Source organism: Variovorax sp. YR216, from assembly GCF_900107745.1.
Classification (GTDB): domain Bacteria; phylum Pseudomonadota; class Gammaproteobacteria; order Burkholderiales; family Burkholderiaceae_C; genus Variovorax.
The window spans coordinates 1-111,982 of record NZ_FNRO01000011.1 but is presented as its reverse complement, the minus strand read 5'-3'; the positions used below and the strand labels follow the sequence as shown (position 1 = coordinate 111,982).

Annotated in this window: 111 protein-coding genes, 1 tRNA gene and 1 pseudogene (1 of these 113 cut by a window edge); 54 read left to right on the top strand and 59 right to left on the bottom strand. The window is 66.6% G+C overall.

Annotation, left to right across the window (positions count from 1 at the left end; genetic code table 11):
• Positions 1-529, top strand: the 3' portion of a protein-coding gene (locus BLW05_RS23800) for a ferritin-like domain-containing protein (RefSeq protein ID WP_093166033.1). 275 nt of this gene lie to the left of the window's left edge; 529 of the gene's 804 nt are visible here — the last part of the coding sequence; its start codon lies off the left edge, out of view; its stop codon occupies positions 527-529.
• A 73-nt stretch (positions 530-602) separates the two neighbouring features.
• Here the strand turns inward: BLW05_RS23800 and BLW05_RS36550 are convergent.
• Positions 603-716, bottom strand: a pseudogene (locus tag BLW05_RS36550) (hypothetical protein); the annotation flags it as partial.
• Between the two features lie 47 nt (positions 717-763).
• Here BLW05_RS36550 and BLW05_RS23790 point away from each other — a divergent pair.
• A complete protein-coding gene (locus tag BLW05_RS23790) occupies positions 764-2,188 on the top strand; it encodes a zinc-binding dehydrogenase (RefSeq protein ID WP_093166031.1) in 1,425 nt (474 codons plus the stop codon).
• A gap of 332 nt (positions 2,189-2,520) precedes the next feature.
• Here BLW05_RS23790 and BLW05_RS23780 read toward each other — a convergent pair whose 3' ends face one another.
• Together BLW05_RS23780 and xerD are read right to left on the bottom strand one after the other, a co-directional pair.
• On the bottom strand, positions 2,521-3,495 hold the full coding sequence (locus tag BLW05_RS23780; RefSeq protein WP_093166030.1) for a Bug family tripartite tricarboxylate transporter substrate binding protein: 975 nt from the start codon (positions 3,493-3,495) through the stop codon (positions 2,521-2,523).
• Between the two features lie 26 nt (positions 3,496-3,521).
• A complete protein-coding gene (xerD, locus tag BLW05_RS23775) occupies positions 3,522-4,424 on the bottom strand; it encodes a site-specific tyrosine recombinase XerD (protein ID WP_093166029.1) in 903 nt (300 codons plus the stop codon).
• 685 nt (positions 4,425-5,109) lie between these two features.
• Here xerD and BLW05_RS23770 point away from each other — a divergent pair.
• From BLW05_RS23770 to BLW05_RS23755, 4 genes are read left to right on the top strand one after another with little or no spacing between them, the layout of a single operon-like run.
• Positions 5,110-6,330, top strand: coding sequence for a helix-turn-helix domain-containing protein (locus BLW05_RS23770; RefSeq protein ID WP_093166028.1), 1,221 nt, complete (start codon positions 5,110-5,112; stop codon positions 6,328-6,330).
• A gap of 45 nt (positions 6,331-6,375) precedes the next feature.
• The gene (locus tag BLW05_RS23765; RefSeq protein WP_093166027.1) at positions 6,376-7,050 is read left to right on the top strand and encodes a Vgb family protein; all 675 of its coding nucleotides are present in this window, start codon (positions 6,376-6,378) and stop codon (positions 7,048-7,050) included.
• 28 nt (positions 7,051-7,078) lie between these two features.
• Positions 7,079-7,861, top strand: coding sequence for a DUF899 domain-containing protein (locus BLW05_RS23760; protein ID WP_093166026.1), 783 nt, complete (start codon positions 7,079-7,081; stop codon positions 7,859-7,861).
• A gap of 31 nt (positions 7,862-7,892) precedes the next feature.
• Positions 7,893-8,534 carry a hypothetical protein gene (locus BLW05_RS23755; protein ID WP_093166025.1) on the top strand — a complete coding sequence of 214 codons (642 nt, stop codon included), beginning with the start codon at positions 7,893-7,895 and terminating at the stop codon, positions 8,532-8,534.
• Here the strand turns inward: BLW05_RS23755 and BLW05_RS23750 are convergent.
• The gene (locus BLW05_RS23750) at positions 8,473-9,447 is read right to left on the bottom strand and encodes a tripartite tricarboxylate transporter substrate binding protein BugE (RefSeq protein ID WP_093166024.1); all 975 of its coding nucleotides are present in this window, start codon (positions 9,445-9,447) and stop codon (positions 8,473-8,475) included. The genes BLW05_RS23755 and BLW05_RS23750 overlap by 62 nt on opposite strands.
• A 100-nt stretch (positions 9,448-9,547) precedes the next feature.
• Between BLW05_RS23750 and BLW05_RS23745 the strand changes: the two genes are divergently transcribed.
• Together BLW05_RS23745 and BLW05_RS23740 are read left to right on the top strand one after the other, a co-directional pair.
• On the top strand, positions 9,548-10,468 hold the full coding sequence (locus BLW05_RS23745; RefSeq protein ID WP_093166023.1) for an AEC family transporter: 921 nt from the start codon (positions 9,548-9,550) through the stop codon (positions 10,466-10,468).
• Positions 10,469-10,470: 2 nt separating this feature from the next.
• Entirely contained in the window at positions 10,471-10,938 is a 468-nt protein-coding gene (locus BLW05_RS23740) for a hypothetical protein (RefSeq protein WP_093166022.1), read from the top strand.
• On the opposite strand, the gene queG is transcribed toward BLW05_RS23740, so the two are convergent.
• Complete coding sequence (queG, locus tag BLW05_RS23735) at positions 10,925-11,995, bottom strand: tRNA epoxyqueuosine(34) reductase QueG (protein ID WP_093166021.1); 1,071 nt, start codon at positions 11,993-11,995, stop codon at positions 10,925-10,927. The genes BLW05_RS23740 and queG overlap by 14 nt on opposite strands.
• Here queG and tsaE point away from each other — a divergent pair.
• Together tsaE and BLW05_RS23725 are read left to right on the top strand one after the other, a co-directional pair.
• Positions 11,981-12,475: a tRNA (adenosine(37)-N6)-threonylcarbamoyltransferase complex ATPase subunit type 1 TsaE gene (tsaE, locus tag BLW05_RS23730; RefSeq protein ID WP_093166020.1), complete on the top strand. Its 495-nt coding sequence runs from the start codon at positions 11,981-11,983 to the stop codon at positions 12,473-12,475. The two genes, queG and tsaE, sit on opposite strands and share 15 nt — an antisense overlap.
• Positions 12,472-13,950: an N-acetylmuramoyl-L-alanine amidase gene (locus tag BLW05_RS23725; protein ID WP_093166019.1), complete on the top strand. Its 1,479-nt coding sequence runs from the start codon at positions 12,472-12,474 to the stop codon at positions 13,948-13,950. Before tsaE ends, BLW05_RS23725 begins: the two co-directional genes overlap by 4 nt.
• Before the next feature lie 8 nt (positions 13,951-13,958).
• On the opposite strand, the gene BLW05_RS23720 is transcribed toward BLW05_RS23725, so the two are convergent.
• Complete coding sequence (locus BLW05_RS23720; protein ID WP_093166018.1) at positions 13,959-14,459, bottom strand: hypothetical protein; 501 nt, start codon at positions 14,457-14,459, stop codon at positions 13,959-13,961.
• A 135-nt stretch (positions 14,460-14,594) separates the two neighbouring features.
• Here BLW05_RS23720 and BLW05_RS23715 point away from each other — a divergent pair, with 135 nt between their 5' ends.
• The 8 genes from BLW05_RS23715 to BLW05_RS23680 all read left to right on the top strand — a co-directional run bounded on the left by BLW05_RS23715 (position 14,595) and on the right by BLW05_RS23680 (position 20,387).
• On the top strand, positions 14,595-15,308 hold the full coding sequence (locus BLW05_RS23715) for an RNA polymerase sigma factor (protein ID WP_093166017.1): 714 nt from the start codon (positions 14,595-14,597) through the stop codon (positions 15,306-15,308).
• 28 nt (positions 15,309-15,336) lie between these two features.
• Entirely contained in the window at positions 15,337-15,906 is a 570-nt protein-coding gene (locus BLW05_RS23710) for a ferritin-like domain-containing protein (protein WP_093166016.1), read from the top strand.
• Complete coding sequence (locus tag BLW05_RS23705) at positions 15,903-16,289, top strand: c-type cytochrome (protein ID WP_371126965.1); 387 nt, start codon at positions 15,903-15,905, stop codon at positions 16,287-16,289. Before BLW05_RS23710 ends, BLW05_RS23705 begins: the two co-directional genes overlap by 4 nt.
• 28 nt (positions 16,290-16,317) lie before the next feature.
• A complete protein-coding gene (locus tag BLW05_RS23700; RefSeq protein ID WP_093166014.1) occupies positions 16,318-16,776 on the top strand; it encodes a hypothetical protein in 459 nt (152 codons plus the stop codon).
• 41 nt (positions 16,777-16,817) lie between these two features.
• Positions 16,818-17,171 (top strand): hypothetical protein, encoded by a 354-nt coding sequence (locus tag BLW05_RS23695; protein ID WP_093166013.1) that lies wholly within the window; start codon positions 16,818-16,820, stop codon positions 17,169-17,171.
• A gap of 75 nt (positions 17,172-17,246) precedes the next feature.
• Positions 17,247-18,659, top strand: a complete 1,413-nt coding sequence (locus BLW05_RS23690; protein WP_093166012.1) for a porin — start codon at positions 17,247-17,249, stop codon at positions 18,657-18,659.
• A gap of 34 nt (positions 18,660-18,693) precedes the next feature.
• Positions 18,694-19,617: a metal ABC transporter substrate-binding protein gene (locus tag BLW05_RS23685; protein ID WP_177142784.1), complete on the top strand. Its 924-nt coding sequence runs from the start codon at positions 18,694-18,696 to the stop codon at positions 19,615-19,617.
• On the top strand, positions 19,614-20,387 hold the full coding sequence (locus BLW05_RS23680; RefSeq protein ID WP_093166011.1) for a metal ABC transporter permease: 774 nt from the start codon (positions 19,614-19,616) through the stop codon (positions 20,385-20,387). Before BLW05_RS23685 ends, BLW05_RS23680 begins: the two co-directional genes overlap by 4 nt.
• On the opposite strand, the gene BLW05_RS23675 is transcribed toward BLW05_RS23680, so the two are convergent.
• Complete coding sequence (locus tag BLW05_RS23675; RefSeq protein WP_093166010.1) at positions 20,375-20,797, bottom strand: Lrp/AsnC family transcriptional regulator; 423 nt, start codon at positions 20,795-20,797, stop codon at positions 20,375-20,377. The two genes, BLW05_RS23680 and BLW05_RS23675, sit on opposite strands and share 13 nt — an antisense overlap.
• Positions 20,798-20,938: 141 nt before the next feature.
• Here BLW05_RS23675 and BLW05_RS23670 point away from each other — a divergent pair, with 141 nt between their 5' ends.
• The 3 genes from BLW05_RS23670 to BLW05_RS23660 all read left to right on the top strand — a co-directional run bounded on the left by BLW05_RS23670 (position 20,939) and on the right by BLW05_RS23660 (position 23,387).
• Positions 20,939-21,988, top strand: coding sequence for an ornithine cyclodeaminase (locus tag BLW05_RS23670; RefSeq protein WP_093166009.1), 1,050 nt, complete (start codon positions 20,939-20,941; stop codon positions 21,986-21,988).
• 33 nt (positions 21,989-22,021) lie between these two features.
• The gene (gene ctlX, locus BLW05_RS23665; RefSeq protein ID WP_218135217.1) at positions 22,022-22,978 is read left to right on the top strand and encodes a citrulline utilization hydrolase CtlX; all 957 of its coding nucleotides are present in this window, start codon (positions 22,022-22,024) and stop codon (positions 22,976-22,978) included.
• 127 nt (positions 22,979-23,105) lie between these two features.
• Positions 23,106-23,387: a glycine zipper domain-containing protein gene (locus BLW05_RS23660; RefSeq protein WP_093166112.1), complete on the top strand. Its 282-nt coding sequence runs from the start codon at positions 23,106-23,108 to the stop codon at positions 23,385-23,387.
• Between the two features lie 146 nt (positions 23,388-23,533).
• On the opposite strand, the gene BLW05_RS23655 is transcribed toward BLW05_RS23660, so the two are convergent.
• Positions 23,534-24,184, bottom strand: coding sequence for a DedA family protein (locus tag BLW05_RS23655; protein ID WP_093166008.1), 651 nt, complete (start codon positions 24,182-24,184; stop codon positions 23,534-23,536).
• Positions 24,185-24,233: 49 nt separating this feature from the next.
• Between BLW05_RS23655 and mutL the strand changes: the two genes are divergently transcribed.
• The 5 genes from mutL to BLW05_RS23630 all read left to right on the top strand — a co-directional run bounded on the left by mutL (position 24,234) and on the right by BLW05_RS23630 (position 30,081).
• Entirely contained in the window at positions 24,234-26,102 is a 1,869-nt protein-coding gene (mutL, locus tag BLW05_RS23650) for a DNA mismatch repair endonuclease MutL (protein WP_093166007.1), read from the top strand.
• Between the two features lie 180 nt (positions 26,103-26,282).
• On the top strand, positions 26,283-27,209 hold the full coding sequence (locus BLW05_RS23645) for an alpha/beta hydrolase (protein ID WP_093166006.1): 927 nt from the start codon (positions 26,283-26,285) through the stop codon (positions 27,207-27,209).
• A gap of 25 nt (positions 27,210-27,234) precedes the next feature.
• The gene (locus BLW05_RS23640; RefSeq protein ID WP_093166005.1) at positions 27,235-28,488 is read left to right on the top strand and encodes a multidrug effflux MFS transporter; all 1,254 of its coding nucleotides are present in this window, start codon (positions 27,235-27,237) and stop codon (positions 28,486-28,488) included.
• Positions 28,478-29,431, top strand: coding sequence for a tRNA (adenosine(37)-N6)-dimethylallyltransferase MiaA (gene miaA, locus BLW05_RS23635; RefSeq protein ID WP_256330465.1), 954 nt, complete (start codon positions 28,478-28,480; stop codon positions 29,429-29,431). Before BLW05_RS23640 ends, miaA begins: the two co-directional genes overlap by 11 nt.
• Positions 29,428-30,081 carry an ABC transporter ATP-binding protein gene (locus BLW05_RS23630; RefSeq protein ID WP_093166003.1) on the top strand — a complete coding sequence of 218 codons (654 nt, stop codon included), beginning with the start codon at positions 29,428-29,430 and terminating at the stop codon, positions 30,079-30,081. The genes miaA and BLW05_RS23630 overlap by 4 nt, the downstream gene beginning before the upstream one ends.
• On the opposite strand, the gene BLW05_RS23625 is transcribed toward BLW05_RS23630, so the two are convergent.
• Positions 30,078-31,049, bottom strand: a complete 972-nt coding sequence (locus tag BLW05_RS23625; RefSeq protein ID WP_093166002.1) for a threo-3-hydroxy-L-aspartate ammonia-lyase — start codon at positions 31,047-31,049, stop codon at positions 30,078-30,080. The genes BLW05_RS23630 and BLW05_RS23625 overlap by 4 nt on opposite strands.
• A 74-nt stretch (positions 31,050-31,123) precedes the next feature.
• On the opposite strand from BLW05_RS23625, the gene BLW05_RS23620 reads away from it, so the two are divergent.
• The 3 genes from BLW05_RS23620 (at position 31,124) to BLW05_RS23610 (ending at position 33,790) form a co-directional block, all read left to right on the top strand.
• On the top strand, positions 31,124-32,065 hold the full coding sequence (locus tag BLW05_RS23620; protein ID WP_093166001.1) for a zinc ribbon domain-containing protein: 942 nt from the start codon (positions 31,124-31,126) through the stop codon (positions 32,063-32,065).
• Between the two features lie 118 nt (positions 32,066-32,183).
• Positions 32,184-32,540: a YciI family protein gene (locus BLW05_RS23615; protein WP_093166000.1), complete on the top strand. Its 357-nt coding sequence runs from the start codon at positions 32,184-32,186 to the stop codon at positions 32,538-32,540.
• Entirely contained in the window at positions 32,465-33,790 is a 1,326-nt protein-coding gene (locus BLW05_RS23610) for an RNA polymerase sigma factor (RefSeq protein ID WP_093165999.1), read from the top strand. The genes BLW05_RS23615 and BLW05_RS23610 overlap by 76 nt, the downstream gene beginning before the upstream one ends.
• Positions 33,791-33,797: 7 nt before the next feature.
• On the opposite strand, the gene BLW05_RS23605 is transcribed toward BLW05_RS23610, so the two are convergent.
• The gene (locus BLW05_RS23605; RefSeq protein WP_093165998.1) at positions 33,798-34,037 is read right to left on the bottom strand and encodes a hypothetical protein; all 240 of its coding nucleotides are present in this window, start codon (positions 34,035-34,037) and stop codon (positions 33,798-33,800) included.
• Between the two features lie 278 nt (positions 34,038-34,315).
• On the opposite strand from BLW05_RS23605, the gene BLW05_RS23600 reads away from it, so the two are divergent.
• Entirely contained in the window at positions 34,316-36,871 is a 2,556-nt protein-coding gene (locus BLW05_RS23600) for an ABC transporter permease (RefSeq protein WP_093166111.1), read from the top strand.
• A gap of 7 nt (positions 36,872-36,878) precedes the next feature.
• Positions 36,879-37,961, top strand: coding sequence for a lipocalin-like domain-containing protein (locus BLW05_RS23595; RefSeq protein WP_256330464.1), 1,083 nt, complete (start codon positions 36,879-36,881; stop codon positions 37,959-37,961).
• Between the two features lie 42 nt (positions 37,962-38,003).
• On the opposite strand, the gene BLW05_RS23590 is transcribed toward BLW05_RS23595, so the two are convergent.
• Both BLW05_RS23590 and BLW05_RS23585 read right to left on the bottom strand, forming a co-directional pair.
• Complete coding sequence (locus tag BLW05_RS23590) at positions 38,004-38,825, bottom strand: MipA/OmpV family protein (RefSeq protein ID WP_093165997.1); 822 nt, start codon at positions 38,823-38,825, stop codon at positions 38,004-38,006.
• Between the two features lie 102 nt (positions 38,826-38,927).
• Entirely contained in the window at positions 38,928-40,298 is a 1,371-nt protein-coding gene (locus BLW05_RS23585; protein WP_256330463.1) for a hypothetical protein, read from the bottom strand.
• 237 nt (positions 40,299-40,535) lie between these two features.
• Here BLW05_RS23585 and BLW05_RS23580 point away from each other — a divergent pair, with 237 nt between their 5' ends.
• Positions 40,536-41,174, top strand: coding sequence for a carbonic anhydrase (locus BLW05_RS23580; protein WP_093165996.1), 639 nt, complete (start codon positions 40,536-40,538; stop codon positions 41,172-41,174).
• A gap of 31 nt (positions 41,175-41,205) precedes the next feature.
• Positions 41,206-41,847 (top strand): FABP family protein, encoded by a 642-nt coding sequence (locus tag BLW05_RS23575; RefSeq protein WP_093165995.1) that lies wholly within the window; start codon positions 41,206-41,208, stop codon positions 41,845-41,847.
• Here BLW05_RS23575 and BLW05_RS36755 read toward each other — a convergent pair whose 3' ends face one another.
• From BLW05_RS36755 to BLW05_RS23520, 11 genes are all read right to left on the bottom strand, one after another.
• Entirely contained in the window at positions 41,848-43,269 is a 1,422-nt protein-coding gene (locus BLW05_RS36755; protein ID WP_143044903.1) for a methyl-accepting chemotaxis protein, read from the bottom strand. It abuts the gene before it with no gap.
• A gap of 164 nt (positions 43,270-43,433) precedes the next feature.
• Positions 43,434-44,423 carry a branched-chain amino acid ABC transporter permease gene (locus BLW05_RS23565; RefSeq protein ID WP_093165994.1) on the bottom strand — a complete coding sequence of 330 codons (990 nt, stop codon included), beginning with the start codon at positions 44,421-44,423 and terminating at the stop codon, positions 43,434-43,436.
• Positions 44,424-44,435: 12 nt separating this feature from the next.
• Positions 44,436-45,311: a branched-chain amino acid ABC transporter permease gene (locus BLW05_RS23560; RefSeq protein ID WP_093165993.1), complete on the bottom strand. Its 876-nt coding sequence runs from the start codon at positions 45,309-45,311 to the stop codon at positions 44,436-44,438.
• A gap of 10 nt (positions 45,312-45,321) precedes the next feature.
• Positions 45,322-46,515, bottom strand: coding sequence for an ABC transporter substrate-binding protein (locus BLW05_RS23555; protein ID WP_093165992.1), 1,194 nt, complete (start codon positions 46,513-46,515; stop codon positions 45,322-45,324).
• A 37-nt stretch (positions 46,516-46,552) separates the two neighbouring features.
• Entirely contained in the window at positions 46,553-47,746 is a 1,194-nt protein-coding gene (locus BLW05_RS23550; RefSeq protein ID WP_371126964.1) for an ABC transporter substrate-binding protein, read from the bottom strand.
• A 34-nt stretch (positions 47,747-47,780) separates the two neighbouring features.
• A complete protein-coding gene (locus tag BLW05_RS23545) occupies positions 47,781-48,491 on the bottom strand; it encodes an ABC transporter ATP-binding protein (protein WP_093165990.1) in 711 nt (236 codons plus the stop codon).
• Positions 48,491-49,261 (bottom strand): ABC transporter ATP-binding protein, encoded by a 771-nt coding sequence (locus BLW05_RS23540; RefSeq protein ID WP_093165989.1) that lies wholly within the window; start codon positions 49,259-49,261, stop codon positions 48,491-48,493. Before BLW05_RS23540 ends, BLW05_RS23545 begins: the two co-directional genes overlap by 1 nt.
• Positions 49,262-49,551: 290 nt before the next feature.
• A complete protein-coding gene (locus tag BLW05_RS23535; protein ID WP_093165988.1) occupies positions 49,552-51,111 on the bottom strand; it encodes a DHA2 family efflux MFS transporter permease subunit in 1,560 nt (519 codons plus the stop codon).
• An 18-nt stretch (positions 51,112-51,129) separates the two neighbouring features.
• Positions 51,130-52,443, bottom strand: a complete 1,314-nt coding sequence (locus tag BLW05_RS23530; protein WP_093165987.1) for an HlyD/EmrA/EmrK family protein — start codon at positions 52,441-52,443, stop codon at positions 51,130-51,132.
• A gap of 30 nt (positions 52,444-52,473) precedes the next feature.
• Positions 52,474-53,961 carry an efflux transporter outer membrane subunit gene (locus tag BLW05_RS23525; protein WP_093165986.1) on the bottom strand — a complete coding sequence of 496 codons (1,488 nt, stop codon included), beginning with the start codon at positions 53,959-53,961 and terminating at the stop codon, positions 52,474-52,476.
• Entirely contained in the window at positions 53,942-54,469 is a 528-nt protein-coding gene (locus BLW05_RS23520; RefSeq protein ID WP_256330462.1) for a MarR family winged helix-turn-helix transcriptional regulator, read from the bottom strand. The genes BLW05_RS23525 and BLW05_RS23520 overlap by 20 nt, the downstream gene beginning before the upstream one ends.
• Before the next feature lie 102 nt (positions 54,470-54,571).
• On the opposite strand from BLW05_RS23520, the gene BLW05_RS23515 reads away from it, so the two are divergent.
• Complete coding sequence (locus BLW05_RS23515; RefSeq protein ID WP_093165984.1) at positions 54,572-56,356, top strand: ABC transporter transmembrane domain-containing protein; 1,785 nt, start codon at positions 54,572-54,574, stop codon at positions 56,354-56,356.
• Positions 56,357-56,396: 40 nt separating this feature from the next.
• Here BLW05_RS23515 and BLW05_RS23510 read toward each other — a convergent pair whose 3' ends face one another.
• The 25 genes from BLW05_RS23510 to BLW05_RS23390 all read right to left on the bottom strand — a co-directional run bounded on the left by BLW05_RS23510 (position 56,397) and on the right by BLW05_RS23390 (position 80,198).
• Entirely contained in the window at positions 56,397-56,831 is a 435-nt protein-coding gene (locus tag BLW05_RS23510; RefSeq protein WP_093165983.1) for a DUF1178 family protein, read from the bottom strand.
• Between the two features lie 7 nt (positions 56,832-56,838).
• Entirely contained in the window at positions 56,839-57,453 is a 615-nt protein-coding gene (locus BLW05_RS23505) for an NUDIX domain-containing protein (RefSeq protein WP_093165982.1), read from the bottom strand.
• A gap of 10 nt (positions 57,454-57,463) precedes the next feature.
• A complete protein-coding gene (locus tag BLW05_RS23500; protein ID WP_093165981.1) occupies positions 57,464-57,766 on the bottom strand; it encodes a DUF2818 family protein in 303 nt (100 codons plus the stop codon).
• A gap of 9 nt (positions 57,767-57,775) precedes the next feature.
• Positions 57,776-59,263: an NADH-quinone oxidoreductase subunit NuoN gene (nuoN, locus tag BLW05_RS23495; RefSeq protein ID WP_093165980.1), complete on the bottom strand. Its 1,488-nt coding sequence runs from the start codon at positions 59,261-59,263 to the stop codon at positions 57,776-57,778.
• A 24-nt stretch (positions 59,264-59,287) separates the two neighbouring features.
• The gene (locus tag BLW05_RS23490) at positions 59,288-60,763 is read right to left on the bottom strand and encodes an NADH-quinone oxidoreductase subunit M (protein ID WP_093165979.1); all 1,476 of its coding nucleotides are present in this window, start codon (positions 60,761-60,763) and stop codon (positions 59,288-59,290) included.
• Between the two features lie 26 nt (positions 60,764-60,789).
• Positions 60,790-62,823, bottom strand: coding sequence for an NADH-quinone oxidoreductase subunit L (nuoL, locus tag BLW05_RS23485; protein ID WP_093165978.1), 2,034 nt, complete (start codon positions 62,821-62,823; stop codon positions 60,790-60,792).
• Positions 62,824-62,831: 8 nt separating this feature from the next.
• The gene (nuoK, locus tag BLW05_RS23480) at positions 62,832-63,140 is read right to left on the bottom strand and encodes an NADH-quinone oxidoreductase subunit NuoK (RefSeq protein ID WP_088956248.1); all 309 of its coding nucleotides are present in this window, start codon (positions 63,138-63,140) and stop codon (positions 62,832-62,834) included.
• Complete coding sequence (locus tag BLW05_RS23475; RefSeq protein ID WP_093165977.1) at positions 63,137-63,784, bottom strand: NADH-quinone oxidoreductase subunit J; 648 nt, start codon at positions 63,782-63,784, stop codon at positions 63,137-63,139. Before BLW05_RS23475 ends, nuoK begins: the two co-directional genes overlap by 4 nt.
• Before the next feature lie 35 nt (positions 63,785-63,819).
• Entirely contained in the window at positions 63,820-64,362 is a 543-nt protein-coding gene (gene nuoI / locus BLW05_RS23470) for an NADH-quinone oxidoreductase subunit NuoI (protein ID WP_093165976.1), read from the bottom strand.
• A 5-nt stretch (positions 64,363-64,367) separates the two neighbouring features.
• Complete coding sequence (gene nuoH / locus BLW05_RS23465) at positions 64,368-65,444, bottom strand: NADH-quinone oxidoreductase subunit NuoH (protein WP_093165975.1); 1,077 nt, start codon at positions 65,442-65,444, stop codon at positions 64,368-64,370.
• On the bottom strand, positions 65,441-67,591 hold the full coding sequence (nuoG, locus tag BLW05_RS23460) for an NADH-quinone oxidoreductase subunit NuoG (protein WP_093165974.1): 2,151 nt from the start codon (positions 67,589-67,591) through the stop codon (positions 65,441-65,443). Before nuoG ends, nuoH begins: the two co-directional genes overlap by 4 nt.
• Positions 67,592-67,613: 22 nt before the next feature.
• The gene (nuoF, locus tag BLW05_RS23455) at positions 67,614-68,954 is read right to left on the bottom strand and encodes an NADH-quinone oxidoreductase subunit NuoF (RefSeq protein ID WP_093165973.1); all 1,341 of its coding nucleotides are present in this window, start codon (positions 68,952-68,954) and stop codon (positions 67,614-67,616) included.
• Entirely contained in the window at positions 68,954-69,484 is a 531-nt protein-coding gene (nuoE, locus tag BLW05_RS23450) for an NADH-quinone oxidoreductase subunit NuoE (protein WP_093165972.1), read from the bottom strand. The genes nuoF and nuoE overlap by 1 nt, the downstream gene beginning before the upstream one ends.
• 8 nt (positions 69,485-69,492) lie before the next feature.
• The gene (locus BLW05_RS23445) at positions 69,493-70,746 is read right to left on the bottom strand and encodes an NADH-quinone oxidoreductase subunit D (RefSeq protein ID WP_093165971.1); all 1,254 of its coding nucleotides are present in this window, start codon (positions 70,744-70,746) and stop codon (positions 69,493-69,495) included.
• Positions 70,746-71,354, bottom strand: a complete 609-nt coding sequence (locus tag BLW05_RS23440; protein ID WP_093165970.1) for an NADH-quinone oxidoreductase subunit C — start codon at positions 71,352-71,354, stop codon at positions 70,746-70,748. Before BLW05_RS23440 ends, BLW05_RS23445 begins: the two co-directional genes overlap by 1 nt.
• 11 nt (positions 71,355-71,365) lie before the next feature.
• Positions 71,366-71,845: a NuoB/complex I 20 kDa subunit family protein gene (locus BLW05_RS23435; RefSeq protein WP_012748606.1), complete on the bottom strand. Its 480-nt coding sequence runs from the start codon at positions 71,843-71,845 to the stop codon at positions 71,366-71,368.
• 15 nt (positions 71,846-71,860) lie between these two features.
• Entirely contained in the window at positions 71,861-72,220 is a 360-nt protein-coding gene (locus BLW05_RS23430) for an NADH-quinone oxidoreductase subunit A (protein ID WP_093165969.1), read from the bottom strand.
• Positions 72,221-72,278: 58 nt separating this feature from the next.
• Positions 72,279-72,363 (bottom strand) — tRNA-Leu (locus BLW05_RS23425).
• Positions 72,364-72,482: 119 nt separating this feature from the next.
• A complete protein-coding gene (gene secG / locus BLW05_RS23420) occupies positions 72,483-72,908 on the bottom strand; it encodes a preprotein translocase subunit SecG (protein WP_093165968.1) in 426 nt (141 codons plus the stop codon).
• Positions 72,909-72,945: 37 nt separating this feature from the next.
• On the bottom strand, positions 72,946-73,692 hold the full coding sequence (gene tpiA / locus BLW05_RS23415; RefSeq protein ID WP_177142782.1) for a triose-phosphate isomerase: 747 nt from the start codon (positions 73,690-73,692) through the stop codon (positions 72,946-72,948).
• Positions 73,693-73,703: 11 nt separating this feature from the next.
• Positions 73,704-74,702 carry an NAD(P)H-quinone oxidoreductase gene (locus BLW05_RS23410; RefSeq protein WP_093165967.1) on the bottom strand — a complete coding sequence of 333 codons (999 nt, stop codon included), beginning with the start codon at positions 74,700-74,702 and terminating at the stop codon, positions 73,704-73,706.
• Between the two features lie 87 nt (positions 74,703-74,789).
• Positions 74,790-77,060: a polyribonucleotide nucleotidyltransferase gene (pnp, locus tag BLW05_RS23405; RefSeq protein WP_256330461.1), complete on the bottom strand. Its 2,271-nt coding sequence runs from the start codon at positions 77,058-77,060 to the stop codon at positions 74,790-74,792.
• A 221-nt stretch (positions 77,061-77,281) separates the two neighbouring features.
• Positions 77,282-77,548 carry a 30S ribosomal protein S15 gene (rpsO, locus tag BLW05_RS23400; RefSeq protein ID WP_093165966.1) on the bottom strand — a complete coding sequence of 89 codons (267 nt, stop codon included), beginning with the start codon at positions 77,546-77,548 and terminating at the stop codon, positions 77,282-77,284.
• 191 nt (positions 77,549-77,739) lie between these two features.
• Complete coding sequence (locus BLW05_RS23395) at positions 77,740-78,921, bottom strand: pyridoxal phosphate-dependent aminotransferase (protein WP_256330460.1); 1,182 nt, start codon at positions 78,919-78,921, stop codon at positions 77,740-77,742.
• Positions 78,918-80,198, bottom strand: coding sequence for a branched-chain amino acid ABC transporter substrate-binding protein (locus tag BLW05_RS23390; protein WP_093165964.1), 1,281 nt, complete (start codon positions 80,196-80,198; stop codon positions 78,918-78,920). Before BLW05_RS23390 ends, BLW05_RS23395 begins: the two co-directional genes overlap by 4 nt.
• Positions 80,199-80,320: 122 nt before the next feature.
• On the opposite strand from BLW05_RS23390, the gene BLW05_RS23385 reads away from it, so the two are divergent.
• Together BLW05_RS23385 and BLW05_RS23380 are read left to right on the top strand one after the other, a co-directional pair.
• Positions 80,321-80,692 (top strand): Hsp20/alpha crystallin family protein, encoded by a 372-nt coding sequence (locus BLW05_RS23385; RefSeq protein WP_093165963.1) that lies wholly within the window; start codon positions 80,321-80,323, stop codon positions 80,690-80,692.
• 236 nt (positions 80,693-80,928) lie between these two features.
• Positions 80,929-81,669, top strand: a complete 741-nt coding sequence (locus BLW05_RS23380; protein WP_093165962.1) for an alpha/beta hydrolase — start codon at positions 80,929-80,931, stop codon at positions 81,667-81,669.
• On the opposite strand, the gene tsaD is transcribed toward BLW05_RS23380, so the two are convergent.
• A complete protein-coding gene (gene tsaD, locus BLW05_RS23375) occupies positions 81,617-82,666 on the bottom strand; it encodes a tRNA (adenosine(37)-N6)-threonylcarbamoyltransferase complex transferase subunit TsaD (RefSeq protein ID WP_093165961.1) in 1,050 nt (349 codons plus the stop codon). The two genes, BLW05_RS23380 and tsaD, sit on opposite strands and share 53 nt — an antisense overlap.
• A 76-nt stretch (positions 82,667-82,742) precedes the next feature.
• Here tsaD and BLW05_RS23370 point away from each other — a divergent pair, with 76 nt between their 5' ends.
• From BLW05_RS23370 to BLW05_RS23355, 4 genes are all read left to right on the top strand, one after another.
• Positions 82,743-84,008 (top strand): nitrate regulatory protein, encoded by a 1,266-nt coding sequence (locus BLW05_RS23370; RefSeq protein WP_093165960.1) that lies wholly within the window; start codon positions 82,743-82,745, stop codon positions 84,006-84,008.
• A gap of 328 nt (positions 84,009-84,336) precedes the next feature.
• Complete coding sequence (locus BLW05_RS23365; protein WP_093165959.1) at positions 84,337-85,581, top strand: CmpA/NrtA family ABC transporter substrate-binding protein; 1,245 nt, start codon at positions 84,337-84,339, stop codon at positions 85,579-85,581.
• A gap of 10 nt (positions 85,582-85,591) precedes the next feature.
• On the top strand, positions 85,592-86,506 hold the full coding sequence (ntrB, locus tag BLW05_RS23360; RefSeq protein WP_093165958.1) for a nitrate ABC transporter permease: 915 nt from the start codon (positions 85,592-85,594) through the stop codon (positions 86,504-86,506).
• Positions 86,503-87,309: an ABC transporter ATP-binding protein gene (locus BLW05_RS23355; RefSeq protein WP_093165957.1), complete on the top strand. Its 807-nt coding sequence runs from the start codon at positions 86,503-86,505 to the stop codon at positions 87,307-87,309. The genes ntrB and BLW05_RS23355 overlap by 4 nt, the downstream gene beginning before the upstream one ends.
• A 15-nt stretch (positions 87,310-87,324) precedes the next feature.
• Here BLW05_RS23355 and BLW05_RS23350 read toward each other — a convergent pair whose 3' ends face one another.
• On the bottom strand, positions 87,325-88,611 hold the full coding sequence (locus tag BLW05_RS23350) for an ANTAR domain-containing protein (protein WP_256330471.1): 1,287 nt from the start codon (positions 88,609-88,611) through the stop codon (positions 87,325-87,327).
• Positions 88,612-88,836: 225 nt separating this feature from the next.
• Between BLW05_RS23350 and BLW05_RS23345 the strand changes: the two genes are divergently transcribed.
• On the top strand, positions 88,837-90,108 hold the full coding sequence (locus BLW05_RS23345; RefSeq protein WP_093165956.1) for an MFS transporter: 1,272 nt from the start codon (positions 88,837-88,839) through the stop codon (positions 90,106-90,108).
• A 29-nt stretch (positions 90,109-90,137) separates the two neighbouring features.
• Here the strand turns inward: BLW05_RS23345 and BLW05_RS23340 are convergent, their stop codons facing one another.
• Complete coding sequence (locus tag BLW05_RS23340; protein ID WP_093166105.1) at positions 90,138-91,847, bottom strand: bifunctional protein-serine/threonine kinase/phosphatase; 1,710 nt, start codon at positions 91,845-91,847, stop codon at positions 90,138-90,140.
• A gap of 62 nt (positions 91,848-91,909) precedes the next feature.
• On the opposite strand from BLW05_RS23340, the gene nirB reads away from it, so the two are divergent.
• The 10 genes from nirB to BLW05_RS23290 all read left to right on the top strand — a co-directional run bounded on the left by nirB (position 91,910) and on the right by BLW05_RS23290 (position 102,434).
• The gene (gene nirB / locus BLW05_RS23335) at positions 91,910-94,366 is read left to right on the top strand and encodes a nitrite reductase large subunit NirB (protein WP_093165955.1); all 2,457 of its coding nucleotides are present in this window, start codon (positions 91,910-91,912) and stop codon (positions 94,364-94,366) included.
• 11 nt (positions 94,367-94,377) lie between these two features.
• Complete coding sequence (nirD, locus tag BLW05_RS23330) at positions 94,378-94,758, top strand: nitrite reductase small subunit NirD (protein WP_093165954.1); 381 nt, start codon at positions 94,378-94,380, stop codon at positions 94,756-94,758.
• Between the two features lie 10 nt (positions 94,759-94,768).
• A complete protein-coding gene (locus BLW05_RS23325) occupies positions 94,769-97,570 on the top strand; it encodes a nitrate reductase (RefSeq protein ID WP_093165953.1) in 2,802 nt (933 codons plus the stop codon).
• A 98-nt stretch (positions 97,571-97,668) separates the two neighbouring features.
• Positions 97,669-98,607, top strand: coding sequence for a DNA-binding protein YbiB (ybiB, locus tag BLW05_RS23320; RefSeq protein ID WP_093165952.1), 939 nt, complete (start codon positions 97,669-97,671; stop codon positions 98,605-98,607).
• On the top strand, positions 98,604-99,392 hold the full coding sequence (gene cobA, locus BLW05_RS23315; protein ID WP_093165951.1) for a uroporphyrinogen-III C-methyltransferase: 789 nt from the start codon (positions 98,604-98,606) through the stop codon (positions 99,390-99,392). The genes ybiB and cobA overlap by 4 nt, the downstream gene beginning before the upstream one ends.
• Positions 99,392-100,642: a BaiN/RdsA family NAD(P)/FAD-dependent oxidoreductase gene (locus BLW05_RS23310; protein ID WP_093165950.1), complete on the top strand. Its 1,251-nt coding sequence runs from the start codon at positions 99,392-99,394 to the stop codon at positions 100,640-100,642. Before cobA ends, BLW05_RS23310 begins: the two co-directional genes overlap by 1 nt.
• Positions 100,643-100,737: 95 nt before the next feature.
• Positions 100,738-100,950, top strand: a complete 213-nt coding sequence (rpsU, locus tag BLW05_RS23305) for a 30S ribosomal protein S21 (RefSeq protein WP_007833691.1) — start codon at positions 100,738-100,740, stop codon at positions 100,948-100,950.
• Positions 100,951-101,065: 115 nt separating this feature from the next.
• Positions 101,066-101,521 carry a GatB/YqeY domain-containing protein gene (locus BLW05_RS23300; protein ID WP_093165949.1) on the top strand — a complete coding sequence of 152 codons (456 nt, stop codon included), beginning with the start codon at positions 101,066-101,068 and terminating at the stop codon, positions 101,519-101,521.
• Complete coding sequence (locus BLW05_RS23295; RefSeq protein WP_093165948.1) at positions 101,518-101,991, top strand: NUDIX domain-containing protein; 474 nt, start codon at positions 101,518-101,520, stop codon at positions 101,989-101,991. The genes BLW05_RS23300 and BLW05_RS23295 overlap by 4 nt, the downstream gene beginning before the upstream one ends.
• Positions 101,988-102,434, top strand: a complete 447-nt coding sequence (locus tag BLW05_RS23290) for a DUF6314 family protein (RefSeq protein ID WP_256330459.1) — start codon at positions 101,988-101,990, stop codon at positions 102,432-102,434. The genes BLW05_RS23295 and BLW05_RS23290 overlap by 4 nt, the downstream gene beginning before the upstream one ends.
• 22 nt (positions 102,435-102,456) lie before the next feature.
• On the opposite strand, the gene BLW05_RS23285 is transcribed toward BLW05_RS23290, so the two are convergent.
• From BLW05_RS23285 to pmbA, 4 genes are read right to left on the bottom strand one after another with little or no spacing between them, the layout of a single operon-like run.
• Positions 102,457-103,053 carry a biotin transporter BioY gene (locus tag BLW05_RS23285; RefSeq protein WP_093165946.1) on the bottom strand — a complete coding sequence of 199 codons (597 nt, stop codon included), beginning with the start codon at positions 103,051-103,053 and terminating at the stop codon, positions 102,457-102,459.
• Between the two features lie 33 nt (positions 103,054-103,086).
• The gene (locus BLW05_RS23280) at positions 103,087-103,680 is read right to left on the bottom strand and encodes an energy-coupling factor transporter transmembrane component T family protein (protein WP_093165945.1); all 594 of its coding nucleotides are present in this window, start codon (positions 103,678-103,680) and stop codon (positions 103,087-103,089) included.
• Complete coding sequence (locus tag BLW05_RS23275) at positions 103,673-104,392, bottom strand: energy-coupling factor ABC transporter ATP-binding protein (protein ID WP_093166104.1); 720 nt, start codon at positions 104,390-104,392, stop codon at positions 103,673-103,675. Before BLW05_RS23275 ends, BLW05_RS23280 begins: the two co-directional genes overlap by 8 nt.
• Positions 104,393-104,430: 38 nt before the next feature.
• Positions 104,431-105,801, bottom strand: coding sequence for a metalloprotease PmbA (gene pmbA, locus BLW05_RS23270; protein WP_093165944.1), 1,371 nt, complete (start codon positions 105,799-105,801; stop codon positions 104,431-104,433).
• A 77-nt stretch (positions 105,802-105,878) separates the two neighbouring features.
• Between pmbA and yjgA the strand changes: the two genes are divergently transcribed.
• Both yjgA and mog read left to right on the top strand, forming a co-directional pair.
• Positions 105,879-106,535, top strand: coding sequence for a ribosome biogenesis factor YjgA (yjgA, locus tag BLW05_RS23265; RefSeq protein ID WP_093165943.1), 657 nt, complete (start codon positions 105,879-105,881; stop codon positions 106,533-106,535).
• A complete protein-coding gene (gene mog, locus BLW05_RS23260; RefSeq protein ID WP_093165942.1) occupies positions 106,532-107,128 on the top strand; it encodes a molybdopterin adenylyltransferase in 597 nt (198 codons plus the stop codon). The genes yjgA and mog overlap by 4 nt, the downstream gene beginning before the upstream one ends.
• Positions 107,129-107,144: 16 nt before the next feature.
• On the opposite strand, the gene BLW05_RS23255 is transcribed toward mog, so the two are convergent.
• From BLW05_RS23255 to BLW05_RS23240, 4 genes are all read right to left on the bottom strand, one after another.
• Positions 107,145-108,581 (bottom strand): aldehyde dehydrogenase family protein, encoded by a 1,437-nt coding sequence (locus BLW05_RS23255; protein ID WP_093165941.1) that lies wholly within the window; start codon positions 108,579-108,581, stop codon positions 107,145-107,147.
• A 91-nt stretch (positions 108,582-108,672) separates the two neighbouring features.
• Positions 108,673-109,584, bottom strand: a complete 912-nt coding sequence (gene kdgD, locus BLW05_RS23250) for a 5-dehydro-4-deoxyglucarate dehydratase (protein ID WP_093165940.1) — start codon at positions 109,582-109,584, stop codon at positions 108,673-108,675.
• A 151-nt stretch (positions 109,585-109,735) separates the two neighbouring features.
• Positions 109,736-110,710 carry a Bug family tripartite tricarboxylate transporter substrate binding protein gene (locus BLW05_RS23245; protein ID WP_093165939.1) on the bottom strand — a complete coding sequence of 325 codons (975 nt, stop codon included), beginning with the start codon at positions 110,708-110,710 and terminating at the stop codon, positions 109,736-109,738.
• A 113-nt stretch (positions 110,711-110,823) separates the two neighbouring features.
• Complete coding sequence (locus BLW05_RS23240; protein ID WP_093165938.1) at positions 110,824-111,657, bottom strand: FadR/GntR family transcriptional regulator; 834 nt, start codon at positions 111,655-111,657, stop codon at positions 110,824-110,826.
• A 68-nt stretch (positions 111,658-111,725) separates the two neighbouring features.
• Between BLW05_RS23240 and BLW05_RS23235 the strand changes: the two genes are divergently transcribed.
• Positions 111,726-111,982, top strand: a 257-nt coding sequence (locus BLW05_RS23235) for an NAD-dependent epimerase/dehydratase family protein (RefSeq protein WP_143044902.1), incomplete at its 3' end; no start/stop codon positions are given.

Sequence of the window (111,982 nt, the reverse complement as noted above, 5' to 3'; positions counted from 1 at the left end):
CGCGCTCGACGCCGCCTGGCGCTTCGACGGCATGCCGGAGGACTTCTACCGCGACTGGCTGCGCATCGCCGACGAGGAAGCCCAGCACTTCGCACTGCTCCACGCACACCTGCAGGGCATGGGGCACCGCTACGGCGACTTCACCGGCCACGACGGCCTGTGGAACATGTGCGAGAAGACCAAGGACGACATCGTCGCGCGCATGGCGCTGGTGCCACGCACCCTCGAAGCGCGCGGGCTCGACGCGACACCACTGATCCAGGCCAAGCTGCGCCGCGTCAACACGCCGGACGCGCTCGCGGCCTGCGCGATCCTCGACATCATCCTGCGCGATGAGGTCGGCCATGTCGCGATCGGCAACCGCTGGTATCGGTGGCTGTGCGAACGCGACGGGCTCGATCCGGTCTCGCACTACCGGGTGCTCTACCGCCGGCATGAGGCTCCACGCCTGAGGGCGCCCTTCAATATGGAAGCTCGCGCGCAGGCCGGCTTCACCGACGAAGAGCTTCAGGCTCTCGCGCAAGGCTGAAGTCCGAACTCGGGGACAACTCGGCGATGGAGAGCCTCTTCAACTCGTCGAATGGCTCATCCGTCCAAATACTAATGACGTTGGGTATCCGCACATCGGTACAAACGTCGGCCTCGTAGTCGATTCCATCGATCCCGAACCCGAACAGGCGCAAGAACTCTGATCTGTAGCCTGCGAAATCCGTCACCTCGTCGCGTCATCCGCTCGACCATCATCGACGCGCCGATCGAGCGCGTGTGGGCGGTGCTGCGCGACTTCAACAGCCATGACCAATGGCACGACGTGGTCGAGCAGAGCCGCATCGAGGCGCAGGAGCGCAGCGATCAGGTGGGCTGCGTGCGCAGCTTCCAGCTCCGCGACGGCAACCGCATCCGCGAGCAATTGCTGACCCTTTCGGACGCCGAGCACAAGAGCACCTACTGCATCGTCGAAGCGACCGTGCCGCTGCAGCGCTATGTCTCGACCGTCACGCTCAAGCCGGTGACCGACGGCAACCGCACTTTCTGGCACTGGACTTCGACCTTCGCGACGCCGCCCGGCATGGAGCGCGAGCTGCGCGAGATGGTGGCGCGTGGTGTGTACGAGGCCGGCTTCGAGAACCTGCGCCGCCATCTGCGCCAGGGCGGCGACCTGCGCACGCCCGGCAGCGCGCCGATGCCGACCGCCCTTCCCTTGCCCGCGCGCCGGATCGCGGTGGAACGCTACGGCGGCCCGGAAGTGTTGCGGCCGCAAACTGTCGACGTGCCCGCGCCACGTGCCGGCGAGGTGCGCATCCAGCAGCGCGCGATCGGCGTGAACTTCCTCGACGTCTACCTGCGGCGCGGCTGGATCCCGTCGCTGATGCCGGTGTCGCGCGAAGCCCCCGGCGTGCCGGGCATGGAAGCGGCCGGCAGCGTGCTCGATGTGGGTCCGCAGGTGACCGGTGTGCTGCCCGGCGATCGCGTCGCCTACCTGGGCCCGGTGCCCGGCGCCTATTGCGGCATGCGCTGCGTGCCGGCCGACTGGGTGGTGCGCCTGCCGGCGGCCATCGAAGACGCAACCGCCGCCGCGCTGCTGCTCAAGGGCATCACCGCCGACTACCTGCTGCGCGATCTCGGCCATGTGCAGCGCGGCACGCGCCTGCTGGTGCATGCGGCGGCCGGTGGCGTGGGCCTGTTGGTCTGCAGTTGGGCACGAAGGCTCGGCGCGACCGTGATCGGCACCGTGTCGAGCGAAGAGAAGGCCCGCATCGCGCGCGAGCACGGCTGCGAGCATGTGATCGTCACGCGCGACTATCGCTTTGCCGATGCGGTGCAGCGCGCGTGCGGCGGCGCGGACGTGGTGATCGACGGCCTCGGCGATGCCGCGCGCGAGGAGAACCTCGCCGCCCTCGCGCGGCGCGGCCACTGGATCAGCCTCGGGCAGGCCAGCGGCCCGCTCTCGCCTCTGCCGCCCGATGCGCTGGTCGCGAACTCGCTGACCTTCTCGCGCCCCGTGGTCTTCGACTACACCGCCACGAACGAACAGCTTGCACAGCGCTCGCAGCGCGTGTGGGATGCATTGGCCGACGGCTCGATCCGCCCACCCCTGATCGAACGCTTCAGCCTCGATGCCGCCGCCGATGCGCATGCGCGACTCGAATCGCGCGCCACCATCGGCGCGCTGGTGCTGGTGCCCTGACCGAACCCGCAAGGAGACAAGGAATGATCGTCGGCATGAACCACTTCACTCACCGCGCGCGGGTTGCGCAAGGTGAAGGCGCGGTTCGATGCCAGCGGAACGAAGTACGACCTGCGGCAGCAGGGTGGCGCGGGGACGTGGCAGTTGTTCTGCCACGACCCCAACGGCGCAAAGGTGGAGCTGGACTTCGATCCGTCAGAATCACCATAAGGCCCGCAAACACCCCCTGAGTGCCAGAAACACCGCGGAACCGGCTCGGCCGGGCCGCCGGTGTTGCCCCCGGCGAGGGGGTGGAGAGCGACACGAAGTGCGCGAGCCTGGGGGAGAGCCAATCACTCAGGCTTGATCGCAGCCGCCCGCACGATCCGCCCATTGCTCTCGAACTCGCTCGCGATCTCGTTCGCGAACTCTTCCGCTCGTCCACCGGTCGGCACGTTGTCCGACGCCTTCAATCGCGCGCGGAAATCAGGGCTCGCGAGCACCTTGTTGATTTCCACGTTGTACTTCTCGATCAGGATCGGCGACGTACCCGCAGGCGCGAACACGCCGAACAGCGACGACTGGTTGGCCGCCGCGTAGCCCAACTCGGCCAGCGTCGGGACTTTCGGCAGGCTTTCGAGCCGTGCCGGTGCGGCGACCGCCAGCGGGCGCAGCTTGCCCGTCTGAATCTGCGTCGCGACCGACGGCCCGGCATTGGTCGACAGAATTTCGAACTGCCCGCCGACCGCATCGGTCAACTGCTGGCCGCCTCCCTTGTACGGGATGTGCGTGATGTCGACCTTCGCCACCGCGCGCACCTGTTCGAGCACGATGTGCCCAAGCGAAGCCTGCCCCGAAGTGGCCCAGCGCACCGCACCAGGCCGTGCGCGCGCATCGTCGACCAGCGACTTGAAATCGCGCGTTCCTGTCGCCGGCGTCGCGAGCAGCAGCACCGGCGAATACATCACGCTCACCACCGGCGCGATGTCCTTCATCGGATCGAAGGGCGACTTGGTGAGATGCGGGTTGAGCACCAGCGGGCTGATGGACGAGAAGCCCAGCGTCGCGCCATCGGGCGCGGCCTTGGCGACCGCGTCCATGCCAATGGTGCCGCTCGCGCCGGCCTTGTTCTCGACGATGAAGGTGACGCCGAGTTGCGCCGAAAGCTTGTCGGCCAGCGACCGGGCGATGACATCGCTCACGCCACCCGTCGGGTAGGCCACGATGAGCCGGACGGTCTTCGGCACCGCCTGCGCGTGCACTGCCGCTGCAATGAATGAAAGACCCAGCGCGGCCGCGAGTGCGCGTCGGCGTTTGTTCAAGGACATGAATGCAACTCCTGCAAGATCAAAGACTAGCCGCGGGGATGGTGCTGCGCATGCAACTGCTTCAGCCGCTCCCGCGCGACGTGCGTGTAGATGGTGGTGGTCGAAATGTCCGCGTGCCCCAGCAACAGTTGCACCGCGCGCAGGTCCGCGCCGTGGTTGAGCAGGTGTGTCGCGAACGCATGCCGCAGCGTGTGCGGCGACAGCGGAACGTGAATGCCCGCCGCCTGCGCCTGTTTCTTGACGATGACCCAGAACATCGCGCGCGTCATGCCCGCGCCGCGGTTCGTCACGAAGAGGTCCTGCGTCTGCTGGCCGTCGAGGATCGCGGGACGCGACTCGTGCATGTAGCGCTCGATCCACCGCCGCGCCTCGCCGCCGAAAGGCACCAGCCGTTCCTTGCTGCCCTTGCCGAGCACGCGCAGCACGCCGTCGTTGAGGCTCATCTCGAAGATCTTGAGCGCGACGAGTTCGCTCACGCGCAGGCCGCTCGCGTACATCAGTTCCAGCATCGCGCGGTCGCGCAGGCCGAGCGGCGTTTCAACGTCCGGCGCGGCGAGCAGGTCGTCCACCTGCTTTTCGGACAGCGTCTTGATCGCGCGCGGCATCTGGCGCGCCGGCATCAACCGCAGGCTCGGGTCGGCCGGGATGCGGTGCTCGCGCAGCGCCCACCGGTAGTAGCGCTTGAACACGGTGAGCCGCCGGTTGGCCGAGGTGGCCTTGCCCTTATCGGACAGGCGCACGCCCATGTAGGCCTGCAGATCGGTCTCCTGCGCGCCGTCGAGCGCCTTGGCTCGCTCGGCCGCGAGCCACTTCGAAAACAGCTCCAGATCGCGGCGGTAGGCGGCCAGCGTGTTCCTGGAAAGCCCGTCCTCCAGCCAGAGGGCGTCGATGAATTCGTCGATTTCAGTGGATTCGGTGACCACGGTCATGCGGGGCAAGATAGCAAAAAACCAAAGGGCCGGCGGGAGCGGGTCGTCCGCGGCCCCTGCGCGCCGAATTGTCGGGCGGCCGTCTCTGGGTCGATCGGGCCATCCTCACCGCCTTCATCATCGTGATGGAGAGGGTCGACAGCCACTCGAGTTCAATACTGCCCGTTCCGTGAGCATCGCAATGGAAGCCAAGCAGGATGCGGCTCCGATGAGATGCTCACTACGTTGTCCACAGAGTCATCCACCGGCCGCGGGGAAAACAAGCGCTTGACTTTCGCATTTTGGTGCACTGCACAAAAGCACTTTTCCCTCGGAAGCGGCATCAGGCGGCTGCATTTCGTGGTGCATGGGAGCCGGCCATGTTGGTGCATGGGGCGCTGTCTTTTCCACAGATGAAGGCGAGCGGCAACTTACTCTGCCGTCGACCCCGGGGGCGCCGATCCGCGTTGCGACGCCGGCTCACGCAACCCGACGCAAAGCCGCCATGACTTCCGAGGTTGGCGGCAACTCGCTGGTTCGCCAAGCCAATCGGGCATGACGATCGAAAACGTGTACCGGCCACGATGAAGCGCCGGCGCCGGGTCGATGCGGGTGTCGTAAAAGTGCCCATTGGCGCACTCAGACCGGCATGGTTTGGCGCGAGGTGCTACTTTGCAGTCGATGTCTTCACTCCGCCCCCCACGCCATGGACTCCATGATCGCCGCGTCCGCGCGCGCACTCGCCGCCGGTGATCCGCTCGGCGCGCTCAAGCGCGTCGCCCTGCGCGAAGATCCGCCGGCGCTCGCGCTGCGCGGCATCGCCATGGCGCAACTCGGCGAGCACCCTCGCGCCCGCGAGTTGCTGCGGCGCGCGGTGCGCGGCTTCGGTGCGCATGAGGATCTGGCGCGCGCACGCTGCGTCGTCGCCGAGGCCGAAGTCGCACTCGCGATGCGCGATCTCGGCGGCTCGCCGCGCGCGCTGGCCGCGGCATCGTCGACGCTCGAAGCGCGTGCCGATCGCGCGAATGCCTTGCAGGCGCGGTTGATCGCCGCGCGTCGTCTGCTGCTGCTCGGCCGACTCGACGAGGCCGGGGCCGCGCTGGCACAACTCGATGCGCACGGCCTGCCGCCGCTGTCGGCCGCCATCGCCGAGCTGACCGCGGCGGAGCTGGCGCTGCGCTCGCTGCGCATCGACGCGGCGCATGAAGCGCTCGCCCGCGCGCAGGAGGCGGCAAGCCGCAGTGGGGTGCAGGCGCTCATGGCCGAGGTGGCGGAGGCGCACGACGCGCTCGGCCGCCCTGCGGCGCGGCGCCTTTCCACGGGCAGCGAGAAAGCCTTGACCCTGGGCGAAGTCGCCGCGCTCATGGCCTCCGGCGCAGTGGTCGTGGATGCATGCCGCCATGGCATTCGCACGATCGGCTCATGGCTGCCGCTCGCGCGTCGCCCGGTGCTCTTCGCCCTCGCCCGGGAATTGGCCGAAGCCTGGCCGGGCGATGTCGATCGCGATGCCCTGATCGCGACAGCCTTTCGCATGCGGCAGCCCGATGAAACCCACCGCGCGCGCCTGCGGGTGGAGATCGGTCGGCTGCGCGCAATCGTCAAGCCGATGGCAGCCATCGAGGCGACGGCGCAGGGCTTCAAGCTCGCGCCGCGTCATGCGCGCGAAGTCGTGCTGCTCGCGCCGCCGATCGACGGCGATCAGGCGTCACTGATTGCGCTGCTGTCGGACGGCGCGGCCTGGTCCACATCGGGCCTCGCACTGGCGCTGGGGGCAAGCCAGCGCACGGTGCAGCGCGCGCTGGTCGAGCTGGAGGCCACGGGGCGCGTGCGGTCGATCGGCCGTGCGCGGGCGCAGCGCTGGCTCGCGCCGCCGCTGGCGGGATTCACGACGATCTTGTTACTCCCCGCTTCGCTGCCGTTTGAATAGAGTGCTTCCAACGGCGCCGCTTGAGGCGCCCAACAGGAGCCCTTGATGAGCAGCAAGACGAGCAAGGACGGCACCGCGCCGACAGCGCGTGCGGCAGAGATCGTGCGGGAATACGGCCCCTTCGGGGGCGCCGACCGGATCCACGGCGTGACCCATGACGGCCAGCGCGTGTGGGCCGCCACCGGCCCGCGGCTGGTCGCCTTCGATCCCGAGAGCGGCGACACCACGCGCACACTCGACCATCCCTGCGACGCCGGCACCGCCTTCGACGGCAAGCACCTCTACCAGATCGCCGAATCGCGCATCGACAAGATCGATCCGGCCACCGGCCAGACGCTGGCATCGATTCCGGCGCCGGGCAACGGCTACGACTCGGGCCTCGCCTGGGCCGAGGGCAGCCTGTGGGTCGGGCAGTACCGCGACCGCAAGATCCACCAGATCGATCCGGAGACCGGCAAGATCAAGCGCACCATCGAATCCAACCGCTTCGTCACCGGCGTGACCTGGGTCGATGGCGAGCTCTGGCACGGCACCTGGGAAGACGAAGAAAGCGAGCTCCGCCGCATCGACCCCGACAGCGGCGCGGTGCTCGAACGTCTCGAAATGCCGCAGGGCATCGGTGTCAGCGGGCTCGAGTCCGATGGCGACGGGCTCTTCTACTGCGGCGGCGGAACGAGTGGCAAGGTCCGCGCCGTACGGCGGCCGAAGACGCCCGCCTGAACAACCCCATCGAACGAAGGAGCACACCATGACCCCATCGACCGCCGTTGAATCGGGCGCTGCCAACCATGCCGTCGTGTCCAGGGACCGCTGGATCGCCGAGCGCAAGGTGCTGCTCGCCCGCGAGAAGGAGCTCACGCGCCTGCACGACCAGGTCGCCCGCGAACGCCGCGCGCTGCCGTGGGTGCGCGTCGAGAAGCGCTATGTCTTCGACACGCCGGACGGGCCGCGCACGCTGGCCGACCTGTTCGACGGGCACGACCAGCTCATCGTGCAGCACTTCATGCTCGGCCCCGGATGGGACCAGGGCTGCGTGGGCTGCTCCTACATGGCGGACCACACCGACGGCATGACGGTGCATCTTGAGCACCGCGACATCGCCTGGGTCGCGATCTCGCGCGCACCGCTCGCCGAGATCGAACGCTTCCAGCGCCGCATGGGCTGGAAGTTCGCCTGGGTGTCGTCGAACGGCAGCACCTTCAACCACGACTTCGGCGTGAGCTTCACTCCCGAGGAGCGGGAACGCGGGGAGGTCTACTACAACTATGGAATGCAGGCCTTCCCGCACGAGGAGGCGCCCGGCATCAGCGTGTTCTACAAGGACGAGGCGGGCGAGGTTTTCCACACCTACTCCACCTATGGCCGCGGCGTGGAAGTGATGATGGGCGCCTACAGCATGGTGGACCTCACACCCAGGGGCCGCGACGAAGGCGATGCAGGCATGGGCTGGGTGCGTCACCGCGACCGCTACGAACCGGCGCCGAAGAAGGCCGCGGCGGCAGCCGGATCGTGCTGCAGCTCGCACGGCTGACGGGTACGCGGGGTTCGATGGGGCCGATGTCATGGCGCAGCTCTGGCCATGGCTGGTGGTTGCGGGCAGCGGCGCCCTTCACGGGCTCAACCCCACCACCGGCTGGATGTTCGCCGCGGTCTGGGGCCTTCGTTCGGGCGACCGGTCGCAGGTGCTCCGGGCGCTGACGCCGATCGCGGGCGGGCATGCGGCATCGATCGCGCTGGTGGCGGCCGCGGTGGCGCTCGGCGTGTCGATGGACCGCGCAGTGCTGCAGGCCACGGCGGCGGGGCTGCTGGTGATCGCCCTGCTGGTGCACCTGTCGGGCCGCAAGTCGCGCCATCCCGACCCGCAATTGCACGGCCACGGCCACGGCCCGGTCGGGCATGCCGGCCTCGCGCTCTGGTCCTTCATGATGTCCACCGCGCACGGCGCGGGATTGATGCTGGTGCCCGCGCTGGTCCCACTGTGCATGGGGAGCGCACCGGGACAGGCAACCACCGCATCGGGCGCGCTGGCGCTCGCGCTCACGGTGGTGGGCATACACACGACGGCGATGCTCGCGGTGACCGCGTTGATCGCCACCGGCGTCTGCCACGGCTTCGACAGCGGCAGACGCCTGGTGGGAAGGCTTACTCGAGCTGGAGCTTCTGCTTCGCCACGACTTCCTTGTAGACCTCGTATTCGGCCTTGATCTGCGCTGCGAACTGCTCGGGCGTGTTGGCGACAACGAGCGAACCGGTGTCCTCGATGCGCTTGCGCACCGCCGGATCCTCCACCGACTTCTTGACGGCCGCATTGATCTTGTCGACCACTTCCTTCGGCAGCCCCTTCGGGCCGAGGATGCCGTAGTAGGCCATGCGGTTCACCGGCTCCAGGCCGACTTCCTTGAAGGTCGGCACGTCAGGCAGCTCCTTGAGCCGCTGCGGTGCAGCCACCACGATCGGCACCAGCCGGCCACTCTTGATGAAAGGCAGTGCCGAGGGAATGTTGTCGAACATGATCGCCACCTGGCCTGCCACCACGTCGTTGAGCGCCGGGCCCGCGCCGCGGTAGGGGATGTGGGTCACGTAGGTGTTGGTCAGGCTCTTGTAGAGCTCCATCAGCAGGTGCCCGATGCCGCCCGTGCCCGACGAAGCGTACGAATACTTGCCCGGGTTCTTCTTGAGCACCGCGAGGAACTCGGCGTAGTTCTTCGCCGGGAAGCCCGGGTGCACCGCGATGATGTTCGGCGTTGCCGCGATATTGATGATCGGCGTGAAGTCGTTGATCGGGTCGTACGGCGTCTTCGGATTGATCGCCGGGTTGGCCGCGGTGCTCGACACGGTCGCGATGCCGAGCTTGTAGCCGTCCGGCGCGGCGCGCGCGGTCTCGGCCGCGCCGACGATGCCGCCGCCGCCCGCCTTATTGATCACCACCACGCTCTGCCCCAGCGCCTTGGTCAGCGGTTCGGCAATTACACGGGCAACGATGTCGGTGGTGCCACCCGGCGCGAACGGCACTTGGAGTTCGATGGGCTTGTTGGGGTAGTTCTGCGCCCAGCTGGACCCTGCGACCGCGAACAGCGCGGCTGCGCCGGCGAACGCATTCCATTGACGACGGTTCATTGAATGGCCTCCTGAGCCAAGAAGAAACGAGAGAAGTCTGGATGCTAGCGGCTCGCTCCCCGCGCTACCTCGTGGATAACCCACAAGAAGACCACCGTTTATCCTCGACCGGGTGAACTATGCGCAGCTTCTCTTCCCGGACTTCTCACTCATCGCCTGCGGCTGGCTCCTGTGCCGCTACACCGCACTCAACCGCCTCGTGTGGGACCAGGTCGAAAGCCTCGTCTACTACTTCCTCTTCCCGGTGCTGCTCTTCCATTCGATCGTGCGCAGCCCGCTCGATTTCGGAGCGACCTCGAACCTGCTGACCGCCGGCGTCGGAGTCGGGCTCTCGGGCATCGCGCTCGCCTACGCCCTGCCCTTCCTGCCGGTGATCGGGGGGCGCATCGACCGGCGCGAGCACGCCGCAAGCGCGCAGATCGCCTTTCGCTTCAATTCGTTCATCTGCCTCGCGCTCGCGGGCCGCGTGGCGGGCCCCGAAGGACTGCTGATGATCGCCGTGCTGATCGGCGTGTGCGTGCCGATGTTCAACATCGCAGCGGTATGGCCGATGGCGCGGCATGCGCAGAGCGGCTTCGCGCGGCAGCTCGCGCGCAATCCGCTCATCATCGCCACCGTGACCGGGCTCATCGCCAACCTGCTGGGCCTGGGCGTGCCGACCTGGCTCGAACCCACGCTCTCGCGCATCGGCGCGTCATCGCTCGCGCTGGGGCTGATGGCCGCCGGCGCCGGCATGCAGTTCGCGTCGCTCGCGCGCGGCAAGCTGCTGGCGCTGTCGCTGCTCGCGATCCGTCATCTGGCGCTGCCGCTCATCGGCTGGAACCTGGCGGTCGCGCTGCGGCTCGATGCGGCACAGGCGGCGGTGCTGATGACCTTCTCCGCCGTGCCGACCGCGTCGAGTGCCTATGTGCTCGCGGCGCGCATGGGCTACAACGGGCCCTACGTCGCGGGACTGGTCACGCTCTCGACACTGCTGGGCGTGGCAAGCCTGCCCTTCGCGCTGTCGCTGATCTCGCGCTGACGTTGCCGCTGCCGCAAAGCCCGGGCAGCGGCTACGATGCGCTGATGCGCAACTTCCTCGTCGCTGTCGCCGCCGCGTCGCTCGCAGGCGCCGCGCCGGCGCAGGACTACACGCGCTACCAGGGCGCATGGAACGGCCCTTTTCTCTTCTACTTCGCGCAGCAGGACGGCGGCGCGATGGGGCCACCGATGGTCTACCCCGGCACGCTGCGGATCGAGCAGGACGGTACCGTGCAGGGCAGCGTTCCCGATGCGGCCTGCCTGATGGCCGGCTCCAGCGCCGACTACGTGTCGCCGGTGAATGCGACGATCGATCTCGATGTCAGCGGCTGCCAGGACGTGCGCTTCAACGGCCGCTACAGCGGCAAGCTGCTGGGCAATCCGGCACTGAAGTACGCCTCGATCCGCCTGAGCTCCACGCGCTCGCTCGAGACAGGCACCGCGCAGATTTCCGCGATCATCCGGCACTGAGGCCGAGCGCCCATTCGACATGCTCGCGCACCAGCGCGCTGGGGTGCGACAAGCGCATCTCCAACGCGGCGCGGGCGCTGTCGTCGCCGGCACGCAGCGCATTGCCGAGCGCGACCGCCACGTTGCGCAGCCACCGTTCATGGCCGATGCGGCGGATCGGACTGCCCTCCGTGTAGCGGAGGAACGCCTCTTCGCTCCACCCGAACAGTTCGCCGAGCTGCCGGCCGGTGAGGCCCTCGCGCGCATCGAAGTCGGGCAGTGCGCTCTTCTTCGCGAACTTGTTCCACGGACAGATGAGCTGGCAGTCGTCGCAGCCGTAGATGCGGTTCGCCATCAACGGCCGCAGGTCGACCGGGATCGGCCCCGCGTGCTCGATGGTGAGGTAGGAGATGCAGCGTCTCGCGTCGAGGCGGTGGGGCGCGATGATCGCCCCCGTCGGGCACACATCGATACAGGCACTGCAGCTGCCGCAATGCGCGCTGACCGGCTCGCTCGCCGGCAGCGCCATGTCCACGTAGATCTCGCCGAGGAAGAACATCGAGCCCGCCTCGCGGTCCAGCACCAGCGTGTGCTTGCCGCGCCAGCCCTGCCCGCTGCGCGACGCGAGCTCGGCTTCGAGCACCGGCGCGGAATCGGTGAAGGCGCGATGGCCGAAGGGGCCGACCTCCTGCGCGATGCGCTCCGCGAGCTTCGAGAGGCGAGCGCGCAGGACCTTGTGATAGTCCCTGCCGCGCGCGTAGAGCGAGACGATGCCTTCGCCCGGCCGCTTCAATCGCGCGAACTCCACGGTCTGCCAGTCGTCGGGCGTGGCGCGCGGCAGGTAGTCCATGCGCGCGGTGATCACCGACACCGTGCCCGGCACCAGCTCGGCAGGTCGCGCTCGCCGCATGCCATGCGCGGCCATGTAGTGCATGTCGCCGTGAAAGCCCTTCGCGAGCCACTCCGCGAGGCCCGGCTCCGCACTCGACAGATCGACACCCGCGATCCCGATTTGGGAGAATTCGAGTTCCTGGGCGAGTGCCCGAATCCGATTCACGAGTTGATGGCTGCCGATCACCTGCCGATTGTAGAAACGCACAGCACCACGCGCGTCTGGCGCACGGAAGACGACACGGAAGCATTGGCTCGCGCGCTCGCGTCATCGCCAGCGCTGCGTGATGCGTTCATTTCACTGCAGGGCGATCTCGGCGCGGGCAAGACGACTTTCGTACGCCACTTGCTGCGAGCGCTCGGCATCACGGGCCGCATCAAGAGCCCGACTTATGCCGTGGTGGAACCGCACGAGGCGCCGGATGGACTTGCAATCTTTCATTTCGACTTCTACCGATTCAGCGACCCGCGCGAATGGGAAGACGCGGGTTTCCGCGACATCTTCGCGGGGCCCGGCGTCAAGGTGGCCGAATGGCCTGAAAACGCCGCAGGGCGCATCCCGCTTGCAGATCTTGCTATTAAAATCGAAGCAATGACCGACGACACCCGCACCGTGACCCTTCGCGCCAATACCGAGCGCGGCAGCCGGTTGCTCGCCGCCGCATGAGCCCGGAAGGATTGAAACGCCGCGCATTGCTGCAAGGCGGCAGCCTCGCCCTTCTGCTCGGCATTCACGAGATCGCGCGCGGCGCGAGCATCGTCGCCGTTCGCGTCTGGCCCGCGGAAGACTACACGCGCGTCACCATCGAGTCCGACGGGCGACTGAATTCGCAGCAGCTGGTCGTCGGCAATCCGCCCCGCCTCGCGGTGGACATCGAAGGCATCGACCTGAACCCCGCGCTGCGCGAACTCGTCGGCAAGATCAAGCCTGACGACCCCTACATCAACGGCCTGCGGGTCGGGCAGTTCGCGCCGAGCGTGGTGCGCATCGTGTTCGATCTGAAGCAGGCGGTGGCGCCGCAAGTCTTCTCGCTCGCGCCGGTGGCGGCGTATCGCGACCGGCTGGTGCTCGATCTCTATCCACAGAAACCGATCGATCCGCTCGAGAGCTTCATCAGCGAGCGCATGCGCGAAGTGCCCAACAAGGCACAGGCCGCCGCGCCTGCGCCGCGCAATGCCCCGCAGATGGCAGAAGCACCGGCCGCGCCCAAGGCCGGTGCCGAAGCCACCGATCCGCTCGGTGACCTGATGGCACAAGCGGCGCGCGCAACGCAGCAGCCCTCTTCCACCGCATCCGCCGCCGCCGCAGGCCGCGCACCGGCTGGCGGTGGACTGCCGCTGCAAGTGCCGCCGGTCGCAAGCGCGCCGACGCCTTCGCCCTCGCCCGCGCGCGGCGGCGCCACGCCGAACCAGACCGACCGCATCATCATCGTCGCGCTCGACCCGGGTCATGGCGGCGAGGACCCGGGCGCGATCGGCTCGAACGGCACGCGCGAAAAGGACATCGTGCTGCAGATCGCGCACCGACTGCGCGAGCGCATCAACGCGAGCAGCGTCAACGGCAATCCGATGCGCGCCTTCCTCACGCGCGACGCGGACTTCTTCGTGCCGCTCGGCACGCGCGTGCAGAAGGCGCGGCGCGTGCAGGCCGACCTGTTCGTGAGCATCCATGCCGACGCCTTCACCACGCCGGACGCGCGCGGCGCGAGCGTGTTCGCGCTGAGCCAGGGCGCCGCGTCGAGCAGCGCGGCGCGCTGGCTCGCCAACAAGGAAAACCAGGCCGACAAGGTCGGCGGCGTCAACGTGGGCAACCACGAAGTGCAGGTGCAGCGCGCCCTGCTCGACATGAGCACCACGGCGCAGATCAACGACAGCCTCCGCCTCGGCGGCGCGATGCTCGGCGAAATCCGCGGCATCGGCGCGCGGCTGCACAAGGGGCAGGTCGAGCAGGCCGGGTTCGCGGTCCTCAAGGCGCCGGACATCCCGAGCGTGCTGGTCGAGACGGCCTTCATCAGCAACCCCGAGGAAGAAGCCAAGCTGCGCAGCGTGGCCTACCAGGAAGACCTTGCGGATGCGCTGATGCGCGGAATCCAGCGCTACTTCGCCCAGAACCCGCCCCTGGCACGGAGCCGGCAGCTCTAGCTCGCGCGCTACTTCAGATCGATCTGCGGGTGTCGCAGCGGCAGCGGGTCCTGGGCGCCGCAAGAGCGCATCGACTCCTTCTTGAGCTTGGCGATGTCGCCCTTCGATGTGGGTGGCGAAGCGCGAAAGGCCGTGGCGAAGGCCTCGGCGCTGCAACTGCAGAAGTCGCCATGGTTGGGCCGCCTGTCGGCGTTCGAGATGCAGTCCTGGCGGAACCATGCATAGATGCTCGACTTCGCGGCCGGGCATTGCTGCAGCAGCTTGTAGTCGCGCACGAGCGCCCGGCGCCGGAAGGTCGAGCCAGTCTCCCTCACCGCCTCCCGGTAGCCTTCGGTGAGGCAGCGGCAGTCGTAGAGATCGGGGTAGTCCTCGTTCTTGGCGCATGCGACGGCGAAGCGCTGAACCTCCTGCTCGAGCTTGGCCGGGGACGCCGCACCCGCGCCGAGCGCAGAAGCCAGCGCCGAAGCCAGAAACGCCATCGCGCGGATCGCGCGCCAAGCCCCGTTCATCCGTTCTCCTCTGAAGCAGCCGCCACCGGTCGGCGGCGACCATGTTGCCGGGTCTCGCCCCGGCTGTATATGGCGGCTTCCACGAAAGTTGAAACGCGCCGCCTTGATGAACCATCCAATGGGCAAGAGAAGCACATGTCACACATCGCACCCACTCCTTCCAGCCCGCCCTCGCCGCAGGACTCCGATGCCGGGCTCGCGGCCCGTGCCGCCGGCGGCGACGCGCAGGCCTTCGCGCTCATCATGCGGCGTCACAACCAGCTCCTGTTCCGCACCGCACGCAGCATCCTGCGCAGCGACGACGAAGCGGAAGAGGCTTTGCAGGAAGCGTACCTGCGCGCCTGGCGCGCGATCGGCAGCTTCCGCGAGGAGGCCCGCCTGTCGACCTGGCTCGCACGCATCGTCATCAACGAAGCCCTGGCGCGCCTGCGTCGCCGCAGCGCCCAGGTGATCCCGCTCGACACCGCGATCGACGCGGCCGCCGACACCGGCGCGTCCTGGGAAGAAGCCGACCCCGACCTGCAACCGGAGCGCATCGCCATGCGGCAGGAAATCCGAAACCTCATCGAGCACCGGATCGACCGCTTGCCCGAGGCCTATCGCACCGTGTTCGTGCTGCGCGCCGTCGAGGAGATGAGCGTTTCGGAAACCGCCGAGGCGCTCCAGCTCAACGAGGCCACGGTGCGCACGCGCTTCCTGCGTGCGCGCGGGATGCTGCGCGAGCACCTGTCGCGTGACATCGACGTCGCGCTGGGCGATGCCTTCTCGTTCGCCGGCGCGCGTTGCGATCGCATCGTGGCCGGCGTGCTCGCACGCCTGTCCGAGGACGCGCAGCCTCCGCGTGACTGACCCATCCACCACCTGAAGGGAGCCCACCATGTCGTTCTTTCTGATGCCATCGACCGCCTCCGCGCGACGTCTCTTTCTCGGCCAGACCGGGCTCGTGCTCTCCGGCACGGCCGTGGCGCTGCTCGCCGGCAACCATGCTCTCGCGGCCAAGGCCGGCGGCGACGGCGCCAATGACGTGCGCATCCTCAACACCGCGCTGGGCGCGGAGTTCGAAGCCATCGCTGCCTATCAGGTCGGCGCGGAAAGCCAGCTGCTCGACAAGCCCGTGCTCGACCTGGCCACGACCTTCCAGGGCCATCACAAGCAACATGCGGACGTGCTCGCGGCAACGATCACCAAGCTGGGTGGCAAGCCTGTCATGGCCAAGTCGAAGTACGACTTCCCGATGGAGCAACTGAAGTCGCAGGCCGACGTGCTGCGCTTCGCGGCGAAGCTGGAACAGGGTGCGGTCAGCGCCTATCTGGGCGCGGTGCCGCTGTTCCATGAGCGCGAGCTCTCGAAGGCGGCGGCCAGCATCCTCGGCGACGAGGCGATGCACTGGGCCGTGTTGCGCCAGGCGGTGGGCGAGTCGCCAGTTCCTGCGGCCTTCGTATCGTGAAGGCCCACTCGCTGGCGGCGGCGGTCGCGTTGACCGCCGGCGCGACCGTGCCCGCGCTCGCAGCACCGGACGTCGCGCGCGGCGAACAACTCTATGTCCGGTGCATGGCCTGCCATGCGCTCGCCACCGACCGCGTCGGACCGCGGCATTGCGGCCTGTTCGGCCGGCACGCGGGCAGCATCCCGGGCTACCCCTATTCGGATGCGATGAAGAACTCGCGCATCGTCTGGAACGACAAGTCGCTGGATCGATTTCTTTCGAATCCGCCCGCCACCGTACCCGGCACCACGATGACCTACGCCGGCATCGACGACCCGGGCGAACGCGCGGACCTGATCGCCTTCCTGCGGCAAGCCGGCGATGGGCCGCCCTGCGGGCACTGAGGGCTGGTGCGATGATCGACGCCAGACCATGAGTGCATTCGACAACGCGCTGAACCACGAGATCGCGTCCCTGCTCGCGAGCCTGTCCGAGCGCCTGCGCCCGGGTCCGCTCGATGCGCCATCGCAGCAGATGCTGCACCGGTTGCGCGAGGTCTTCTCGCCCGCGCTCGCGGCGCACGACGAATGGCTGTCGACGCAGCTCTTCCCCGCACTGTACGAATCGATGGCCGGCTCCGATGCCGTCTGCATTCGCGACATGGAAAGCGGCATGCGCGAAAACCACCGCAGCCTCGCGGCGCAATGGCGCGCGCTGGCGCCCCTGCTCGGCAGCGACGCACTCCCTTCGACCGATGCGCAGGCGCTGCTGCCGAGCATCGAACCGCTGGCCGCGCTGTGCACGCATCTCGCCGACTTCGAGCGCGACGAGCTCTTCCCGATGGCCGAACGGCTGCTGAGCGACGAGGCGCTGGCCCGCCTGCGCAGCTGATCCGTCGCGGTCTGCAATCGCTAAGATTGCGGATCCTCGCCATGGCAGCTCCACGCACCCCAAGCCCTTCGACGCGCCGCTTCGCGTGGCTGCTATGGGTCATGCTGCTGCTTCCGGTGGCGCAAGTCGCCGCGCTGTGGCACGGCGTGTCGCATGTGGTGCCCACGGCCCAGCAAGGCGCACCGACACCCGACGAGCCGCTGTCGCAGGCCGGCCATTGCGACCTCTGCCTGCTGGCGGCCACCATCCATGGCGGCGCGCTGCCCAGCGCGCCGATCGTGCTCCCGCATCCCCCCGTACGGCACGAAGCGCCGCTGGTCGCTTTCGTTGCCGATTGGGCGGGATCGCCTGCGCTCCCCTATCGCAGCCGCGCGCCGCCCGCTTCCTCGCTCTGATCCGTTGACTCCACGCCCGCCCGCGCCCAGCGCCAGGCGGGCGCCCTCCAACGTTCCTGCGAGGAGCTTCTGCTCATGCAATACCTTTCCCGGGCCGGCCTCGCGCTGGCCCTGGCCATGCCGCTCGGCGCGCTGGCCGATCCTTCGTCCTCCGATGTCGACGCACTTCGACGGGAGATCCAGTCCATGCGCGCCGACTACGAAGCGCGCCTGCAGGCGCTCGAACAACGCGTGAAGGCAGCCGAGTCCGCCGCGGCACAGGCGACCGCGCCGGCCGCCACCGCCGCCGCGCCGGCCATCCCGACGCCGCCGCCCGCCGCCGAGCCGCCTGCGGCAGCGGTCGCGTCCACGGGCGCCGGCGCCGGAGCGAGCGCCTTCAATCCCGCCCTGTCGCTGATCCTCTCGGGCGGCTACACCCGCACCTCGCAGGACCCGGCCAAGTACGCGATCACCGGCTTCCCGCTGCCGCCGGACGCGCAGATCGGGCCCGGCACGCGGGGCTTCAGCCTCTCGGAATCGGAGCTGGGCTTCTCGGCCAGCATCGACCCGTGGCTGCGTGGCGCAGCCAACATCGCACTGGAGCCGGACAACTCGGTGTCGGTGGAAGAAGCCTTCATCCAGACGACTTCGCTGGACAACGGGTTGTCGCTCAAGGCGGGCCGTTTCTTCTCGGGGATCGGCTATCTCAACTCGCAACATTCCCACACCTGGGATTTCGTCGACAACCCGCTCGCCTACCAGGCGATGCTCGGCACGCAGTACGGTGACGACGGCATGCAGCTCACCTGGATCGCGCCGATCGACCACTACATCGAACTCGGCGCCGAGATCGGCCGGGGCCGCACCTTTCCGGGCAGCGATTCGAGCAGCAACGGCGCCGGCATGACCGCGCTCACGCTGCACACCGGCGGCGACATCGGCGACAGCAGCAACTGGCGCGCCGGCGTCTCGGTGCTCAACGCCAAGGCGAACAACCAGGCCCTGGTCTCGACGAACGCAGCGGGCGCGACGGTGAACGACATCTTCAACGGCGACACCCGCGTGTGGGTGCTCGACGGTGTGTGGAAGTGGGCGCCCAACGGCAACGCCACGCGGACCAACTTCAAGCTGCAGGGCGAATACCTGCGCAGCACGCGCAACGGCAACCTGCTCTACGACGTGGGCAACACCGACGCCTTCGGCGACTATCGCGTGGCGCAGTCGGGCTGGTACGTGCAGGGCGTCTACCAGTTCATGCCGCGCTGGCGCGTCGGCGTGCGGACGGAACAACTCGACCCCGGCACGCCGAGCTTCGGGCTGGCTTCCACCGCGCTGTTCAGCAACTACCGGCCGCGCAAGAACTCGGTGATGGTGGACTTCAACCCGAGCGAGTTCTCGCGCATCCGGCTGCAGTTCGCGCAGGACCGCGCGCGCGAAGGGTTCATCGACAACCAGATCACCCTGCAATACCAGATGAGTCTCGGCGCCCACGGCGCGCATAACTATTGAACGCATCCCACGAACACACGACAAGGAGCACACCATGAAGATTCGCCCTCCCCTTCCCCTCATCGCCCTGCTGGCCGCGCCGCTGATGCTGCTGGCCGCACCCGCGCAGGCCGCGCTGCGCGTCTTCGCCTGCGAGCCCGAATGGGGTGCGCTGGCACAGGAACTCGGCGGCAGTCTCGTCGACGTCTCGGTCGCCACCAACGCACTGCAGGACCCGCATCAGATCCAGGCCAAGCCGAGCCTGATCGCCCGCGCGCGCAGTGCAGACCTCGTGGTCTGCACCGGCGCGGAGCTGGAGATCGGCTGGCTGCCGGTGCTGCTGCAGCAGTCGGGCAACGCGAAGGTGCAGCCCGGCCAGCCCGGCAACTTCGCGGCCGCCGACTTCGTGCGCAAGCTCGAGGTGCCGACGCAGGTCGACCGCTCGCAGGGCGACGTGCATGCGGCGGGCAATCCGCACATCCAGACCGACCCGCGCAACATCGCGCTGGTCGCCACCGCGCTCGGCAAGCGGCTGCAGCAGGTCGATCCGGCCAACGCTGCCGAGTACGCCAAGCGCGGCGCCGACTTCAGCCAGCGCTGGCAGCAGGCGATGACGCGCTGGAGCACGCAGGGCGCGCCGCTCAAGGGCGCACCGGTGGTTTCACAGCACAACGCCTTCGTCTATCTCTATGACTGGCTCGGCATGAAGGAGGTCGCGGTGCTCGAACCCAAGCCCGGCGTCGAGCCCACCGCCTCGCATCTCCAGGAAGTGCAGGCGACCCTCAAGGGCACGCCCGCGAAGATGGTGATCCACGCCGCCTACCAGGACTCGCGGCCATCGGACTGGCTCAGCAAGAACGCAGGCGTTCCGGCGGTCAAGCTGCCCTTCACCGTGGGCGGCACCGACGGCGCGAAGGACCTGTTCGGCCTCTTCGACGACACGCTCGCGCGGCTCGTCGGCGCCGGGGCGAAGTCGTGAGCTGGAGCGCGCTCGACGCGGGCATCCTCGGCCCGGCGCTGATCGCGGGCCTTCTGGTGCTGGCCACGCACGTGCCGCTGGGCATGCAGGTGCTGGACCGGGGCATCGTCTTCATCGACCTGGCGATCGCGCAGATCGCCGGCCTCGGCGTGATCGCCGCCGATGCCGTCGGCTTGCCCGAGGGCGGTGTCGCGGTGCAGGCCGCGGCTGTCACGGCAGCGCTGCTCGGCGCCTGGCTGCTGACGTGGACCGAGCGCCGCGCGCCGCAGCAGCAGGAAGCGCTGATCGGCGTGATGTTCATCCTCGCGGCCTGCGCCGGCATCCTGCTGCTCGCGAGCAATCCGCATGGCGGCGAGCATCTGAAGGACCTGCTCGTCGGCCAGATCCTGTGGGTGAACAAGACGCAACTGCTGTGGCTCGGCGGCATCTCCGTCGTGCTGCTGCTCGCGATGCGGCTCGGATGGATCGAGCGGCTGGGCCGCTTCGGCTTCTACGCGGCCTTCGCGCTCGCGGTGACAGCCTCGGTGCAGCTCGTCGGCGTGTACCTCGTGTTCTCCAGCCTCATCATCCCGGCGCTCGGCACCCGGGCGCACAACGGAGCTCGGCGGCTGCGCATCGCCTACACCGTCGGCGCGCTGGGCTATGCGCTCGGGCTCGCGCTGTCGGCGCTGTTCGACCTGCCCTCGGGCGCGGTGATCGTCTGGACGCTCGCGGCCTGCGCGCTGGCAGGAGCGCTCTTGATTGGCCCGCGCCTCGATCACAGCTTGTAGGTCGACAGCAGGATGCTGGTCTCGCTGTTCGAGATCCCGGGGATCGAACGGATCGCGGTCAGCACCCGGTCGAACGCTTCGAGCGTGTCCGCGCGCAGTTCGGCCAGCAGGTCCCACCGGCCGTTGGTGGAATGCAGGGTGATCACGTTCGGATGGCCCCGCAGCGCACGACGCACCTCGTCGCCGTTCGGCCCGTCGACCTCGATGCTCATCATCGCGCGGATGCGGTAACCCTCCGCATCGGGCCGCAGGCGCACGGTGTAGCCGACGATGGTGCCGTCGGCCTCCAGCTTCGCGATGCGGTTCTGGACCGTGGCGCGCGCCACGCGCAGCTTGTGCGCCAGCGCCACCACCGACATGCGGGCGTCGTCCCTGAGCAGCGCAATGAGTTGGCGGTCGACGTCGTCCATGACGTGGCATTTTGCTATTTTTGGCTAGCAAACTGCAAGCTTCAACGCTGTATTTGACAGGTTGAAGGGTTCAATCTGGCACCTCTCAGCGGAACAATGAGTGCATCCCGGCAACGCCCGGCATCCCGCAAGGAGAGCCCCATGACCCGCTTCATCGATGTCCCCACCATGTCCCGACTGATCCAGGGCGTGGGCGTGATCCCGTTCATCCGCCAGCTCTCCGACGTCATCCGTGAGGACTTCATCCGCTGGGCCGATTTCGACAAATCGGCCCGCTTGGCGAGCCACTCCGACATCGGCGTGATCGAGCTGATGCCAGTGTCGAGCGCCAAGACCTACGCCTTCAAGTACGTCAACGGCCACCCGAGCAACACCGCGAAGGGCCTGTACACCGTGATGGCTTTCGGGGTGCTCGCGGAAGTGGAAACGGGCTACCCGGTGCTGCTGTCCGAGCTCACCGTGGCCACCGCGCTGCGCACCTGCGCGACCTCGCTGACGGCGGCGCGCGCACTCGCACGGCCCGACGCGCGACGGATGGCATTGATCGGCAACGGGGCGCAGAGCGAATTCCAGGCGCTGGCTTTTCATGCGCATCTGGGCATCGACGAGATCGCGGTCTACGACGTCGACCCGCGCGCCACGGACAAGCTGCTTCGCAACCTCTCGATCCATCCGCACCTGAAGCTGCTCCGCTGCGCATCGACCGCCGAAGCCGTTCGTGGCGCCGACATCGTGACCACCGTCACCGCCGACAAGACCTACGCGACCATCCTCACGCCGGACATGATCGAGCCGGGCATGCACATCAATGCGGTCGGCGGCGATTGCCCCGGCAAGACCGAACTGCACGTCGATGTGCTGCGCCGGGCGCGGGTGTTCGTCGAATACGAGCCGCAGACGCGCATCGAGGGCGACATCCAGCAATTGCCGAAGGATTTCCCGGTGGTCGACCTGTGGCGCGTGCTCGCCGGCATCGAGGCCGGCCGCCAGCACGCCTCGCAGGTCACCGTCTTCGATTCGGTGGGCTTCGCGCTCGAGGACTACTCGACGCTGCGCTACGTGTTCGACCAGGCCATGTCGCGCGACATGGGCGTCGATGTCGAACTCGTGCCCTCGGCCGACGACCCGAAGGACCTGTTCCGCTACACCCGCCCCGGTGCTTCGCGCGCAGTGATGCGCCGCGTGGCCTGAACGTCAATCCAGCAAGAGAGAGGAAACGCACGCATGTCCCGGCTCCAATCCATCCAGGCCCCTTCCGCGATCGTGATGATTCGCCCGCATGGCTTCACGCCCAATCCCGAGACCGCGGCGGACAACGCATTCCAGACGCGCGCCGCGAAGGAAGCCGCGCAGGCGATCGCGCAGTCGGCCTACCGCGAAGTGACCTCGGCCGCCGAACGCCTCGAAGCCGAAGGCGTGCGCGTGCATCTCTTCGAGGACCGCGGTGAGCGCGACACGCCGGATTCGGTGTTCCCGAACAACTGGTTCTCGACGCATCCGGGCGGCCATGTCGCGCTCTTTCCGATGTACTGCGAGAACCGTCGTCGCGAGCGACGGCCCGAGATCATCGAGACGCTGAAGGCCGACTACCGCGTGCAGGAAGTGATCGACTATTCAGGCCTCGAGCACGACGGCCTCTTTCTCGAAGGCACCGGCGCGATGGTGTTCGACCATGTGGCGCGCGTTGCATACGTCGCACGCTCGAACCGCGCCGATCCGGTGGCGCTGGAGCGCTTCAGCACGCACTTCAACTTCGAACCGGTCGCGTTCGACACCTGCGATGCGGCAGGCCAGCCGGTCTATCACACCAATGTGCTGATGTGCGTCGCGACCGAGTTCGCGATGGTGGGCTTCGACCTCATTCCCGACCGCCGCCGTGCCGATGAAGTGCGTGCGCGGCTCGAGGAATCGGGGCGCGAGGTCATCGCATTGAGCGCGGCGCAGATCACCGACTTCGCGGGCAATGCGATCGAGTTGTCGGGACGCGACGGGCGCATGCTCGCGCTTTCGCGGCGCGCCCATGACAGCCTCACTACGCAGCAGAAAGCGGTCATCGAGCGATCCGCGCGACTGGTGCCGCTCGCGGTGCCCACTGTCGAAATGGCAGGCGGTTCGGTGCGCTGCATGATTGCAGGCGTTCACCTCGCGCCGAGGCAGCGCAACGCAGTGCGTCTGCACTGATGCCTTGCGCGCAATTTGTCGTGCACGTGCCGATAGTGCATTCGCTCAAGACACCGGGGCCGTCTCCTACACCCGCGCACAGCCGTCTCCAGAGAATGAATCCACCAATCACTGAAAGGTGGACATCATGAAGACGAGACTCTGGATCACGACCGCGGCTGCCACCGCCATCATGACGCTGGCGGGCTGTGCCGCAGGACCCAATGAACAATTGGGAACGGCCGGCGGCGCAGTGGGCGGCGCGGTGATCGGCCACGCAGTCGGCGGCAGCACTGCGGCGACGGTGGGCGGCGCAGCAGTCGGTGGGCTGATCGGCAATCAGGTGGGCCGCAGCGCGGACCAGCGCAACTACAACCAGCAGTACTACCCGAGCAACAGCTACTACCCGAACAACGGGCCACGGTATTAGCCCGCCCCCAGGCTCGCGCACTGCGTGTCGCTCTCCACCCCCTCGCGGGGGCAACCCCGGCGGACCGGCGGAGCCGGATCCGCGGGGTTTCTGGAACAAAAAAAGCGCGCCTTCGGGCGCGCTTTTTTGTTTGGGGTGCTCGGTGGTTAACGGGCTGTGGAGGCGCTGCGGGAGCCGCGCCAGGCGCCGAAGATCGCGATCAGGCCGGGGATGAGGATCAGGCCCCAGATGATCTTTTCCAGATGCTCGCGCACCAGCGGGAGGTTGCCGAAGAAGTACCCCGCCGTCGTGATGCCGAGCACCCAGATCAAACCACCCACCACGTTGAACATCGTGAACTTCCCGCGCGTCATGTCGGCCACGCCGGCCACGAAAGGCGCGAAGGTGCGGATGAACGGCATGAAGCGCGCGAGGATGATGGTGATGCCGCCGTAGCGCTCGTAGAACGCATGCGCCTGGTCGAAGGCCTTGCGGTTGAAGAAGCGGGAACTCTCCCACTGGAACACCTTCGGCCCGAAGTAGCGGCCGATGCTGTAGTTGCACTGGTCGCCGAGGATCGCGGCCGCGAGCAGGATCGGCACCGCAACCCCATAGCTCATGAGCCCCGCACCGGCCAGTGCGCCGACGATGAACAGCAGCGAATCGCCGGGCAGGAAGGGCATCACGACGAGCCCTGTTTCGACGAACACGATCACGAAGAGAAGGCCATACACCCAGACCCCGTAGCTCGCTACGAAGGCCTCGAGGTGCTTGTCGATATGAAGGATGAAATCGATGAGAAAGCTGATGATTTCCATGGCGCGCATTATCACGACTGCAGCAGGGGTGCCCTTCTAGAATGTCCCCGTGAGCGCACTCCCCTCTTCCACGGCCCCTGCGGCGCGGCGCCCGATCCGCGAGCTTCCTGACGAACTGATCAGCCAGATCGCGGCGGGCGAAGTCGTGGAGCGCCCGGCCTCGGTGATTCGCGAGCTGCTCGACAACGCACTGGATGCCGGTGCACGGCAGATCACGGTGCGGCTTTCGGCTGGCGGCGTTCGCCTGATCTCGGTCGAGGACGACGGCTCCGGCCTGCCGCAGGGCGAGCTTCCGCTCGCATTGCGGCGTCATGCGACCAGCAAGATCACGAGCCTCCATGATCTCGAGACCGTCGGCACCATGGGCTTTCGCGGCGAAGCGCTCGCGGCCATCAACGCCATCGCCGAGCTCAGCATCCAGTCGCGCTTTGCCGGCGCCGACAGCGCATTCGCGCTCGATGGCCGCACCGGCGAATTGCGCCCGGTGGCGCGCGCGATCGGCACCACAGTCGAAGTGCGCGAATTGTTCTTCGCGACGCCCGCGCGCCGCAAGTTCCTGAAGACCGATGCGACCGAGCTCGCGCACTGCATCGAGGCGGTTCGCCGCCACGCGCTCGCCCGGCCCGATGTCGGCTTCTCGATCTGGCACGAAGGTCGCCTCGTCGAACAATGGCGCGCGGCGGCCACGCTGGAGCAGCGACTGGCCGACACGCTCGGCGACGACTTCGTCAAGCACAGCGTCGCGGTCGCGCGCGAAGCCGGTCCGGTGCGCGTCACCGGCCGTGCGGGCATTCCCGATGCCGCACGGTCGCGCGCCGACCAGCAGTTCTTCTACGTCAATGGCCGATTCGTTCGCGACAAGGTGCTCGCACACGCGGTGCGCAGCGCCTACGAGGACGTGCTGCATGGCCAGCGCCAGCCGGTGTATGCGCTGTACCTCGAGATCGATCCGGCGCGTGTCGATGTCAATGTGCATCCGACCAAGATCGAAGTGCGCTTCCGCGACGGCCGCGAAGTGCATCAGGCGGTGCGCCACGCGATCGAGGACGCGCTCGCGGCGCCGCGCGCAGGCGATGCGGTGGCAGCGCCCGCCGAACCTTTCTTCAAGCCGCGCGCATTGCCCGAAGCGGCTTCATGGACACAGCCTGCGATTCCGTTTGCCTCCGAGCGCGGCCTCGGCGACGCGGCGGCGATGTGGCCCGCCTATCGCAACGAGACGTCCGCGCCGGTCGCGCTGCCGACATCAGATGCACATTCGACGCCCGCAGCGGCAGCCCCGAGATTCGCACCGGCTGTGCAGGCCCCTGCAAGCATCGGCGCGGCCCCGGAAGGAAGCTGGCCGCTGGGCCGCGCGCTGGCCCAGCTGCAAGGCATCTACATCCTCGCGGAGAACAGCCAGGGCCTCGTGATCGTCGACATGCATGCGGCGCACGAGCGCATCGTCTACGAGCGCCTCAAGACGCAGCTCGATGGCGCCTCGATCGCGAGCCAGCCGTTGCTGATTCCGGCCACCTTCGCGGCCACGCCGCAGGAAGTCGCGACGGCCGAAGCCTGCGCCGCGGTGCTGCCCTCGCTCGGACTGGAGATCTCGCCGTTTTCGCCGCGCACCCTGGCAGTGCGTGCCGTGCCCAGCACGCTGGCGGACGGCGACCCGGTCGAACTCGCGCGCAGCGTGCTCGCCGAGCTGGCCAACCACGACGCCAGCACCGTGGTGCAGCGCGCCCAGAACGAACTGCTCTCCACCATGGCGTGTCACGGCGCGGTACGCGCCAACCGCAAGCTGACCCTTGACGAGATGAACGCGCTGCTGCGCCAGATGGAAGCCACGGAACGCTCCGACCAGTGCAACCATGGCCGGCCGACATGGCGCCAGTTGTCGGTCCGGGAGCTCGACGCGCTGTTCATGCGCGGTCGCTGAGCGAACACTCACCGCGCTTCTTTTCCTTACCTCGCTTACATCCGGCGGTTTTCGGGCCCCGGATGCGCGTACAGCCGCGCCGAACCTAGGGTTTTCCGGGGTCATCGACTTGCCAGGCACATCCGTTGCATGAGGTCTTTCGTTGAACTTTTCCGGCTAAGCCCCCATCCTTCGACGTTCATGAAAAAGTGGTCCCTGTATGCATCCGCTACCGCCCTGGTTGCCCTGCTGGCAGCAGGTTGCTCGACCCTCGACGAACGTCAGCGCGAATGGATCTTCCAGCCCAGCGACCGAAGCTGGGGCAATTCGGAAGCCAGCAGCGTCGGCATGGAGGACGTCTGGATCGAGTTCGAGTCCACCCTCACCGGCGAGCCGGTGAAGCTGCACGGACTCTGGCTCGGCGGCCGCGCGCCGGAGTCGCCGGACCAGCCGGTCATGCTCTACCTGCACGGTGCGCGCTACAACGTGGCCGGCTCGTCGCCACGGATGCGGCGGATGAACGAGTTGGGCTTCTCGGTGCTCGCGATCGACTACCGCGGTTTCGGCAAGAGCTCCAAGGGCTTGCCTTCTGAAGATTCGGCCCGCGAGGACGCACTCGAAGCCTGGAAGTGGCTCGCCGCGCAGCACCCCAGGCAGCCGCGCTACATCTTCGGCCACTCGCTCGGTGGCGCGATCGGCATCGACCTCGCATCGCGGGTGCACGACGAGAGCGGCACCATCGTCGAAAGCACTTTTACCTCCATCGCCGACGTGGTCAGCAGCTTCAAGTGGGGATGGCTGCCCTTCGGGCCGTTCATCACGCAGCGCTTCGAGGCGATCAGCAAGGTCAAGGACATCGGGGCGCCGCTGCTCGTGGTGCACGGCACCGCCGACAGCCTGATCAACCCGACGCTGGGCCGCAAGCTCTACGACGCCGCGACGGTGCCGAAGATGTTCGTGCTGGTCGAAGGCGGGTCGCACCACAACCTCAATTCGATCGGGCAGGGGCAGTACCGCTCGGCCCTCACCCAACTCTTCCGCATGCACGAGCCGCCGCTGGAGCCGCCCTCGGACATGGCGGCGAACCAGCCCACCGTCGCGCACAACGCGTCCACGCCTTCGCTCTGACCCGGGCTTTGTTACCCTTGGGCGCATGCCGCCCCCTGCCGCACAGGCTCTCTCTCCTTCTTCCACGAACTCCGCACGCATCGCCGGCATGCCGGCGGCGCTGGTCGTGCTCATGCTCGCGCTGCTGCTGGGCATCCAGCCGATCACGACCGATCTCTACCTGCCCGCGCTTCCCGCGCTCACGGCCAGCCTCGGCGCGCAGATGGCGCATGCGCAGCTCACGCTGAGCGCACTGCTGCTGGCCTTCGGGAGTTCGCAGCTCGTCTTCGGGCCACTGTCGGACCGCTTCGGCCGGCGGCCGGTGCTGTTGTGGGGACTGGGCGGCTACGTGCTGGCAAGCATCGGCAGCGCGGTCGCGCCTTCCATCGAAGTGCTGATCGTCTGGCGCACGCTGCAGGGCGCGGCCATGGGCTCGGCGGTGATGGCGGCACGTGCGATCGTGCGCGACCTCTACCAGCCGGCCGAGGGCGCGCGCGTCATGTCGCGCGCGCTGACCGGCCTGGGCGTCATCGCGTGCCTGTGCGCACCGACGGGCGGACTGGTCTCCGACTTCTTCGGCTGGCGCTTCGCGCTGCTGGTGCCGACCTTGTTCGGCGCGGCCACGCTCGCACTGATTGCATTTCGCTTCAACGAAACCCTTCCGGCGCGCAATCCTGACGCCCTGCGCTTCGCCACCCTGGTCAGCACCTGGGCGATGGTGCTGCGCAACCCGACCTTCCTGGCCTTCAGCGCGCTCACCACGGCAGCCTACGGGCTCCTCTTCACCTTCCTGGCTTCGTCCTCCTTCGTCTTCATCCAGGTGCTGGGCCTCACGAAGACGCAGTACGGCCTCGTGATGCTGTGGAACTCCGTCGCCTACATCGCGGGCACCTTCATCTGCCGCCGCTGGCTCGCGCGATACGGCGTTCGCGGCAGCGTCGCGCGGGCCAGCGTTCTCACGCTGGTCGGCGGCACCGCGATGGGCGCGCTCTCGCTGGCGGGGGTGCAGTCGGTCGCCGCGATCGTGGGGCCGCTCACGCTCATGATGCTCGCGCACGGCGTGCACCAGCCCTGCGGCCAAACGGGCGCGGTCGGGCCCTTCCCGAAGGCGGCGGGCGCGGCATCGGCACTCAACGGCTTCATCATGATGCTGGCCGCCTTCGGCATCGGTGGCTGGCTCGGTGCGCGCATGGACGGCACCGTGATGCCGCTCACGCTCGGCATGTGGTTCTGGAGCGCCTGCATCGCGCTCGTCGCGTGGACGCTGGTGCGCAGGCATGGAGAGGCGCATGGCCACTGACGCGCACGCCGCGCCGCGCTACGTCGCGCTGGGCGGGCCGACCGCATCGGGCAAGACGGCGGCGGCACTTGCCGTGGCGCGCGTGCGGCCGGTCGAGATCGTCAGCGTCGATTCGGCGCTGGTCTATCGCGGCATGGACATCGGCACCGCCAAGCCCTCGCGCGAAGAGCGCGCCGAAGTGCCGCATCACCTGATCGACATCATCGACCCGAGCGACACCTACAGCGCCGCCGCCTTCGTGCAGGATGCGCGTCGGCTCATCGCCGACATCGGCGCGCGCGGGAAGCTGCCGCTCCTGGTCGGCGGCACGATGCTCTACTTCAAGGCGCTCGCCGAAGGCATCGACGCCATGCCGGCCGCCGACCCCGAAGTCCGCAAGCAGCTCGAAGCCGACGCCGCCGCGCTGGGCTGGCCCGCGATGCACGCGCGGCTGGCGGAAGTCGACCCGGTCGCTGCCGCACGTCTCGCACCGAACGACAGCCAGCGTATCCAGCGAGCGCTGGAGGTGTGGCACACCAGCGGACAGCCGCTGTCGAGCTTCCATGCCGCCGGCAGCACCGGCGCGCTCGCGAGCGGATGGCCGTCCGCGGCGCTGATCTCGCTCGAGCCCACCGAACGCGCATGGCTGCACGAACGCATTGCGCTGCGCTTCGACGCGATGCTGGCTTCGGGCTTCCTCGACGAAGTGCACGCACTGCGCGCGCGCGGCGACCTGCATGCCGACCTGCCCTCGATGCGCTGCGTCGGCTACCGGCAGGCGTGGGAAGCGTTGGACGGCGACTGGCCCATGGCCGAGCTTCGCGAGCGCGGCATCGCGGCCACGCGCCAGCTCGCCAAGCGACAGATCACCTGGCTGCGCAGCATGCCGCAGCGCCGGGTCATTGCGGCGGAAGCGCCGGATGCGATCGAGCAGGTGGTGCGGCAGGTGGCACAGATCGCATGAGTCTGCGCATCACCGACCTGGGCAAGCACTACGGCGATGTGCCGGTGTTCGAGCACGTCTCGCTCGAAGTCGCGAAAGGCGAATTCGTGGCGATCGTCGGCGAATCGGGCGTCGGCAAATCGACGCTGCTCAACTGCATGGCCGGCCTCGACCATTGGGACGCCGGCAGTGTCGTGCACGACGGCGTCGACATCGGGGCACTCGATGCCGAGGCCCGGGCCATCTGGCGGCGCAGGCATGTCGGCTTCGTGTTCCAGGCCTTCCATGTGCTGCCGCACCTCGACGTGTCGCAGAACGTCGCGCTGCCGCTGATGCTGCTCGGAGAGCGCGGCGCGGCGGCCGATGAGCGTGTGACACGAATGCTCGATGCGGTAGGACTGGCCGGGCTCGGCGACCGCCTGCCGCAGCAGCTCAGCGGCGGGCAGTTGCAGCGGGTCGCGATCGCGCGCGCGCTGGTGCACCAGCCTTCGCTGCTGCTGGCGGACGAGCCGACCGGCAACCTCGACCCGACCACCGCCGCGCGCGTGCTGGAGGTGCTGCTCGCGCAGACGCGCGAGCACGGCGCGGCGCTGGTGCTGGTCACGCACTCGGAAGCCGCGGCGGCACGGGCCGACCGGGTGCTGCACCTGAGTGCGGATGGCGTGCGCTAGGCCGGCTGCCCGGCAAGCAGCGCCGCAAAGCGCACCAGATCGACATTGCCGCCGCTGATCAGCACCCCCACGCGCGCGCCCTTGATCGCATCGCCCGCAGCGCACGCACCCGCGAAGGCGAGGCACCCCGTGGGCTCGACGACCATCTTCATCCGCTCGGCGAAGAACCGCATCGCCTCGACCAGTTGCGCGTCGCTCACCGTGAAGATGTCGTTCACGTCTCTCTTGATGATGCCGAAGGTGTATTCACCAAGATGCTGCGTCTGCGCGCCGTCCGCGATGGTCTTCGGTGTGTCGATATGCACGATGCGACCTTCGCGCAGCGAGCGCTGGCCGTCGTTGCCGGCCTCGGGCTCGACGCCGTAGATCCTGCATTGGGGCGACAGCGCGCGCGCGGACAGCGCCGAGCCGCTGGTCAGCCCGCCGCCGCCGAGGCACACGTACAGCACGTCAAGCTGCCCCGCCTCCTCGATCAGCTCCTTCGCCGCCGTGCCCTGGCCCGCGATCACGTCGGGGTGGTCGTAGGGCGGGATCAGCGTCATGCCGCGCTCCTGGGCGAGCTTTCGCGTGAGCGCCTCGCGGTCCTCGGTGAACCGGTCGTACTGCACCACTTCCGCGCCGTAGCCGCGCGTGGCGGCGAGCTTGGCCGCCGGCGCGTCGTTGGGCATCACGATGACCGCGGGCATGCCGAGGATGCCCGCGGCGAGCGCCACCGCCTGCGCGTGATTTCCGGACGAGAACGCAATCACGCCAGCCTTGCGCTGCGCGGCGTCGAACTTCGACAGGGCATTGAACGCGCCGCGGAACTTGAAGGCGCCCATGCGCTGGAAGTTCTCGCACTTGAAGAAGAACTGCGCGCCCCAGCGCGCATCGGCGGTGCGCGAACGCAGCACCGGCGTGCGGTGGGCATGGCCATGGATTCGCCCGGCGGCGGCAATGACATCGTCGTAGGTGGGAAGTGGGTGCATATCGGCCTCGGTAGTGACAGCGCTGTCGGACACGGCTGACAGACAGCAGAGTTGGAGCGTGCAATTTTTACCGGATGTCCAATCCTCTCGTCTGCGGCAACTGCGGAACGCCCAACCGCGCGAATGCGAAGTTCTGCATCGGCTGCGCGGGCCGGCTCCCCGGCCTCGCACCGGCCGGCGGTGTTGCAGCGCAGATCCCGGCGATGCAGGTCTTCGAGCGCGAACGGCCGATTGCCGCATCGCGACCGGAGGCGTCGCCCACGTCGTTCTGGCTGCATCTCGGCCTCGTGGGGTTGACGATGATCTTCGCCTTCGTCGCGTGGTGCATCTACGTCCTGCACGGACGGCCCGCACCGTGGAGCCAGCGCGCCGATGCGACGGCATCGCAGGCGGCGCAAGCGCGCGAGCCCGTCCGGGTGCTGGTGCCCGTTCCGACCCCTGTGCCTGCACCTGCCGCGCCGCCTGCCCCCGAGCCGGCCAGAACGGCGGCCGCCGAACCCCCAACCCCGGTCGCAAGCGCTCCCCCGCCCCCGGATGCCGTGACGCAGGCCCTCGCCCTGGCAAGGCGGCAGGCGGCTTCGGCCGGCCAAGCCGCCACCCCGGCGCCTCCCGCACAGCGGCAAACGGCGGCAGCGGAACGGACAGCACCAGCCGCATCCCGACCCGCGCCGACTCGCACCGCCTCCATCACGCGCGCACGCCGCGACACGCGCGAGCCCGAGGATCTCCTCGACTATCCGGTGGTCGTCCGCCGACCCGGTTCACAGCCGGATCCCGGACCACCGATCGCCGCGGGGCCGGGCCCGCAATACAGCTGGACGCGGCCCGCCTCGCCGCGCGTTCCCGATGACCTCGGCCCGCCCATCGCCGCCGGACCCGGCCCGCGCTATGAGGCGCGGCCCGAAGTGCGCGCGCCAGTCTCGGCCGTCATGCCGAGCGGCGACTCGGGCCCGCCCATCGCGGTCGGTCCGGGGCCACGGTACGACTACTCGACCCCCTCGGCCCGGGAGCGCTGAGAAGCGTCCGTCCTCCACCCCGCCTCGCACTTTTTCGGCACATGCTGTCGAAATGCCCCCTTGCGCGCCGTCATTGCAGTGAGCGATCCTGCTCGGCACATTTCTTTGCGAGGTTTCCATGCAATACATGCTCATGTTCTATCAGCCGGAATCGGAATTCCTGGAGCGCGACGAGATCTCCACCCAGGCCTACCGCGCCAGCTGGATGGACTACGTGGGTGCGATCCGCAAGTCCGGCGTCGCGCTCAACGGCCACGGCCTGCATCCGCCGATGACCGGGACCACGCTGCGCATCCGCGGCGACAAGCGCCAAGTCCAGGACGGCCCGTTCGCCGACACCAAGGAGCAGCTCGGCGGCTACTTCGTGATCGACGTCGCCGACCTCGACACCGCGCTCGAATGGGCTGCGCGCGCGCCCTGCGCGAGCACCGGCGGCGTCGAGGTGCGCCCGGTCTTCACCACGGCCGCGATGTGACGCAGGCCGCGCAGCGCGAGGCACGGACGGCTGCCGAAAACGCGGCGGAGCGGGCCGCACGCCAGTCGTACGGCCGTCTTGTCGCGATTCTTTCGGCGCGCACGCGGGACATCGCGGCGTCGGAAGACGCGCTCGCCGACGCCTTCGCGCGCGCGCTCGAACGCTGGCCGGCCGAGGGCGTGCCGGACCGGCCCGAGGCCTGGCTGCTCAGCGTCGCGCGCCATCGCACGCTCGATGCGTGGCGGCACAGCCGGGTGCAGGACGACGCGGCGCAGACCCTGCTCCTGCTGGCCGATGAAGTCGCAGCGGACACGGAGGGCGCGGAAGCGGTGCCGGACGACCGACTGCGCCTGCTCTTCGTGTGCGCGCATCCGGCGATCGACGAGGCGGCCCGCGCGCCGCTGATGCTGCAGACGGTGCTCGGCCTCGACGCGACGCGCATGGCCGGCGCCTTCCTCACCGCGCCGGCGACGCTCGGGCAGCGGCTGGTGCGCGCGAAGGCGCGCATCCGGGCTGCAGGCATTCCATTCGAATTTCCGCGCGCGCAGGATTTGCCGCAGCGCCTGCAGGACGTGCAGGACGGCATCTATGCCGCCTACGGCACGGGGTGGGACGACGTCGACGGCGCGGATGCCAAGCAGCGCGGCCTCACGGCCGAAGCCATCGAGCTGGGCCGCATCCTGTGCCAACTCATGCCCCGCGAGCCAGAGCCCTGGGGGCTTCTCGCCCTGATGCTCTTTTGCGAAAGCCGCGCCGCCGCCCGCCGCAGCGACGCAGGCGACTACGTGCCGCTCGACGAACAGGACATCGCGCGCTGGGACCATGCCCTTCGCGCGCAGGCCGAGCAGGCGCTGCGCACCGCCGCGGCCCTGGACCGGCCGGGCGCCTACCAGATGGAGGCTGCGATCCAGTCGGCCCACTGCGCGCGGCGCCTTGGCGCCGAGGTGCCGGCCGATGCGCTCGTGGCGCTGTACGACGGCCTCCTTGCCTTGCGCCCGGGCCTCGGCGCACAGGTGAGCCGTGCCTGCGCGCTGGCGAATGCCGCCGGTCCGGCCGAAGGATTGCGCGCGCTCGATGCCACGACACCGGCGCAGATTGCGAACTACCAGCCCTACTGGGCCGCACGCGCTTATTTGCTGGGAGAGACGGGGAAGGCAGCCGAGGCGCGCGAGGCCTATGCGCGTGCAGCCGGCCTCAGCACGAGCCCGGCCATCCGGGCCTATCTGATGGCAGCGGCCAGCCGCTTGTGAACCGCGGTCAGTTCGCGCCCTTGAGCCGGAGCCAGGACGGGAACGCGCGATCGAATTCCTGGGCCGTCACGTCCTGGAGATGGTCGCAGGCACTGAGCGGCAGCCCCACGCTGACCTCGCGATGCCAGAGCACCACCCCGGCCAGGCGCTTGACGAGGATCCGCTCCTCGCGCGGCACCGGGTAGTCGGACACACTGCTCGGCAGCCGCTCCATGGCGACCCGGCGGCGGACCTCCACGGTCGTCAACCCCTTGCGTTGCCTCCTGATACAGATCGACCTGCCCAACCAGTGCTCCAGATAGAGCTCCCGAAGTGCAAATGCAGCGACCAGAACAAGCACACAAGCCAACATGAAATGTCCGCCGTAAGTGGTTGAGTTGAAAGAGTTTGACCTTCGTCGAAAGATAGGCCCGAGGCCCGGCGCTGCGCAATACGGCAAAAGCAGTAAACGCCCGGTGCGAACACGAACTGCGTGACTTTTGTCGCATCCGAACAACCATCCGCTACCGCGGCAGAATGCTTCGCATGTGGGCGCTGCTCTCCACCTTCTCCTTGCAGGAACTGCGCCACCACCCGTGGCGCAATGCGGCCGCGATCGTCGCGGTGATGCTCGGCGTGGCGCTGGCCTTTTCGGTCCAGCTCATCAACGCGTCGGCGCTCGACGAGTTCTCGAGCGCGGTGCGGTCGGTCAACGGCCAGCCCGATCTGGAATTGCGCGCCGTGCAGGGCGGCTTCGACGAAGCCGTCTTCGCGAAAGTGGCGACGCATCCGATGGTGTCGCTGGCGAGCCCCGTGGTCGAAGTGCCGACCGTCGCCCTGGCGGACGGGCGGCAGATCCCGATCCGCGCGGTGGGCATCGACCCGCTGGTGCTGCCGTCGATCGCGCCCGCATTGATGCCGAGGCCGGCGGAAGGGAGCGAGCGTCTTTCGCTGCTCCGGCCGGGCCATGTGTTCCTCAACGCCGCGGCGCGCAACGCACTCGGCGAGACGGCCGCGACGTTGCAGTTGCGTGTCGGGGGCCGATGGCAAACCGTGAAGGTCGCCGGCCAGGTGGCGGCCGGCGGCGCGGCGCTCGCGGTGATGGACATTGGCGCGGCGCAGGATCTCTTCGATCGCGGCGGTCAGCTCACGCGCATCGATCTCCGGATGGCGCCAGGCACTGACCGCGCCACCTTCATGCGCACCTTGCGCGAATCGCCCGGGTGGCCGCAAGGCATCCAGATCGCGGAGCCCGGCGACGCAGCCGAGCGCGTGAGCAATCTCTCGCGTGCCTATCGCGTCAACCTCACGGTGCTCGCCCTCGTGGCGCTGTTCACCGGCGCATTTCTGGTCTTCTCGGTCCTGGCGCTCAGCGTGGCGAAGCGCGCACAGCAGTTCGCGCTGCTCGGCGTGCTGGGGCTCACGCCGCGCGAGCGGCTGAAACTGGTGCTGGCCGAATCGCTGGTGCTGGGCCTGATCGGCAGCGCGGCCGGCATCGCGCTCGGCACCGCACTCGCTGCGTTTGCGCTCAAGGTGCTCGGCGGCGATCTCGGCGGCGGCTATTTCGAAGGCGTCGCGCCCACGCTGCGCTGGAGCTGGGGCGCCGCCCTGCTCTACGGCGCGCTCGGCGTGCTTGCGGCGCTGGTGGGCGGCTGGTGGCCGGCGCGCGCGGCGCAGGCGCTGCCGGAGGCGCAGACGCTGAAGGGCCTCGGCACGACGCATGCGCAGCGCGGCGCGCACCGGGTCGCCTTGCTGCTGATCGCCGCCGGCATGGCACTCGCGACGGCGCCGGCGGTGTTCGGCATTCCGATCGCCGCCTATCTCTCGGTCGGCTTCCTGCTGGTCGGCGGCATCGCTGCGCTGCCGTGGCTCATCGCGTTGCTCTACGACCGCATCGCGCCGCTCTTCTCGCAGCGCGTGCTGCCGCTGCTCGCGATCGAACGGGCGCGGCGCATGCGTGGCACGGCGGCGGTCGCGGTCAGCGGCGTGGTGGCGAGCCTGAGCCTCGCGGTCGCGCTCACGGTGATGGTCGCGAGCTTCCGCGATTCGGTCACGCGCTGGCTCGATGTGGTGCTGCCGGCCGATCTCTATGTCCGCAGTTCGAGCGGCGGCAGTTCCACCAGCGAGCAGGCCTCGTTCGCGCCGGCAACGGTGCAGGCGCTCGCGCAGATTCCCGGTGTGGCGCGCACCGGCACCCTGCGCACGCGCGCATTGCTGCTCGACCCGTCGCGGCCCGCGGTCACGCTGATCGCGCGCAGCCTCGACGATGGCGCCGACCGCTCGCTGCCGCTGCTCGGCGCGGCGCTGCCAGCGCCTGAGGGCCAGATCGGCGTCTACGTGAGCGAGGCGATGGTCGAGCTCTACGGTGCGCGGCCCGGCGCGGAGTTCGAGCCGCTCTCGCGCGCGTTCGCCGCCGCTTCATCCGCCACGCCGCCCGTCTTCTTCGTCTCCGGTGTGTGGCGCGACTACGTGCGGCAGTTCGGCGCCATCACGATCGATGCCCGCGACTTTGAGCGCCTGACCGGCGACCGCAGCGTCAGCGACGTGGCGCTGTGGCTCGCGCCCGGTGCGGATGCGTCGAAGGTGACGCAGGCGGTGCGCGACGTCGCGGCGCAAGAACTCGGCCCGGCCGAGCCGGTCGAGATCGCCTCGGTCGGCCAGATCCGCGCCACTTCGCTGCGTATCTTCGACCGCAGCTTCGCGGTCACCTACTGGCTTCAGGCGGTGGCGATCGGCATCGGCCTGTTCGGCATCGCGGCCAGCTTCAGCGCGCAGGTGCTCGCGCGGCGCAAGGAGTTCGGGCTCCTGGCGCACCTCGGCTTCACGCGAAGGCAGGTGCTCGCGATCGTCGCGGGCGAAGGCGCGGCGTGGACCGCCATCGGCGCGATCGCCGGCCTGGTGCTCGGGCTCGCGGTGTCGGTGGTGCTGGTGCACGTCGTGAATCCGCAGAGCTTCCACTGGACGATGGACCTGCTGGTGCCGTGGCTGCGGCTCTTCGCGCTGTGCGCTGCGGTGCTTGCGGCCGGCACGCTCACCGCATGGCTTGCAGGTCGTGCCGCAGCCGGCCATGACGCGGTGATGGCCGTCAAGGAAGACTGGTGAGCGACCGATGACCCTCGTTCGCATGCATGCCCCCTCATTCCCGCGCCTGTCGCGGCGCTCGCTGGTGCTCTGCGCGCTCGCCGCACCCATGGCCGCGTGGGCGCTCCCGCCGCGCGAGATGCGCTTTCCGCGCGACTTCGGCAGCCATCCCGATCTCAACACCGAGTGGTGGTACATCACCGGCCATGCGCGCTCCGGTGCGCGAGAGTTCGGATTCCAGCTCACCTTCTTCCGGTCACGCATCGCCGAAACGCAGGACATGCGATCGGAATTCGCCGCGCGCCAGTTGATCTTTGCGCATGCGGCCATCACCGATCTCGAAGGCCGCAAGCTCTGGCACGACCAGCGCATCGCGCGCGCGGGCTTTGGCGTGGCGTCGGCCTCGGAAGGAGACACCGACGTGCGCCTGCGCAACTGGACGCTCAAGCGCGATGACAAGCACTACGTCGCGCAACTGCCGGCCGAAGGCTTCGCGCTCGATCTGCGCTTCAGGCCCACGCAGGCGGTGATGCTGCAAGGCAGCGCGGGTCTTTCGCGCAAAGGGCCGGATGCCGAACAGTCGAGCTACTACTACAGCGAGCCGCAACTCGCCACCGAGGGTCGACTCATCCTGCAAGGCCGCGGCTTCGACGTGCAAGGCACCGCGTGGCTCGACCACGAATGGAGCGATGCCTACCTGCATCCCGAGGCGTCGGGCTGGGACTGGATCGGGATGAACCTCTTCGACGGCAGCGCACTGATGGCCTTCCGCATCCGGCATCGCGATGGCTCGACGCTTTGGGCCGGTGGTTCGATGCGCAGCGCGGATGGACGCATGCGTGTGTTCAGTCCGGAGGAAATGCAGTTCACCCCCGAAGGGCGATGGGTGAGTCCGCGCACGCGGGCGGACTATCCGGTGCGGCTGCGCATCCAGACGCCGGTGGGTACGTTCAGCGTGCATCCGCTGCTGGACGACCAGGAGCTGGACAGCAGCGGGTCGACCGGGGCGGTGTACTGGGAGGGTCTGAGCGATCTGCGCGATGCGCAGGGGCGGACCGTCGGGCGGGGGTATCTGGAGCTGACAGGCTACGTGCGGGCGCTGCGGATGTGATGGCCACGACGCTCCGTGCGCCCGCTACTGCCCGCTCGTTCGTCAGAACCGATACGAAGCGAAGACACCATAGGTGTTCTGCGTCTTGTCTTCCGTGATCGGACTGCGCTTGGCGTCGCCTTGCAGCCAGGCGGTGATGATGCTCGCCCCAATGCCCCACTGCTCGGTCAACTGATACTGGGCGCCGATCGAAAAGCGCACCGTATTGAGACCGGCTCCGGCCCGGTACGGGGGCACTCCGGCAATCAGGCTTTGTGCGGCGGTGATTCCATAGAAGGTCTGGGTATAGCTGCCGTTGGCCCAGGTGATGCCGGGTCCTGCGGTCAGCAACAGTCTTTCGTTGACCATGTACTTGCCCTCGACATCGAAGGCGATGCGCGTACCTTGGCCGTTGCTGCCCAGGTCGGAAACCAGAAAGCCTCGGACGGTCAGCCAGTCAAGCGAGTAGGTGGCGAACACGCTTCCAAGCGCTGTCTCGGGAATATCGCCCCAGCCATGGAGGAGCGGCGCATCGGACGCCTTCCGCGGCTTGGTCAGTTCTCCCCCCAGGGCCACGCCGAAGCGCCAGGTGTCGTCCTGAATGAGGTTGAAGCCGACGCCGAACGGAAAGCCCGCTCCCGGCGTGCCCCCGATGAAATAGCGTCCGTAGTTGGCGGTGACGAGCGGTACCGCCACAACCTGGCTGTCGCCGCTGCCGGGATACCGGGGGCGATCGAAGACGCCGAGCCCCGCCGAAAAGCGCCAGGTCTCATCGCTCGCCTGCTCCAGCCGCGCCTGGGCTCGCGCATCCTGCGCAGTGATCGCGGCGGCGAGCGTCGCCCCCGAAAGAATGAAAAGGGCGCTGCGCTTGCGACGGTGGATCATTGGGCGATCTGTTGAGGTTGGGACGACGGAGTATCGCAAACGCGCCTGCGCTGCCGAACCCCTTCGGGATCCGGCAGCGCAGCGCGGCGTCGATGTCGGCTATCAGTGTGGCAGGAACGACACGCCCATCAGGACGTAGTCGGTGTCTCCATTGACTTCCGTCGCGGTGGAGTCCTTCTTCGCACTGACGAGGACGTACACGTACTTGGTGATGCCGTCGAGCGTGTACTTGAACGCCTTGGCATGCAGGACAGCGATGCCGTTGGCCTTTTGTTGCTCAAGTCCCGCTGCGGTGAAGGCCTGCGCGATACCTGCCTGGGGCGCGTCGCTCGCTTCGCCGGTGGGCGTGAACACGAACGAGCCGTCTTCCAGGAATCGCGAGGTGCCGGTGCGAGCGCAGTCCTCGTATTCATCGAAGTACAGGCCCTGCAATTCGGTCGGATCCGTCACCGGGACCAGATCGTCCGAGACGTAGACGTACTGGCTGCGCACAACGCTGGCACTCGAGGTGCACAGCTCGCCGACGCGATTGGCGTCGAAGGTCACGAAACCAGGGAACCCGACCAGGTTGCCCATGTTGCCGTCTTGATCGTAGGTGCCGTAGAGCCACATCGTTCCCCGGTTGGGGTCGGGGATGACCATCGTGTAGTTGCCCGCCACCGTCTTGGCTGCAGCCACTTGAATGGTCGTGAGATTCGGCGTCGTGAAGGCAGTAGCCGCATAGGCTTCCAGCGTCAGCGTCTGTCCGCCTGCAGCACGCGTTGCCGCCTCGGTCTGGCTGAGGCCGGCTGCCGACAGAGCGGTACGGTAGCTCTCGAGCAGGTCGTCGCCGGCATCGCCCTGCTTGGCACTGAACTGCGAAGTGAGGGGATCGAATCCGTCGGGCAATGCAAGCTTGCCAGGAAGGGAGGCAAGAATCACCTTGAACTGGGTCAGCGCGCTGGACACAGCGGTCGACGTGATCACGCCACCCAGCGCCGCGTTGGTCGCGCTTGCGAACCAGGTGGCCGGATCCTGCCCGCTGAGGATGCCCACGATCAGGTCGGTCAGCGGGGTGATGTTGGCTGTGCCCGGTGCGGTCACCACGGAGTGAAGCACGATCGTGGTAGGTACCGCGATGAAGTTGACCATCGAGGCGAAGTTGCTGTTGCCTTGCAATCCCGTGACGCGAGCGACGCAGGGATAGTCCGTGCTCTTGAGCGATGCGGTCCAGACGCCGTCGGCGTCGGTGGTCGCGGCCGTCGTTGCACCCGAAGCGCACTTCAGTTCCACGGTCCCGCCGCTGATCGGCGAGCCGACAGCGGCGACGCCCGTGACAGTCGTGGTGCTGCTGGCCGGGGCGCTGGGCGAGCTCGCGGCCGGCGCGACGCCGTAGTAGCCGCCACCACCGCCGCCGCACGCAGTCATCGCGGCCACCATCAGGGCGCCCAGCGCCAACCGAGCGACGACGCTCCTGTTCCCAGTGTTCTTCAATTTCCGTCCTTCCGAGCTTGTTGAGGAGGTCGCCGTGCCGCGTGGTGGCGGGCGGCCTCGGACGGGCAATGGCCACGTCTGTCGATTCATATCGGTCGCGAACTGAAGAACCTGAAGGCAGGCGTCCGCATCGAGCGGGACAGCGCTGTGATCGACACCCGGGCCGCACTCGGCCATCATCCTCGACGCCCAGCTTTTCCAATACACCGCCATGGCGGCAGAACCGAGGTGCCTCTCATGTTTCCCAAGCGACTTTCCGATGGCTACCAGGCGTTCCTGAGCGGCCGTTTCCACAACGAACGCATCCGCTACGAACAACTGGGCGAACTCGGACAGAGCCCCGAGATCCTGCTGATCGGCTGCTGCGATTCGCGTGTCTCGCCGGAGGTCATCTTCGACGCCGGGCCGGGCGAGATGTTCGTCATCCGCAACGTGGCCAACCTGGTGCCGCCGTACGAACGCGAGGCAGAGTCCTCTTCCTATCACGGCACCAGCGCGGCCATCGAGTTCGCCGTCAATGCGCTCGACGTCAAGCACATCGTGGTGCTGGGCCACGCTTCGTGCGGCGGCGTGCGCGCCGTGTTCGACGACGTCGAACCGCTGACCAAGATCGATTTCGTCGGCAAGTGGGTGTCGCAGATCGTCCCCGTGGCCGACAGCCTGCCGCGCACGGGCGATCGCGCCATCGATGTCCAACGGCTGGAATGGGCAGTGGTCGGGCACAGCCTGGCCAATCTCATGACGTTCCCGTCGATACGCGCCCGGGTCGAGCAGGGCAAGCTGGAGCTGCACGGTGCCTATTTCGGCGTGGCGACCGGACTGCTGTTCCTGCGCGACCCCGCCACCGGCGAGTTCTCGCCCTGCCCCTCACGGTAGGATCGCCCGGCCACAACACCCACGCTCAGCCATGTCCGACTTCCCTCAAGACATCTACACCGAACCCTCCGACCTCGACGGCAACACGCTCGCCAACCTGGGGCCCCTGCGCCGCATGGCGGGGCTGTGGCGCGGAGAGAAAGGCGTCGACGTCAAGCCCAAGGCGCAAGGCCCGAAGACGCAGGTCTACGTCGAACACTACGAGCTGCAGCCCATCGATCCGCAGACCAACGGCCCGCAGGTCTTCTACGGACTGCGCTATCACACCTTCATCCACAAGCCGGGACTCACCAAGATGTATCACGACCAGGTCGGCTACTGGCTCTGGGAGCCCGCGACCGGCCAGGTGCTGCACACGCTCGCGATTCCTCGCGGCCAGATCGCGATGGCGACCGGTCACGCGACCGCGGACGCGGATCGCTTCGAGCTCACTGCCGTGCGCGGCAGCCTGACCAACGGCATCGTGTCCAACCCGTTCCTCGAGCACGCCTTCACCACCACGGACTGGCGCGTCGAGGTGGAGTTCAACGCCGACGGCACATGGACCTACCGGCAGGACACGGTGTTGCAGATCCGCGGCCAGGCCGAGCCCTTCCACCACACCGACCGGAACACGCTCACGAAGGTGGGTGAGCCGTCTCCGAACCCGCTGGCGTCGGCCGCGACGCTCTAACTAACCGGCCAGCGCGAAGACGCCCACGGCCGCCACCAGCCCGCCGGCCTGCGCCTGCAGCGAGGTGGCCGCGACCGCAGCCTGGCCGACCAGCGACGCGTTCTCCTGCGTCACCTGGTCCATCCGGGCGATGGCGCGATTGATCTCCTCGATGCCCGCGGTCTGCGTCTGGCTCGCGGCGGTGATCTCGTCCATGATGTCCGTCACGCGCCGGACGCTGCTGAGGATCTCCTCCATGGTCCTGCCGGCGTCGCCGACGAGTTCGGTGCCGGCCTCGACCTTGCCCACGGAGTCATCGATCAGTCCCTTGATCTCCCTGGCAGCGGCAGCCGAGCGCTGTGCGAGGTTTCGCACCTCGGCCGCCACGACCGCAAAACCACGGCCCTGCTCGCCTGCGCGAGCGGCTTCCACCGCCGCATTGAGCGCGAGGATGTTCGTCTGGAACGCAATGCCGTCGATCACGCCGATGATGTCGACGATCCTGCGGGACGAGGCATTGATCGAGGCCATGGTGTCGACCACCTGCCCCACCACCTCGCCGCCGCGCGCAGCCACCTGCGACGCCGAGCGCGCGAGCTGGTTGGCCTGGAGTGCGTTGCCAGCGTTCTGGGCCACGGTGCCCGTGAGGCGCTCCATCGAGACCGCCGTCTCGCGCAGCGAGCCCGCCTGCTGCCCGGTGCGCGAAGACAGGTCCTGATTGCCGAGCGCGATATCGCCCGACGCATCGGCCATGCTGAGCGTGCTTCGACGCATGTCGCCAATGGTGGTGCGCAAGGTCGCGACGATGCGTTCGAACGACGCACCCAGCGGGCTTTTCGCGGGAACGCCCTCGAGCGAAAGGTCGATGGTGCCCTCAGGGCCCCTGCCGAGCGCCCTGACCATGTCTTCCACCTCGGCGGCCTGGTGGGCCTCCTTGCGCAAGGCCTCCGCGAGGTAGACCAGCACGGCACATTCCGCGACCACATAGGCCGCATGGGCCAACACGATCTTCAGGCCCGGCTCGGTGAAGCAGACGACGCCCCAGCCCCACGACTGCAGATAGTTGAAGACGAGGTGATGCACCGCGATCAGCGCGGCCGCGATGACGATCGGTCGCCAGTCCCGGTAGCTCAGCAGAAAGGCCAACATGACGAAGAGGCCGAAGTGCAATTCGGTCATGCCCTTCATCTGCTGGATGTGCAGCGCGCAGAACACGACCATGGTGGCCGCGATGACCACGCGTGTTGCAAGGGATCCGGGCGAAAGAAGCGCCAGCGCCGTGCACCCCAATGCAACGGGAAGTCCGATGAGCAGCGCCCATGGCAGCGTGGCGTTCACGGCGGCCAGGGCAAGCGACATCGCGAACAGGGCCCATATGACGACCAGCATGAGTCTGTCGGCCTTCACGTGAATGACGCGCAGGGCGGAATCGGTTTGGTTCATTGTTCTCGTCGGGTGCAGCAGAGGTCCTCGGCTATCGGCAGATTGCCTGACGCTCTGAATGGGCGCGGCGCAGACAAATGCAAACGCCGTGTGAAGTACTCCACACGGCGTTCGTCTTGTCCAACCGCGCCGCAGATGCGGCACCCGAGTGGGCTGGCCGCCCCTCAACCCTTCGACGCGCCGCGCCTGCGATCCATGAAGGCGATGATCTCGCCCATCACCCCGCGCCGGAACGCGAGCACGCAGATTACGAAGATCAGGCCGGTGACCATGGTGACCGATTCGCCGAGCGTGTTGAACCAGTCGACGGTCGTGATGCGCGCCAGCAGGTGGCCGAACTCGCCGATCTTGTTCTCGAGAAGCACCACCACCGCTGCGCCGACCAGCGGACCGGAAAGCGTGCCGAGGCCGCCGACCAGCGTCATGAGGATGACCTGGCCCGAAGCGCTCCAATGCACGTCGGACAGCGTCGCGAAGCCGAGCACCAGCGTCTTGAGCGAACCGGCGAGACCCGACAGCGCCGCAGAGATCACGAATGCGAGCAGCTTGAAGCGGCTCACGTCGTAGCCCAGAGAGACGGCGCGGGGCTCGTTTTCCTTGATGCCCTTGAGCACCTGGCCGAACGGCGAATGGATGGTGCGCACGATGAGAAGGAAGGCCGCGACGACGATCGCGAGCGTGACGTAGTACATCGTCAGATCGCTCTGCAGGTCGACCACCCCGAAGAGCTTGCCGCGCGGCACGCCCTGCAGGCCGTCTTCGCCACCAGTGAACTTGGCCTGCAGCGCGACGAAGAACACCATCTGCGCGAGCGCAAGCGTGATCATCGCGAAGTAGATGCCCTGCCGGCGGATCGCCAGTACGCCGAAGATCCAGCCCAGCAGCGCGCCGGTGAGCGTGCCGGCGATGAGGCCGAGTTCCGGCGTCAGCCCCCAGACCTTCATCGCCTGGCCGGCAATGTAGGCCGAGCCGCCGAGGAAGGCCGCATGCCCGAAGGACAGCAGGCCGGTGTAGCCGAGCAGCAGGTTGAAGGCCGAGGCGAACAGCGCGAAGCACATCAGCTTCATCACGAACACCGGGTAGGCGCCGGCGAACGGTGCCACCACGAGCGCCGCGAGAAGCAGCAGATAGAAAACGAGGGATGTCTTTTTCATGCGGCTGCTGTCTTATTTTTCTTTGCCGAACAGGCCTGCCGGGCGGATGAGCAGCACGATGACCATGATCACGAACACGACGGTGGAGGAGGCCTCCGGGTAGAACACCTTGGTCAAGCCCTCGACGACGCCGAGTCCGAGACCAGTGAGGATCGCGCCCATGATCGAGCCCATGCCGCCGATCACCACCACGGCGAACACCACGATGATGAGGTTCTGCCCCATCAGCGGCGACACCTGGATCACCGGTGCGGCGAGCACGCCGGCGAAAGCGGCGAGCGCGACACCGAACCCGTAGGTGAGCGTGATCATCAACGGCACGTTGACGCCGAAGGCCTCGACGAGCCGCGGGTTCTCGGTGCCGGCGCGCAAGTAGGCGCCGATGCGGGTCTTCTCGATGACGAACCAGGTCGCGAAGCAAACCACCAGTGAGGCCACGACGACCCACGCGCGGTAGTTGGGCAGGATCATGAAGCCGAGGTCGGTCGCGCTCGCGAGGGCATCGGGCGTGTCGTAAGGCAGGCCCGAGACGCCATAGATGGAGCGGAACACGCCCTCGATCAGCAGCGTGAGTCCGAGCGTGAGCAGCAGGCCGTAGAGATGATCGAGCTTGTAGATCCAGCGCAGCAGCAGCCGCTCGATGACCACGCCGAACAGGCCGACGAGCACCGGCGCGACGATCAACATCACCCAGTAGTTGACGTTGAAGTAGTTCATCGCCATCCAGGTCGACACCGCGCCCAGCATGAACAGCGCGCCATGCGCGAAGTTGATGACGTTGAGCAAGCCGAAGATGACCGCGAGCCCGAGGCTCAGGATGGCGTAGAACGACCCGTTGACCAGCCCCAGAAGGAGCTGGCTCAACAGGGCAGGAAGAGAAATGCTCATGAACTGACGATTACTTCCAGAGGGCGCACTTGGACTCGGCCTTGGTCGTGAAGACCTCCTCGCCCGGCAGCTTGGCGACGACCTTGTAGTAGTCCCACGGCTGGCTCGACTCGGACGGCGCCTTGACCTGCACGAGGTACATGTCGTGCACGAAACGGCCGTCGGCGCGGACGGTGCCCTTGGCGTAGAAGTCGTTGATCGGCGTCTTCTTGATCTCCGCCATCACCTTGTCGGCGTCGGTGCTCTTGGCCGCCTGCACCGCCTTCAGGTAGGTCATCGTGGCCGAGTAGTCGGCGGCCTGGATGTCGGTGGGCATGCGCTTGGTCTTGTCGAAGAACTTCTTGCCGAAGGCGCGCGTCTGGTCGTTCAGGTTCCAGTCCCAGCTCGTGGTGAGCAGCAGACCCTCGGTGTTCTTCAGGCCCAGGCTGTGGATGTCGGTGATGAAGACCAGCAGTCCGGCCATCTTCATGCTCTTGGTGATGCCGAATTCCTTGGCGGCCTTGATCGCGTTGATCGTGTCGCCGCCTGCATTCGCGAGGCCGAGGATCTGCGCCTTGGAGTTCTGCGCCTGCAAGAGGAAGGACGAGAAGTCCGACGCATTGAGCGGATGCTTGACGCCGCCGACCACCGTACCGCCCTTCTCCTTCACGACCTTGGCGGTGTCGGCTTCGAGCGCCGCGCCGAAGGCGTAGTCGGCCGTCAGGAAGAACCAGCTCTTGCCGCCGTTGGCGACGACCGCACCGCCGGTGCCCTTGGCGAGCGCGACGGTGTCGTAAGCGTAGTGCACGGTGTAGGGGCTGCACTGCTCGTTGGTCAGCGCCGAGGTGCCGGCGCCGTTGACCATGAAGACGCGCTTCTTCTCCTGTGCAACCTTCGCCATCGCGAGGCCGGTGCCGGAGTTGGTGCCGCCGAAGAGCATCGACAGGTTCTCGGTGTCGATCCACTCGCGCGCCTTCGAGGCGGCGATGTCGGCCTTGTTCTGGTGGTCGGCCGTGATGAGCTCGATCGGCATGCCGTTGACCTTGCCGCCGAAGTCGTCGATCGCCATCTGGATGGCGGTCGCGCCGTTCTTGCCCTCGACGTCCGCATAGAGGCTCGACATGTCGGTGATGAAGCCGATCTTGACCTTGTCCTGGGCCTGTGCGGCGCCTGCCGCGAGCGCGATGGCGAGAGAGACGGCGGAAAGTGCGAGGGTCTTTTTCATGTTCTGGGTGAGTTGTGGGACAAAGAAAGGGGCGGTGTTATTTCCAGAGGGCGCACTTGGAATCGGCCTTGGTCGTGAAGACCTGCTCGCCCGGCAGCTTGGTGATGACCTTGAGGTAGTCCCACGGCTGCTTCGATTCGGCCGGCGTCTTCACTTCGACGAGGTACATGTCGTGCACGAAGCGGCCATCGGCCCGGATCTGGCCCTTGGCGTAGAAGTCGTCGACCGGCATCTTCCTGAGTTCGGCCATGACCTTGTCGGCATCGGTGGTCTTGGCCGCCTGCACCGCCTTCAGGTAGGTCATCGTGGCCGAGTAGTCGGCGGCCTGGATGTCGGTGGGCATGCGCTTGGTCTTGTCGAAGAACTTCTTGCCGAACGCGCGCGTCTGGTCGTTCAGGTCCCAGTACCAGCTGGTGGTGTGCAGCAGGCCCTCGGTGTTCTTCAGGCCCAGGCTGTGGATGTCGCTCAGGAAGATCAGCAGGCCGGCGAGCTTCATGTTCTTGCCGACGCCGAATTCCTTGGCGGCCTTGATCGAGTTGATCGTGTCGCCACCTGCATTCGCGAGGCCGAGGATCTGTGCCTTGGAGTTCTGCGCCTGCAGCAGGAAGGACGAGAAGTCCGATGCATTGAGCGGGTGCCGCACAGCACCGACCACGGTGCCGCCCTTGGCCTTGACGACGGCGCTGGTGTCGGCTTCGAGCGCATGGCCGAAGGCGTAGTCGGCAGTCAGGAAGAACCAGTTCTTGCCGCCGCGGTCGACCACCGCGCCGCCGGTGCCCTTGGCGAGCGCAACCGTGTCGTAGGCGTAGTGCACGGTGTAGGGGCTGCACTGCTCGTTGGTCAGCGCGGACGAGGCGGCGCCGTTGTTGAAGTACACGCGCTTCTTTTCCTGCGCCACCTTGGCGGTCGCGAGCGCGGTGCCGGAATTGGTGCCGCCGAAGACCATGGTCACGCCGTCGGTGTCGATCCATTCGCGCGCCTTCGAGGCGGCGATGTCGGCCTTGTTCTGGTGGTCGGCGGTGAGCAGTTCGATCGGCTGGCCGAGCACCTTGCCGCCGAAGTCGTCGATCGCCATCTGGATGGCGAGCGCGCCGTTCTTGCCTTCGACGTCGGCGTAGAGGCTCGACATGTCGGTCACGAAACCGATCTTCACTTTTTCCTGCGCCTGGGCGCCGGATGCGAAGGCCAGTGCGGCCACGGCGAGCGAGAGTGCGGAGAGAGAGGTCTTCATGCTTGACTCCATCCAGTCAGAAAAGGTTGAGGAATCAGACGCCGAGCAGCTCATTGAGCACCGGCATCTTGGCGTCGAGTTCGGCCGCACTGAAAGCCTCGACCATGCGGCCGTGCTCCATCACGTAGAAGCGGTCCGCGAGCGGTGCGGCGAAGCGGAAGTTCTGCTCCACCATGACCACGGTGTAGCCCTTGCCGCGCAGGGTGTGGATCATCCTGGCCAGCGCCTGCACGATGACCGGCGCCAGCCCTTCGGAGATCTCGTCGAGCAAGAGGAGCTTGGCGCCCGTGCGCAGGATGCGGCCGACTGCGAGCATCTGCTGTTCGCCGCCCGACAGGCGCGTGCCCTGGCTGTTGCGGCGCTCGGCGAGGTTGGGGAACATCGCGTAGATCTCGTCCACCGACATTCCCTTGTCACCGCCCTTCAGCGGCGGCGGAAGCATCAGGTTCTCCTCGCACGACAGGCTCGCGAAGATGCCGCGCTCCTCGGGGCAGTAGCCGATTCCGAAGTGTGCGATGCGATGCGTCGGCAGGTGGATCGTCTCGTGGCCGTTGACCTTGATGCTGCCTTTGCGCGCGCCGGTCAGCCCGAGGATCGCGCGCATCGTCGTGGTGCGCCCTGCGCCGTTGCGGCCCAGCAGGGTGACAACTTCGCCGGGCTGCACCACCATGTCGACGCCGTGCAGCACGTGCGACTCGCCGTACCAGGCCTGCAGGCCGCTGATTTCGAGTGCGGGGACTGCCATCAGTGCGCCCCCTGCAGTTGGCCTTCGGTGGTGCCCATGTAGGCTTCCATGACCTGCGGATTCTTCGAGACCACGGCATACGGGCCTTCGGCGAGCACTGCGCCGCGCTGCAGCACGGTGATGGTGTCGGCGATGGTGGAGACCACGCTCATGTTGTGCTCGACCATCAGGATGGTGCGTCCCGCCGACACGCGCTTGATGAGTTCGGCCACGCGATGCACGTCCTCATGGCCCATGCCCTGCGTGGGCTCGTCGAGCAGCATCAGCTCGGGTTCCATCGCGAGCGTGGTCGCGATCTCGAGCGCGCGCTTGCGGCCGTAGGGCAGGTTCACGGTGAGCTCATCGGCAAGGTCTTCCAGGCCGACCTGCGCGAGCAGTTCGCGCGCCCGCGCGTTGAGCGGCGTCAGCGATCTTTCGCTCTTCCAGAAGTGGTACGAGGTGCCGAGCGAGCGCTGCAGTCCGAGGCGCACGTTTTCGAGCAGCGTCAGGTGCGGGAACACGGCGGAAATCTGGAACGAGCGGATGATGCCGCGGCGCGCGATCTGCGCCGGCCGCTCGCGGGTGATGTCCGTGCCGTTGAACAGGATCGTGCCCGAGGTCGGCTCGAGGAACTTGGTCAACAGGTTGAAGCAGGTCGTCTTGCCCGCGCCGTTGGGACCGATCAAGGCATGGATCGATCCGCGAACGACCGACAGATCAACCTTGCTGACTGCGGTGAAGCCCTTGAATTCCTTGGTGAGCTGGCGCGTTTCGAGAATGATGTCGGTCATCTCGCGATCGCGCCCTTGAGCTGGCAGAAAAGATCAGTCATGCGGTCCATGTCCGCGCACGCCACCGTGGCTGCGCGACCGCATTGTTCGCAGGCGTAACGAACCTGCCTACTGGGGCAAATGCCTATGCTGCGCTGCGGGAGTCAGATCGCCCGCAAGAAGGGCGCCGGCGAAGCCCGGCGGGTTCGCGGAACACCGCGGAACCGGCTCAGCCGGGCCGCTGGTGTTGCCCCCTGCAAGGGGGTTGGCGTAGCGACACGAAGTGCGCGAAGCCTGGGGGTGAGCCCCGTTCAGTGCGCGCCGGCGGCGGCATCCGACGAACCGCCTCCGCGCGCCGGCTTCGCCAACCACACGAGCGGAATCAGCAGCAGGAACAGGATCGCCGAGCCGTAGAACACGTCGCTCGACGCCAGCATGAAGGCCTGCTGGTCGACCAGGCGATTGATCTGCCCCAGCACCTGCTCGGCACTGAAGCCGGCGCCGCCCAGATTGGCCATTGCGCCGCTTGCGGCGGAACTGCCCTGGTTGATCGCCTCGACCAACTGCGCGTGGTGCAGCGTCGCCCTGTTCTCCCACAGCGTCGTCGCGGTCGAGGTGCCGATGGCGCCCGCCGTGATGCGCAGGAAGTTCGAGAGGCCCGACGCGGCCGGGATGCGGTCCGGCGTGAGGCCCGACAGCGTGATCGTCACCAGCGGGATGAAGAAGAACGCCATCGCCACGCCCTGGATGACCGTCGGGATCATGATCGTCCAGAAGTCCGCCTGGGTGTTGAAGTTGGAGCGCATCCACAGCACCAGCGCGAAGACCAGGAACGAGAAGGTCGCATAGCGCCGTGGATCGACCTTCCCCACCGTCATGCCCACGATCGGCGAGAAGAAGATCGCCAGCAGCCCCACCGGCGCCATGATCATCCCCGCCTGCGTGGCGGTGTAGCCCATGTACTGCTGCAGCCACAGCGGCAGGAGCACCACGTTGCCGAAGAAGAGCCCATAGGCCACTGCGGTTGCGAGCGCACCCGACCAGAAGTTGCGGCGCTTGAAGAGCGACAGGTCGACCACCGGATGCTTGTCGGTGAGTTCCCAGACCAGGAAGAACGCGAAGCCCACCACCGCCACCACCGCGAGTGTCACGATCTGGGCCGAGTGGAACCAGTCGAGCTCCTTGCCCTTGTCGAGCATGAGCTGGAGCGATCCGACCCACAGGACCAGCAGAGCGAGGCCGATGCCGTCGATCGGCACCTTGCGCGTCGCGCTTTCACGCTTGTGGTAGATGGCCCAGGTGATGCCGGCGGCCAGAAGGCCCACGGGGATGTTGATGTAGAAGATCCACGGCCAGGAGATGTTGTCGGTGATCCAGCCGCCGAGCAGCGGCCCCATCACCGGCGCGACCAGCGTGGTCATCGACCACATCGCCATGGCCAGCCCCGCCTTGGCACGCGAATAACTCGACAGCAGCAGCGTCTGCGACAACGGGATCATCGGCCCCGCGACGAAACCCTGCAGCGCGCGAAAGGCAATCAGCATCGTCATGTTGGGCGCGAGACCGCACAGCCACGAGCTGATGATGAACAGCAGCACGCTCGCCATGAACAGGCGCACCTGCCCGAAGCGCTGCGTGAGCCAGCCCGTGAGCGGCACCGCGATGGCGTTGGCCACCGCGAAGCTCGTGATGACCCAGGTGCCCTGCGTCGAGCTCACGCCGAGGTCGCCGGAGATCGCCGGCAGCGACACGTTCGCAATGGAAGTGTCGAGCACGTTCATGAAGGTCGCGGCCGACAGCGCGATGGTTCCCCACATGCGTGCGGAACCTTCGAGCGGCGGAAGCGGCTGCTGTGCAGCGGCGTTCGACATTGCGCGAACCTCGCTCGATCAGCCCGGCTGGGCCACCGATGCGGACGGCGTCGCCGACTTGGTGCCATTCGAAGCCGGCGCCTTCTGCGCGGCTTCGTGGCCGAGGTTCGCTGCGATGATGCGCTGCACTTCTGCATCGGCGCCACGCTCGAGCTGGCTGTAGACCTGCGTCTGCGCCGCCGCTGCTTCGCCGCGCGGTGCGTCGGCGAGCATCTTGCCGCCCTTGTCGCGCACGTCGATCTCGGCGTCCATCGACAGGCCCACGCGCAGCGGGTTGGCCTTGAGCTGCTCGGGTTCGAGCGCGATGCGGACCGGCACGCGCTGCACCACCTTGATCCAGTTGCCGGTCGCGTTCTGCGCGGGCAGCAGCGCGAAGGCTGCGCCGGTGCCGACGCCGAGGCCCTGCACATGGCCGGTGTACTCGACCTTCTTGCCGTACAGGTCGGCAGTGAGCTTCACCGGCTGGCCGATACGGATGCTGCGCAGTTGCACTTCCTTGAAGTTGGCGTCGACCCAGAGCTGGTTGAGCGGAACGATCGACATCATCGGCGTGCCGGCGGTGACGCGCTGGCCGAGTTGCACGGTGCGCTTGGCAACGTAGCCGTCGACCGGTGCGGGCATCCCGACGCGCTGCGTCGCGAGGAAGGCCTCGCGCACCTTGGCGGCGGCTGCCTGCACGCTCGGGTGCTGCTCGACGCTCGTGCCTTCGGTGAGCGACTGGTTGCTCGACAACTGCTCGCGCGCGGCGAGTACGCCTGCCTGCGCGGCCGCCAGCGCGCTCTTGGCGTTGGCCAGCGCGGTTTCGGAGTGGTTGAGCTCTTCCTTCGACACGGCGCCGCCGCCCGCGAGCGCCTGGCGGCGCTTCAGGTCGTCTTCGGCCCGCGCGATGTCGCTCTGCGCCCGGACGATGTCCGCCTGCTTCAGGGAGACCTGCGCCGCCAGCGAGGCGTTGTTGACGTACAGCGTCCGGACCTGCCTGACCGCCTGGGCCAGTGCCGCCTCCGCCTGATCGAGCGCCACGCGGGCGTCGGACGGATCGAGTTGCACGAGCGGCTGGCCGGCCTTCACGAAATCCGTGTCATCGGCATTGATCGCCATCACGGTGCCCGCGATCTGCGGCGTGATCTGGATCACGTTGCCCTGCACGTAGGCGTTGTCGGTCGACTCGTAGTGGCTGGCGACCAGCCATTCATACCCGCCCCAGCCGGCGCCGACGACCACGACGGCCGCGGCCAGCGCGGTCAGCGCGCGGCGGCGCTTGTTGTTGGAGCCCGGTGCTTCTGCTGCGGCTCCAGCCGGAGCGGCGGGGTTGGCGGCGTTGTTGTTTTCCATGACGATGTCTTTCGAGTACGAAACGTTTGTTCAGTTGTGCGCGGTGGCAGAGCCGGCCGCAGCGGTCTTGGCGTCTTCAGGCTGCCAGCCGCCGCCCAGTGCGCGAGCGAGGCCGACCTGCGAATCCAGGGCGCGCGCGGCGAGATCCACGCTATCGCGGCGCTGTGCCAGCACCGTGACTTCGGCCGTCAGCACGTCGAGATAGGTGCCGAGGCCGGCGCTGTAGCGCTGCACCGCGATGTCGTAGGCAGCCTCGGCAGCGGCCTGCGCTTCGCGCTGCTGCACCTGCTGGCGCCCGACCGACTGGACGCTGGAGATCTGGTCCGCGACGTCGCGCACCGCATCGATCACGGTCGCGTTGTAGCTTTCGATCGCGGTGTCGAGATCGGCCGACTTGCCGCGCAGGTTGGCGCGCAGACGGCCTCCTTCGAAGATCGGCAGGCGCACTGCGGGGCCCACGCCCCATTGCTGGCTTCCGGACTTCAGCAGGTTGTCGAAGCCGATGCTCTGGAATCCGGCAAAGGCCACCAGGTTGACGTTGGGATAGAACAGCGTCTTGGCGTTCGCCACGTCGCTCGTGGCGGCTTCGACGCGCCAACGCGCGGCCGCGATGTCTGCACGGCGGCCCAGCAGGTCGGCCGGGATCGTCGACTGCAGCGCGATCGGCTTCATGTTGGCGAGCACCGGCGCAGTCAGTGCCTGGGTGACGCCCGGCTTGGCAACCAGCGCATCGAGCGCATGCTGGGCGATCTCGACCTGCTCCTTGAGCGATTCGATCTGCTGGCGCGCTTCAGGCAGGCCGCCTTCGCTCTGCTTCAACTGCAGACGGGTATCGAGCCCGGCGGAGACGCGGTCACGCACGAGCTTGAAGGTCTCCTCGCGCTGCGCGAGCGTGCGGTTGGCGACTGCAAGGCGATCCTGCAGGCGCGCCCACTGCACGTAGCCGCGCGCGACGTTGCTCGCGAGCAGCACGCGCGCCGCATCGGCATCCGCGGCGGCGGCGTTGGCGCTGCCGATGGCGGCCTCGATCGCGGTGCGGTTCTTGCCGAAGAAGTCGAGCTCCCAGCTGCCATTGAACTGCAACGTGCCCGCTTCCTGGATCGAGCCGCCCAGCGGAGACGGATAGATGTAGTTGGCGGAGAACTTCTCGCGCGTGAGGTCGAGCGCACCGTTGAGCTGCGGCTTGTCGTAGGACTCGGTCACGGAAACCGCCGCCTGCGCACGTGCGAGGCGCGCACGGGCGACTTGCAGATTCGGATTGCCTTCCAGCGACTGTGCGATCAGCGAATTGAGCTGGGCATCGCCGAAGGCGAGCCACCACTGGCTGTCGAGGGCCGGAGCGGCCGCAACAGGCGCGGCAGCCGCCGGTGCCGTCAGACCGAGCGAATCGGCATCGCGCAGCTTGGCCTGCGACGAAATGCCACCCATGTCGGCACAACCCGCGAGCGCCAACGCGAACACGGCGGTCGCGACTGCAGTGGTTCGGCGCAAGGCGCCTTCAGGAAGAAGAAGAGTCATTCTTTTCTTTTCGGGCCGAGATGGCCTGTGCGTTATCAAGGATGCGGCGCAGATAGCTCTTGAGCTGCTCCCATTCCTCGTCGGAAAAACCGGCGAGGTGCTCGTTCTGCACGCGGCAGAGCAGATGCGGTACTTGTTTGGCGGCGGCACGGCCTTCGTCGGTCAGTTCGATGTTGACCACACGGCGGTCGGATACCGAGCGAACACGCCGGCAGAGGCCCTTGGCCTCGAGACGATCCAGAAGGCGGGTCATGGCGCCGGTGTCGAGTTCGCACTCGCGCGCCAGTTCGGCCACGGTGGTGGCCTGCCCCATGTGAAGCTTGTGCAGCGGTACCCATTGCGGGTAGGTCGGGCTGCCAGGTTCGCACATCAGCGATTCCACGGACTGGCCGACTGCCGTCATGATGCGCCGCATCAGGTAGCCGATGCTCTCCTCGGAACGGTAGTTCTCGGCCTTGTAGAACGCCTTGACGGCACGCCGCCCGCCGGGCGGCGTCTCTTGCAGCATGGACTCGGGGCTCTTGGACTGGGACATGCCGGAATATTAGTTGCCGGGGCAATTATTGTCAAGGCGACCTTTGAGTGGGCAAGCGTTAGCTAGAATCGGGCCATGGCTTCCTCCGCATCCAACCGGCCCGGCAAAGGCTCCCCGAAGTCCTTGTCCGGGCTGGCGCCCTTTCTTCGGCCCTACCGCATTCAGATCATCCTGGCCGGGGTTTTTCTGGTGCTTGCCGCCGTGACGACGCTGGTCTTCCCGATCGCACTGCGCAGCCTGATCGATGGGGGGCTCGTCTCCAGCGACAAAGGCGCACAGACGATGGCGCTGCGCGACCATTTCGTCGCCCTCTTCGGCGTCGCCGTGGCCCTCGGCCTTTTCTCCGCAGCGCGCTTCTACACAGTGAGCTGGCTCGGGGAGCGTGTCACGGCGGACCTGCGCAATGCCGTCTACGCACACGTGTTGCGCCAGAGTCCGGTCTTCTTCGAAACCACGCAGACAGGCGAGGTGCTTTCGCGCCTGACCGCCGACACCACGCTGGTCCAGACCGTCGTAGGCTCCTCGCTCAGCATGGGTCTGCGCAATGCGGTGATGGGCGTGGGCGCGCTCGCCATGCTGATCTGGACCAATCCTTACGTGATGGTCCAGGTGCTCGGCATCCTCGTGCTGGTGGTGCTGCCGAGCATGTGGTTCGGCCGGCGCGTGCGCAAGCTGTCCCGTGCCAGCCAGGATCGCGTGGCGGACTCGAGCGCCATCGCTGCCGAAGTGCTCAACGCCATCCCGGTCGTCCAGAGCTACACCGCGGAAGCGCGCGAATCGGCCCGCTTCGACGCATCGACGGACAGCGCCTTCCATACCGCCGTACGCCGCACGAAGGCGCGATCCATCCTTGTCGCGTTCATCATCATCGCGACCTCTGCGGCCCTGCTCTGGGGGCTCTACCAGGGCACGCAGGCGGTTCTGCACGGCGACATCACCGCCGGCCACCTGGGACAGACCGTCGTCTACGTGATCATCCTTGCGAGTGCCGCGGCGGTGCTCGGCGAGGTCTACGGGGATCTGCTGCGCGCGGCCGGCGCGACCGAGCGGCTGATGGAACTGCTCCACGCCAGGTCGGCGATCGAATCGCCCATCGCGCCGATCAAGGCGCCCGCGTCCGCGGGGGGAAGTTCGGTCCGGTTCGAATCGGTGACCTTCCACTACCCTTCGCGCCCCGCCGTTCCCGCGCTGCGCGATTTCGACCTCGCGATCACGCCCGGCGAAACCGTGGCGCTGGTGGGCTCGAGCGGGGCCGGCAAGAGCACGGTCTTCCAGCTGCTCTTGCGCTATTACGATCCCCAGTCGGGAGGCATCTCGCTGGACGATGCGCCGCTCGGCGCGCTGTCGCTGAACACACTGCGCGAGCGGATCGGCCTGGTCCCGCAGGACGCAGTCATCTTCTCGGCCACCGCCTTCGAGAACATCCGCTACGGCCGGCCGGATGCGACGGCCGAAGAGGTCCGAGCCGCGGCCAAGGCCGCCTTTGCGGACGACTTCCTGCGCGCTCTACCGGAGGGATACGACACCTTCCTGGGCGAGCGTGGCGTGCGGCTGTCCGGCGGCCAGCGGCAACGCATCGCGATCGCGCGCGCCATGCTGAAGAATCCACCGCTGCTGCTGCTCGACGAGGCCACCAGCGCACTCGACGCCGAGAGCGAGCGCATGGTGCAGGCAGCACTCGAATCGGCGATGTCCGGACGCACCACGATCGTGATCGCGCACCGGCTCGCGACGGTGCAGAAGGCCGATCGCATCGTCGTGCTCGACCACGGCGGCATCGTCGAGCAAGGGACGCATTCGAGCCTGGTTGCGCAGAACGGCGTCTACGCACGGCTCGCGGCGCTGCAATTCGTGGCCTGAAGAACGCCCGGGAGCGGGTGGTCCCAGCCAGCGCGCTCCGTTACTGCAGGGTTTCCTTAAGCGCCGGTGGCAAAGGCAGCGAAAACACCGGGATGCCCTCGTCGATCAGACTTTGAGCCTGCTCGCGCGTGGTCTGGCCACGGATGCCGCGCTCTTCCGCCTCGCCGTAGTGCATCTTGCGCGCCTCGTCAGCGAAGCGGTCGCCGACATCCTCGGTTTGCGCGATCACCTTGCGCACCGCTTGAAGCCAGCGACCCTCCGGCGAATTACCCTCGGCCGGCACCGGTTGAGGCTCGGCCGGCTTGGTGCTGCCCAGATTCAGTCGTGGCGCGGCCAGCAGCTTCGTGATCTTCCTGTCTCCACACAGGGGGCACTCGACCAACCCGCTCGAGCGCTGGCTATCGAACTCCTCGTGGGATGCGAACCATCCCTCGAAGCCGTGCCCGAGTGCGCATTGCAGGTTGAGGACCTTCATGCGCCCATTATCTCGCCGCACTGAACGGCGCGGGCGATTGCCAGTCTAGGGCCCATGCGCCGGACAGGATGTTCTGCAGCCACAGCGCGCAGGTCTGCGACTTGGCGTCGGTCACGATCCCGTCCCGGCACCAGGCAAGCACCTCGTCCGGCGTCGCCGTGATCACGTCGAGGAACTCGCCGTGGTCGAGCTGGCGGGTTCCGAGCGAAAGACCGCGCGCGAAGTAGATGTGGATGATTTCCGTCGAATAGGCCACGGCGAGATGCATTGCACCCGCGTACGCCCATTCGCGCGCGGTGTAGCCGGTCTCCTCGAGCAGTTCGCGCTGGCCGCACAGCAGGGCATCCTCGCCGGCATCGAGCTTTCCGGCGGGAAATTCGGTCATCACATGGCCGATCGGGTAGCGGTACTGGCGCTCGAGCACCAGGCGCCCATCGTCCAGCAGCGGCACCACCACGACCGCGCCCGGATGCACGATGTATTCGCGCGTTGCAGTGTGCCCGTCCGGCAGCTTGACGGTATCTCGCTTCGCGCGAAGGAAGTTTCCCTGGAACAACAGCTCGCTGGCCGTGCACTCTTCCCGGAGGTGCGTATCGATGCCATCCTGGGTCTTGGAGCTCATGCAATTTCCCTCACCGATGCTTCAACAGGTAGCGCCACGTGAATCCCGGGAACGCCAGAACGATGAACAGCGCGGCCGTGACGGCGTAGAACTCCCATCCCTGCGGCGCGATCTGCCCGACGCGGCGTTCGAACAGCAGACCGATGCCCCCGACAACGAAGTACAGCAGCACCAGCTCACCGAGCCGGATCGCAAGCGACTTGGTCGCACCGGACGGTGGAATCAGCCCGAGTATGCGCTCGGTGCAGAACGGGAAATTGGCTGCCAGCAACGCGACCAGCAGCACCACCCAGACCGAGGCGCTCTGCGACACGGAGTCGAATCAGCTCGCCAGCGTTGCCACGATCGCCTGCGCGCACAGCGTCATCAGGCTACCGGGCAGGATCCCCAGGATCAGGATCAGCGCGCCGTTGACGGTCAGCACGGCACGGACATCGTGCGGCGCCGACACCGTCGTCGCGGTCAGCGGTTCGTCGAAGTACATGACCTTGACCACGCGCAGGTAGTAGAACGCGCCGATCAACGACATGATCACCGCGAAGACGGCCAGCGCGATGTGCATGGTCTGTCCCGACGCGATCAGGGCCTGGAGTATCGCGAACTTGGCGTAGAAGCCAACCAGCGGCGGCACGCCCGCCAGCGAGAACATGGCGATCGCCATCACGCCGGCGTACAGCGGGCTGCGCTGGTTGAGGCCGGCGAGGTCGGTGATCTCCTCGCTTTCGAAGCCCTCGCGCGCCAGCAGCAGGATGATCCCGAAGCTCGCGAGCGTGGTGAGCACATAGGTCACGATGTAGAACATCGCGGCGCTGTAGGCGAATTGCGCGTTGTACGTGTTGCCGTTCACCACGCCGGCGACCAGGCCGAGGAGCATGAAGCCCATCTGCGCGATGGTCGAATAGGCCAGCATCCGCTTGAGGTTCGTCTGGGCGATGGCCGCGAGATTGCCGACCAGCAGCGACGCGATCGCCAACAGGGTCAGCATCTGCTGCCAATCGATGGCGAGCGGAAGCAGGCCTTCCACCAGCAGGCGGATGATGATCGCGAAGGCGGCCAGTTCGGGCGCCGCGCCGATCATCAGCGTGATCGCCGTCGGGGCGCCCTGGTAGACGTCCGGCACCCACATGTGGAACGGCGCCGCACCAACCTTGAACGCCAGGCCGGCGACGATGAAGACGAGACCGAACACGAGCACCTGGTGATTGACCTGGCGGCTCGCGATGGCCTTGAAGACTTCGTTGATGTCGAGCGAACCGGTCGCGCCGTACATCATCGAGAGGCCGTAGAGCAGGAAGCCGCTGGCCATCGCGCCGAGGACGAAATACTTCATCGCCGCCTCGCTCGCGACGGCGTTGTCGCGGCGCAATGCCACCAGTGCGTAGCTCGACAGCGTCAGCAGCTCGAGGCCGAGGTAGATGACCAGGAAATTGCTGCCCGCGATCATCACGAACATGCCGAGCAGGGCCAGCATGCTCATGGTGAACATCTCGCCGCCACGCAGCATCCCGCGATCGGCCGCGTAGGGCCGGCCATAGACCAGCGTGACCATCAGCGCCAGCGTGGCGAAGCACTTGAGCCAGTTGCCCATCGGATCGCTCACGACCATCCCGCCGAAGCCATAGATGGTCTTGCCCGAGGCGGCGTTGAATCCGGTGAGCACCGCGATCACGGCCAGCGTCAGCAGCGTCAGCACGTAGGTGGCCGTACGGCGGGGGCTGGTGGTGGACAGATCCAACAGCGCGATCACGCATGCCATGATGAGCAGCGCCGCCTCTGGGTAGATCGCCATCCAGCTGAGTTTGTCAATCATCTCGTTCTCTTCTTCAGCTTGGATTTAGGGCAGCTTGGAAACGGCCACATGACGCAGCAGTTCGGTCACGGACACGTTCATCACATCGGTGAAGGGCTTGGGATAGATGCCCATCCAGAGCACCGCGATCGCCAGCAATGCCAGCATGAGGAATTCGCGCGCGCCGATGTCGCTCAGTTCCTTCACGTGGTCGTTGCCGGGCGCGCCGAGGTAGACGCGCTTGTACATCCAAAGGGTGTAGGCGGCACCGAAGATCAGCGCGGTCGCAGCGCCCAGGCCAAGCCAGAAGTTCGACTTGACTGCGCCGATGATCACCATCCACTCGCCGACGAAGCCGGCGGTTCCGGGCAGGCCGCAGTTGGCCATCGCGAACAGCAGCGCGAACGCGGCGAACTTGGGCATCGTGTTGACCACGCCGCCGTAGTCGGCGATCTGGCGCGAATGCACGCGGTCGTACAGCACGCCGATGCAAAGGAACATTGCGCCCGACACGAAGCCGTGGGAAATCATCTGGACGATGCCGCCCGAGACGCCGAGTTCGTTGAAGATGAAGAAGCCGAGCGTCACGAACCCCATGTGAGCCACAGACGAATAGGCCACCAGCTTCTTCATGTCCTGCTGGACCAGCGCGACCAGGCCGACATAGATCACGGCGATCAGCGACAGCGCGATCATGAGCCCGGCCCACTCGTGCGAAGCATCAGGTGCGATCGGCATCGAGAAACGCAGGAAGCCATAGGCGCCCAGCTTCAGCATGATCGCTGCCAGCACCGCGGAACCGCCCGTCGGCGCCTCGACGTGCACGTCCGGCAACCACGTGTGGACCGGCCACATCGGGACCTTCACCGCGAAGGCCGCAAGGAAGGCGAAGAACAGGAAGGTCTGCGTGCTCCGCTCGAGCGGCAGCTTGTGCCACGTCAGGATGTCGAAGCTGCCACCCGACTTGTTGTACAGGAAGATCAGCGCGACCAGCGTCAACAGCGAGCCGAGCAGCGTGTAGATGAAGAACTTGAAAGCCGCGTAGATCTTGTTCGGACCACCCCAGATGCCGATGATCAGGTACATCGGGATCAGCGTGGCTTCGAAGAAGACGTAGAACAGGATCCCGTCGAGCGCGGCAAAGGTGCCGATCATCAGGCCGGACAGGATCAGGAACGCGCCCATGTACTGGTTGACGCGTTCGGTGATCACTTCCCACGCCGAGATCACGACGATGACCGTGATGAACGCCGTCAGCAGCACCAGCCAGAACGAGATGCCGTCCAGGCCGACGTGGTAGTTGATGTTGAAACGCTCGATCCAGGACGTCTTCTCGACGAACTGCATCGCGGCGGTGCCGGTATCGAAGCGCGCGTAGAGCGGCAGCGTGACCAGGAAGCTCGCAATCGAACCGACGAGTGCGATCCAGCGCACCATCGTCGCCTGACTGTCACGACCGAAGGCCAATAGCACGGCGCCGATGATGATCGGCATCCAGATGGCAAGGCTCAACAGACCCATTTTTGTTTTTCTCCAGCGAGAGCCGCTTACCGTTTAAACCAGACGAAGTACGACATCAGCACAAAGATGCCCAGCAGCATCGCGAATGCGTAGTGATAGATGTAGCCCGACTGCATCCAGCGCACGGCACCGGCAATGCGGCCGACGAGCTTCCACGAACCGTTGACGATGGCGCCGTCGATGATGCCCTGGTCGCCGCCCTTCCAGAGACCGGTGCCCAAGGCGCGGGTCGCACGGGCGATCACGTTCTCGTTGAACCAGTCCATGTAGTACTTGTTGTCGAGCAGGCGGTAGATGGGACCGAAGGCACGCTTGATCGCCGCCGGCAGCGCCGGGTTGACGAGATACATGTACCAGGACAGCACCACGCCTGCGAGCGCAAGCCAGAACGGCGCGGCGGTCAGGCCGTGGAGTGCCATGGCCACCGGACCATGGAACGCTTCGGCCAGTTCCTTCATCGCTTCGTGCTTCGTCTCGTCGATGACGATCGCGCCGCTGAAGAAGTCGCCATAGAGCATCGGCTGGATCGTCATGAAACCGATGACGACCGAGGGAATGGCCAGCAATACCAGCGGCAGCCACACCACCCAAGGCGATTCGTGCGGTTTGGAGTGATCGTCGTGGTGGCCATGATCCGGCTCGGCATCGGCGGCGTGATGATGCGCGTCGGGATTCTGGTCGTAGCGCTCCTTGCCGTGGAACACCAGGAAGTACATGCGGAACGAGTAGAACGCCGTGACGAACACACCGGCGAGCACCGCGAAGTACGCGAAGCCGGAACCCCACAGGTGGCTCTCGTGGACCGCCTCGATGATGGTGTCCTTCGAGTAGAAGCCCGCGAAAAGCGGCGTGCCGATCAAGGCGAGCGAACCGACGAGCGAGGTGATCCAGGTGATCGGCATGTACTTGCGCAAGCCACCCATCCAGCGGATGTCCTGGTTGTGGTGCATCCCGATGATGACCGAGCCCGCACCAAGGAACAGCAGCGCCTTGAAGAAGGCGTGCGTCATCAGGTGGAACACGGCGGCGGAATACGCCGACGCGCCGAGCGCGACCGTCATGTAGCCGAGCTGCGAAAGCGTCGAATAGGCCACCACGCGCTTGATGTCGTTCTGGATGATGCCGAGGAAGCCCATGAAGAGCGCCGTGATCGCACCGATCACCAGGACGAAACTCAGGGCCGTGTCGCTCAGTTCGAACAGCGGGGACATGCGCGCCACCATGAAGATGCCGGCGGTCACCATCGTCGCCGCGTGAATCAGCGCGGAGATCGGGGTCGGGCCTTCCATCGAATCAGGCAGCCACACGTGCAGCGGGAACTGCGCGCTCTTGCCCATGGCACCGATGAACAGGCAGATGCAGATCACCGTGATGAGCATCCACTCGGTCCCCGGGAAGGCAAGCTTCGCCAGTTCGTCGGCCTTGGCGAAGGCTTCGCCATAGTTCAGCGTTCCGGCATAGGCGGCAATCAGGCCGATGCCGAGGATGAAGCCGAAGTCGCCCACGCGGTTGACCAGGAAGGCCTTCATGTTCGCGAAGATCGCTGTCGGCCGGTTGAACCAGAACCCGATCAGCAGGTAGGACACCAAGCCCACTGCTTCCCAGCCGAAGAAGAGCTGGAGCATGTTGTTGCTCATCACGAGCATCAACATCGAGAAGGTGAACAGCGAGATGTAGGAGAAGAAACGGTTGTAGCCGTCGTCCTCCTCCATGTAGCCGATGGTGTAGATGTGAACCATCAGCGACACGAAGGTCACGACGCACATCATCATGGCGGTGAGACCGTCGATCAGGAAACCGATCTCCATCTTGAGGCCGCCGACCGTCATCCACTCGTAGATCGTCTCGTTGAAGCGGGCGCCGTCAGCGACCACGCTCTTGAGCGTCATGGCCGAAATGACGAAGGCCACCAGCACGCCGAGGATGGTCAGCGAATGCGTGACGCGGCGGCCGATATGGTTGCCGCCGAACTTCGTACCGAAGAGGCCCGCGACGACGGCGCCAACCAGGGGAGCCAGCGGGACGGCCAGCAGCGAGGATGCAGAAAGTGTTGCGCTCATGTTGATCCTTAACCCTTGAGCGCGTTGAGTTCGTCGACGTTGATGTTCGACCTGTTGCGGAACAGGAGGACGAGCAGCGCCAGACCGATCGCGGATTCCGCCGCGGCGACCGTCAGGATGAAGAACACGAAGATCTGGCCGTGCATGTCGCCAAGGAAGTACGAGAAGGCGACGAAGTTCATGTTGACGGCCAGGAGCATGAGCTCGATGCACATCAGCAGAACGATGAGGTTCTTCCGGTTGAGGAAGATGCCGATCACGGAAAGCGCGAACAGCATCGCGCCCAGGGAGAGGAAATGTCCGAGCGTGAGCGTCATGCCTTGGTCTCCGCAGCTGCCGCTTGTTCTTCGGCGACGGGTTCTGCCGCACGGGTCACCGGCATCTGGACGATGCGAACCCGGTCGCGCGCCTTCACCCGGACCTGGTCGGCCGGGTTGACGTACTTGCTGTCCTTGCGGGTGCGCAGCGTCAGCGCGATGGCCGCAACGATCGCAACGAGCAGGATGACCGCCGCGATCTCCAGCGGATACAGGTAGTCGGTGTAGAGAAGCTTGCCGAGTTCGAGCGTGTTGGAGGTGTCGGGACCGGTCGCAAGCGGATTCTTCGGCGCAGCCAGCCGGAAGCCGCCCATGAGGACTGCCGCCATTTCAAGGGCGATGAGCGCACCGACGCCAGCGGCAAGCGGGAAGTGCCGCCAGAAGCCCTCTCGGAGACTGTCGACGTTGATGTCCAGCATCATCACGACGAACAGGAACAGCACCATCACCGCACCGACGTAGACGAGCACGAGCGAGATCGCCAGAAACTCGGCGCGCAGCAGGAGCCAGATCGCCGAAGCCTGGAAGAAGGCCAGCACCAGATAGAGCGCGGCATACACGGGGTTGCGCGCGGTGATCACGCGGAAGGCTGCGAACAGCAGTACCGCGGAAAACAGATAGAACAGACCGGTCTTGACGTCCATGGGTCGAATTCGTTGCGAGGTTCGGGCCAGACCGCTTAGCGGTACTTGGCGTCTGCTGCCTTGTTGGCAGCGATTTCTTTTTCGTAGCGGTCGCCCACAGCCAGGAGCATGTCCTTGGTGAAGTAGAGGTCACCGCGCTTTTCCCCGTGGTATTCGAAGATGTGCGTTTCCACGATCGAGTCGACCGGGCAGCTTTCTTCACAGAACCCGCAGAAGATGCACTTGGTCAGGTCGATGTCGTAGCGGGTGGTGCGGCGAGAGCCGTCGTCACGCACTTCGGATTCGATCGTGATTGCCAAGGCGGGGCACACGGCCTCGCAGAGCTTGCAGGCGATGCACCGCTCTTCCCCGTTTTCATAGCGGCGAAGCGCATGAAGACCACGGAAGCGCGGCGAAAGCGGCGTCTTCTCTTCCGGGAACTGGACGGTGATCTTCCGGCTGAAAGCGTACTTGCCGGTGACCGCAAGGCCCTTGAACAATTCGAACAGCATGAAGCTGCGCAGAAAGTCCTTGAGCGAAAACGGCTGCGCCGTCGTCGATGATGAGCGCGCAAGCGCGCTGGTGGTTTGCGCAGACATGGCGATTACTTCCAGATGTTGAACGGGGTCTGCATCCACGCGCCGACCACCACCAGCCACACCAGCGTGACCGGAATGAAGATCTTCCAGCCCAGACGCATGATCTGGTCATAGCGGAAGCGCGGGAAAGTCGAACGGACCCACAGGAACATGGTGACCACGCAGAAGGTCTTGACGCCCAGCCAGATCCACCCCGGGATGAACGAGAGGAACTCGAACGGAGGCAGCCAGCCACCCAGGAACAGGACCACGCAAAGGATCGAGACCAGCCACATGTTGGCGTACTCGGCCAGGAAGAACATGGCGAAGCTCATGCCCGAGTACTCGATCATGTGGCCCGCGACGATCTCCGACTCACCTTCGACGACGTCGAAGGGGTGGCGGTTGGTCTCGGCCAGGCCGGAGATGAAGTAGACGAGGAAGATGGGCAGCAACGGCAGCCAGTTCCACGACAGGAAGCCGACGCCCATCGAAGCGAAGTGTCCCCTGCCCTGCCCCATCACGATGTCGGTCATGTTGAGGCTGGCCGACACCATCAGCACGACGACGAAGCAGAAGCCCATCGCGATTTCGTAGCTGACCATCTGGGCGGACGCACGCAGCGCGCCGAGGAAGGCGTACTTCGAATTCGACGCCCATCCCGCGATGATCACGCCGTAGACCTCGAGCGAGGTGATCGCCATGACGAAAAGCAGACCCGCGTTGATGTTGGCGAGCGCCACTTCCGGGCCGAAGGGGATCACGGCCCATGCGGCCAGCGCCGGCATGATCGTCATGATCGGGCCCAGCAGGAACAAGCCCTTGTTCGCGACCGTCGGAAGAATGATTTCCTTCGTCAGCAGCTTGAGCGCGTCGGCGATGGGCTGCAGCAGGCCCAGGGGCCCGATCCGGTTGGGGCCGATGCGGATCTGCGTGAAGCCGATGGCCTTGCGTTCCCAAAGCGTCAGGTAGGCGACCGCACCCATCAGCGGCAAAACGACGACGACGATCTTGATGAGCGTCCAGATGACGGGCCAGATGATGCCGGTCCACCAGCCTGCGGAGACGAGTCCGGCTCCGAAGCCGTGCAGTGCGTCGATCATGCGAGCACCTCCTCTGCCGCGGCGGCCTGTACAAGACGAGCGTCGGCCGTGAGTTGAAGCGACGGCGCGCGACGGACGATCGAGTCGAGTTGGTAGATGCTTGCCACCGCAGGCGCGGCTTGCGTCGCGGAGCCGGCAGTCGCCGGCGCCGAGGATGCATTACCCAGCTTGCCCGCCACTGCCTCGGCAGACGCGCCGGTGTCAGCGAGGACGTCCGCCGACGATTCGAACGCAAACCCGGGCAAACCGAGCAGGTTGGCCAGAACGCGCAGGACCTTCCAGGCCGGACGCGCCTCGCCCAGCGGCTTCACCACCGCATGGAAACTCTGCACGCGCCCTTCGGCATTCACGAAAGTGCCTGCCGTTTCGGTGAACGGGGCGATCGGCAGCAGCACGTCGCTGAATTCGAGATTGGCCTTGAACGGGCTCAAGGTCACGACCATCTGCGCGTGAGCCAGACCTTCGACGGCAGACTCTCCCGCAGCCGAGTCGAACACGGGTTCGTTGTTGAGCAGCAGCGCGGCCTTGAGTCCGCCGGCCAACATCTGGCCCGCATTCTGTCCGCCGGACTTGGGCAGCGCGCCCACGACCTGCGCACCGACCGTATTGGCAGCCTCGGTCAGGAACCCGACCGTTGCGCCCGTTTGCGCGCCGATCCAGTTCGCCAGCGACAGCAAGGTGCTTGCCTGCGCGTGGTGGGCGGCCGCATTGCCCAGCAGGATGGACTTGCGTTCACCATCGAGCAGGGAAGCGGCGATCGCCTTGGCGGCATCACTCGGGGAACCGTTTGCAGCGACGGGCGCACTTGCGCCCTTGCTTTCAGCGATTGCAGCCGCGACCTGCGCCAGCACATCGACCCAGCGATCGGAAGACACGCGAACCGCGTTGGCGACCGGGATCGCCCAAGCTCCGTCGTCGGCAAAAAGTGCCTGCGAGGTGATTGCGCTCAGAACGCCACCCTTGCGAACCGCCTGGCGAATCCGCTGCGCGAACAAGGGGTGATCCTTGCGAAGGTTGGAGCCGATCACGAGTGCGCGTTGTACCTGCGACAGCGAGGCGATCGACGTTCCGAGCCAGCGGACACCCTCGGCGGCCGAGAACTCGGCATTGCGCAGACGGTAGTCGATGTTGTCGCTACCGAGGCCGTTCGTGAGCAGCTTGGCCAGATGCAGCTCTTCGAGCGTGCTGTGCGGGCTGACAAGCGTCCCGATGGCCTGCGCGCCGTGGTCGGCCTTGATCTGCTTGAGACCATTGGCGACATATTCCAGCGCCGTCTGCCAGTCCACTTGCTGCCATTGACCACCTTGCTTGAGCATCGGCTGTGTCAGGCGCTCGGGGCCGTTCAGTGCCTCATAGGAGAAACGATCGCGGTCGGCAATCCAGCACTCGTTCACGTCTTCGTTTTCGAGCGGGACGACACGCATCACGCGGTTGTTCTTGACCTGGACGATGAGGTTGGCGCCCGTCGAATCGTGCGGGCTCACCGACTTGCGGCGCGACAGTTCCCAGGTGCGGGCGCTGTAGCGGAAGGGCTTGCTCGTCAGCGCGCCCACCGGACAGATGTCGATCATGTTGCCCGACAACTCGGAATCCACGGAATCGCCCAGGAAGGTTTCGATCTCGGAGTGCTCGCCGCGATTCGACATGCCGAGCTCCATCACGCCGGCGACTTCCTGGCCGAAGCGGACGCAGCGCGTGCAATGGATGCAGCGGCTCATTTCCTCCATGCTGATCAGCGGTCCGACGTCCTTGTGGAAGACGACGCGCTTCTCTTCTTCGTAACGCGACGAAGAACCGCCGTAACCGACGGCGAGATCCTGGAGCTGGCATTCGCCGCCCTGGTCGCAGATCGGGCAATCCAGCGGGTGGTTGATCAGGAGGAACTCCATCACCGACTGCTGGGCCTTGATCGCCTTGTCGCTCTTGGTGCGGACGATCATGCCCTGCGTCACAGGCGTGGCGCAGGCCGGCATCGGCTTGGGCGCCTTCTCGACGTCGACCAGGCACATCCGGCAGTTGGCGGCGATGCTGAGCTTCTTGTGGTAGCAGAAGTGCGGGATGTAGGTGCCCGCCTTTTCGGCCGCATGCATGACCATGCTGCCTTCGGTCACTTCGACCTTCTTGCCGTCAAGTTCGATTTCAACCATATGTGTTGTGTTCTTCTTGCGCTCAGGCCTTGGCGGGAGCCTTCGGGACGTAGCCCGGGACCAGGGCTTCGAACTCGTGGCGGAAGTGCTTGATCATGGCCCGCACCGGCATGGCCGCTGCGTCGCCCAGCGCGCAGATGGTGCGGCCCTGGATGTTGTCGGCGACGGAATTCAGCAGGTCCATGTCGGTCGGCTTTCCGCGACCGTTGTGGATGCGATCCACCACGCGCCACAGCCAGCCGGTTCCTTCGCGGCACGGCGTGCACTGGCCGCAGGACTCGTGCATGTAGAAGTACGAGAGACGCTTGAGCGACTCGACCATCGAGCGGCTGTCGTCCATCACGATGACCGCGCCGGAACCGAGCATCGAGCCCGCCTTGGCGATCGAGTCGTAGTCCATCGTGCATTCCATCATGATGGAAGCCGGCAGCACAGGCGCCGAAGATCCACCGGGGATCACCGCCTTCAGTTGGCGGCCCTTGCGGACGCCGCCCGCCAGTTCAAGCAACTTGGAGAACGGCGTGCCCATCGGCACTTCGTAGTTACCGGGCATCTCGACGTCACCGCTGACGGAGAAGATCTTGGTGCCGCCGTTGTTCGGCTTGCCGCACTCGAGGTAGGCAACACCGCCGTTGTTGATGATCCACGGCACCGCAGCAAAGGTCTCGGTGTTGTTGATCGTGGTCGGCTTGCCGTAGAGGCCGAAGCTCGCCGGGAACGGCGGCTTGAAGCGCGGCTGCCCCTTCTTGCCTTCGAGCGACTCCAGCAGCGCTGTTTCTTCGCCGCAGATGTAGGCACCGAAGCCGTGCGCGGCGTGCAGCTGGAAGTTGTAGCTGCTGCCCATGATCTTGTCGCCGAGGTAGCCGGCGGCGCGCGCTTCTTCCAGCGCTTCCTCGAAGCGGTCGTAGGTCTGGAAGATCTCGCCGTGGATGTAGTTGTAGCCCACGCTGATGCCCATCGCGTAGGCCGCGATGGCCATGCCCTCGATCACGATGTGCGGGTTGAACTGCAGGATGTCGCGGTCCTTGCAGGTGCCGGGCTCGCCCTCGTCGGAATTGCAGACGAGATACTTCTGGCCCGGGAACTGCCGGGGCATGAAGCTCCACTTGAGGCCGGTCGGGAATCCCGCACCGCCGCGTCCGCGAAGACCGGAGGCCTTGACTTCGGCGATCACCTGATCGGGCGTCAGGCCTTCGGTCAGGATCTTGCGCAGCGCCTTGTAGCCGCCGCGCGCTTCGTAGTCGGCAAGTCGCCAATTGGTGCCATCCAGGCCGGCATAGATCTGCGGCTCGATGTGACGATCGTGGAAGCAGGTCTGGACGCCGGTCGCCTGGAACTGCGACAGCACTTGTTCGGGCGACATCATTGCGCTCCCTTCGCGTTCGAATCGCGCAGGCCGTCGATCAGCTGGTCGAGCTTCTCGTTGCTCATGAAGCTGCACATCGTGCGGTCGTTGACCAGCATCACGGGCGAATCGGCGCAGGCGCCCAAGCATTCGCTCTGCTGCAGGGTGAACATGCCGTCGGGCGTGGTCTCGCCCATCTGGATGCCGAGCTTCTTCTCGAGGTGGTGCAGCGCGTGCTGGCCGTCGCGCAGCTGGCACGGCAGGTTGGTGCAGACGTTGAGCTTGAACTTGCCCACCGGCCGCTGGTTGTACATGTTGTAGAACGTCGTGACCTCGTGCACGGCGATGGGCGCCATGCCGAGGTAGGCCGCGATCTCGCGCTCGCGCGATTCGCTGACGTAGCCCTCTTCCTGCTGCACGATGGCAAGGCAGGCCATCACGGCGGATTGCTTGCCGGCCGGCGGGTACTTGGCAACCTCGCGTGCAAAGCGTGCAAGCGTCGCTTCCGATAGCGGCGCCTGTTCGCGGTGGGTGGTGTCGGAAGTCATCGTTTCGCTTACCTGTCAATCTCGCCGAACACGATGTCCATCGTGCCGATCACGGCGACGGCGTCGGCAATCATGTGGCCGCGCGACATTTCGTCGAGTGCCGCCAGATGCGGGAAGCCTGGCGCACGAATCTTGAGTCGATACGGCTTGTTCGCACCATCACTCACGAGATAGATGCCGAACTCACCCTTCGGGTGCTCGACGGCGGCATACGCCTCACCTTCGGGCACATGGAAGCCTTCGGTGAAGAGCTTGAAGTGGTGGATCAGCTCCTCCATGTTCGCCTTCATGGATTCGCGCGCCGGTGCGGCCACCTTGTGGTTGTCGGTAATGACCGGGCCCGGATTCGCGCGCAGCCACGCGGAACACTGCTGGATGATCCGGTTGGCCTGGCGCATTTCCTCGACGCGCACGAGGTACCGGTCATAGCAGTCGCCGGTACGGCCGACGGGCACGTCGAATTCCATGCGGTCGTACACGTCGTACGGCTGCTTCTTCCGCAGATCCCATTCGACGCCCGAGCCACGCAGCATCGGACCTGTGAAGCCGAGATTGAGCGCACGCTCCGGCGAGACGACGCCGATGCCGACGGTGCGCTGCTTCCAGATCCGGTTGTCGGTGAGCAGCGTTTCGTACTCGTCGACCATCTTCGGGAAGCGCTTGCAGAAGTCGTCGACGAAGTCGAGCATCGAGCCCTGGCGGTTCTCGTTGAGCCTCTCGATCGCCTTGGCGTTCTTGATCTTGCTGGCCTTGTACTGCGGCATCGAATCCGGCAGATCGCGATAGACACCGCCCGGACGGAAATACGCCGCGTGCATGCGGGCACCGGACACCGCCTCATACAAGTCGAACAGGTCTTCGCGCTCGCGGAAGCAGTAGATGAGCATGTTCATCGCACCGCAATCCAGACCGTGCGCGCCCAGCCACAGCAGGTGGTTCAGCAGCCGCGTGATCTCCGCGAACATGACGCGGATGTACTGCGCGCGAATCGGTACCTCGAGGCCAAGCATCCGCTCGATCGCGAGGCAGTACGCATGCTCGTTGCTCATCATCGACACGTAGTCGAGACGGTCCATGTAGGGCAGCGACTGGATGAAGGTGCGCGTTTCCGCGAGCTTCTCGGTCGCGCGATGCAACAAACCAATATGAGGATCGGCACGCTGGATGACTTCGCCATCCAGCTCGAGCACGAGGCGCAGCACACCGTGGGCCGCAGGGTGCTGGGGCCCGAAGTTGAGCGTGTAGTTCTTGATTTCGGCCATCAGTGGAGTCCGCCGTAGTTGTCTTCGCGAATGACCCTCGGCGTGATTTCACGCGGCTCGATGGTCACCGGCTGATAGATCACGCGCTTCTGTTCCGCGTCGTAGCGCATCTCGACGTGACCGGAGACCGGGAAATCCTTGCGGAACGGATGACCGATGAAGCCGTAGTCGGTCAGAAGACGGCGCAGGTCGTCGTGGCCCTCGAAGACGATGCCGTAGAGATCGAAGGCCTCGCGCTCGAACCAGCCCGCGCTGTTCCAGATGCTGGTGAGCGAGTCGACGACCGGGAGATCCTCGTTCGGCACGAACACCTTCAGGCGCACGCGCTGATTGAGACTCACCGACAGCAGATGGGACACGACACCGAAGCGCTCGCCATCCCATTCGCCGTCACGGTAGCTGGAGTAGTCCATTCCGCAGAGGTCGATGAGCTGCTCGAAACGGCAGCCCGGGGCATCACGCAGCAACGCGGCCGCAGCAAGATAGTCGGACGCTCCAACAACCACCGTCACCTCGCCAAGCGAGACCGTGACGCTTTTCGCCTTGGAGCCAAGCGTTTCGGTGATCTGGGTCTGGAGCGCCTCTGGAGAAATGGCAAAGTCGGTCATCGTCTTGCTCTTCAGGCGCGCGCGATCGTATTGGTACGCCGGATCTTCTGCTGGAGCTGGATCACGCCATACAGAAGCGCCTCGGCGGTCGGCGGGCAACCCGGCACATAGACATCGACCGGCACGATGCGATCGCATCCGCGCACGACCGAATAGCTGTAGTGGTAGTAACCACCACCATTGGCGCACGAGCCCATCGAAAGGACCCAGCGCGGCTCCGGCATCTGGTCGTAGACCTTGCGCAAGGCCGGCGCCATCTTGTTGCAGAGCGTTCCAGCCACGATCATCAGATCGGACTGCCGCGGACTGGGCCGGAACAGCATGCCGAAGCGGTCGATGTCATAACGGGCCGCACCCGCATGCATCATCTCCACTGCGCAGCACGCCAGACCAAAGGTCATGGGCCACAGAGATCCGGTCTTGGCCCAATTCACCACCGAGTCGTAGGTCGTGGTGACGAAGCCTTCCTTCATGACGCCTTCAATGGCCATTTTTGGAATTCCTTGTCATTCCCAGTCGAGCGCGCCCTTTTTCCACTCGTAGACAAAGCCCACGACGAGGATGGCGAGAAAAATCATCATCGCCCAGAAGCCGACAGCACCAATCTCCTTGAGCGCGATCGCCCACGGGAAGAGAAAAGCGATTTCGAGATCGAAGAGGATGAAGAGGATGGCGACGAGGTAGTACCGGACGTCGAACTTCATCCGAGCGTCTTCGAAGGCCTCGAAGCCGCATTCATAGGGGGAATTTTTTTGGGCGTCCGGTCGATTGGGACCGAGGATGTAACCCAGAACCTGAGGCGCGACACCGACGCCGACACCGACCAAGATGAACAACAGGACGGGGAGGTAGGAATCGAGGTTCATCAGGGGGCTCTATCACCGCTTGACACCGGCAGGAAGCAGGATTCCTGCCGGTGAGATTTGGTGCGGTCGGCGAGACTCGAACTCGCACAGCTTTCGCCACTACCCCCTCAAGATAGCGTGTCTACCAATTTCACCACGACCGCGGTTTTTGTCTGCCCGGATGGCATGAGGAACCCTCAACAGGTTTTTGGCTTTCCGGAACAGCTTTAGAGTTTACCCTGAAAAACTGCCGTTTTCACTCGGCAAGCATAGTTTCGTCAGATTACTTGTTCGGAATCTGGTTGGCGCCGCCGGCAGGCGCGGCGGGAGCCGATGCGGGCGCGCTCGTCGCAGGTGCCGAAGGCGCACTGCCAGCAGGAATTTCTGCAGAACCGGCCGGAGCCGTCGCAGGCGCCGGCGTCGGCGCGCCAACTGCGGCGCGCTCGAGCAGCGTGCCACCCCCCTGAGGACGGGCATGCCCGAAATAGGCCAGCACCAGGGTGCAGGCAAAGAACACGACGGCGAGAACCGCCGTCGAGCGAGAAAGAAAATTCGCACTGCCGCTGGCGCCGAACAGGCTGCCCGCGCTGCCGCTGCCGAAGGCCGCGCCCATGTCGGCACCCTTGCCGTGCTGGACCAGAATCAAGCCGATCATGGCGAGCGCGGCAAGCATCTGCACGCCGACCAGGATATTGAGGACCAAGTTCATTCGTTCTAACTCCTAATTTTTTGTCGACCGCGGCTCGTCAGCGAGCGGCGGCAATGATCTGCAGAAAGTCGGGGGCCTTGAGCGAGGCGCCACCAATGAGTCCGCCATCGATATCGGGCTGGGCGAGCAACTCGGCTGCATTGGAAGCGTTCATGCTGCCGCCATACAGGATCCGGATGCCCCCCGCGTGCTCGTTGGCCGCGTGATGCAGTTGCGCCCGCAACAAGGCATGCACCGCCTGCGCCTGGTCCGGCGTTGCGGTCTTGCCCGTGCCGATGGCCCAGACGGGCTCGTAAGCCACGACGATCTCGCTGATGCAATGGCCGTTGACATGAATGACCGCGGCAAGCTGGCGCTTGACCACTTCCTCCGTCTGCCCGGCCTCGCGCTGCGCCAGGGTTTCGCCCACGCAGACGATCGGTGTCAGGCCGTTGGCGAGGGCGGCGGCAGCCTTCGCGGCGACCAGCTCATCGGTTTCACCGTGGTATTGCCGGCGCTCCGAGTGCCCCACGATCACGTAGCGCACACCGAAGTCCTTCAGCATGGCAGCCGACTGCTCGCCGGTAAAGGCACCCTGAGGCTGCGCAGAAACGTCCTGAGCACCCACGGCAATCGACGAGCCGCCAATGAGCGACTGCACCTGCGCCAGATAAGGCGCCGGAACGCACACCGCAACGTCGCAGGCAGGCGCCCCGATCCCTTGCAGCAGCGCCTGGAGCAGCGCCTCGTTGGCCGCGAGGCTACCGTTCATCTTCCAGTTGCCCGCAATCAGTTTCTTTTTCATTTCCGTCATGTTCACCACGTCAGCACGATCTTGCCGATGTGTTGGTTCGACTCCATCAGCGCATGCGCCTGTGCCGCGCCACTGGGCTCACCGCCCGCAGCAAAACTGCTGTGGATCACCGGCTTGACAGCGCCGCTTTCGAGCAAAGGCCAGACCTTCTCGAGAAGGGCCTTCGCGATCGCGCCCTTGAACTCGACAGGACGCGGACGCAGCGTCGATCCAGTGATCGTGAGGCGGCGGCGCAGCACCAGGCCCGCATTGAATTCACTCTTGACACCGCCCTGCACTGCGATGATCACGAGGCGGCCGTCTTCGGCGAGGCATTCAACCTCCCGAGCCACATAGCCGCCGGCCACCATGTCGAGCACCACATCCACGCCCTTGCCGCCGGTGAGGCGCTTGGCCTCTTCGACGAAATCGGCGGTCTTGTAGTTGATCGCGTGGTCGGCGCCCAGCTTGAGGCAGGCATCGCACTTTTCGTCGCTGCCGGCAGTCACGATCACCGTCGCGCCCAGCGCCTTGCCGAGTTGGATCGCGGTCACGCCGATGCCGCTGGAGCCGCCCTGGATCAGCAGGGTCTCGCCCTTCTGCAGACGGCCTCGCTCGAAGACGTTGCTCCACACAGTGAAGAAAGTTTCGGGCAGCGTTGCAGCCTCGACGTCGGTCCACCCCTTGGGCACCGGCAGGCATTGCGCCACCGGCGCAACACAGAGCTCCGCGTAGCCGCCGCCGGCGATCAGCGCACAAACGTGATCCCCGATCTCGAGGCCGGCCGCCGCGAGCGCTTTCTCATCGCCGGCGACGATCTCGCCGGCAACCTCGAGGCCCGGGAGGTCCGAAGCACCGGGCGGCACCGGGTAGTGGCCCATGCGCTGCAGCACGTCGGGACGATTCACGCCGCTCGCGGACACGCGAATCAGCAGCTCGCCCTGCCCCGCAACGGGCGCGGGGCGTTCCACCATGCGCAGCACCTCCGGGGCACCGTACGACGAGATCTCAATGGCTTTCATGGACTTTCCGACTGGATTTGAAATGCGTGCCGTCTGGCAGATTCGCAAGATCCGGAGGGACGGCGGCGTCGCCGCCGCCGGACCTCATCAGGGCTGCTGATCGCCGCGGTTCGATTCTTGCAGCGGCAGTTGCTCCGCCACCTGCTCGACCGGTTCGCCGCGCTCGGTGTTTTCAGCACGCGGGGCGCGCTCGCCGCGGGGCGGACGCTCACGGCGCTCACCACGCTCTTCGCGCGGCGGGCGGTCGCTGCCTTCCATGCCGGCCGGACGCTCGGTCAGCGCCTTCATCGACAGCTTCACGCGGCCTTTGTCGTCGGTCTCGAGCACCTTGACCTTCACGATCTGGCCTTCGCTCAGATAGTCGGTCACCTTCTCGACGCGCTCGTGCGCGATCTGGCTGATGTGCAGCAGGCCGTCCTTGCCGGGCAGCAGGTTGATCAGCGCACCGAAGTCCAGGATCTTGGTGACCGGGCCTTCGTACACCTTGCCGATCTCGACTTCCGCCGTGATCTGCTCGATGCGCTTCTTGGCCTCTTCGGCCTTGGCCGGGTCGGTCGACGCGATCGTGATGGTGCCGTCTTCGTCGATGTTGATCTGCGTGCCGGTTTCTTCCGTCAGCGCACGGATCACCGAGCCGCCCTTGCCGATCACGTCGCGGATCTTCTCGGGGTTGATCTTCATCGTGAACAGGCGCGGTGCGAAGCTCGACACCTCGGCCTTGGCTTCGCCCATCGCTTCCTGCATCTTGCCGAGGATGTGCATGCGCGCTTCCTTGGCTTGCGCCAGGGCGACCTGCATGATTTCCTTGGTGATGCCCTGGATCTTGATGTCCATCTGCAGCGCGGTGATGCCGTTGGTCGTGCCCGCGACCTTGAAGTCCATGTCGCCGAGGTGGTCCTCGTCGCCCAGGATGTCGGTCAGCACGGCGAAGCGGTTGCCTTCCTTGATCAGGCCCATCGCGATGCCTGCCACGTGCGCCTTCATCGGCACGCCGGCGTCCATCATCGAGAGGCAGCCGCCGCAGACCGAAGCCATCGACGAGGAGCCGTTCGATTCGGTGATCTCCGAGACGACGCGGATGGTGTAGGGGAACTCTTCCTTGCTCGGCAGGCAGGCGACGAGCGCGCGCTTGGCGAGGCGGCCGTGGCCAACTTCACGGCGCTTGGTCGAGCCCATGCGGCCGACTTCGCCGGTCGCGAAGGGAGGCATGTTGTAGTGGAACAGGAAGCGGTCTTCGAACTCGCCAGCCAGCGCGTCGATGCGCTGTGCGTCGCGCTCGGTGCCCAGCGTGGTCACGACCAGCGCCTGCGTTTCGCCGCGGGTGAACAGCGCCGAGCCGTGGGTGCGCGGCAGCACGCTGTTGCGGATCTCGATCGGGCGCACCGTGCGCGTGTCGCGGCCATCGATGCGGGGTTCGCCCGCGAGGATCTGGCTGCGCACGATCTGCGATTCGATCGAGAACAGCAGGTCGCCGACCTTGGCTGCATCGACAGGCTCGCCGCCTTCCTTGAGCGCTTCCATCACGCTCGCATTGGCTTCGCGCAGGGCTTGCGTGCGCGCCTGCTTGCTGCGGATCTGGTAGACGGCGCGCAGCTTTTCTTCGGCCAGGCCCTTGATCTTGGCGACAAAAGCCTCGTCCTCGGCAGGCGCCTGCCAGTCCCACACCGGCTTGCCGGCGTCGCGCACGAGTTCGTGGATCGCGTTGATGGCGATGTTGGCCTGTTCGTGGCCGAACACCACGCCGCCGAGCATGATTTCCTCGCTCAGCTGCAGGGCCTCGGACTCGACCATCAGCACGGCCGCCTCGGTGCCGGCGACGACCAGATCCATCTGCGAATCCTTGCGCTCGGTCTGACCGGGGTTCAGGACGTACTGACCGTTGACGTAGCCCACGCGCGCGGCGCCGATCGGGCCGTTGAACGGAATGCCGGACACCGACAGCGCGGCGCTGGTCGCGATCATCGCGGCGATATCGGCATCGACTTCAGGGTTCAGCGACAGCGTGTGGATGACCACATGCACTTCGTTCAGGAAGCCTTCGGGGAAGAGCGGACGGATCGGGCGGTCGATCAGGCGCGAGGTCAGCGTTTCGAGTTCGCTGGGCTTGGCTTCACGCTTGAAGAAGCTGCCGGGGATCTTGCCGGCGGCGTAGGTCTTCTCGATGTAGTCGACGGTGAGCGGGAAGAAGTCCTGGCCGGGCTTGGCCGACTTGGACGCCACCACGGTCGCGAGGACGACGGTGCCCTCGATGTCGACGAGCACGGCACCGGTGGCCTGACGAGCGATTTCGCCGGTTTCCATGACGACGGTCTTGCCGCCCCACTGGAAGGTCTTGGTGACTTTGTTGAAGAGGCTCATGTTTAGCTCCTGTTTTTGTTGACGGCCCAGTCCGCTGCTTTCAGGGACCGGACGGTGGCGGAGCGCTTGTCAGAACACGATGCCATTCCAGAGAAGCTCAGTGATCGAACTTCGTTGGAATGACACAGCTTCGCTCTGTTCGGCACTCCAGAATCGATTCGCGAAGTAAAAAACGCCTGAGCTAGCGGACTAACCCAGGCGTTCCTTCATTGCGAATCGCTTTACTTGCGCAGACCCAGTTTGGCGATCAGCGCGGTGTAGCGTTCAGCGTCCTTGGCCTTCAGATAGTCGAGGAGCTTGCGGCGGCGGCTCACCATGCGCAGCAGACCGCGACGGCCGTGGTGGTCCTTGGCGTGCGTCTTGAAGTGCGGGGTGAGTTCGTTGATGCGGGCGGTCAGCAGTGCGACTTGCACTTCGGGGCTGCCGGTGTCGCTGGCGGAGCGAGCGTTGTCCTTGACAACTTCGGCCTTGATGGAGGCTGCGATCATTGGGTGTTTCCTGTTCCGGGATGTTTGACTTGCGATGTGCGCTGGAACTGCACGCATCGTGTGCCTTGCGGGTGCAAAGCCTTGGGATTATAGCTCGCGCCCAGGCTGCGCGCACTTCGTGTCGCTTCGCCAACCCCTACCGGGGGCAACACCGGCGGACCGGCGAAGCCGGATCCGCGGTGTTTCTGGGCTTATTGCGCCTGTAGCCAGCGCTTCAGGCGATTGACGCCTTCTATCAGGCGCTGCTTGTCCTTTGAGGCAAAGCACCAGCGGAGCCAGCCTTGCGCCTCGGGGGCGAAGGCGTTGCCGGGGGCCAGGCCGAGGCCGGCTTCGGCGACGAGGCGCTTGGCGACGACGAGCGAATCGTCGAAGCCGTCGAGCTTGAAGAAGGCGTACATGCCGCCCCGCGCAGGCGCCACTTGCACGCCGGGGATGTCTGCCAGCAACGGCACGAGCGTGTCCCGGCAGGATTTGAGGTGCGCGACGATCCGCGGCGTGATTTCCTCGGTGTGGGCCAGCGCAGCGATGCCGGCGCGCTGCGTGAACACGCTCGCGCAGGAGGTGTTGAACTCGATGAGCTTGCCCATGCCGTCCATCAGCGCCGGCGGAAGCACCAGCCAGCCAAGCCGCCAGCCGGTCATCAGGAAGCTCTTGGAAAAGCTGTGAGCGACCACCAGGCGGTCGTCGGGCGTCGCCACGTCGAGGAAGCTGGGCGCACAGCGATTGGCCGTAGGTTCGTAGTAGAGCCGCTCGTAGACCTCGTCGGCGAGGATCCAGGTGCCTGTCTTGCGGCAATGGTCGAGGATGGCCTGTTGTTCGTCGCGGCTGAGCGTCCAGCCCGTCGGGTTGTTGGGCGCGTTGACGATGAGCAGCTTCGTCTTCGAGGTGACCGCGGCCCGCAGGGCATCGATGTCGAGCGTCCACTGCCCGCCCTGCGGCACCAGCGACACGCACCGCACGTCGGCGCCGAGGATCGCCGGCTGCGCCGTCAGGTTCGGCCAGACCGGCGTGACGGCCACGACCTCGTCGCCCGCATCCACCAGCGCCTGCACCGCGAGCATGAGCGCACTGACGCCACCGGAGGTGATCGCGATCCGGGAGGCATCGATCTTCGGATGCAATCCGCTCATGTACGCCGCGACGGCTTCGCGAAGTTCGGGCAGGCCCAGGTTGTGGGCATAGAAGGTCTCGCCGCGCTGCAGCGAGTCGATGGCGGCCTGGCGAATGACGTCCGGCGTGACTTCGTCGCTTTCGCCGAACCAGAACGCGAGCACGTCGGAACGGCCGAGCCCGGCATTGGCGACTTCGCGGATCTTGGAGGCTTCGAGGTTGTGGATGGCTTCGCGCATCGATTTCTCTATCTTGGAATTCAAGGGCGCTGCATTCTGCAGCTCGTCGGCATTTGCGCGCGGTCAGCAGGGATGATCTTCACGACGCGGAAGCCATAGCCCGACCCTTCGACGTCGAACTTCACGCCGGGCGCGCCCTGCTTGTCCATGACGCCGACCACCAGCGTCTGCTGGAACTGGTGATCCTCGGCGCGCATGCGACCCCGCTGGCCCGCGAGCGTGACATCCGCTGTTTCGAGCGCGCGCGCGACGGCCACCGTGTCGACGGTGCCCGCCTTTTCGATCGCCTGCGCGAGCGCCTCGACGAGCAACTGCATGCGCATGTGCACGTAGTCGTCCGAGGGCTTCGGAAACCGCGCGCGGAACGACTGGTAGAAGGCCTCCGACTGCGGTGTCTGCACATTGGGCAGCCAGTCGGCGACCGCGATGACACGGCCGATGCCCGCGTCGCCGATCGCCGCAGGCGCACCGAGCGCATTGCCATAGAAGGTGTAGAAGCTGCCGCTGAACCCCGCTTCCCGCGCCGCCTTCACGAGCAGCGTGAGGTCGTTGCCCCAGTTGCCGGTGATCACCGCCTGCGCGCCGCTGGCCATGATCTTGGTCGCGTAGGGGGCGAAGTCCTTCACGCGGCCCATCGGATGCAGTTCCTCGCCGACGATCTGGACGTCCGGACGCAGCTCGGCCAACTGCCGTTTCGATTCGCGCAGCACCGACTGGCCGAAGCTGTAGTCCTGCCCGATGAGGTAGACGCGCTTGAGCGACTTGTCGTCCTTCATCATCTCCATGAGCGCGGCGACGCGCATGTCGGTATGCGCATCGAAGCGGAAGTGCCAGAAGCTGCAGCGCTCGTTGGTCAGGATCGGGTCGACCGCCGAGTAGTTGAGGAACAGGACACGCCTTGCAGGATCGCGCTCGTTGTTCTTGTCGATCGCATCGATCAGGGCGGCGGCGGTCGCGGACGAATTGCCCTGCAGCACGATACGTGCGCCGTCATCCATCGCGGCGCGCAGGGCGGAGAGCGCCTCTTCGTTCTGCCCCTTGCTGTCGTAGCGATCGAGCTGCAGGAAGCGCGCACCGCCCGGCAGCTTCACGCCGCCGCGGGCATTGACCCGCTCGACGGCCCACAGCAGATTGCGGAAGACGGCCTCGCCGGTATTGGCGAACGGGCCGCTCATGCTTTCGATCAGCGCGAGCCGGATCGGCTTCGTGTCCTGCGCCTGCAGTGGTGCGATCGCACCTGTGCATAGCGCCAGAGCCGCGAATTTCAAGGCCCTGCGACGCCAAATAAAGCTGGAAGCCATTCTCTTGAAACGCATTGCGCAATGCCTAGATGTGGAGGCATGCGGCACTTGTCTTGTTGAAACGCCGCGCAGTGTACGGGACACACATTCTTGTCCTCTTCGTCATGCCCAGGAGTTCACACATGTTTTTCGCACCCGCCATTCGCACCGCCCGTTTCGCTCCGCGTTCGTTCGACCGCAGTGTGGAGCGCTTCTTCAACGAAGCCTTCACCGGCGCCCAACGCTCGGTCAACGTCGAGCAGGACGAGAAGACCTGGACCTTGACGCTCGATGTGCCGGGCCTGTCGCGCGACGACCTGACGATCGGCATCGAAGGCGCGGTGGTTCGCATCGAGAGCAAGGCCGAAGCCAAGCGCCAGGTCAAGGCGGCGTACGAGCTGCCGCAGGAAATCGACGCCACCGCGAGCGAAGCCAAGCTCGAAAACGGCGTTCTGACCCTCAAGCTGGGCAAGCGCGTGCCGGTCAGCAACGTCGCGCAACTCGCCATCAACTGACCGCCAAGCGGCGGCATCTCCGGCAAATTCGGGCGCCGGACAGTCGTAAAGAAAGCCCCTAAGGACGGGTCGGTAACTTTTGGTTGCCGGCCCTTTCTTATTTCTAACTCACAATCCGTGCGAAATACGTCACGTTCTGTGACGTATTTTTCAAAGCTTTCGTACTAACCCGTGCCCGAGGGGGCGGCGGACTGCTAACGCAGCCGGCGCGCCAGGGGGTACCTGCACGAACACTCATGAAGACGCATTTGAAGCTTGCAGACGCCGATGCTCGTTCCGACACCCTCCTGGTGTTCCTCCCCGGGGCATTCCTGAAGCCTGAAGAATTCGAACGCGAGGGATTCATCGGTGCCGTGCACGAGCGCGAGTTCGCGGCCGACGCCCTGCTCGTCGATGCCGACGTGTCCTATTTCTACGACCAGACCTTCGTCGAACGGCTGCATGAGGACGTGATCGAGCCCCAGCGCGCGGCGGGCTACAAGAAGCTCTGGCTCGTGGGCATTTCCATCGGCGGCTTCGGTGCGCTCATCCACGAACTGGCCAAGCCCGGCACGATCGACGGCATCGTGACGCTGGCCCCGTACCTCGGTCGCCGCCCGGTGGCCGCCGAGATCCAGAAGGCGGGCGGCCTGCGCACCTGGAAGGTGCCGGAGGGCCCGCCCCCGGACCAGGAAGTGGATCGCAAGCTCTGGCCGTGGCTGCAGCAGTACGCATCGCCGGAACGCGCGGAAAGCCTGCCCCCGCTCTATCTGGGCTACGGCCTCGGCGACCGTTTCGCGGCCAATCATCAATTGCTGGCAGATGCCCTGCCCGCCGGCCATGTCTTCACCACCGAAGGCGGCCACGACTGGCCGCAATGGTCCCAGCTCTGGCGACAGATGCTCGACGTGCTTCCGCTGCCGAAGAAGACCGCCAGACAACCCGTCAGGCCGGCTCCGGTTCTGCGCTCAGCGATGCCAATGGCCATCGCGGCTTGACGTCGAACGCATAGCGCTCGGTCGGCTGCTGGATGCCGGCCTGCAGGCGCATCGCGGCGGCCATCGCGATCATGGCGCCGTTGTCGGTGCACAAGTGAAGTTCGGGGTAGTGCACGCGCACGCCGCGCCTGGCGCACGCCGCGTCGAGCTGATCGCGCAGCGATCGGTTCGCACCGACGCCGCCAGCGACCACCAGCCGGTTCAGCCCGGTCTGCTCGATCGCTGCGATGGATTTCTTCAGCAACACCTCGACGATTGCCGCCTGGGTCGAGGCCGCCAGATCGGACTTGCGTGAATCCAGCGCGTCGCCGAGCTTCTTTGCCTGCGTCAGAACGGCCGTCTTGAGCCCGGCGAAGGAGAAATCCAGATCCCCGCTGTGCAGCAGCGGGCGTGGCAGCTTGAAAGCGGCTGCGTCGCCGGTTTCCGCCAGCTTGGCGAGCCACGGACCGCCTGGATAGGGCAGGCCCAGCAGCTTGGCGCTCTTGTCGAAGGCTTCGCCGGCCGCGTCGTCGATGGTTTCGCCGAGCAGTTCGTACTTCCCCACGCCGTCCACCCGCATGAGCTGCGTGTGGCCGCCAGACACCAGCAGCGCCACGAATGGAAACTCGGGCGGATCCGCGCTCAGGAATGGCGACAGCAGGTGCCCTTCGAGGTGATGCACGCCCAGCACCGGTTTGCCCAGCGCAGCGCCCAGCGCGCACGCCACCCCCGCGCCAACGAGAAGCGCACCCGCGAGCCCCGGCCCGCGCGTGTACGCCACGACGTCCACGTCGGAAAGCTGCTGCCCGGCCTGCGCGAAGACGGATTCGGCCAGCGGCAGCACGCGGCGGATGTGGTCGCGGCTCGCCAGTTCGGGCACGACGCCGCCGTAGGCCTGGTGCATCGCGATCTGGCTGTGCAACGCGTGCGCCGCAAGGCGCGGCAGACCGCTCGCGCCGGCCTCCACCAGCGCTACGCCGGTTTCGTCGCAGGAGGACTCGATTCCCAATACAAACATCCCGCGAGTGTAGGTGGCGACCAGGATCGGGGCACGGATGTTGCTCCAAGTCCTTCGAGATGGACCCGCACCCCCGATGAAATCAGGCCTCGGTTTTCTGATTGCCGCCCTGCGCTGCGAGATCGAGGGGCTCGAGCAGCTCGACCGCACCAGCGAATTGGTCGGCACGATCGGGCGGCTGGTGCACGCGCTCCAGCGCGAGCGCGGTCTCTCCAACGTCCTGCTGGCTTCGCAGGGCCAGCGCTTCGCCGAACAGCGCCGCGAGCAGCTCGCGGAAAGCCAGCACATGGAAGCCGCTGTGCGCCAGAGCTTCGAGCAACTGGCCGCGCAGAGCCGCATCGGCAACGGCGCGCGCCTGTTCAGCCGCATCGCCTGGGTGCTGCCCGGGCTCGACGCGCTGCCGGAACTGCGGCGCCGCATCGGCGTGCTGGAGATTGGCGCGGCCGAGTCGACCGCCGCGTTCGTCAAGCTCATCGCCGGCTTGCTCGCGGTCGTCTTCGAGGCCGCGGACGGCGCAACCGACCCCGAGATCTCGCGCGTGCTGGTGGCCCTGTTCAACTTCATGCAGGGCAAGGAATTCGCAGGCCAGGAACGCGCCTGCGGCGCTGCGGCCTTCGCCTCGGGCCGGAACGACGGCGCGCGGCAGCAGCAATGGCTGCACCTGATCGATTCGCAGGAGCGCTGCTTCAAGGTCTTCGTGAGCTTTTCGAACGCGGCCCTCGCCGAGGTGTGGCGCGCGAATCAGCCGCCCGGACAGATCGCCGAACTCGAGCGCCTGCGCCGAATCGCCTGCGCCGCGCCTGCCGGCGTCGCACTGGACCCCGAGCTGAGCCCGTTGTGGTTCGACTGCTGCACGCAGCGTATCGATGCGATGCAGGCGGTCGAGGAGCAGCTGGCCGGGCAACTGCGCAGCATCTGCAAGCAGAAGACGGCCGAGGCGCGCGACGAGCTCGCGGCACACGAAGCGCTGCTGCTGAAGTTGGCGGATGCCTCCGATCCGCCCGGTGCGGCGTTCTTCGATTCCCATGGCCCTGCGCAACCGGCCGGCGACGCCGCGCCTTACGGACGGCAGCTCGAACGCTCCATTCTCGACATGGTCCAGGAACAGTCGCACCGCCTGCAGGCGATGAGCGACGAGCTCGAAACCGTCCGCACCGCGCTGAACGAGCGCAAGGTGGTCGAGCGCGCCAAGGGACTCCTGATGGCGCATCGCCGCATCAGCGAACAGGAAGCGCACAAGATGCTGCGCCAGACCGCGATGAACCAGGGCCGCAGGCTGACCGAGGTCGCCGAGTCGGTGCTCGCGATGGCGGAGCTGCTGCCCCGGAATGCGGCTCCCTGAGGCGCTGGCGATCCGGATTGGTGCAGCGCACAACGGCGGCAGCCTGAACGCCTCGGCACGCCGAACTTCCGTGGAAACCTAATGCCTTCCGCACCTTGGCGCTATCTTTTCCATAGCATCGAACACGCACGAGCGGCTGGCACGCCGCTTGCTGAATCTCTCGCGTAGACCGACGAAGGTCTCAGGCAGGCAGCATCCAACGGCGGATGCGGCCCACCCACCGGACAAAGGCGTCCCCACCCGCAAGGGCTCGTTTTCGAGCAGCCCCTGCGCGGTGTGGACGCCTTTTTGTTTTTGCGTTTTGACCTTGCTGACTGGAGCTCGCCCCATGACCGATTCGCTCACCCACAAACTCAGTCGCCGCCGTGTGCTGCAGGCCGCGGCCGCCGGCGCGCTGGGGCTGGACCCTGCGCTGCGCGCCGCCGTCTGGGCGCAGGGTTCGGACAAGCCCGAAAAGGAGGAAGTGAAGATCGGCTTCATTCCCCTCACCGACTGCGCCAGCGTCGTGATGGCCTCGGTGCTCGGCATCGACAAGAAGTACGGCGTGAAGATCGTCCCGAGCAAGGAAGCGAGCTGGGCCGGCGTGCGCGACAAGCTGGTCAACGGCGAGCTGGACTTCGCCCATGTGCTCTACGGGCTGGTCTACGGCGTGCATCTCGGCATCGGCGGCCCGAAGAAGGACATGGCGGTGCTGATGACGCTCAACAACAACGGGCAGGCGATCACGCTGTCGAAGAAACTCGCCGAAAAAGGCGCAGTGGATGGCGCCTCGCTCGCCAAGGTCATGGCCGCCGACAAGGGCGAATACACCTTCGCGCAGACCTTCCCGACCGGCACGCACGCGATGTGGCTCTACTACTGGATGGCAGCCAACGGCATCAACCCGCTCAAGGACGCCAAGGTCATCACCGTGCCGCCGCCGCAGATGGTCGCGAACATGCGCGTGGGCAACATGGACGGCTACTGCGTCGGCGAGCCCTGGGGCCAGCGCGCGATCATGGACGGCATCGGCATCACCGCCGTCACCACGCAGGACATCTGGAAGGACCATCCGGAAAAGGTGCTCGGCACCACCGGCGACTTCGTCAAGAAGTACCCCAACACCGCACGCGCGGTAACCGCGGCAATCCTCGAAGCCAGCAAGTGGATCGACACCGGCCTGCAGAACAAGAACAAGATGGCCGAGACGATTGCCGACAAGAGCTACGTCAACACCAGCGTGGACGCCATCAACCAGCGCATCCTGGGGCGCTACACCAACGGGCTCGGCAGGAACTGGGACGACCCCAACTACATGAAGTTCTACAACGACGGTGCGGTCAGCTTCCCGTACCTGTCGGACGGCATGTGGTTCCTCACACAGCACAAGCGCTGGGGTCTGCTCAAGGACCATCCGGACTACCTGCAGGTAGCCACGCAGATCAACCAGATCGACATCTACAAGCAGGCCGCCGCCGCCACGAAGACCGCCGTGCCGAAGGACGCCATGCGCACCAGCAAGCTGATCGACGGCGTGGTGTGGGACGGCAAGAACCCGAAGCAGTACGCCGATTCGTTCAAGGTCCACGCCTGAGGAGCACGTCATGGTCAGTGCCGTCTTTCACTCTCCCATCGACGCCATGCCGCAGGCGCCGAAGAGCGCGCCGCTCGCTGCGCCAAGACCTGCACCGGAGCCGGCTCCCGTTGTCGCGAAGTCGGTGCCGCGCGCGCCGCGCGACTTCAGCGGCCTTTGGCTACGGGTGCTTCCGCCGGTGCTCGGCATCGCGCTCTTGATCCTCGTCTGGGAACTGGTCGCGATGAAAAGCACCACCGGCTTCCCCACGCCGCTCGCCACCTGGCAGCAGGCGGTGCAGGTGTTCAGCGATCCGTTCTACAGCAAGGGGCCGAACGACCAGGGCGTGGGCTGGAACGTGCTCTCGTCCCTCCGGCGCGTGGCGCTGGGCTTCGGCCTCGCGGCGCTGGTCGGCATTCCGGCGGGCTTCGCGATCGGGCGATTCGAGTTCCTCTCGCGCATGTTCAATCCGCTGATCAGCCTGCTGCGTCCGGTCTCGCCGCTCGCGTGGCTGCCGATCGGCCTGCTGGTCTTCAAGGGCGCGAACCCGGCCGCCATCTGGACCATCTTCATCTGCTCGATCTGGCCGATGATCATCAACACCGCGGTGGGCGTGCAGCGCGTGCCAAGCGACTACATGAACGTCGCGCGCGTGCTCGACCTGAGCGAATGGAAGATCTTCACCAGGATCCTCTTCCCCGCGGTGCTTCCCTACATGCTCACCGGCGTGCGCCTCGCGGTCGGCACCGCATGGCTCGTGATCGTCGCGGCCGAGATGCTGACCGGCGGCGTCGGCATCGGCTTCTGGGTGTGGGACGAATGGAACAACCTCAACGTCGCCAACATCATCATCGCGATCTTCGTCATCGGCATCGTCGGCCTCGTGCTCGAGTTCGCGCTGATCAAGGTCGCCACCGCATTCACGTTCGAAGAGGTGAAGTCATGAATGATCAGAAGTACATCGACATCCACGGTGTGGAGCAACGCTTCAAGACGCCGAAGGGCAGCTTCCTCGCGCTGCGAGACATCCATCTGCAGGTGGCCAAGGGTGAGTTCATCACGCTGATCGGGCATTCGGGCTGCGGCAAGTCGACGCTGCTGAACCTGATCGCCGGGCTCACCACGCCCACCCAGGGCGCGCTGCTGTGCGCCAACCGGGAGATCAAGGGCCCCGGACCGGAACGGGCGGTGGTGTTCCAGAACCATTCGCTGCTGCCGTGGCTCACCTGCTACGAGAACGTCCATCTGGCGGTCGAGCGCGTCTTCGCGTCAACCGAAAACAGGGCGCAACTGAAGGCGCGCACCGAAGCGGCGCTCGCGATGGTCGGACTCACCGCCGCGGCGCAGAAGCGCCCCGGCGAAATCTCCGGCGGCATGAAGCAGCGCGTGGGCATCGCGCGTGCCCTGTCGATGGAACCCAAGGTGCTGCTGATGGACGAGCCTTTCGGCGCGCTCGACGCACTCACCCGCGCCAAGCTGCAGGACGAATTGCTCGCGATCGTGCAGAAGACGCACAGCACGGTGGTCATGGTCACGCACGACGTGGACGAAGCGGTGCTGCTGTCGGACCGTATCGTGATGCTCACCAACGGCCCCGCGGCGACCATCGGCGAAGTGCTGTCCGTCGACCTTCCGCGCCCGCGCAACCGTGTGGAACTGGCCGAAGACCCGGTCTACGTGCATGCGCGCAAGGCAGTGATCGACTTCCTGTACACCCGCCAGGCGCACGTGGAGAAGGTCGCCGCCTGAACGGAACCGGCGGAGTCAGGACATGAGGACCTGCAGACTGTGCTCGTACGACGCAGTGAGCTGGTCGAAAGTCTCGACCAGCGCGTCGCTGGATCGCACCAGCGCGGCGCGCCCTTCGGCGCTGTCGACCTCGCGCACGCCGCGCACCAATCGCAGCCACTCGTCGCCAGCGGACGCAAGCGCGGCGCGGATGTCGGGCGAGCTGAGCGGCGCCTGTTCCAGTTCGAGCAGCGCGGATTCGAATTCGCCCATGGTCGGCGCCAGGCGTTCGCGCGAGGCGCCGGATGAGAGCGTCGAAGCCAGCAGCGCATCCTTCGCGAGCCGCTGCGCGCGCATGCGCTGGCGGCCGCAGATGTTGACGATGCGCAGCGCGCGTCGTGCGCCGGAAATCTCCAGCGCGCCGGTCAGCGCTTCGGCGGCAAGCAGCAATGCATCGGCGCGCCCGTCGATGTCCGCAAGCACCTGCGGCGACATCCGCATGCCGAGCGCCACTTCGAGCGCGTTCCAGGCCACACGCGCTTCCGCCAGCGCGTGCGATGCCGTTCCATCGAGTTCGAGGGCCGCCAGATGAACGAAGTTGTCCTGCACGCGCTCGGTCGACTGGGTGCGAAGCACTCGGGCGCGCCTGGCGTCGATGCCCGCCAACGCCTGAGCGGAAAGACGGACGAGTCGCTGCGACAGCATGCGCAACTGCCCTGCACGATTGATCGCATCCGCCCAACGCGAGGCCTCGACCACCGATCGCGAGACCTCGCCGAGACGCAGGTTCGCGTGCATCGCCGCGCCGCGCAGCAGGCCGAAAGCCTCGTCTTCGCCGATGCCGCGCGCCGACATCAGCAGGCCTTTCGCGCGATCGATCCACTTGCGTTCGTCGAAGCGGGTGCGCAGCGCGTCCAGTTCGGTGCGCAGCGCCGATTCGCGCGCCCAGCGCGCGCGGGCACGGCTGAGCAGTGCATCGAGCGTGCGTGCGTCCAGCGATTCGATGGGCATCCACGCATTGACGCCCAGCGCAGCCAGCCTCTCGTGGCCATCGCGCTCCAGCGGTTCGGAGACAAGACTCAGCGGGCAAGGCAGCACACCGCCGCACGCCGCCAGTGCATCGAGAAGGTCCGGCAGTGCCTGCGCCATATACGCCACGATCTCGCGCGAGCCGAGTGCTGCGGCCTGCGACAAGAGCGTGTCCGGCGTGGCGCGCGCGATGGCCGAAAAATCAACGCCATCGCCCAATGCCCGCTGCAGCACATCGGGCAGTCCGGCGGACTCGGAAGGAAGAACGACAAGAAGGGAGTTCACGGCCAACATCGGGATACAGATGGAAGCATAGGCCACGCCTGCACGTATGGACTGGCATGCGTCTTGCGTGAACGTGGGTGCGGTGTAACGAAGCACCGCTTTGGTGAAGCTGCAGAGTCCTGCACGTCGAACACCGCTCACGCCGTCAGCGTCCGCTGCCGGCACTCCACCCCACCCTCGCCCCACGACACGGCCCGCCAACGGCTGCGCCGCGGCGTTTCGCATTGAAAGCCCATGTCCAGCTTCAAGTCCTTCTTGCGCGCAGGCCACGGCCCGACGTTGTTCGCGGCCTTCCTGTACTTCGCCTTCTCGTGCTGCATCTGGGTGCTCAATGGCGCGATGGCGCCGTTCATCGGCGAGACCTTCAACCTGTCGCCGGCGCAGAAGGGGCTGATGCTGTCGGTACCGATCATTGCGGGCGCGCTGATGCGCTTCCCGCTCGGCGTGCTCGCGCAATACATCGGCCGCAAGAAGGCCACGCTGGTCGAGATGGGCCTGATCGCCGTCGCGATGCTGTTCGGCTTCTTCATGGTGCACACCTTCAACGACCTGCTCGCGATGGGCGTGCTGCTGGGCATCGCGGGCGCGAGCTTCGGCGTGGCGCTGTCGCTCGGCTCGGGCTGGTTCCCGCCGCAGCACAAGGGCCTGGCGATGGGCCTCGTCGGTGCGGGCAACGTGGGTACCGCGGTGTCGGTGCTGGTCGCGCCGCCGCTGGCGCAATGGCTGGGCTGGCAGAGCGTCTACGGCATCGCGGCGGTCGCGATCCTGGTGCCGATGATCGTGATGGTCGTCTGCGCGAAGGAACCGCCGGACGTCGACAGCCACGCGAGCTTGCGCGAACACATCGCCTGCCTGTTCGAGAAGGACGGCTGGGTGTTCAGCCTGATCTACGGCGTGACCTTCGGAGGCTTCATCGGCCTCACGACCTTCCTGCCCTCGTACTACTACGACCAGTTCGGGGTGAGCAAGGTGCAGGCCGGGCAGCTCACGATGCTGGCTGCCTTCATGGGTGCGGCGGTGCGCGTGATCGGCGGCTGGATCTCCGATCGTTGGGGCGGTGTCAACACGCTCACGCTGGTGCTGCTGGTGGTGGCTGTCGCGCTGGTGCTGGTCGGCTTCTCGTCGGGCTCGCTGGCGATCACCACCCTGCTGCTGATCGTCTGCTTCGCGGCACTCGGCGCGGGCAACGGGGCCCTGTTCCAGCTCGTGCCGCTGCGCTGGCCCGCGACCACCGCGGTGGCCGGCTCGATGATCGGCGAGATCGGCGCGCTCGGCGGCGGGCTGGTGCCGAATGCCATGGGCCTGTCGAAGCAGTACCTCGGCAGCTACACCTGGGGCTTCGTCTTCTTCGCCGTGCTCTCGGTCGTGATGCTCGGCGTGATGCGCGTCATGCAGATCCGCTGGACGCGCACCTGGGCCGAGAAAGGCGGACGCGCCCGCGCGACAGTGCATGCGCCCGCGCCGGCTCACGCGCCCAAGCGCACTCCCAAGGCACGCAACGCGTGAGCAAGGCGAACGTCATGACGCACGAAGATTCAGCGCGGAAGGAAAAGCAGCCAGAAGGCAAGCAGCGCGTTGAGCAGCACCGACACGGCCAGGGCAATCTTGTAGAGCGCCGCCGGATCGCGGTGGATCAACGGCGTGGCGCTCGGCGCGCTGACGGGTCTCGCGGCGCCGCGCTCCAGCGCGAGCAGCATCTCCTCGGCGGTCTCGAAGCGCTGCCTGGGATCGCGTGCGACCGCCTTGCACACCAGGTGGTCGAGCCAGATCGGCACGTCGGGACGGATGCGCGACAAGGCGACCGGATCGCGCCGGTAGCGCGCGGACTGGTAGGGCTCGATCTCGCCGTAGGGCAGACGCCCGGCCAGCCACTGGTAGAGCGTGACGCCGAGCGCGAACAGGTCGCTCGCCGCATCGGCGCCCTGCCCGTCCCACTGCTCGGGGTTGATGTAGCTCGGCGTGCCGGCATGCAACTCGCGCTGGGCCTCGCCTTCGCGCCCGGAAAGCGCCACGCCCAGATCGAGGATGCGCCAGTGTCCGTCCTCGCCGAGGTGCAGGTTGCCGGGCTTGATGTCGCGATGCACCACCCCATGACGGTGCAGGCGGCCCAGCGCGCGGGCGACTTCGATGGCTGCGGCGACAACTTCGGCGACCGCGCCGCGCGGCTGCGTCTTCCGGATCTGCTCCAGCGTGCGCCCGCCGTGCCAGTCGAAGACGGTGTAGAGCGCACTCGCACCGGGCGCGCGTTCGTGCACTCGCACGAAGCCGCCATCCGCGCGCGTGCTGACGCGCAGGCCGAGCCAGGCTTCGTGCGCGAGCATCGCGCGCTCCTGAGGATCGCTGGCACGAGCGGGGTGCAGGGTCTTGAGCGCGACCAATTTGCGCGTCCCCTGGTCGCGCGCCTGGTAGAGCAGATGAATGCCGGTGTCGGCCACCAATGCGGTCACCACGTAGCCATCGATGGTGTCGCCCACCTTCAGCACGGGCGGCGGCGCGAGCCGGCGAACGTCGCCGAGTTCGTCGTCGAGCTGGCGCGCGTCCAGACCCGTGATGCGAATCACCAGCGCAGTTGCGTTGTCGCGCGTGCCGGCGGCCAGCGCGACGCGCACGAGCGCATCGCTCGCTTCGGCCGCATTGCCGCGCAACGCGATCTCGGCGAGATGCTGCGGCTTGAGCACCCCGTGCACGCCGTCAGAGCTCAGCACGAAGCAATCGCCGACGCGCACATCGCCCTGCACGTAGTCGACACGCACCAGATCGTCGAGGCCGATCGCGCGCGTCAGGCGGCTGCGCAGGTCGGGATGGTCGAACGCATGGTCCTGCGTCAGCGGTGCGGCGGGCTCGCCGTCCTGCCGCACGCGCCATGCGCGGGTATCGCCGACGTGCGCGAGCGTGTAGCTCTGCCCGTGCAGAACCAAGGCGGTGAGCGTGGTGAGCGCCGCACCGCCGCCTTGGCGACGGCGGTTGTGGTCGGCGAGCCAGGAGTTCTGCGCGCCGATCAGGCGGTCCAGTGCGGCCGTCGGCTCCCAGGTGTCGGGCGTCGCGAAGTAGTCGCCCAGAAGCCCCATCACCGTGGTCTGCGCGGCTTCCAGGCCCCGGCCGCCGGTCGAGACGCCGTCCGCAATGGCGGCGATCAGCCCACGCGCCTCCTCGCCCTTCGGCGCACGCACCGCGCCCGCGAAGTCCTCGTTGACGTCGCGCGGTCCGCGCTCGCTGCTGTAGCCGATGTCCACCTCGAAACTCATGGCGCGATTCTCCACGCGCGCCGTGGCCACGCGATTGCTTGATTCAGGAAAGGTTGAGCCCCATGAAGAAGATGAAACTCGTGATGATCGGCAACGGCATGGCCGGCGTGCGCACGATCGAAGAGCTGCTCAAGATCGAGCCCGAGCTCTACGACATCACCGTGTTCGGCGCGGAGCCGCATCCCAACTACAACCGCATCCTGCTGTCGCCGGTGCTCGCGGGCGAGCAGACGATCGACGAGATCGTCCTCAACAGCTGGGAGTGGTACGCCGAGAACAACATCACCCTGCATGCCGGCAAGAAGGTGGTCGAGGTGGACCGCGTCCGGCGCATCGTGCGCGCCGAAGACGGCACCGAGGCCGCCTACGACCGCCTGCTGATGTGCACGGGCTCCAACCCTTTCATGCTGCCGGTGCCGGGCAAGGATCTCAAGGGCGTGATCGCCTACCGAGACATCGCGGACACCGACTACATGATCGAGACGGCGCGCACGCACAAGAACGCGGTGGTCATCGGCGGCGGCCTGCTGGGCCTCGAAGCGGCGAACGGATTGATGCTGCGCGGGATGAACGTCACCGTGGTGCACGTCATGCCCTGGCTGATGGAGCGCCAGCTCGATGACGTCGCCGGCAAGATGCTGCAGAAGTCGCTCGAAGACCGCGGCCTGAGCTTCCTGATCGGCGCGCAGACGCAGGAACTGGTCGGCGGCGACGACGGCCGCGTGAAGGCGATCCGCTTCAAGGACGGCACCGAGGTCGCGGCCGATCTCGTGGTGATGGCGGTCGGCATCCGCCCCAACACCGAGCTGGCGGAAAAGATCCACCTGCACGTCAACCGCGGCATCGTGGTCACCGACACCATGCAGACCGTGACCGACCCGCGCATCTACTCGGTCGGCGAATGCGCGGCACATCGCGGCATCGCCTATGGGCTGGTCGCGCCGCTGTTCGAGCAGGCCAAGGTCGCGGCCAACCACCTGGCCCACTTCGGCATCGGCCGCTACCAGGGTTCGCTGACCTCGACCAAGCTCAAGGTCACCGGCATCGACCTGTTCTCGGCCGGGGAATTCATGGGCGGCGAAGGCACCGAAGAGATCGTGATGAGCGACCCCTTCGGCGGCGTCTACAAGAAGCTGGTGATCAAGGACGACAAGCTGGTCGGCGCCTGCCTCTACGGCGACACGGTGGACGGCAGCTGGTACTTCAAGCTGCTGCGCGACGGGCGCAGCGTGCACGACATCCGCGACAAGCTGATGTTCGGCGAGTCGAACATCGGCGACACCGGGCACGAAGGCCACAGCAAGGCCGCGACGATGCCCGACGAGGCCGAGGTCTGCGGTTGCAACGGTGTCACCAAGGGCACGATCTGCAAGGCCATCAAGGACAAGGGCCTGTTCACGCTCGAAGAGGTCAAGAAGCACACCAAGGCCAGCGCCTCGTGCGGATCGTGCACCGGGCTGGTGGAGCAGATCCTGATGTTCACCGCCGGCGGCGACTACTCCGCGGCCCCGAAGAAGAAAGCCATGTGCGGCTGCACCGACGTGAGCCACCAGGACGCGCGCGACGCGATCCGCAAGGAGCACTACCTGACGCACGACGAGGTCTACCGCAACCTCGGCTGGCGCACGCCGAACGGCTGCTCGAGCTGCCGGCCCGCCATCAACTACTACCTGATCTCGACCTGGCCCAAGGAGGCGAAGGACGATCCGCAGAGCCGCTTCATCAACGAGCGCAGCCACGCGAACATCCAGAAGGACGGCACCTATTCGGTGATCCCGCGCATGTGGGGCGGCCACACCACGCCCGACGAGTTGCGCCGCATTGCCGACGCAGCGGACAAGTACAAGATCCCGACGGTCAAGGTCACGGGCGGGCAGCGCATCGACCTGCTGGGCGTGAAGAAGGAAGACCTGGAGAACGTCTGGAAGGATATCGGCATGCCCTCCGGCTTCGCCTACGCCAAGTCGCTGCGCACGGTGAAGACCTGCGTGGGCAGCGAGTGGTGCCGCTTCGGCACGCAGGACTCGACGCAGATGGGCAAGGATCTGGAGCGCGCGCTGTGGGCGATGTACTCGCCGCACAAGGTCAAGCTCGCGGTGTCGGGGTGCCCCCGCAACTGTGCCGAATCGGGCATCAAGGATGTTGGTGTGATCGGCGTCGACTCGGGCTGGGAGATCTATGTCGGTGGCAATGGCGGCATCAAGACCGAGGTGGCGCACTTCCTGGTCAAGGTGAAGAGTTCCGAGGAGGTGATGGAGTACGCCGGCGCCTTCCTGCAGCTCTATCGCGAGGAAGGCTGGTACCTGGAGCGCACGGTGCACTACATCGGGCGCGTCGGCCTCGACTACGTGAAGAAGAAGATCCTCGAAGACGCGGAAGGCCGCAAGGCGCTCTGGGAGCGGCTCCAGTTCGCGCTCGACGGCGAGCCCGATCCGTGGTTCGCGTCGGCGGAAGCCTCGGTCGACGTGCGGCAGTTCAAGCCCGTGGCCGTGATCCACCCCGCCGCACAACCGGCCTGAAAGGAACCACGATGAGCGAATGGAAAGTGATCTGCCGCGTCGACGACATCCCGGTGCTCGGGGCGCGGCGCGTGAACCGGCCGGTGGGCGTCGATGTGGCGGTGTTCCGCAATTCCGAGAACGAAGTCTTCGCGCTGCTCGACCGCTGCCCGCACAAGGGCGGCCCGCTGAGTCAGGGCATCGTCTTCGGCACCAGCGTCGCGTGCCCGCTGCACAACTGGTCGATCGGCCTCGACGACGGCTGCGCGAAAGCGCCCGACGAAGGCTGCACGCCGCGCTTTGCGGTGAAGGTGAGCGATGGCGTGGTGCACCTGGACGCACAGGAACTCGAATCGCACGCGATCGATCTGCCGAAGCCGGTCGCCGGCCCGAAGCACACGATCGAAGTCTGAGGGCCGACCCATGAAGGAAACACGCTCGACCTGCCCTTACTGTGGCGTGGGCTGTGGCGTGATCATCGAATCCGATGGCGCGCAGATCACCGGCGTGCGCGGCGATCCTGCGCATCCCGCCAACTTCGGCCGGCTGTGCACCAAGGGATCGACGCTGCACCTCACCGCCAGCGCCGCGGTCACGATGCAGACGCGCCTGCTGCGCCCGATGCAGCGCGCCACGCGCGGCTCGACGCCGGAACCGATCAGCTGGGACGGCGCGCTGGACCTCGCGGTCGAAAAGTTCGCGCAGGTCATCCGCGACCACGGACCGGACGCGGTCGGTTTTTATGTGTCCGGCCAGTTGCTGACCGAGGACTACTACGTCTTCAACAAGCTCGCCAAGGGGCTGGTCGCGACCAACAACATCGACACCAACTCGCGCCTGTGCATGAGCAGCGCGGTCGCGGGCTACAAGAAGACGCTGGGCGCCGATGCGCCGCCCGCCTGCTACGACGACCTGAAGCACGCGCAGTGCCTCTTCATCGTGGGCAGCAACACCGCATGGGCGCACCCGATCCTGTTCCGCCGCATCGAGGACGCGAAGGCGGCGAATCCGGCGATGAAGATCATCGTGGCCGATCCGCGCCGCACCGACACGGCGGAGATTGCCGACCTGTTCCTGCCGATCCAGCCGGGCACCGACGTGATGTTGTTCAACGGCATGCTGCACCTGATGCTGTGGGAAGGCTGGACCGATGCGCGCTACATCGCCGAACACACCAGTGGATTCGATGCGCTCAAGGCCACGGTGCGGGACTGCACGCCGGATCGCGTCGCGCAGGTCTGCGGCATCTCGAAGGAGGACCTGCTCGAAGCGGCGCGCCTGTTCGCGACGTCGCCCGCCACGTTGAGCCTCTACTGCCAGGGCCTCAACCAGTCGTCGTCGGGCACGATCAAGAACGCGGCGCTGATCAACCTGCACCTTGCAACCGCGCAGATCGGCAAGCCCGGCGCGGGCCCGTTCTCGCTGACCGGGCAACCCAACGCGATGGGCGGGCGCGAAGTGGGCGGGCTCGCCAACCTGCTGTCGGCGCATCGCGATCTCGCGAATCCGCAGCATCGCGCCGAGGTTGCGGCGTTCTGGGGCATCGCCGATGTGCCGGAGAAGCCCGGCAAGACCGCCGTCGAGATGTTCCAGGCGGCGGCCGACGGCGAGATCCGCGCGCTGTGGATCGCCTGCACCAACCCCGCGCAGTCGATGCCCGACCAGGCGACCGTGCGCCGCGCGCTCGAGCGCTGCGAGTTCGTGGTGGTGCAGGAAGCCTTCTCGACCACCGCGACCTGCGCGTACGCCGACCTGCTGCTCCCGGCCACCACCTGGGGCGAGAAGGACGGCACGGTCACCAACAGCGAGCGGCGCATCTCGCGCGTGCGGCCGGCGGTCTCCGCGCCCGGCGAAGCGCGCAACGACTGGGCGATCGGCGTGGACTTCGCGCGCCGGCTGGAAGAGCGCCTGGGCCGCACGCAGACGCTGTTCCCCTACGACACGCCCGAATCGGTCTGGAACGAGCACCGCGAGACCACCCACGGCCGCGACCTCGACATCACCGGCATGAGCTACGCGATGCTCGAAGCCGCGCCGCAGCAATGGCCGCTGCGCAAGGGCGAGACCGTGGGCCGCGCCCGGCTCTACGAAGACGGCATCTTCCCGACGCCGGACGGCCGCGCCCGCTTCGCCGACACGCCCTACAAGCCCGTCGCGGAGGCACGCGAAGCGCGCTACCCGTTCTCGCTGAACACCGGGCGCCTGCGCGACCAGTGGCACGGCATGAGCCGCACCGGCACGCTGGGCCGCCTCTTCGGCCATGCGGCGGAGCCCACCCTGCAGATGCATCCGCAGGACATGGCGCGCCGCCAGATCGCGGAGGGCGACCTCGTCCACGTCACCTCGCGGCGCGGCTCGATCGTGGTGCCGGTCGCCGGCAGCACCGAGGTCGGCCTGAGCCAGGCGTTCATCGCGATGCACTGGGGCGGCGAGTACCTGAGCGGGTCGTCGAGCACGGGCACACCGCTCGCGGGCGTGAACGCGCTGACCACTTCGAGCTACTGCCCCGATTCGAAGCAGCCGGAGCTGAAGCACGCGGCGGTCAAGATCCTCAAGGCCGAGCTGCCGTGGTCGCTGCTCGCGGCGGCGTGGCTGCCGCAAGGGACTTCGCTGGAGGTCGCGGTCGCGCTGCGCGAGCTGATGCGGTCCTTCCCCTTTGCGAGCTGCGTGCCCTTCGGCAGCGGCGCGGCGCTCGGCGGCGATGGCCAGGAGCGCGCCGGCGTGCTTTTCCGGGCAGCGGCGTATGAAGCGCCGCCGGATGCGCTGCTCGCACAGATCGAGAACCTGCTGTCCCTCAGCGGCGCGGAAACGCTTCGCTACGCCGACGCACGACGCGGCCAGCGCCGTGCGGTCAGGCTGGTGCGCAGCGGCGCCGACGCCTACCTGGAAGGATTCCTCCTCGGCGGCGACACGCGGGCCGAGGCGTGGATCAAGGCCCTGCTGCAGGACCGCCTGCCGGCACAGGCCTATGGCCGCCAGCTCCTGCGCCCCGGCGCGGCGGCGCCCGGCAATGTGGCGTCCAAGGGCAAGATCATCTGCAGCTGCTTCGGCGTGACGGAGACGGCGATTGCCGGACAGCTCGCCGCATCGGGCGGATCGGACGAAGAGCGGCTGGCGGCGCTCCAGGGTTCGCTCAAATGCGGAACCAACTGCGGTTCGTGCGTGCCCGAACTCAAGCGCATGGTGCGCGCCAGCGCCCCGCCGGCCGTCGCGGTGGCGCCATGATCAGTCCCGCCGCGATCGCGGAAGCAGACCTTCCTGCGGGGCGGGGCATAAGGACGCCCGCTTTGCGGCATAAGCCTTGCGGGACAATCCCCACACCCATGGGAATCAGCCACTACATCAAGGAAATCGGCCGCGGCGCGCGCGGCGCGAAGCCGCTCGAGCGCGAGCAGGCGTGCGACCTGTTCGGCCAGGTGCTGGACGGCACGGTGAGCGATCTCGAGATCGGCGCCTTCTGCCTCGCGATGCGCATCAAGGGCGAGACGCCGGAGGAGCTGGCCGGCTTTCTCGATGCGACGCATGCGCGGCTCAACCGCTTTCCCGCGACCGGCCGGCCGCTGGTCGTGCTGCCCAGCTACAACGGCGCGCGACGCCTGCCGGTGCTGACGCCGCTTCTCGCACTGCTGTTGGCGCGCGAAGGGCTGCCGGTGCTGGTGCATGGCACGGCGACCGAATCGGCGCGCGTTCTCGCATCCAATGTGCTCGCGGGGCTCGGCGTGCCGGCCCTCACGGCCATTCGCGCGATCGACGATGGCGAAGTCGTCTTCGCACCGACCGAACTGCTCTCGCCCGGGCTCAAGCGTCTGCTCGACGTGCGGCGCGTGGTCGGCCTGCGCAACTCCGGCCATAGCGTGGTCAAGCTGATGCAGCCGACCGCCGGCGAATCCGTGGTGATCGGCAGCTACACCCATCCCGAATACGCCAGGTCGATGGCCGCCACCTTCGAGCTGATGGGCATGACCGCCCTGCTCTCGCGCGGCCTCGAAGGCGAAAGCGCGGCCGATCCGCGTCGAACCGCGCAGATCGACGGCTTCGTGCACGGACGGCACGTCGCCTTGCAGGAACAGCAGCCGGGCACGCAGGGCGACGTGCCGGGGCTTCCGAAGGACATCGACGTCGACACCACGGTGGACTACACGCGCCGCGTGCTGTCCGGCGAAACACCCGTGCCCCATGCCATCGCGCAGCAGGTCGCGCAGATCGTCCAGCTCGCCAACCTCGCCCAACAGACACAGCCGCAAGAGACGGAGATCCGATGAACACCAACTCCCCCCAAGGCACCTGCACATTGGTCGGCGCCGGCCCCGGCGACCCCGAACTGCTGACGATCAAGGCCGTCAAGGCGATCCAGGCGGCCACCGTGCTGCTGGTCGACGACCTGGTCAACGACGAGATCCTCGCCTATGCACGGCCCGACGCACGCATCATCCACGTGGGCAAGCGCGGCGGCTGCCGCAGCACGCCGCAGGCTTTCATCGAGCGGCTGATGATCACCGCGGTGCAGGAAGGCGAAACCGTGGTTCGCCTGAAAGGCGGCGACCCGTTCATCTTCGGCCGCGGCGGCGAGGAGGTCGAGCACCTGCGCGAAGCCGGCATCGAATGCACCGTGGTCAACGGCATCACCGCCGGGCTCGCCGCGGTCACTGCGCTGGGCGTGCCGCTGACACATCGCGATCATGCGCAGGGCGTGGTGTTCGTCACCGGCCACGCCAAGACGGGCCATTCGGCCGCCGAGAACCCGACCGACTGGCAACAGCTCGCCGCGACGGCGCGAGATGCGCGGCTGACGCTGGTCATCTACATGGGCGTCTCCGGCGTGGCTCACATCCAGAACGAGCTGCTGCACGGACTGCCCGGCGACACGCCGGTGGCCGTGATCCAGCATGCGAGCCTGCCGCACCAGCGGCACATCACGAGCACGCTGTCGTGCCTGCGCACGGACCTCACCGCCGCCGGGCTCGGAAGCCCGTCGGTGATCGTCGTGGGCGACGTGCTGCAAGGGCTTGCGGCTGCGGGCGTATCCGTCACCCGCTTCGGCACCTGATGTCGGACGGTCAGAAGTCGTTCGACGCCATCGTCATCGGCGCAGGCGCCGCAGGCCTCTTCTGCGCTGCGCAGGCGGGGCAGCGCGGCGTGAAGGTGCTGCTGCTCGACCACAACGACCGCATCGCCGAGAAGATTCGCATCTCCGGCGGCGGGCGCGCCAATTTCACCAATCGCGATCTGGACGTGCGCGCACCTCAGCGGCACTTCATCGGCGACAACCCGCATTTCTGCCGCTCGGCGCTGTCGCGCTATGCACCGCAGCAGTTCATCGACATGGTGCAGCGGCACGGCATCGCCTACCACGAGAAGCACAAGGGGCAGCTCTTCTGCGACGGCTCTTCGCAGCAGATCATCGACATGCTGCTGGCCGAGTGCCGGGCCGGCGGCGTCGAGCACTGGCAGCCCTGCAGCGTGGGCGCGATCGGCTGGTCGGATGACGGCGGCTATCAGGTCGAGACCGGCCGCGGCGCGGTTCGCGCACCCCAGCTGGTGATCGCGACCGGCGGTCTTTCGATCCCCCAGATCGGCGCGAGCGACTTCGGCTACCGGATGGCCGAACAGTTCGGACTGCGCGTGGTCACGCCGCGCCCGGCGCTGGTGCCGCTGACGTTCGGCGGCGAAGGCTGGGCCCCCTATGCCGGGTTGGCGGGCCTTTCCCTGCCGGTGCAGATCGAAACCGGCAGCAAGAAGGAGCGGATGCACTTTCTCGAAGACCTGCTCTTCACGCATCGAGGGCTTTCCGGCCCTGCGGTTCTGCAGATTTCGAGCTATTGGCGGCCCGGCTCGCCGCTCACGATCGACTTCGCGCCCGGCACGGACGTCGCCGAAGCGCTCGGCGAGGCCAAGCGGCAGTCCCGCAAGCGCATCGCCAACGAATTGGCCACGCTGGTGCCGTCGCGACTCGCCGATGCCTGGGTGGGCGAGGATGCGGCGTTGCAGCGACCGATCAACGAGGCCGCCGATCGTGCGCTGGCCGCCCTGGCGGAGCGCATCGCCCGATGGCAGATCACGCCGACGGGCACGGAGGGCTACAAGAAGGCCGAGGTCACCGCGGGCGGCGTCGATACACGCGACCTGTCCTCGCAGACCATGGAATCGAAGCAGCCGGGCCTCTACTTCATCGGCGAGGTGGTCGACGTCACCGGCTGGCTCGGCGGTTACAACTTCCAGTGGGCGTGGGCGAGCGCACATGCTTGTGCGGAAGCACTGTCGCTGAAAAGCAAAGCTCAGGCTATAATGACGGGCTAACTTTGGCCTCCCCTCAACGGCCGCACCCATTTTTCAGTTGAGGAACCCGGCTTGGGTGCCGATCTTGCCCGCGCCAAATTCAACCGATTCACTAAATGACCACCATCCGCGTAAAAGAAAACGAGCCCTTCGACGTCGCGCTGCGCCGCTTCAAGCGCACCATCGAAAAGCTCGGCCTGCTGACCGACCTGCGTGCCCGCGAGTTCTACGAAAAGCCGACCGCCGAGCGCAAGCGCAAGAAGGCAGCTGCCGTCAAGCGTCATTACAAGCGCGTGCGCAGCATGCAGCTCCCCAAGAAGCTGTACTGATCACCCGCTGCGCTGGCCAGGCGCCAGTGCCCGGTTCAGCTTCAGCTCCTTCCCCGAGCCGCGCCAGGATTGCCTGCCGCGGCTCTTGTTTTTTCACCGCCAAGGAAAGCCAGACATGAGCCTCAAGGACCAGATCAACGAAGACATGAAGACCGCGATGCGCGCCAAGGACTCCGAGCGCCTGGGCACCATCCGTCTGCTGCTCGCCGCCATGAAGCAGAAGGAAGTCGACGAGCGTGTCGTGCTGGACGACGCCATGATCGTTTCGATCGTCGACAAGCTGGTGAAGCAGCGCAAGGACTCGGTCGCCGCGTTCACCCAGGGCGGCCGCATGGATCTCGCCGACAAGGAAGCCGCCGAGATCAAGGTGCTGGAGGTGTACCTGCCGCAGCGGATGAGCGCCGACGAAGTCGCCGTGGAGGTGAAGGCCATCGTGGCCGAGCTCGGCGCCAAGGGCCCCGGCGACATGGGCAAGGTCATGGGTGTCGTGAAGACGCGCCTCGCCGGCAAGGCTGACATGGGCCAGGTCAGCGCTGCGGTCAAGGCCGCACTGTCGGGCGCCTCTGCATGACGAAGCGCCCGGTCCTCAAGGCCTGCGCCTGCCTGGTGGACGATCAGGGCCGCCTCCTGGTCTTCCATCACCCCGAGGACCGTGGCATGCAGCTCCCGAAGGGCACGATCGAGCCCGGCGAAGCCCCGGAAGATGCGGTGCGCCGGGAGCTGCTGGAGGAATCCGGCATCGACTACACCGGGGAACTGGAGCCGCTGGGCACCATCGATCGCTACTGCGAGGCGGGCATCGAGGGCAACAAGCACCGGCATCCGCAGCTCTGGCACCTGTTCCTGATGAGAACGCAGGAGGTTCTGCCGGAAACCTTCGACCACGTGGCCATGGGCAGCCCCGAGGAAGACGGCCTCGTCTTCAGCTTCAGCTGGCTGACGCACGACGCGCCCCTCGATGCCTTCGCCGAACCCTATGCGCGGGCGATCTCCCGGGTGCGGCAGCTTCTTCAGGCCGCACCGCCGCCCGCGTGGACGTGACAACAGCCCCCTGGCGCGGCGCGGACGCCGTCTTCGACCAGCTGGAAGGCGCCTGGGATCTGGACCGGACCATCGAGAACCAGGCCACGATGACCGGCATCGCCCTGTTCGAGCGACAGCATCCCGATGTGCTGACCTACCGCGAAGAAGGCCGTGTCCGACTGGCCGGCGGCAAGGTGCTCGACGCGTCCCGCGAATACCGTTTCGAGCGCGCTCCCGGCGGCTTCACGGTGTTCTTCAACGAAGCGCCGCCCCGCCTCTTCCACCACATCGAACTCCAGCGGCAGGGCGATGCGTTCGGCGGCCTGGCCACGCACCTGTGCTCGCCCGACACCTACGACAGCAGCTACCGCTTTCTGGTCGACGGGACTTTCGTCATCTGCCACACCGTGCGCGGCCCCCGCAAGGACTACGTTTCAGCGACGGTGTTCAAGCGACGCTAGGCGCCTCAAGCCGCGCTTCCGTTCAATCGCGGCCGAGCCGCCAGCTGGGCATGCCCCGCATCACGGTCTGCACGACCACGGCACAGATGCCGCACTTGACCAGGTCGCCGGGAATGAAGATCAGCATGGCCAGCGCGGCCTGCGACAGCGACATGTGGGCCACGAACGACAGCCCGACGATTCCGAAGGCATAGACCACCACGATCCCGCCGATCACCGAGGACAAGAAGCTCGTCGCCAGCAACCCCTTGCCCGTGGAGTCGCCGAGGCGAGGCACCAGCAGGCGCATCAGCAGGCCGCAGGCGAAGGCGCCGAACATCCAGCCGAACAGGAAGCCCGAGGTCGCGCCCACGAACACGCCGAGTCCACCGCGCCCGCCGGGCAGCAGCGGCAGGCCCAGCGCCACAGCGAGCAGGAAAAGCGCCATCGCGAGAAAGCCGCGGCGCGGCCCCAGCAGGCAGCCGGCCAGCATCACGCCAAGCGATTGCAGCGTGATGGGCACGCCGAACGGCAGGTCGATCTTGGGAATCAGTCCCAGCACTGCCATCAACGCCGCGAACAGGGCGATGTGAGCGAGGGATCGCGAAGACGAGGTGCCGGCGTGGGGGTTTGCGGGCATGGGAAGCAGCTTTCAAGGAAGGGTTTGAACGAATCACCGGCCGAGCCGTGCAGCCAGTGCGTCGGCCACACGGTCAGCGGTCTGAAGGGTGCGGATCGTCATCGGCGCCAGGAGCCGCATTCCGCCGCCCCGGCCGGCGCGAGCGCGGTACGCGTCATCGAGGCGATGCCACTGCGCATGGAAGTTCTCTGCGAAGCGCAGCATGAGGCCCAGTGCGAGCGCGACGCGCCCGGTCGGCACGCCGATGCGCTGCAACGGACGCATGACGGCCTCGAGCACGGCCAGCAGGTCTTCGAAGCGCGTGGTCAGCGTGAGCATCAGCGCGAGCACTGCCGCACTCCCGAGGCGCAAGGCGCTCGCCGCGCCTTGCGCGGTCGTGCCCATCACCCAGTGGAAGAGAACGATCAGTCCGCCCGCAATGGCCACCCCGCCCAGCATCCGGAAGCTGCGCCACGCGGGCGCCCCCAGCGACATGAAGATCGAAAGCGCCAGAACGCACCCAGCGATCAGGTACGCGGGCCGCTCGATCCACACCAGGATCGTGCCGCAGATCGACAACAGCGCGAGCTTGATCCAGGCCGGAACGCCGTGCATCCAGGTTGCCTGCGCCGAATAGAGACTACGCATGGCTGCCTCGCTCTGCCTCTGCTCGCGCACGCTCCCGCACGTCAGCCGCGTAGGCTTCACAGACCGCGCGGCCGGGGCCATCGACACGCACGCGGCCCTCTTCCAGCCACAGCACACGTTCGAAGTCATGCACATGCTCGAGCAGATGGGTCGACAGGATGATCTGCTGCCGAGACGCATCGATCTGAGCGGCGAGCCGCGACTGGCTCGGCAAATCGAGGCTTGCGTAGGGTTCGTCGAGGAGCAGCGTCTGCGGCTCGCTGATCTGGAGCGCCATCAGGCAGACCTGCTGGCGCTGGCCCTGGCTCAATTCGCCGACGGAGCGGCCAGCCCACGCGGACAAGCCGCGCCCGGCCAGGAAGTCGAGCGCCCGCTGCCGCGCCGCCTGGCGCGTTTCACCACGCGCGGTGAGGCTGAAGACCAGCTCCTCGGCCACGGTCGGGAAAATGATCTGGTCGTCGGGGTTCTGGAACAGCAGCCCGACCTGTCCCGGCGACGCGGAGCCGGACAGGATCACGTGGCCCTGCTGCGGCTTGTCGAGCCCGCTGATCAGGCGGAACAGACTGCTCTTGCCCGCGCCGTTGTCGCCGATCAGCCCGATCCTCGATTCCCGCAGGTCCAGCGTCAGCCCTTCGAAGATTCGCTGGTGACCCCGCACCAGCGTGACGTCCTCGATGCGAACGCCGCTGCCGACGCCATCCTCCGGCAGGATGGGCTGCCGCGCCGGCCAGGCGCCGCCGCGCGCCAATCTCAGCTCCCCGCGACCTTCATCCGGTTGACGAGCAGGGAACCCGTCGTCTTCGCGCCGTAGTTGTAGGCATCGGCGCCGACGGCCTCGATGCCGAGCAGCATGTCCTTGAGGTTGCCGGCGATGGTGATCTCCTGCACCGGATAGGCGATCTTCCCGTTCTCGACCCAGAAGCCGCTCGCGCCGCGCGAATAGTCGCCGGTCACGTAGTTCACGCCCTGCCCCATCAGTTCGATCACGAACAGGCCCGTGCCGAGCTTGGCCAGCATCGCATCCAGATCGTCGCCCGGTTGCGTGAGCCGCGACGTCAGCGTCAGGTTGTGCGAGCCGCCGGCATTGCCGGTGGTCTTCATCCCGAGCTTGCGCGCCGAATAGGTGCTCAGGAAATAGCCTTCGAGGCGGCCGCCGTCGACCAGCTTGCGCTTGCGCGTGACCACGCCCTCGTCGTCGAAGGGCGAACTGCCCTTGCCGCGGCGCACATGCGGGTCTTCCACCACATCGACGTGCGACGGCAGCACCTGCTTGCCGAGCGAGTCGAGCAGGAAAGTGCTCCGGCGATAAAGCGCCCCGCCGCTGGTCGCCTGCACGAGCCCGCCAAGCAGGCCGGCCGCGAGCGGCGATTCGAACAGCACCGGGCATTCCGTGGTCTTGATCTTGCGGGACTTCAGCCGGCTCAGCGCGCGCTCGGCTGCATAGCGCCCGACGGCCTGCGGGCTCGCGAGCTCATCGGCAGAACGCATGGAGCTGTACCACGCATCGCGCTGCATGTCGTCGCCCTTGCCGGCGATCGGCGCCACCGAGATCGAATGGCGCGAACTCGCGTAACCACCGCGGAAGCCGCGCGTGTGGGCGCTGAAGAAATGGCTCTGCTGCGCTGAAACGCCCGCGCCTTCGCTGTTGGTGATGCGCTTGTCCGTGGACAGCGCGGCGGCTTCGCACACCAGCGCGAGCTCGGCCGCCTGTTCGCTGGTGATGTCCCAGGGGTGGAAGAGGTCGAGATCGGGATGATCCTTGGCGATATCTTCCTCTTCGGGCAGGCCGCTGACGGGGTCCTCGGCCGTGAAGCGCGCGATGTCATAGGCCGCCTGCACGGTCTGCGCGACTGCTGCTTCCGAGAAGTCGGATGTGCTCGCGTTGCCGCGCCGATGGCCGATATAGACCGTCACGCCCAGCGACTTGTCGCGATTGCGTTCGACGTTCTCGAGCTCGCCCTTGCGCACCGACACACTCAGGCCGCAGCCTTCGGACGCCTCGGCGCCCACGTCGGTGGCGCCGAGCTTCCTGGCATGGGCCAAGGCTGAGTCGACCAGGTTTTCGAAGAAGGAACGGCTGTAGGCGAAGCCGGATTCGGCGCGCGAGGAAGGTGTGCTCATGTGTTGGCTATGATACTTGCCCCCTTTCCGGACGCGCGGCACACACCCGGTTCGAGGAGAGGCCTACGATTGTCTCTATGTCCCGCAAACCCAAAAAAGGCTACTTCGTCCGCGGCCAATTCGTCGCCGAAGGCAGCGAACTCGACCTCGAGCTCAAGCGTGAACTCAAGGGCACTGAAGCGGCGAGCAAGACCGATCTCAAGCGCGAAAGCGCCGAACTCCAGTCGCTCGGCGAAGCCCTGCTGACGCTGCGTGCCGGTCTCTTCGACAAACTCGACCTCGGCGACAAGCTGCGCGACGCCATCGCCGACGCCCGGCGCATCACCAACTTCGAAGGCAAGCGCCGGCAGATGCAGTTCGTCGGCAAGCTGATGCGCGGGCTGGATGAGTCGGTCGTCGAAGCGGTGCGCGTCGCATTGGCCGAACAGAACCGCGGCCCGGCCCAGGAAGCCGCCGCGCTGCACGAGGCCGAGCGCTGGCGCGACCGCCTCATCGCCGACGACGACGCGCTCGGCGGCTGGATCGAAACGCACCCGGGCACCGATGCCCAGCAATTGCGAGCGCTGGTGCGCCAGGCGCGCAAGGACATGAAGTCCGGCCCCCCCGGCGAAGCCCCGCGCCAGGGCAAGGCGTACCGCGAGGTGTTCCAGCTCGTGCGCGAGCAGCTGCGCGTGCATGGCACTGAGGATCACGCCGCGGAGGCTGCCGAACAATCCCGAGAGGAAGACGCATGACTGGCACTGGCTTCGATCCAGTACGCATCGGGATCGTCTCGATCAGCGACCGCGCATCGAGCGGCGTCTATGAAGACAAGGGCCTGCCGGCCCTGCAGGAGTGGCTGCAGCGCGCGCTGCGCAATCCGATCACCTTCGCTTCGCGGCTGATCCCCGACGAGAAGGAAGGCATCAGCGCCGCGCTGGTTGAACTGGTCGACGCCGGCTGCTCGCTGGTGCTGACCACCGGCGGCACCGGCCCGGCGCTGCGCGATGTGACCCCTGAAGCCACGCTGGCCGTGGCGCACAAGGAGATGCCGGGCTTCGGCGAACAGATGCGGCAGATCAGCCTGCGCTTCGTGCCGACTGCGATCCTGTCGCGGCAGGTGGCGGTGATCCGCCACAAGAGCCTCATCATCAATCTGCCGGGCCAGCCCAAGTCGATCGCCGAGACGCTCGAAGGGCTGAAGAACCCGGACGGCACGCAGGCCGTGCCGGGCATCTTCGCCGCGGTGCCCTACTGCATCGACCTGATCGGCGGGCCGTACCTCGAGACCGACGAATCGGTCTGCAAGGCGTTCCGGCCCAAGTCGGCGATCCGCGCGCCGAAATAGGCCGGGGTTCGGCTCATCAAGCCAGCGTGTAGGCGGTCTTCACCGTGGTGAAGAACTCCTGCGCATAGCGGCCCTGCTCGCGCGGGCCGTAGCTCGATCCCTTGCGGCCACCGAAGGGCACGTGGTAGTCCACGCCGGCGGTCGGCAGGTTCACCATCACCATGCCCGCCTGGCTGTGGCGCTTGAAGTGCGTCGCGTACTTCAGGCTGGTGGTCGCAATGCCGGCCGAGAGGCCGAACTCCGTGTCGTTCGCGGTCGCGAGCGCCTCTTCGTAGTTCTTCACCTTGATGACGCTCGCCACCGGGCCGAAGATCTCTTCCTTGTTGATGCGCATCGCCGCCACCGATTCGCTGAAGAGGGCCGGCGACATGTAGAAGCCGTCCGTGTCGAGCTTGAGCCGCTCGCCGCCCGCGGCCAGCGTCGCGCCTTCCTTCTTGCCGATCTCGACGTATTCCAGATCCTGCTGCAACTGGCTGCCGCTGGAGACCGGGCCGATGTCGGTGCCCTGCGCGAGCGCATCGCCGACCTTGATCTTCGCCATGCGCGCCTTCATCGCCTCGATGAACTTCGGGTAGATGCCTTCGGTGACGATGAGACGGCTCGAGGCGGTGCAACGCTGGCCGGTGGAATAGAACGCGCTCTGCACGCTGAGCTCCACGGCTTGATTGAGATCGGCATCGTCCAGCACCACCTGCGGGTTCTTGCCGCCCATCTCCAGCTGGACCTTCTTGCCGCGGGTCGCGCACTGCACCGCGATGTCGCGGCCCACGCCCACCGAGCCAGTGAAGCTGATCGCATGGATGCCGGGATGCTGGACCAGCGCATTGCCGATCACGCTGCCGCGGCCCATCACGAGGTTGAAGACGCCGGCCGGGATGCCCGAGCGGCTGATGATCTCGGCCAATGCCCAGGCGCAGCCCGGCACCAGGTCGGCGGGCTTGACCACCACGCAGTTGCCGAAGGCCAGCGCCGGCGCGATCTTCCAGGCGGGGATCGCGATGGGGAAGTTCCATGGCGTGATCAGGCCGACGACGCCGACCGGCTCGCGCGTGATCTCGATGCCGATGCCCGGGCGCACCGAGGGGATGACTTCACCCGAGAGGCGCAGGCACTCGCCGGCAAAGAACTTGAAGATCTGGCCGGCGCGCGTGGCTTCGCCGATGCCTTCGGCTTTCGTCTTGCCTTCTTCACGTGCAAGCAGGGTGCCCAGCTCTTCCTTGCGCGCGAGGATCTCGCTGCCGATCTTGTCCAGCGCTTCGGAGCGCGCCTGCACGCCGCCGGTGGACCAGGCGGGGAAGGCGGCGGTAGCAGCCGCAACGGCGGCATCGACTTGGCCGGCATCGCCTTGGGCGTACTCGCCCAGCACGTCCGCGAGGTTGCTCGGATTGGTGTTCGCGCTGTAGCTGGCGCCGGCGGTCCATTCGCCGTTGATGAGGTTGTCGAATTTCTGCATGGCGGTGTCCTTGGGGAATCGATCAAGAAGAAAAAGGCGGCCCGGCCCTGAAGGAGCCGGCCGCCGCCGTACTGACAGGCCGGTCTGCAGCTTACTGCGGACCCAGCTTCGCGATCAGCGTTTCGAGCGCCTGGTATTCGTCGGCCTTGAGGTCGGTCAGCGGCGTGCGCACCGGGCCTGCGTCGTGGCCGACGATCTTCGCGCCGGCCTTCACGATGCTCACCGCGTAGCCCTGGCCCTGGTTGCGGATCGCAAGGTAGGGCATGAAGAAGTCCCTCAGCAGGCGGTGCTGCGTCGCGGTGTCGTCGGTGGCGACGGCGCGGTAGAACTCCATCGCGGTCTTCGGGATGAAGTTGAAGACGGCCGACGAATACACCGGCGTGCCGAGCGCCTTGTAGGCCGCGGCATAGACCTCCGCGGTCGGCAGGCCGCCGAGGTAGGCGAAACGGTCGCCCATCTTCAGGTAGATGGAGCTCATCAGCTCGATGTCGCCGATGCCATCCTTGAAGCCCACGAGGTTCGGGCAGCGCTCGGCCAGCTTGGCGAGCGTTTCGGGATAGAGCTTGCTCTGGCCGCGGTTGTAGACGATGACGCCGAACTTCACGCTCTTGCAGACCGCTTCGACGTGCGCGGCGAGGCCTTCCTGGCCGGCTTCGGTGAGGTAGTGCGGCAGCAGCAGGATGCCGTGCGCACCAGCCTTCTCGGCCGCTTGCGCACACTGGATCGCGAAGCGCGTCGGGCCGCCGGCGCCCGCGATGATCGGCACCTTGCCGCGGCAGGTCTCGACCGCGGTCTGGATGATCTCGGGGTACTCGTCGCCGGTCAGCGAGAAGAACTCACCGGTGCCACCGGCCGCGAACAGTGCGCTCGCACCATAGGGCGCCAGCCATTCGAGGCGTTCGATGTAGCCCTTCTTGTTGAAGTCGCCGTTCGCGTCGAAGTCGGTCAGCGGGAACGACAGCAGGCCGGAGCCCATGATGGACTTGAGTTCTTGTGGATTCATGGTGAGCAGTGATAAGTAGTGGTCAGTGGAAAAAGCGGGTGCAACCCAACCCAGGAATCCCGCGGAACCGGCTTCGCCGGCCCGCCGGGATTGCCCCCGGAAAGGGGGTGTCCGAGCCACACGAAGTGGGCGAGGCTGGGGGTGAACGAAATCAATCCAGCTTGATTTGCGCGGCGTTAACAACCTTTGCCCAGCGGGCACGTTCCTTGTCGAAGAACTGGTCCTGCTCGGGCGGCGTCATCGTCACGACTTCGGCGCCCTGACCTGCGAGGCGCGAGCGCACGTCGGTCGAGCGGATGATCGCGATCAGTTCCTTGTTCAGGCGCTGCACCACCGCTTCGGGCGTGCCGCGCGGCACCAGAACGCCTTGCCAGGTGCCGGATTCGAAGCCGGGCACACCCTGCTCCGCGATGGTCGGCACTTCGCCGATCAGCGGCATGCGCGTCGGCTTGGAAACGCCGAGCACCTTGAGCTTGCCGCTCTGCACATGGGGCCAGGTCGCGAGCATGCCGTTCATCAGCACCTGGGTCTGGCCGGCGACGGTGTCCTGTACCGCCTGCACGCCGCCCTTGTAGGGCACGTATTGCCAGCGCGCGCCGCTTGCACGTTCCAGCGCGACACCGGCGAGATGCGGCGCGCTGCCGGTGGCGGTCACCGCGAAGTTGAGATCGGATTTCTTCGACAGCGCGATCAGTTCCTTGAGGTTGCTGGCCTGCACCGAGGGGTGCACCACCAGCAGGTGCGGTGAATAGGCCAGCATGGTCACGCCACGCAGGTCCTTCGACGGATCGAACGGCAGCTTGGTGTAGACCGAGGGGCTGATCGCCAGCGCGCCGACGTCACACAGCAGCACCGTGTAGCCGTCGGCCGGCGCCTTGGCGACGTAATCGGCACCGAGATTGCCGTTGGCGCCCGCCTTGTTCTCGACGATGACGGACTGCTTGAGCGCCTCGGACAACTGCACGCTGATGATCCGCGCAATGATGTCTGACGACCCGCCGGGCGGATACGGCACCACGATGCGAATCGGCTTCGAAGGCCAGGCGTCGGCGGCACGCGCCGCGCCGGTGGTCATCAGGCCTGCGCCGAGCGCGCCGAACATGAGTTCACGGCGGTTCAAGGTCATGGGTGTCGTCTCCAGATGCAATCGAATTGAATGACGACAGACTTGACAGTCAATCGTCGTCAGTCATCGTACAACTAGTTTGAAGCGAAGTCCAGCGTTTCGGACAATCGGCGTCAAGCCGACGGCGCAGGACCGGAAGCAGGCGCCGCGTCCGAAGCCGGGGCACCACCGGGGGCGCTGCTGCGCGCCGCCTCCTGCGCGATGCGCAGGCGCTCGCGGCTGTTCGTCAGGTGGATGCGCATCGCGGCGCGCGCGGAGTCCGGATCGCGCCGCGCGATCGCCGCGTAGATCTCCTCGTGCTCGCGGTTCACGCGCGTCAGATATTCGCCGCGCCGGTCGTGGTTGCGGATGGCGTTGATGCGCGTGCGCGGAATGATCGTGGTGCCCAGGTGGCTCATGATGTCCGCGAAATAGGGGTTGCCTGTCGCCTGCGCGATTTCCAGGTGAAAGCGGAAATCGGGCGCCACCGTGTCCCCCGCCACTGCCACATTGCGCTCGAAATCGTCAAGTGCTTCGCGCATCGCCGCGAGCTGGTCTTCGGTGCGGCGCGTGGCGGCCAACCCGGCGGATTCGGTCTCCAGGCTGATCCGCAACTCGAGCACCGCAAGCACATCGACGGAGGCCGCGAGCTCCGATGCATCGAGCCGGAACATCCCCGCCGCCTTGGGCTGCAGCACGAAGGTGCCGATGCCGTGGTGTGTTTCGACCAACCCCGCGGCCTGCAGCTTGGAGAGCGCCTCGCGAACCACGGTGCGGCTGACGCCGTAGGCCTGCATGATGGCCGACTCGGTCGGCAGCTTGTCGCCCGGCCGCAGTTGCTGGCTGCGAATCTTCTCGCCGAGATCGTCGACGAGCCCATGCGCCAGGCCTCGGCCTCTTCGGCGCGGACTGGCGCCGAAAGCGGGTTGATCTGCGGTTGAGGTTGACCCCGTTGACAGGTTCGACATGGCGTGATGATAATCGCCGCGCTGTTGTACGACAACCGATAACTTACGACAAGAGATCCGGAAATTCCATGAGCGAGACAACCTCTTCCAAACATGTTCCCCGCCTGCTGCTCACCGGCGCCGCGGGCGGCCTCGGCAAGGTGCTTCGCGAGCGCCTGCGCCCCTACGCCGACATCCTGCGTCTTTCGGACATTGCTTCACTCGCCCCGCCCGCGGGCCCTCATGAAGAGGTCGTGCCCTGCGACCTCTCGGACAAGAAGGCGGTCGATGCGCTCGTGGCCGGCTGCGACGCCATCGTCCACCTGGGCGGCGTTTCGGTCGAGCG

Coding starts and splice junctions, on each gene's coding strand:
- BLW05_RS23355 (WP_093165957.1), top strand. CDS start 86,503: ATGAATGATCAGAAGTACATCGACATCCACGGTGTGGAGCAACGCTTC.
- BLW05_RS23340 (WP_093166105.1), bottom strand. CDS start 91,847: ATGAGTTTCGAGGTGGACATCGGCTACAGCAGCGAGCGCGGACCGCGC.
- BLW05_RS23390 (WP_093165964.1), bottom strand. CDS start 80,198: ATGGCTTCCAGCTTTATTTGGCGTCGCAGGGCCTTGAAATTCGCGGCT.
- BLW05_RS23590 (WP_093165997.1), bottom strand. CDS start 38,825: ATGATCCACCGTCGCAAGCGCAGCGCCCTTTTCATTCTTTCGGGGGCG.
- BLW05_RS23410 (WP_093165967.1), bottom strand. CDS start 74,702: ATGAAAGCCATTGAGATCTCGTCGTACGGTGCCCCGGAGGTGCTGCGC.
- cobA (WP_093165951.1), top strand. CDS start 98,604: ATGAACACCAACTCCCCCCAAGGCACCTGCACATTGGTCGGCGCCGGC.
- BLW05_RS23300 (WP_093165949.1), top strand. CDS start 101,066: ATGAGCCTCAAGGACCAGATCAACGAAGACATGAAGACCGCGATGCGC.
- BLW05_RS23580 (WP_093165996.1), top strand. CDS start 40,536: ATGTTTCCCAAGCGACTTTCCGATGGCTACCAGGCGTTCCTGAGCGGC.
- BLW05_RS23670 (WP_093166009.1), top strand. CDS start 20,939: ATGACCCGCTTCATCGATGTCCCCACCATGTCCCGACTGATCCAGGGC.
- BLW05_RS23535 (WP_093165988.1), bottom strand. CDS start 51,111: ATGTCGAACGCCGCTGCACAGCAGCCGCTTCCGCCGCTCGAAGGTTCC.
- BLW05_RS23280 (WP_093165945.1), bottom strand. CDS start 103,680: ATGCGTAGTCTCTATTCGGCGCAGGCAACCTGGATGCACGGCGTTCCG.
- BLW05_RS23725 (WP_093166019.1), top strand. CDS start 12,472: ATGAGCCCGGAAGGATTGAAACGCCGCGCATTGCTGCAAGGCGGCAGC.
- BLW05_RS23595 (WP_256330464.1), top strand. CDS start 36,879: ATGACCCTCGTTCGCATGCATGCCCCCTCATTCCCGCGCCTGTCGCGG.
- BLW05_RS23440 (WP_093165970.1), bottom strand. CDS start 71,354: ATGACCGACTTTGCCATTTCTCCAGAGGCGCTCCAGACCCAGATCACC.
- BLW05_RS23285 (WP_093165946.1), bottom strand. CDS start 103,053: ATGCCCGCAAACCCCCACGCCGGCACCTCGTCTTCGCGATCCCTCGCT.
- nuoN (WP_093165980.1), bottom strand. CDS start 59,263: ATGATTGACAAACTCAGCTGGATGGCGATCTACCCAGAGGCGGCGCTG.
- BLW05_RS23365 (WP_093165959.1), top strand. CDS start 84,337: ATGACCGATTCGCTCACCCACAAACTCAGTCGCCGCCGTGTGCTGCAG.
- BLW05_RS23690 (WP_093166012.1), top strand. CDS start 17,247: ATGCAATACCTTTCCCGGGCCGGCCTCGCGCTGGCCCTGGCCATGCCG.
- BLW05_RS23710 (WP_093166016.1), top strand. CDS start 15,337: ATGTCGTTCTTTCTGATGCCATCGACCGCCTCCGCGCGACGTCTCTTT.
- BLW05_RS23630 (WP_093166003.1), top strand. CDS start 29,428: ATGAGTCTGCGCATCACCGACCTGGGCAAGCACTACGGCGATGTGCCG.
- nuoG (WP_093165974.1), bottom strand. CDS start 67,591: ATGGTTGAAATCGAACTTGACGGCAAGAAGGTCGAAGTGACCGAAGGC.
- BLW05_RS23560 (WP_093165993.1), bottom strand. CDS start 45,311: ATGAGCATTTCTCTTCCTGCCCTGTTGAGCCAGCTCCTTCTGGGGCTG.
- nuoL (WP_093165978.1), bottom strand. CDS start 62,823: ATGAGCGCAACACTTTCTGCATCCTCGCTGCTGGCCGTCCCGCTGGCT.
- BLW05_RS23295 (WP_093165948.1), top strand. CDS start 101,518: ATGACGAAGCGCCCGGTCCTCAAGGCCTGCGCCTGCCTGGTGGACGAT.
- BLW05_RS23760 (WP_093166026.1), top strand. CDS start 7,079: ATGACCCCATCGACCGCCGTTGAATCGGGCGCTGCCAACCATGCCGTC.
- pnp (WP_256330461.1), bottom strand. CDS start 77,060: ATGAGCCTCTTCAACAAAGTCACCAAGACCTTCCAGTGGGGCGGCAAG.
- BLW05_RS23475 (WP_093165977.1), bottom strand. CDS start 63,784: ATGGACGTCAAGACCGGTCTGTTCTATCTGTTTTCCGCGGTACTGCTG.
- nirD (WP_093165954.1), top strand. CDS start 94,378: ATGAGCGAATGGAAAGTGATCTGCCGCGTCGACGACATCCCGGTGCTC.
- nirB (WP_093165955.1), top strand. CDS start 91,910: ATGAAGAAGATGAAACTCGTGATGATCGGCAACGGCATGGCCGGCGTG.
- BLW05_RS23345 (WP_093165956.1), top strand. CDS start 88,837: ATGTCCAGCTTCAAGTCCTTCTTGCGCGCAGGCCACGGCCCGACGTTG.
- BLW05_RS23530 (WP_093165987.1), bottom strand. CDS start 52,443: ATGGAAAACAACAACGCCGCCAACCCCGCCGCTCCGGCTGGAGCCGCA.
- BLW05_RS23430 (WP_093165969.1), bottom strand. CDS start 72,220: ATGAACCTCGATTCCTACCTCCCCGTCCTGTTGTTCATCTTGGTCGGT.
- BLW05_RS23750 (WP_093166024.1), bottom strand. CDS start 9,447: ATGAACCGTCGTCAATGGAATGCGTTCGCCGGCGCAGCCGCGCTGTTC.
- BLW05_RS23645 (WP_093166006.1), top strand. CDS start 26,283: ATGAAAAAGTGGTCCCTGTATGCATCCGCTACCGCCCTGGTTGCCCTG.
- BLW05_RS36755 (WP_143044903.1), bottom strand. CDS start 43,269: ATGAACCAAACCGATTCCGCCCTGCGCGTCATTCACGTGAAGGCCGAC.
- BLW05_RS23385 (WP_093165963.1), top strand. CDS start 80,321: ATGTTTTTCGCACCCGCCATTCGCACCGCCCGTTTCGCTCCGCGTTCG.
- BLW05_RS23660 (WP_093166112.1), top strand. CDS start 23,106: ATGAAGACGAGACTCTGGATCACGACCGCGGCTGCCACCGCCATCATG.
- ctlX (WP_218135217.1), top strand. CDS start 22,022: ATGTCCCGGCTCCAATCCATCCAGGCCCCTTCCGCGATCGTGATGATT.
- BLW05_RS23620 (WP_093166001.1), top strand. CDS start 31,124: ATGTCCAATCCTCTCGTCTGCGGCAACTGCGGAACGCCCAACCGCGCG.
- nuoH (WP_093165975.1), bottom strand. CDS start 65,444: ATGATCGACGCACTGCACGGCTTCGGAGCCGGACTCGTCTCCGCAGGC.
- BLW05_RS23565 (WP_093165994.1), bottom strand. CDS start 44,423: ATGAAAAAGACATCCCTCGTTTTCTATCTGCTGCTTCTCGCGGCGCTC.
- mog (WP_093165942.1), top strand. CDS start 106,532: ATGACTGGCACTGGCTTCGATCCAGTACGCATCGGGATCGTCTCGATC.
- miaA (WP_256330465.1), top strand. CDS start 28,478: ATGGCCACTGACGCGCACGCCGCGCCGCGCTACGTCGCGCTGGGCGGG.
- BLW05_RS23685 (WP_177142784.1), top strand. CDS start 18,694: ATGAAGATTCGCCCTCCCCTTCCCCTCATCGCCCTGCTGGCCGCGCCG.
- BLW05_RS23490 (WP_093165979.1), bottom strand. CDS start 60,763: ATGGGTCTGTTGAGCCTTGCCATCTGGATGCCGATCATCATCGGCGCC.
- BLW05_RS23625 (WP_093166002.1), bottom strand. CDS start 31,049: ATGCACCCACTTCCCACCTACGACGATGTCATTGCCGCCGCCGGGCGA.
- BLW05_RS23520 (WP_256330462.1), bottom strand. CDS start 54,469: ATGCTGCAAGAGACGCCGCCCGGCGGGCGGCGTGCCGTCAAGGCGTTC.
- BLW05_RS23715 (WP_093166017.1), top strand. CDS start 14,595: ATGTCACACATCGCACCCACTCCTTCCAGCCCGCCCTCGCCGCAGGAC.
- BLW05_RS23770 (WP_093166028.1), top strand. CDS start 5,110: ATGGACTCCATGATCGCCGCGTCCGCGCGCGCACTCGCCGCCGGTGAT.
- BLW05_RS23510 (WP_093165983.1), bottom strand. CDS start 56,831: ATGAAGGTCCTCAACCTGCAATGCGCACTCGGGCACGGCTTCGAGGGA.
- kdgD (WP_093165940.1), bottom strand. CDS start 109,584: ATGAATCCACAAGAACTCAAGTCCATCATGGGCTCCGGCCTGCTGTCG.
- tpiA (WP_177142782.1), bottom strand. CDS start 73,692: ATGAAAAAGAAACTGATTGCGGGCAACTGGAAGATGAACGGTAGCCTC.
- BLW05_RS23780 (WP_093166030.1), bottom strand. CDS start 3,495: ATGTCCTTGAACAAACGCCGACGCGCACTCGCGGCCGCGCTGGGTCTT.
- BLW05_RS23310 (WP_093165950.1), top strand. CDS start 99,392: ATGTCGGACGGTCAGAAGTCGTTCGACGCCATCGTCATCGGCGCAGGC.
- BLW05_RS23555 (WP_093165992.1), bottom strand. CDS start 46,515: ATGAAAAAGACCCTCGCACTTTCCGCCGTCTCTCTCGCCATCGCGCTC.
- nuoF (WP_093165973.1), bottom strand. CDS start 68,954: ATGTCGCCCGAACAAGTGCTGTCGCAGTTCCAGGCGACCGGCGTCCAG.
- BLW05_RS23765 (WP_093166027.1), top strand. CDS start 6,376: ATGAGCAGCAAGACGAGCAAGGACGGCACCGCGCCGACAGCGCGTGCG.
- BLW05_RS23575 (WP_093165995.1), top strand. CDS start 41,206: ATGTCCGACTTCCCTCAAGACATCTACACCGAACCCTCCGACCTCGAC.
- BLW05_RS23370 (WP_093165960.1), top strand. CDS start 82,743: ATGAAATCAGGCCTCGGTTTTCTGATTGCCGCCCTGCGCTGCGAGATC.
- ntrB (WP_093165958.1), top strand. CDS start 85,592: ATGGTCAGTGCCGTCTTTCACTCTCCCATCGACGCCATGCCGCAGGCG.
- BLW05_RS23255 (WP_093165941.1), bottom strand. CDS start 108,581: ATGCAGAAATTCGACAACCTCATCAACGGCGAATGGACCGCCGGCGCC.
- secG (WP_093165968.1), bottom strand. CDS start 72,908: ATGAACTTGGTCCTCAATATCCTGGTCGGCGTGCAGATGCTTGCCGCG.
- rpsU (WP_007833691.1), top strand. CDS start 100,738: ATGACCACCATCCGCGTAAAAGAAAACGAGCCCTTCGACGTCGCGCTG.
- xerD (WP_093166029.1), bottom strand. CDS start 4,424: ATGACCGTGGTCACCGAATCCACTGAAATCGACGAATTCATCGACGCC.
- BLW05_RS23445 (WP_093165971.1), bottom strand. CDS start 70,746: ATGGCCGAAATCAAGAACTACACGCTCAACTTCGGGCCCCAGCACCCT.
- BLW05_RS23515 (WP_093165984.1), top strand. CDS start 54,572: ATGGCTTCCTCCGCATCCAACCGGCCCGGCAAAGGCTCCCCGAAGTCC.
- tsaE (WP_093166020.1), top strand. CDS start 11,981: ATGGCTGCCGATCACCTGCCGATTGTAGAAACGCACAGCACCACGCGC.
- BLW05_RS23545 (WP_093165990.1), bottom strand. CDS start 48,491: ATGGCAGTCCCCGCACTCGAAATCAGCGGCCTGCAGGCCTGGTACGGC.
- BLW05_RS23720 (WP_093166018.1), bottom strand. CDS start 14,459: ATGAACGGGGCTTGGCGCGCGATCCGCGCGATGGCGTTTCTGGCTTCG.
- BLW05_RS23550 (WP_371126964.1), bottom strand. CDS start 47,746: ATGAAGACCTCTCTCTCCGCACTCTCGCTCGCCGTGGCCGCACTGGCC.
- BLW05_RS23615 (WP_093166000.1), top strand. CDS start 32,184: ATGCAATACATGCTCATGTTCTATCAGCCGGAATCGGAATTCCTGGAG.
- ybiB (WP_093165952.1), top strand. CDS start 97,669: ATGGGAATCAGCCACTACATCAAGGAAATCGGCCGCGGCGCGCGCGGC.
- BLW05_RS23695 (WP_093166013.1), top strand. CDS start 16,818: ATGGCAGCTCCACGCACCCCAAGCCCTTCGACGCGCCGCTTCGCGTGG.
- BLW05_RS23380 (WP_093165962.1), top strand. CDS start 80,929: ATGAAGACGCATTTGAAGCTTGCAGACGCCGATGCTCGTTCCGACACC.
- BLW05_RS23245 (WP_093165939.1), bottom strand. CDS start 110,710: ATGACCTTGAACCGCCGTGAACTCATGTTCGGCGCGCTCGGCGCAGGC.
- BLW05_RS23435 (WP_012748606.1), bottom strand. CDS start 71,845: ATGGCCATTGAAGGCGTCATGAAGGAAGGCTTCGTCACCACGACCTAC.
- BLW05_RS23505 (WP_093165982.1), bottom strand. CDS start 57,453: ATGAGCTCCAAGACCCAGGATGGCATCGATACGCACCTCCGGGAAGAG.
- BLW05_RS23325 (WP_093165953.1), top strand. CDS start 94,769: ATGAAGGAAACACGCTCGACCTGCCCTTACTGTGGCGTGGGCTGTGGC.
- BLW05_RS23540 (WP_093165989.1), bottom strand. CDS start 49,261: ATGACCGACATCATTCTCGAAACGCGCCAGCTCACCAAGGAATTCAAG.
- nuoI (WP_093165976.1), bottom strand. CDS start 64,362: ATGTCTGCGCAAACCACCAGCGCGCTTGCGCGCTCATCATCGACGACG.
- yjgA (WP_093165943.1), top strand. CDS start 105,879: ATGTCCCGCAAACCCAAAAAAGGCTACTTCGTCCGCGGCCAATTCGTC.
- BLW05_RS23700 (WP_093166014.1), top strand. CDS start 16,318: ATGAGTGCATTCGACAACGCGCTGAACCACGAGATCGCGTCCCTGCTC.
- pmbA (WP_093165944.1), bottom strand. CDS start 105,801: ATGAGCACACCTTCCTCGCGCGCCGAATCCGGCTTCGCCTACAGCCGT.
- nuoK (WP_088956248.1), bottom strand. CDS start 63,140: ATGACGCTCACGCTCGGACATTTCCTCTCCCTGGGCGCGATGCTGTTC.
- BLW05_RS23610 (WP_093165999.1), top strand. CDS start 32,465: ATGGGCTGCGCGCGCGCCCTGCGCGAGCACCGGCGGCGTCGAGGTGCG.
- nuoE (WP_093165972.1), bottom strand. CDS start 69,484: ATGACTTCCGACACCACCCACCGCGAACAGGCGCCGCTATCGGAAGCG.
- BLW05_RS23640 (WP_093166005.1), top strand. CDS start 27,235: ATGCCGCCCCCTGCCGCACAGGCTCTCTCTCCTTCTTCCACGAACTCC.
- BLW05_RS23675 (WP_093166010.1), bottom strand. CDS start 20,797: ATGGACGACGTCGACCGCCAACTCATTGCGCTGCTCAGGGACGACGCC.
- tsaD (WP_093165961.1), bottom strand. CDS start 82,666: ATGTTTGTATTGGGAATCGAGTCCTCCTGCGACGAAACCGGCGTAGCG.
- BLW05_RS23600 (WP_093166111.1), top strand. CDS start 34,316: ATGTGGGCGCTGCTCTCCACCTTCTCCTTGCAGGAACTGCGCCACCAC.
- BLW05_RS23755 (WP_093166025.1), top strand. CDS start 7,893: ATGGCGCAGCTCTGGCCATGGCTGGTGGTTGCGGGCAGCGGCGCCCTT.
- BLW05_RS23655 (WP_093166008.1), bottom strand. CDS start 24,184: ATGGAAATCATCAGCTTTCTCATCGATTTCATCCTTCATATCGACAAG.
- BLW05_RS23240 (WP_093165938.1), bottom strand. CDS start 111,657: ATGTCGAACCTGTCAACGGGGTCAACCTCAACCGCAGATCAACCCGCT.
- BLW05_RS23350 (WP_256330471.1), bottom strand. CDS start 88,611: ATGTTGGCCGTGAACTCCCTTCTTGTCGTTCTTCCTTCCGAGTCCGCC.
- BLW05_RS23525 (WP_093165986.1), bottom strand. CDS start 53,961: ATGACTCTTCTTCTTCCTGAAGGCGCCTTGCGCCGAACCACTGCAGTC.
- rpsO (WP_093165966.1), bottom strand. CDS start 77,548: ATGATCGCAGCCTCCATCAAGGCCGAAGTTGTCAAGGACAACGCTCGC.